General features: G+C 66.8%; 103 protein-coding genes, 2 tRNA genes and 4 pseudogenes (1 of these 109 only partly in view). 50 read left to right on the top strand and 59 right to left on the bottom strand.

Features of this window, described 5'->3' with window-relative positions; translation table 11 throughout:
• Nucleotides 1–81: pseudogene (locus tag ABIB58_RS10585) on the top strand (IS5/IS1182 family transposase); the annotation flags it as partial.
• 9 nt (nt 82–90) lie between these two features.
• Here ABIB58_RS10585 and ABIB58_RS10590 read toward each other — a convergent pair.
• The 7 genes from ABIB58_RS10590 to ABIB58_RS10620 all read right to left on the bottom strand — a co-directional run bounded on the left by ABIB58_RS10590 (nt 91) and on the right by ABIB58_RS10620 (nt 7,108).
• Nucleotides 91–681, bottom strand: a complete 591-nt coding sequence (locus ABIB58_RS10590) for a class I SAM-dependent DNA methyltransferase (protein WP_017504327.1) — start codon at nt 679–681, stop codon at nt 91–93.
• Entirely contained in the window at nt 674–1,420 is a 747-nt protein-coding gene (locus ABIB58_RS10595; RefSeq protein WP_017504326.1) for a PIG-L deacetylase family protein, read from the bottom strand. Before ABIB58_RS10595 ends, ABIB58_RS10590 begins: the two co-directional genes overlap by 8 nt.
• Entirely contained in the window at nt 1,414–2,562 is a 1,149-nt protein-coding gene (locus tag ABIB58_RS10600) for an acyl-CoA dehydrogenase family protein (protein WP_017504325.1), read from the bottom strand. The genes ABIB58_RS10595 and ABIB58_RS10600 overlap by 7 nt, the downstream gene beginning before the upstream one ends.
• Complete coding sequence (locus ABIB58_RS10605; RefSeq protein WP_017504324.1) at nt 2,559–3,659, bottom strand: glycosyltransferase family 2 protein; 1,101 nt, start codon at nt 3,657–3,659, stop codon at nt 2,559–2,561. The genes ABIB58_RS10600 and ABIB58_RS10605 overlap by 4 nt, the downstream gene beginning before the upstream one ends.
• Before the next feature lie 3 nt (nt 3,660–3,662).
• Complete coding sequence (gene katE / locus ABIB58_RS10610) at nt 3,663–5,783, bottom strand: catalase (protein WP_017504323.1); 2,121 nt, start codon at nt 5,781–5,783, stop codon at nt 3,663–3,665.
• Between the two features lie 133 nt (nt 5,784–5,916).
• Nucleotides 5,917–6,843: an NAD(P)/FAD-dependent oxidoreductase gene (locus tag ABIB58_RS10615; protein ID WP_200216375.1), complete on the bottom strand. Its 927-nt coding sequence runs from the start codon at nt 6,841–6,843 to the stop codon at nt 5,917–5,919.
• 181 nt (nt 6,844–7,024) lie between these two features.
• On the bottom strand, nt 7,025–7,108 hold the full coding sequence (locus tag ABIB58_RS10620) for a hypothetical protein (RefSeq protein WP_320442865.1): 84 nt from the start codon (nt 7,106–7,108) through the stop codon (nt 7,025–7,027).
• Nucleotides 7,109–7,245: 137 nt separating this feature from the next.
• Between ABIB58_RS10620 and ABIB58_RS10625 the strand changes: the two genes are divergently transcribed.
• Together ABIB58_RS10625 and ABIB58_RS10630 are read left to right on the top strand one after the other, a co-directional pair.
• The gene (locus ABIB58_RS10625) at nt 7,246–7,416 is read left to right on the top strand and encodes a hypothetical protein (protein ID WP_017504320.1); all 171 of its coding nucleotides are present in this window, start codon (nt 7,246–7,248) and stop codon (nt 7,414–7,416) included.
• 240 nt (nt 7,417–7,656) lie between these two features.
• On the top strand, nt 7,657–7,884 hold the full coding sequence (locus ABIB58_RS10630; protein WP_313015197.1) for a helix-turn-helix domain-containing protein: 228 nt from the start codon (nt 7,657–7,659) through the stop codon (nt 7,882–7,884).
• A 9-nt stretch (nt 7,885–7,893) separates the two neighbouring features.
• Here ABIB58_RS10630 and ABIB58_RS10635 read toward each other — a convergent pair whose 3' ends face one another.
• The 6 genes from ABIB58_RS10635 to ABIB58_RS10660 all read right to left on the bottom strand — a co-directional run bounded on the left by ABIB58_RS10635 (nt 7,894) and on the right by ABIB58_RS10660 (nt 13,056).
• Entirely contained in the window at nt 7,894–8,193 is a 300-nt protein-coding gene (locus ABIB58_RS10635) for a hypothetical protein (RefSeq protein WP_017504318.1), read from the bottom strand.
• A gap of 39 nt (nt 8,194–8,232) precedes the next feature.
• Entirely contained in the window at nt 8,233–9,660 is a 1,428-nt protein-coding gene (gene terL / locus ABIB58_RS10640) for a phage terminase large subunit (RefSeq protein ID WP_017504317.1), read from the bottom strand.
• The gene (locus tag ABIB58_RS10645) at nt 9,660–10,079 is read right to left on the bottom strand and encodes a DUF5681 domain-containing protein (protein WP_017504316.1); all 420 of its coding nucleotides are present in this window, start codon (nt 10,077–10,079) and stop codon (nt 9,660–9,662) included. Before ABIB58_RS10645 ends, terL begins: the two co-directional genes overlap by 1 nt.
• A gap of 26 nt (nt 10,080–10,105) precedes the next feature.
• Nucleotides 10,106–11,449 (bottom strand): DNA modification methylase, encoded by a 1,344-nt coding sequence (locus ABIB58_RS10650; protein WP_051034346.1) that lies wholly within the window; start codon nt 11,447–11,449, stop codon nt 10,106–10,108.
• Between the two features lie 480 nt (nt 11,450–11,929).
• Nucleotides 11,930–12,847, bottom strand: a complete 918-nt coding sequence (locus tag ABIB58_RS10655) for a plasmid partitioning protein RepB C-terminal domain-containing protein (protein WP_026108293.1) — start codon at nt 12,845–12,847, stop codon at nt 11,930–11,932.
• The gene (locus ABIB58_RS10660; protein WP_017504313.1) at nt 12,844–13,056 is read right to left on the bottom strand and encodes a hypothetical protein; all 213 of its coding nucleotides are present in this window, start codon (nt 13,054–13,056) and stop codon (nt 12,844–12,846) included. Before ABIB58_RS10660 ends, ABIB58_RS10655 begins: the two co-directional genes overlap by 4 nt.
• Nucleotides 13,057–13,105: 49 nt before the next feature.
• Between ABIB58_RS10660 and ABIB58_RS10670 the strand changes: the two are divergent.
• The 9 genes and pseudogenes from ABIB58_RS10670 to ABIB58_RS10710 all read left to right on the top strand — a co-directional run.
• Nucleotides 13,106–13,579 (top strand): annotated as a pseudogene (locus tag ABIB58_RS10670) (transposase); the annotation flags it as partial.
• Nucleotides 13,580–13,935: 356 nt separating this feature from the next.
• The gene (locus tag ABIB58_RS10675) at nt 13,936–14,976 is read left to right on the top strand and encodes an alpha/beta hydrolase (RefSeq protein WP_017504311.1); all 1,041 of its coding nucleotides are present in this window, start codon (nt 13,936–13,938) and stop codon (nt 14,974–14,976) included.
• A gap of 410 nt (nt 14,977–15,386) precedes the next feature.
• Nucleotides 15,387–16,088 carry a TetR/AcrR family transcriptional regulator gene (locus tag ABIB58_RS10680; RefSeq protein ID WP_017504310.1) on the top strand — a complete coding sequence of 234 codons (702 nt, stop codon included), beginning with the start codon at nt 15,387–15,389 and terminating at the stop codon, nt 16,086–16,088.
• A complete protein-coding gene (locus tag ABIB58_RS10685) occupies nt 16,075–17,658 on the top strand; it encodes a phytoene desaturase family protein (RefSeq protein ID WP_017504309.1) in 1,584 nt (527 codons plus the stop codon). The genes ABIB58_RS10680 and ABIB58_RS10685 overlap by 14 nt, the downstream gene beginning before the upstream one ends.
• 441 nt (nt 17,659–18,099) lie before the next feature.
• Nucleotides 18,100–21,531: a response regulator gene (locus ABIB58_RS10690; protein WP_168189888.1), complete on the top strand. Its 3,432-nt coding sequence runs from the start codon at nt 18,100–18,102 to the stop codon at nt 21,529–21,531.
• Nucleotides 21,528–22,367, top strand: coding sequence for a CheR family methyltransferase (locus ABIB58_RS10695; protein ID WP_246846106.1), 840 nt, complete (start codon nt 21,528–21,530; stop codon nt 22,365–22,367). The genes ABIB58_RS10690 and ABIB58_RS10695 overlap by 4 nt, the downstream gene beginning before the upstream one ends.
• Complete coding sequence (locus ABIB58_RS10700; RefSeq protein WP_017504306.1) at nt 22,364–22,933, top strand: chemotaxis protein CheB; 570 nt, start codon at nt 22,364–22,366, stop codon at nt 22,931–22,933. Before ABIB58_RS10695 ends, ABIB58_RS10700 begins: the two co-directional genes overlap by 4 nt.
• A complete protein-coding gene (locus ABIB58_RS10705) occupies nt 22,930–24,069 on the top strand; it encodes a hybrid sensor histidine kinase/response regulator (protein WP_017504305.1) in 1,140 nt (379 codons plus the stop codon). The genes ABIB58_RS10700 and ABIB58_RS10705 overlap by 4 nt, the downstream gene beginning before the upstream one ends.
• Before the next feature lie 49 nt (nt 24,070–24,118).
• Nucleotides 24,119–24,269, top strand: a pseudogene (locus ABIB58_RS10710) (IS5/IS1182 family transposase); the annotation flags it as partial.
• Nucleotides 24,270–24,278: 9 nt separating this feature from the next.
• On the opposite strand, the gene ABIB58_RS10715 reads toward ABIB58_RS10710, so the two are convergent.
• The 3 genes from ABIB58_RS10715 to ABIB58_RS10725 all read right to left on the bottom strand — a co-directional run bounded on the left by ABIB58_RS10715 (nt 24,279) and on the right by ABIB58_RS10725 (nt 26,258).
• Nucleotides 24,279–24,749, bottom strand: coding sequence for a MarR family winged helix-turn-helix transcriptional regulator (locus ABIB58_RS10715; RefSeq protein ID WP_017504304.1), 471 nt, complete (start codon nt 24,747–24,749; stop codon nt 24,279–24,281).
• Nucleotides 24,746–25,171, bottom strand: a complete 426-nt coding sequence (locus ABIB58_RS10720; protein ID WP_026108292.1) for an organic hydroperoxide resistance protein — start codon at nt 25,169–25,171, stop codon at nt 24,746–24,748. The genes ABIB58_RS10715 and ABIB58_RS10720 overlap by 4 nt, the downstream gene beginning before the upstream one ends.
• Nucleotides 25,172–25,256: 85 nt before the next feature.
• Nucleotides 25,257–26,258, bottom strand: coding sequence for a lipoprotein N-acyltransferase Lnb domain-containing protein (locus tag ABIB58_RS10725; protein ID WP_137720902.1), 1,002 nt, complete (start codon nt 26,256–26,258; stop codon nt 25,257–25,259).
• Between the two features lie 155 nt (nt 26,259–26,413).
• Between ABIB58_RS10725 and ABIB58_RS10730 the strand changes: the two genes are divergently transcribed.
• The 4 genes and pseudogenes from ABIB58_RS10730 to ABIB58_RS10745 all read left to right on the top strand — a co-directional run.
• Complete coding sequence (locus ABIB58_RS10730) at nt 26,414–27,718, top strand: alpha/beta hydrolase (protein ID WP_137720901.1); 1,305 nt, start codon at nt 26,414–26,416, stop codon at nt 27,716–27,718.
• Between the two features lie 85 nt (nt 27,719–27,803).
• Nucleotides 27,804–28,721, top strand: a complete 918-nt coding sequence (locus tag ABIB58_RS10735; RefSeq protein WP_017504300.1) for a MipA/OmpV family protein — start codon at nt 27,804–27,806, stop codon at nt 28,719–28,721.
• A 95-nt stretch (nt 28,722–28,816) separates the two neighbouring features.
• Nucleotides 28,817–29,371 carry an HdeD family acid-resistance protein gene (locus tag ABIB58_RS10740; RefSeq protein ID WP_026108291.1) on the top strand — a complete coding sequence of 185 codons (555 nt, stop codon included), beginning with the start codon at nt 28,817–28,819 and terminating at the stop codon, nt 29,369–29,371.
• Nucleotides 29,372–29,562: 191 nt separating this feature from the next.
• Nucleotides 29,563–29,929 (top strand): annotated as a pseudogene (locus ABIB58_RS10745) (IS3 family transposase); the annotation flags it as partial.
• A gap of 423 nt (nt 29,930–30,352) precedes the next feature.
• Here the strand turns inward: ABIB58_RS10745 and ABIB58_RS10750 are convergent.
• Nucleotides 30,353–31,024, bottom strand: a complete 672-nt coding sequence (locus ABIB58_RS10750) for a DUF1345 domain-containing protein (protein WP_354040811.1) — start codon at nt 31,022–31,024, stop codon at nt 30,353–30,355.
• 129 nt (nt 31,025–31,153) lie between these two features.
• Here ABIB58_RS10750 and ABIB58_RS10755 point away from each other — a divergent pair, with 129 nt between their 5' ends.
• Both ABIB58_RS10755 and ABIB58_RS10760 read left to right on the top strand, forming a co-directional pair.
• Nucleotides 31,154–31,297 carry a hypothetical protein gene (locus ABIB58_RS10755; RefSeq protein ID WP_354040813.1) on the top strand — a complete coding sequence of 48 codons (144 nt, stop codon included), beginning with the start codon at nt 31,154–31,156 and terminating at the stop codon, nt 31,295–31,297.
• Between the two features lie 162 nt (nt 31,298–31,459).
• Nucleotides 31,460–32,149, top strand: a complete 690-nt coding sequence (locus ABIB58_RS10760; protein WP_354040815.1) for a DNA polymerase III subunit epsilon — start codon at nt 31,460–31,462, stop codon at nt 32,147–32,149.
• A gap of 52 nt (nt 32,150–32,201) precedes the next feature.
• Here the strand turns inward: ABIB58_RS10760 and ABIB58_RS10765 are convergent.
• Both ABIB58_RS10765 and cpdR read right to left on the bottom strand, forming a co-directional pair.
• A tRNA-Val gene (locus tag ABIB58_RS10765) sits at nt 32,202–32,276 on the bottom strand.
• Nucleotides 32,277–32,412: 136 nt separating this feature from the next.
• Complete coding sequence (gene cpdR, locus ABIB58_RS10770) at nt 32,413–32,769, bottom strand: cell cycle two-component system response regulator CpdR (protein WP_017506825.1); 357 nt, start codon at nt 32,767–32,769, stop codon at nt 32,413–32,415.
• A gap of 112 nt (nt 32,770–32,881) precedes the next feature.
• Here cpdR and ABIB58_RS10775 point away from each other — a divergent pair, with 112 nt between their 5' ends.
• Nucleotides 32,882–33,706 (top strand): N-formylglutamate amidohydrolase, encoded by an 825-nt coding sequence (locus ABIB58_RS10775; RefSeq protein ID WP_354040818.1) that lies wholly within the window; start codon nt 32,882–32,884, stop codon nt 33,704–33,706.
• A 258-nt stretch (nt 33,707–33,964) separates the two neighbouring features.
• On the opposite strand, the gene ABIB58_RS10780 is transcribed toward ABIB58_RS10775, so the two are convergent.
• Complete coding sequence (locus ABIB58_RS10780; protein WP_242077955.1) at nt 33,965–34,648, bottom strand: DUF599 domain-containing protein; 684 nt, start codon at nt 34,646–34,648, stop codon at nt 33,965–33,967.
• Nucleotides 34,649–34,789: 141 nt separating this feature from the next.
• On the opposite strand from ABIB58_RS10780, the gene ppa reads away from it, so the two are divergent.
• Nucleotides 34,790–35,350: an inorganic diphosphatase gene (ppa, locus tag ABIB58_RS10785; protein ID WP_039246191.1), complete on the top strand. Its 561-nt coding sequence runs from the start codon at nt 34,790–34,792 to the stop codon at nt 35,348–35,350.
• Nucleotides 35,351–35,535: 185 nt separating this feature from the next.
• Complete coding sequence (gene hslU / locus ABIB58_RS10790) at nt 35,536–36,837, top strand: ATP-dependent protease ATPase subunit HslU (RefSeq protein WP_354040821.1); 1,302 nt, start codon at nt 35,536–35,538, stop codon at nt 36,835–36,837.
• Here hslU and ABIB58_RS10795 read toward each other — a convergent pair.
• The gene (locus ABIB58_RS10795; protein WP_354040823.1) at nt 36,827–38,188 is read right to left on the bottom strand and encodes a YihY/virulence factor BrkB family protein; all 1,362 of its coding nucleotides are present in this window, start codon (nt 38,186–38,188) and stop codon (nt 36,827–36,829) included. The two genes, hslU and ABIB58_RS10795, sit on opposite strands and share 11 nt — an antisense overlap.
• A gap of 9 nt (nt 38,189–38,197) precedes the next feature.
• Between ABIB58_RS10795 and prmC the strand changes: the two genes are divergently transcribed.
• Nucleotides 38,198–39,109: a peptide chain release factor N(5)-glutamine methyltransferase gene (gene prmC / locus ABIB58_RS10800; protein ID WP_354040825.1), complete on the top strand. Its 912-nt coding sequence runs from the start codon at nt 38,198–38,200 to the stop codon at nt 39,107–39,109.
• Between the two features lie 393 nt (nt 39,110–39,502).
• On the opposite strand, the gene ABIB58_RS10805 is transcribed toward prmC, so the two are convergent.
• From ABIB58_RS10805 to ABIB58_RS10815, 3 genes are all read right to left on the bottom strand, one after another.
• Complete coding sequence (locus ABIB58_RS10805) at nt 39,503–39,841, bottom strand: GIY-YIG nuclease family protein (protein ID WP_354040828.1); 339 nt, start codon at nt 39,839–39,841, stop codon at nt 39,503–39,505.
• Nucleotides 39,842–40,077: 236 nt separating this feature from the next.
• Nucleotides 40,078–42,678 carry an ATP-dependent chaperone ClpB gene (gene clpB / locus ABIB58_RS10810; RefSeq protein ID WP_354040830.1) on the bottom strand — a complete coding sequence of 867 codons (2,601 nt, stop codon included), beginning with the start codon at nt 42,676–42,678 and terminating at the stop codon, nt 40,078–40,080.
• Between the two features lie 120 nt (nt 42,679–42,798).
• Nucleotides 42,799–45,102: a TonB-dependent receptor domain-containing protein gene (locus ABIB58_RS10815; RefSeq protein WP_354040832.1), complete on the bottom strand. Its 2,304-nt coding sequence runs from the start codon at nt 45,100–45,102 to the stop codon at nt 42,799–42,801.
• A gap of 160 nt (nt 45,103–45,262) precedes the next feature.
• Between ABIB58_RS10815 and ABIB58_RS10820 the strand changes: the two genes are divergently transcribed.
• Entirely contained in the window at nt 45,263–47,164 is a 1,902-nt protein-coding gene (locus ABIB58_RS10820; protein WP_045811075.1) for a BCCT family transporter, read from the top strand.
• Between the two features lie 5 nt (nt 47,165–47,169).
• Here ABIB58_RS10820 and ABIB58_RS10825 read toward each other — a convergent pair whose 3' ends face one another.
• The gene (locus ABIB58_RS10825) at nt 47,170–48,513 is read right to left on the bottom strand and encodes a S41 family peptidase (RefSeq protein WP_045811050.1); all 1,344 of its coding nucleotides are present in this window, start codon (nt 48,511–48,513) and stop codon (nt 47,170–47,172) included.
• A gap of 28 nt (nt 48,514–48,541) precedes the next feature.
• Nucleotides 48,542–48,985: a MarR family winged helix-turn-helix transcriptional regulator gene (locus ABIB58_RS10830; RefSeq protein WP_231576638.1), complete on the bottom strand. Its 444-nt coding sequence runs from the start codon at nt 48,983–48,985 to the stop codon at nt 48,542–48,544.
• Between the two features lie 145 nt (nt 48,986–49,130).
• Between ABIB58_RS10830 and ABIB58_RS10835 the strand changes: the two genes are divergently transcribed.
• On the top strand, nt 49,131–50,783 hold the full coding sequence (locus ABIB58_RS10835; RefSeq protein ID WP_354040835.1) for a serine hydrolase: 1,653 nt from the start codon (nt 49,131–49,133) through the stop codon (nt 50,781–50,783).
• A gap of 6 nt (nt 50,784–50,789) precedes the next feature.
• Here ABIB58_RS10835 and ABIB58_RS10840 read toward each other — a convergent pair whose 3' ends face one another.
• The 4 genes from ABIB58_RS10840 to ABIB58_RS10855 form a co-directional block, all read right to left on the bottom strand.
• Entirely contained in the window at nt 50,790–51,545 is a 756-nt protein-coding gene (locus ABIB58_RS10840) for a DUF4893 domain-containing protein (protein ID WP_354040837.1), read from the bottom strand.
• A 60-nt stretch (nt 51,546–51,605) separates the two neighbouring features.
• On the bottom strand, nt 51,606–52,280 hold the full coding sequence (locus ABIB58_RS10845; RefSeq protein ID WP_354040839.1) for a DUF4893 domain-containing protein: 675 nt from the start codon (nt 52,278–52,280) through the stop codon (nt 51,606–51,608).
• A 40-nt stretch (nt 52,281–52,320) separates the two neighbouring features.
• Complete coding sequence (locus ABIB58_RS10850) at nt 52,321–53,631, bottom strand: hybrid sensor histidine kinase/response regulator (RefSeq protein ID WP_354040841.1); 1,311 nt, start codon at nt 53,629–53,631, stop codon at nt 52,321–52,323.
• Nucleotides 53,632–53,702: 71 nt separating this feature from the next.
• Nucleotides 53,703–54,701: a DUF4167 domain-containing protein gene (locus tag ABIB58_RS10855; protein ID WP_354040843.1), complete on the bottom strand. Its 999-nt coding sequence runs from the start codon at nt 54,699–54,701 to the stop codon at nt 53,703–53,705.
• A gap of 353 nt (nt 54,702–55,054) precedes the next feature.
• On the opposite strand from ABIB58_RS10855, the gene ABIB58_RS10860 reads away from it, so the two are divergent.
• Both ABIB58_RS10860 and ABIB58_RS10865 read left to right on the top strand, forming a co-directional pair.
• Nucleotides 55,055–56,296, top strand: a complete 1,242-nt coding sequence (locus ABIB58_RS10860) for an NAD-dependent epimerase/dehydratase family protein (protein WP_354040845.1) — start codon at nt 55,055–55,057, stop codon at nt 56,294–56,296.
• The gene (locus ABIB58_RS10865) at nt 56,296–57,189 is read left to right on the top strand and encodes an SDR family oxidoreductase (RefSeq protein ID WP_354040847.1); all 894 of its coding nucleotides are present in this window, start codon (nt 56,296–56,298) and stop codon (nt 57,187–57,189) included. Before ABIB58_RS10860 ends, ABIB58_RS10865 begins: the two co-directional genes overlap by 1 nt.
• 52 nt (nt 57,190–57,241) lie before the next feature.
• On the opposite strand, the gene ABIB58_RS10870 is transcribed toward ABIB58_RS10865, so the two are convergent.
• The 7 genes from ABIB58_RS10870 to ABIB58_RS10900 form a co-directional block, all read right to left on the bottom strand.
• Nucleotides 57,242–57,853 (bottom strand): DUF1134 domain-containing protein, encoded by a 612-nt coding sequence (locus ABIB58_RS10870; RefSeq protein WP_017506335.1) that lies wholly within the window; start codon nt 57,851–57,853, stop codon nt 57,242–57,244.
• A gap of 124 nt (nt 57,854–57,977) precedes the next feature.
• Nucleotides 57,978–59,318, bottom strand: coding sequence for an APC family permease (locus ABIB58_RS10875; protein WP_354040849.1), 1,341 nt, complete (start codon nt 59,316–59,318; stop codon nt 57,978–57,980).
• A 44-nt stretch (nt 59,319–59,362) separates the two neighbouring features.
• Complete coding sequence (pheT, locus tag ABIB58_RS10880; protein ID WP_354040851.1) at nt 59,363–61,786, bottom strand: phenylalanine--tRNA ligase subunit beta; 2,424 nt, start codon at nt 61,784–61,786, stop codon at nt 59,363–59,365.
• 7 nt (nt 61,787–61,793) lie between these two features.
• A complete protein-coding gene (locus tag ABIB58_RS10885) occupies nt 61,794–62,192 on the bottom strand; it encodes a hypothetical protein (RefSeq protein WP_354040853.1) in 399 nt (132 codons plus the stop codon).
• Nucleotides 62,192–62,599: a hypothetical protein gene (locus ABIB58_RS10890; RefSeq protein WP_354040855.1), complete on the bottom strand. Its 408-nt coding sequence runs from the start codon at nt 62,597–62,599 to the stop codon at nt 62,192–62,194. Before ABIB58_RS10890 ends, ABIB58_RS10885 begins: the two co-directional genes overlap by 1 nt.
• Before the next feature lie 4 nt (nt 62,600–62,603).
• Nucleotides 62,604–63,692 carry a phenylalanine--tRNA ligase subunit alpha gene (gene pheS, locus ABIB58_RS10895; protein WP_354040857.1) on the bottom strand — a complete coding sequence of 363 codons (1,089 nt, stop codon included), beginning with the start codon at nt 63,690–63,692 and terminating at the stop codon, nt 62,604–62,606.
• Between the two features lie 41 nt (nt 63,693–63,733).
• Entirely contained in the window at nt 63,734–64,708 is a 975-nt protein-coding gene (locus tag ABIB58_RS10900) for a polysaccharide deacetylase family protein (protein WP_354040860.1), read from the bottom strand.
• A 168-nt stretch (nt 64,709–64,876) separates the two neighbouring features.
• Between ABIB58_RS10900 and ABIB58_RS10905 the strand changes: the two genes are divergently transcribed.
• The gene (locus tag ABIB58_RS10905) at nt 64,877–66,472 is read left to right on the top strand and encodes an ATP-binding protein (RefSeq protein ID WP_354040862.1); all 1,596 of its coding nucleotides are present in this window, start codon (nt 64,877–64,879) and stop codon (nt 66,470–66,472) included.
• 91 nt (nt 66,473–66,563) lie between these two features.
• On the opposite strand, the gene rplT is transcribed toward ABIB58_RS10905, so the two are convergent.
• From rplT to ABIB58_RS10930, 5 genes are all read right to left on the bottom strand, one after another.
• A complete protein-coding gene (rplT, locus tag ABIB58_RS10910; RefSeq protein WP_017506327.1) occupies nt 66,564–66,917 on the bottom strand; it encodes a 50S ribosomal protein L20 in 354 nt (117 codons plus the stop codon).
• Nucleotides 66,918–67,027: 110 nt separating this feature from the next.
• Entirely contained in the window at nt 67,028–67,225 is a 198-nt protein-coding gene (gene rpmI / locus ABIB58_RS10915) for a 50S ribosomal protein L35 (RefSeq protein WP_003166435.1), read from the bottom strand.
• A 161-nt stretch (nt 67,226–67,386) separates the two neighbouring features.
• Entirely contained in the window at nt 67,387–68,691 is a 1,305-nt protein-coding gene (locus tag ABIB58_RS10920) for an MFS transporter (protein ID WP_354040867.1), read from the bottom strand.
• Nucleotides 68,692–68,775: 84 nt separating this feature from the next.
• On the bottom strand, nt 68,776–69,297 hold the full coding sequence (gene infC / locus ABIB58_RS10925) for a translation initiation factor IF-3 (protein WP_026108595.1): 522 nt from the start codon (nt 69,295–69,297) through the stop codon (nt 68,776–68,778).
• 125 nt (nt 69,298–69,422) lie between these two features.
• Nucleotides 69,423–70,385: a glycosyltransferase family 9 protein gene (locus tag ABIB58_RS10930; RefSeq protein ID WP_045811066.1), complete on the bottom strand. Its 963-nt coding sequence runs from the start codon at nt 70,383–70,385 to the stop codon at nt 69,423–69,425.
• Between the two features lie 71 nt (nt 70,386–70,456).
• Between ABIB58_RS10930 and ABIB58_RS10935 the strand changes: the two genes are divergently transcribed.
• Nucleotides 70,457–71,197 (top strand): alpha/beta fold hydrolase, encoded by a 741-nt coding sequence (locus ABIB58_RS10935; protein ID WP_045811067.1) that lies wholly within the window; start codon nt 70,457–70,459, stop codon nt 71,195–71,197.
• Nucleotides 71,198–71,331: 134 nt separating this feature from the next.
• Here ABIB58_RS10935 and aguB read toward each other — a convergent pair whose 3' ends face one another.
• The 5 genes from aguB to ABIB58_RS10960 form a co-directional block, all read right to left on the bottom strand.
• Entirely contained in the window at nt 71,332–72,195 is an 864-nt protein-coding gene (aguB, locus tag ABIB58_RS10940) for an N-carbamoylputrescine amidase (RefSeq protein WP_045811068.1), read from the bottom strand.
• The gene (locus ABIB58_RS10945) at nt 72,192–73,211 is read right to left on the bottom strand and encodes an agmatine deiminase family protein (protein WP_082064438.1); all 1,020 of its coding nucleotides are present in this window, start codon (nt 73,209–73,211) and stop codon (nt 72,192–72,194) included. The genes aguB and ABIB58_RS10945 overlap by 4 nt, the downstream gene beginning before the upstream one ends.
• A gap of 132 nt (nt 73,212–73,343) precedes the next feature.
• Complete coding sequence (locus ABIB58_RS10950; protein WP_161638229.1) at nt 73,344–75,935, bottom strand: TonB-dependent receptor; 2,592 nt, start codon at nt 75,933–75,935, stop codon at nt 73,344–73,346.
• Nucleotides 75,936–76,105: 170 nt separating this feature from the next.
• A complete protein-coding gene (locus ABIB58_RS10955; RefSeq protein ID WP_354040871.1) occupies nt 76,106–77,236 on the bottom strand; it encodes a capsular polysaccharide export protein, LipB/KpsS family in 1,131 nt (376 codons plus the stop codon).
• A gap of 519 nt (nt 77,237–77,755) precedes the next feature.
• Entirely contained in the window at nt 77,756–78,910 is a 1,155-nt protein-coding gene (locus ABIB58_RS10960) for an OmpA family protein (protein WP_354040873.1), read from the bottom strand.
• A gap of 154 nt (nt 78,911–79,064) precedes the next feature.
• Here ABIB58_RS10960 and ABIB58_RS10965 point away from each other — a divergent pair, with 154 nt between their 5' ends.
• Both ABIB58_RS10965 and ABIB58_RS10970 read left to right on the top strand, forming a co-directional pair.
• Nucleotides 79,065–79,973, top strand: coding sequence for an SDR family NAD(P)-dependent oxidoreductase (locus ABIB58_RS10965; RefSeq protein ID WP_354040875.1), 909 nt, complete (start codon nt 79,065–79,067; stop codon nt 79,971–79,973).
• A gap of 143 nt (nt 79,974–80,116) precedes the next feature.
• On the top strand, nt 80,117–81,319 hold the full coding sequence (locus ABIB58_RS10970; protein ID WP_354040877.1) for an acetyl-CoA C-acyltransferase: 1,203 nt from the start codon (nt 80,117–80,119) through the stop codon (nt 81,317–81,319).
• A 172-nt stretch (nt 81,320–81,491) separates the two neighbouring features.
• On the opposite strand, the gene ABIB58_RS10975 is transcribed toward ABIB58_RS10970, so the two are convergent.
• The 3 genes from ABIB58_RS10975 to ABIB58_RS10985 all read right to left on the bottom strand — a co-directional run bounded on the left by ABIB58_RS10975 (nt 81,492) and on the right by ABIB58_RS10985 (nt 83,288).
• Nucleotides 81,492–82,055, bottom strand: coding sequence for a demethoxyubiquinone hydroxylase family protein (locus ABIB58_RS10975; protein ID WP_354040879.1), 564 nt, complete (start codon nt 82,053–82,055; stop codon nt 81,492–81,494).
• 4 nt (nt 82,056–82,059) lie between these two features.
• Nucleotides 82,060–82,605 (bottom strand): disulfide bond formation protein B, encoded by a 546-nt coding sequence (locus tag ABIB58_RS10980; protein ID WP_039246047.1) that lies wholly within the window; start codon nt 82,603–82,605, stop codon nt 82,060–82,062.
• Between the two features lie 107 nt (nt 82,606–82,712).
• Complete coding sequence (locus ABIB58_RS10985; protein ID WP_354040881.1) at nt 82,713–83,288, bottom strand: YqaA family protein; 576 nt, start codon at nt 83,286–83,288, stop codon at nt 82,713–82,715.
• An 87-nt stretch (nt 83,289–83,375) separates the two neighbouring features.
• Between ABIB58_RS10985 and ABIB58_RS10990 the strand changes: the two genes are divergently transcribed.
• The 10 genes from ABIB58_RS10990 to ABIB58_RS11035 all read left to right on the top strand — a co-directional run bounded on the left by ABIB58_RS10990 (nt 83,376) and on the right by ABIB58_RS11035 (nt 90,933).
• A complete protein-coding gene (locus tag ABIB58_RS10990) occupies nt 83,376–84,020 on the top strand; it encodes an exopolysaccharide biosynthesis protein (RefSeq protein ID WP_354040883.1) in 645 nt (214 codons plus the stop codon).
• Between the two features lie 82 nt (nt 84,021–84,102).
• Nucleotides 84,103–85,695 carry a hypothetical protein gene (locus ABIB58_RS10995; RefSeq protein ID WP_354040885.1) on the top strand — a complete coding sequence of 531 codons (1,593 nt, stop codon included), beginning with the start codon at nt 84,103–84,105 and terminating at the stop codon, nt 85,693–85,695.
• Nucleotides 85,696–85,853: 158 nt separating this feature from the next.
• Entirely contained in the window at nt 85,854–86,966 is a 1,113-nt protein-coding gene (hppD, locus tag ABIB58_RS11000) for a 4-hydroxyphenylpyruvate dioxygenase (protein WP_354040887.1), read from the top strand.
• Nucleotides 86,967–87,152 carry a hypothetical protein gene (locus ABIB58_RS11005; RefSeq protein ID WP_039246041.1) on the top strand — a complete coding sequence of 62 codons (186 nt, stop codon included), beginning with the start codon at nt 86,967–86,969 and terminating at the stop codon, nt 87,150–87,152. It abuts the gene before it with no gap.
• 119 nt (nt 87,153–87,271) lie between these two features.
• A complete protein-coding gene (locus tag ABIB58_RS11010; RefSeq protein WP_045810598.1) occupies nt 87,272–87,469 on the top strand; it encodes a hypothetical protein in 198 nt (65 codons plus the stop codon).
• Nucleotides 87,470–87,733: 264 nt separating this feature from the next.
• A complete protein-coding gene (locus ABIB58_RS11015; protein ID WP_354040890.1) occupies nt 87,734–88,798 on the top strand; it encodes an isoaspartyl peptidase/L-asparaginase family protein in 1,065 nt (354 codons plus the stop codon).
• A gap of 66 nt (nt 88,799–88,864) precedes the next feature.
• Nucleotides 88,865–89,131 (top strand): hypothetical protein, encoded by a 267-nt coding sequence (locus tag ABIB58_RS11020; RefSeq protein ID WP_017506239.1) that lies wholly within the window; start codon nt 88,865–88,867, stop codon nt 89,129–89,131.
• A gap of 43 nt (nt 89,132–89,174) precedes the next feature.
• The gene (locus tag ABIB58_RS11025) at nt 89,175–90,194 is read left to right on the top strand and encodes a fumarylacetoacetate hydrolase family protein (protein WP_045810601.1); all 1,020 of its coding nucleotides are present in this window, start codon (nt 89,175–89,177) and stop codon (nt 90,192–90,194) included.
• Nucleotides 90,195–90,257: 63 nt separating this feature from the next.
• The gene (locus ABIB58_RS11030) at nt 90,258–90,794 is read left to right on the top strand and encodes a CcdC protein domain-containing protein (RefSeq protein ID WP_045810602.1); all 537 of its coding nucleotides are present in this window, start codon (nt 90,258–90,260) and stop codon (nt 90,792–90,794) included.
• Between the two features lie 54 nt (nt 90,795–90,848).
• A tRNA-Leu gene (locus ABIB58_RS11035) sits at nt 90,849–90,933 on the top strand.
• Nucleotides 90,934–90,945: 12 nt separating this feature from the next.
• Here the strand turns inward: ABIB58_RS11035 and ABIB58_RS11040 are convergent.
• Together ABIB58_RS11040 and ABIB58_RS11045 are read right to left on the bottom strand one after the other, a co-directional pair.
• Nucleotides 90,946–91,797: an alpha/beta hydrolase gene (locus ABIB58_RS11040; protein WP_045810603.1), complete on the bottom strand. Its 852-nt coding sequence runs from the start codon at nt 91,795–91,797 to the stop codon at nt 90,946–90,948.
• A gap of 61 nt (nt 91,798–91,858) precedes the next feature.
• Nucleotides 91,859–93,829, bottom strand: a complete 1,971-nt coding sequence (locus ABIB58_RS11045; RefSeq protein ID WP_354040894.1) for an AsmA family protein — start codon at nt 93,827–93,829, stop codon at nt 91,859–91,861.
• Between the two features lie 242 nt (nt 93,830–94,071).
• Here ABIB58_RS11045 and ABIB58_RS11050 point away from each other — a divergent pair, with 242 nt between their 5' ends.
• The gene (locus tag ABIB58_RS11050) at nt 94,072–94,377 is read left to right on the top strand and encodes a hypothetical protein (protein ID WP_039246031.1); all 306 of its coding nucleotides are present in this window, start codon (nt 94,072–94,074) and stop codon (nt 94,375–94,377) included.
• A gap of 76 nt (nt 94,378–94,453) precedes the next feature.
• Here the strand turns inward: ABIB58_RS11050 and ABIB58_RS11055 are convergent, their stop codons facing one another.
• The gene (locus tag ABIB58_RS11055) at nt 94,454–96,565 is read right to left on the bottom strand and encodes a S9 family peptidase (protein ID WP_354040896.1); all 2,112 of its coding nucleotides are present in this window, start codon (nt 96,563–96,565) and stop codon (nt 94,454–94,456) included.
• A 69-nt stretch (nt 96,566–96,634) separates the two neighbouring features.
• Nucleotides 96,635–98,719 carry a S9 family peptidase gene (locus ABIB58_RS11060; RefSeq protein WP_185225234.1) on the bottom strand — a complete coding sequence of 695 codons (2,085 nt, stop codon included), beginning with the start codon at nt 98,717–98,719 and terminating at the stop codon, nt 96,635–96,637.
• Nucleotides 98,720–98,834: 115 nt separating this feature from the next.
• Here ABIB58_RS11060 and ABIB58_RS11065 point away from each other — a divergent pair, with 115 nt between their 5' ends.
• From ABIB58_RS11065 to ABIB58_RS11100, 8 genes are all read left to right on the top strand, one after another.
• Nucleotides 98,835–99,689: a GNAT family N-acetyltransferase gene (locus ABIB58_RS11065; RefSeq protein WP_045810606.1), complete on the top strand. Its 855-nt coding sequence runs from the start codon at nt 98,835–98,837 to the stop codon at nt 99,687–99,689.
• The gene (gene tsaE, locus ABIB58_RS11070) at nt 99,686–100,207 is read left to right on the top strand and encodes a tRNA (adenosine(37)-N6)-threonylcarbamoyltransferase complex ATPase subunit type 1 TsaE (RefSeq protein ID WP_039246025.1); all 522 of its coding nucleotides are present in this window, start codon (nt 99,686–99,688) and stop codon (nt 100,205–100,207) included. The genes ABIB58_RS11065 and tsaE overlap by 4 nt, the downstream gene beginning before the upstream one ends.
• Nucleotides 100,200–101,291 (top strand): N-acetylmuramate/N-acetylglucosamine kinase AmgK, encoded by a 1,092-nt coding sequence (gene amgK / locus ABIB58_RS11075; protein ID WP_354040900.1) that lies wholly within the window; start codon nt 100,200–100,202, stop codon nt 101,289–101,291. The genes tsaE and amgK overlap by 8 nt, the downstream gene beginning before the upstream one ends.
• Nucleotides 101,292–101,320: 29 nt before the next feature.
• A complete protein-coding gene (murU, locus tag ABIB58_RS11080; RefSeq protein WP_039246022.1) occupies nt 101,321–102,016 on the top strand; it encodes an N-acetylmuramate alpha-1-phosphate uridylyltransferase MurU in 696 nt (231 codons plus the stop codon).
• A complete protein-coding gene (gene addB, locus ABIB58_RS11085; RefSeq protein WP_354040902.1) occupies nt 102,013–105,063 on the top strand; it encodes a double-strand break repair protein AddB in 3,051 nt (1,016 codons plus the stop codon). Before murU ends, addB begins: the two co-directional genes overlap by 4 nt.
• Complete coding sequence (gene addA, locus ABIB58_RS11090) at nt 105,060–108,482, top strand: double-strand break repair helicase AddA (RefSeq protein WP_354040904.1); 3,423 nt, start codon at nt 105,060–105,062, stop codon at nt 108,480–108,482. The genes addB and addA overlap by 4 nt, the downstream gene beginning before the upstream one ends.
• Before the next feature lie 116 nt (nt 108,483–108,598).
• Complete coding sequence (gene trxA / locus ABIB58_RS11095) at nt 108,599–108,928, top strand: thioredoxin (protein ID WP_045810610.1); 330 nt, start codon at nt 108,599–108,601, stop codon at nt 108,926–108,928.
• Nucleotides 108,929–109,000: 72 nt separating this feature from the next.
• Entirely contained in the window at nt 109,001–109,186 is a 186-nt protein-coding gene (locus ABIB58_RS11100; protein WP_017506225.1) for a hypothetical protein, read from the top strand.
• Here ABIB58_RS11100 and ABIB58_RS11105 read toward each other — a convergent pair.
• Nucleotides 109,183–110,469, bottom strand: a complete 1,287-nt coding sequence (locus ABIB58_RS11105; RefSeq protein ID WP_185225239.1) for a bifunctional folylpolyglutamate synthase/dihydrofolate synthase — start codon at nt 110,467–110,469, stop codon at nt 109,183–109,185. The genes ABIB58_RS11100 and ABIB58_RS11105 overlap by 4 nt on opposite strands.
• 36 nt (nt 110,470–110,505) lie before the next feature.
• On the opposite strand from ABIB58_RS11105, the gene ABIB58_RS11110 reads away from it, so the two are divergent.
• Nucleotides 110,506–110,949, top strand: a complete 444-nt coding sequence (locus ABIB58_RS11110; RefSeq protein ID WP_354040907.1) for a DoxX family protein — start codon at nt 110,506–110,508, stop codon at nt 110,947–110,949.
• Here ABIB58_RS11110 and accD read toward each other — a convergent pair.
• The 4 genes in view from accD to ABIB58_RS11130 are tightly spaced (at most 10 nt apart) and all read right to left on the bottom strand, a layout consistent with a single transcriptional unit that may run on beyond the window.
• Entirely contained in the window at nt 110,904–111,794 is an 891-nt protein-coding gene (accD, locus tag ABIB58_RS11115) for an acetyl-CoA carboxylase, carboxyltransferase subunit beta (RefSeq protein ID WP_354040909.1), read from the bottom strand. The two genes, ABIB58_RS11110 and accD, sit on opposite strands and share 46 nt — an antisense overlap.
• Before the next feature lie 10 nt (nt 111,795–111,804).
• Nucleotides 111,805–112,647, bottom strand: a complete 843-nt coding sequence (gene trpA / locus ABIB58_RS11120) for a tryptophan synthase subunit alpha (RefSeq protein ID WP_295185057.1) — start codon at nt 112,645–112,647, stop codon at nt 111,805–111,807.
• Nucleotides 112,644–112,952, bottom strand: coding sequence for a hypothetical protein (locus tag ABIB58_RS11125; protein ID WP_137720820.1), 309 nt, complete (start codon nt 112,950–112,952; stop codon nt 112,644–112,646). Before ABIB58_RS11125 ends, trpA begins: the two co-directional genes overlap by 4 nt.
• Nucleotides 112,949–113,103: the 3' end of a hypothetical protein gene (locus ABIB58_RS11130; RefSeq protein ID WP_354040912.1), read on the bottom strand. 340 nt of this gene lie beyond the right edge of the window; only the last 155 of its 495 coding nucleotides appear in the window; its start codon lies beyond the right edge, outside the window; it ends in the stop codon at nt 112,949–112,951. The genes ABIB58_RS11125 and ABIB58_RS11130 overlap by 4 nt, the downstream gene beginning before the upstream one ends.

Raw genomic sequence — 113,103 nt, forward strand, 5'->3', positions numbered from 1 at the left:
GTCGCAACCCGCTACGATCGCTGTCCGACCGTCTTCCTGTCCGCCATAGCCCTCGCCGCCACCGTCCTGTTCTGGCTATGAGTCCTGAGCCTAGGGAGCCATCACCGCAGGCTTCCTTGCCAAATCAATTCTGTAGCTGGCGGCGCCTACTGCGAGCGGAATCGGCTCGAAGCCATGCGTCTCCCATTCGGAAAGGAAAAGTTCAGCCGCCGCATCCCCTTGAATGCCGCCGTCGATCGGACAGGTGAAGTTCACCAGGAGACAGTCGCCTGACGGCGACAGGGCCTGCCCGACCCGCTCGGCCAGTTCCACGATTTCCCGGGCGCTCAGAAAGTAGAGGACTTCCGACAATACGATCAGATCGAACACGCCGTCAGGCCAGGCGGCGGGCAGTTCCGCCTGCTGATAGCTGATGTTCGGCAAATCCGCCGTGCGCCGGCGCGCCTCCTCAAGCGCGATGTTGGATACGTCGACACCCAGTAGGTGGTCGCAACGAGAGGACAGCAAGCGCGTCAGCTCGCCGATGGAACATCCGACTTCCAACCCGCTGTTGTAACGGTCTCGCGGGAGAGCGTTCAGCGTCGCCTGATACTTCTCCCGCTCATAGGCGGAGGCGGCGAAATTCCATGGGTCGATGTTCTCGGCATAAAGAGCATCGAACCGATCGCGGCGCTCAGACATGGCCGCCTCCTCGGATGAAAATTTCTGGGCTTTCAAGGAAGTGCTGCTGCGTAGAGGCGTCCATCACGAACCCGTCCGGATCGTCATGGATTAGGCGTGTCATCTGTGAGCGGTGCGCCGCCAGGGCGGCCCGCTTGCAGCGACCGAATTCCCCGACCTCGAAACGGCGGATCGCTTCGCCTCGTCGCAGGCCTCGCTGCGTGAATCGGCCCCAGACCGGAAACCGCCAGAGCCGCAAGCGGGGCCGCTCCGTAACCACATCAATGGCCAGCCGGGCGGCGCGGCGATGATCGACGTGAGGGTCGCCTTCCCACGTGGTCCACAGAGCGGAAACCGCTTCGTCATCGACAAGCCTCACCAGCTTGTCGGCATAGGCGCGGCGCTGGCCGACGCTCAGCGGACCCTGGTCGGGGTGATTGAGATGGACGACGCGGCCATGCCCCTGTGTGAGTTGGGACACCGCCTCGGCCACCTCTTCGCGCCGGAGGGCCGCGAGACGAATCCGGGGATAGGCGCGGGATCGAGGATGCGACCCCGCGCCATCGGTCAGAACGGCCACGATGACGCGCACGCCCGCGGCGCACGCCGCCGCGATCGCCGCGCCGCAGCCCAAGGTCTCGTCGTCCGGATGTGGGCTCAGCACCAGAACGGCGCCTGGCCCCGTCAAATCAGTCAGAGCAGCGGAGGGCGCATCCTGGGCGAGACGCAACACCTGCCCCTCGGCCAGCGGCGTCACCATGCCTGGGCCCAATGCCGGTCCATAATCCTCGCGGCGCGGATCAGCTTGGCGTCCGGAGCCGCCTGGCGGATGAACAGGGACAGATCGCGCCGCACCCGTTCGATGGGTGATCCTATCCCATGCGCCATCGTTCCCAGGCTCTTTTCGGCCAGCGCCAGCACCTCGACGCACGCCTCTTCGGTGAACTGACGTGCCAGCAGGACGTCGGCTACGGCGATCTCGACGGCGCTTTCGGAGCCCGGATCGCAGGTCTCGACCTGTTGGGCTGCGGCCCGGATGCACGCGGCCATGGCCCGGCATAGGGCGGCGGCGCGCCCCAGCCGCGTCAGCTGCAGGGGATCGTCCAGGCGCCCGCGCGAGGACAATGCGTCGCGCCACAGATCGACCAGGGCCTCTGCGCCGCCCAGATGCGCGGCGCAATACCGCCAAACGCCGCCCTCGAAATGCGGCTCGCGCTGATAGTCTCCGGCCTGGCCCAGGCGATGATCCGCCTCGATCCGCAACCCGTCGAACCGGAACCGGCCCGACGCCGTGGCCCGCATGCCGCTGGCCGTCCACAGTTCGGCGTCCTGGCGCACCGGGTCGGAGACATCGATCACGGCCAACTCGGCCGGACCTTCTCCGCTCCCCGCCTCGCGCAGCGTCACCACGGCGTAGCCAACCTGTCCCAGGCCCGACGCGAACAGCTTCTCGCCGTTCAGGACCAGGCCGACGCCGTTTCGCTCATAGGCAAGCGGGCGCGGGCCGTCGGCCCCCCACACGCCCATCAGGGCCCCCTGCCCCACCGCGCCGAACACGGATTCCTGAACAGCCGGCGCCCCATACAGATCCACCAGCCGCACTGCATTGACATGCCCCTCGAACAGTCGCGCGACCGAGAGATTGGCGCGGCCCAGCCGTCGCAGGATAGAGAACAGGTCTTCAACGCGCGCAGCATCAATCGCTAGACTCTCCCCGCCATACGCCCGGGGCAGGCAGGCCTGGGTCAGCCCCGCCTCGGCCAGCCACGCCATCTCCCAACTCAGCCCCTCTGGGTCGCTCTCCGCCGAGGCGGCGCGATCGGCGATGGCGCGGATCAGGCCCGTCAGACTGCAGGTTTCCGTCTCGGTCGGATGGGCAGTCTCGTCATGGGCCAGGCTCATGCGCGCAGCCCTTCCGGGTTACCGCCGGCCGCCGCCATATCCCGCAGCGCCTCCAGCCTCGGCGCTTCGGCCGCCATTTCGTCCCAGGTCATGCGACTGTGGCGCGCCAGTCGGGGCGCCGTGGCCTCCACGAAGGCCCACAGGGCGCCGAAGCCGGTGAAGATGGGCGCGGCATCGATCTCGGCGACCGTCATGCCCGCCTCGGCCATAAGCGCCGCCTGATGGGCGGGACTGGACAGCGCCCCGCGCAGCCGAGCCCGCAGCGATGCACGCAGCCACACCGTGTCGGCCGGCTCCACGGTTTCGTCGCACAGGTGCACGTCCCCCGCGATCCGGGCGGCGATGGTATCGGCCATGCCGCCCGCGGCTCGCCCCTTGATCCGACATGAGGTCACCACCCGCGCGGCGTCCGAGTAAATCACCGGCAGGTCGTGCTCGAGAAACAGCCGGACCAGGGCCCGATCCTCGCCGCAGGGCCTAAGCGGCGCACCCCCGACTCGTTCATAACCCTGCGCCGTCATGGCCAGGCTGGCGCCAGACTGCTGTCCGTGGAAAGGCCACGGGTTGAGCGGGTCCGGGTCCAGCAGACTGGTCAGTTCACGCGCCGTCTCGCCGTAGCGGGCCTCCACATCGCCGCGCCGCACGATGTCGGCGGGCAGTTGGGCGTATTCCGCGGCCTCCAGACTGACGGACCCGCACACCATCGCCGCCCGCCCGGACGTGAGCGGCGACAGGCTTTCGCGCACCCAATCGGGATGCGGACAGCTGTCCGCGTCGGTGGTCAGCATATAGCCCGCCGAGCCCACGATCTCACGCGCCAGGTCCAGAGCGCGCCGACGCGCCATGCCGGCATGGGCCAGTCCAAGGGGGAAAACAGTTTGGACGATCCGTATGTCCATTCCGGACTTCGCAGCCCAGGCCTGCGCCCCCTCAGCCGTGCGGTCCTCGCTGTTGTTGACCAACAGGACGATCACGCCCGGCTTGGGCCAGCCGCTCATGGCGACGGCGCAGGCCGTCAGGCAGGCGATGATGCGGTCTTCTTCATTCCGCGCCGGAATGGCGATGGCGTAACGCGCCGCGCCCGATGAACCCGACACGCGTCAACCCTTGGCGTCGAGATCAACCCCGGCCTCGCGCGGCCAGTGGCGCAACGCGCGGCAGGCCTTGAGGAAGGTCGCGGCGTCCGCCTTCGCCTTCAGCGGCACGCACGCCTCGTCCAGGTCGTCGGCCAGGCCGGTCTTGTCGAACAGCACCGCCGCCTCGGCCGAATAGCCGATGAACTTGCAGTGGGCGAAGGCGTCGGTGACGAAATCCTTGGCCGCGGCGTCCCCGGCCAGAAGCGCCGCGCCGTCCTTGGAGGCGATTACCGCAACGGCGTCGAACAGGACCGAAGGCCCGCCGTCGATCTTCTGCTGGGCGGGCACGTGGGTTCCGTCCGACAGGGTGACGCCTGCGATCTTGGGCGCCACCACCTCCAGCACGGCCTTCTCCTTCGCCACCGCCGTCTTCAGGGCCGTGAACAGGTCCGCGTCGGCGCCGTCCGTCAGCAGCACGCCGAGCTTGCGTCCCTCGAAACTGTCTGGCCCGTTCTTGAGGATGCTGAGGGCGTCGGACGGCGGCAGGTCCACAACCTTGGCCGCCGCCTTGGCGGGCTTGGGCACGTCGAGCCCCAGGCCGTCGGCGACCGTCGCGGCAAGACCCTTGTCGATATGGATCAGGTGCGACACTACCCGTGCGCGAATGTCCTCGCGCTCGCATTTGGACAGCTCGAACACCAGGGCGTCGCCGATGTGCTTCTGCTCGACCGGCGTCTGGCTGATGTAGAACTGCCGGGCCTGGCTGTAGTGGTCGGCGAAACTCTCGGGCCGCAGGCGGACCTTCGGGCCTTCGTCGGAAGCGGCGAAACTGCGGAAACCGCGCACCGGGTCCTCGCGCGGGCCGCCCTCAGGCCCCCAGCTGTTGGGTTCATAGTTGGCGCGGCCCTTGGGGTTGCGCATGGCCATGTGCCCGTCCTGCTGGAAATGGGCCATCGGACATTTGGGCGTGTTGATCGGGATGTGGGTGAAGTTCGGGCCGCCCAGTCGCTTCAGCTGGGTGTCCAGATAGGAGAAGTTGCGGCCCTGCAGCAGCGGATCGTTCGAGAAGTCGATGCCCGGCGGCACGTTCTGGGTCATGAACGCCACCTGCTCGGTCTCGGCGAAGAAGTTGTCGACCACCCGGTCCAGCACCAGCCGCCCGACGATCCGGACCGGAACCTCCTCCTCCGGGATGATCTTGGTGGGGTCCAGGACGTCGAAGGCGAACTTTTCGGCGAACGCTTCGTCAAACAGTTGGACGCCCAGTTCCCATTCGGGAAAATCGCCCTGCGAGATCGCGTCCCACAGGTCACGCCGGTGAAAGTCGGGATCGGCGCCGTTGATTTTCACCGCCTCGTTCCAGGCCACCGACTGCAGGCCCAGCTTGGGCTTCCAGTGGAACTTCACGAAGGTTGAGCGGTCGTTCGCGTCCAGGAAGCGGAAGGTGTGGACGCCGAACCCCTCCATGAAGCGGTACGAGCGCGGAATGGCCCGGTCCGACATGGTCCACATGATCATGTGGAAGCTCTCGGGCGTCAGGGAGATGAAGTCCCAGAAATTGTCGTGGGCCGATTGCGCCTGCGGGAAGGCGCGGTCGGGCGCCTCCTTCACCGAGTGAACCAGATCCGGGAATTTGATCGCGTCCTGGATGAAGAAGACCGGGATGTTGTTGCCGACCAGGTCCCAGTTGCCTTCCGTCGTATAGATCTTGACCGCGAAGCCGCGCACGTCGCGGGCCAGGTCGAACGACCCCTTGGCCCCCGCCACGGTTGAGAAGCGCACGAAGGCGGGCGTGCGCTCGTCGACCCGCTGGAATACGTCGGCGCGGGTGACGTCCGACAGGGATTTGGTCAATTCGAAATAGCCGTGGGCCGCATAGCCGCGCGCATGGACGACACGCTCGGGAATCCGCTCGTGGTCGAAGTGGAAGATCTTCTCTCGGAAGTGGAAGTCCTCCATCAACGCCGGGCCCCGCGCGCCGTGGCGCAAGGTGTTCTGGTCGTCCGCGACCGGCGCGCCCTGGGATGTGGTCAGGGTCTCAACGTCTGCGCTCGCCGTCTGATGAAGTTCGCCTGCCGCGCCGCGCGTTTCAGCAGAGTTAGCCTTATCAATCGGCCGATCTGTCGCTTTCGTCTTTCTCGCCACGGTTATTTCCTCTCCCAGCCCAGAACAGGAGGGCGACGGGAGGACTATTGTCTTTATTGTCCCCCAGAACGCGCTTCCGACAACTTATACGCGCCAGACAAGGCGAAGTTCCTGGACGGCTTCCGGGCGTTTCTCAGTCGCCCCCCGCCTGAAGCGTGTGACGATCCTGTTCTCGCAACCAATTGTGGGCGCGCGTCGCCGCAAGCGCGCCCTGGCCCATGGCCACGCTGATCTGGTCCAGGCCCTGGACCACGTCGCCGGCGGCGAAGAAGCCCGGCATGCCGCTGTCGGCCAGAGCCCTGTCCGGCACACACCCGCCCTCCTCAAGGTCGATCCCCAATTGAGCGGCCAGTTCCGAGCGCGGCCGGCATCCCAAGGCCGGATAGATGACATCGAACGACGAAGGCGCCTTATGGCCCCGCAAACGCACCTCCATACGATCCGAATGGGGCTCCAGCGCTTCCAGTTCTCCGGTGACGACCGTAATCCCTGCGCGGCGCATTTCTTCCGCCTGTTCCGACGTCAGCTCGGGGTGGCTGAGCGGCATGAGTGTGATGTGAGGCGAATACTGCCGCAGGAACAACGCCTCCGCCGCACCATCGCTGTCGCAGCCGATCACCCCGATTCTGGCGTCGGTATGCTCATAGCCGTCGCAGATCGGGCAATATCGCAGCACCCCGTCCTTGATCGCCTGTTCATGGACATCATGGTCCAGGTCGACGTGATTGAGCTGGATGCCGGTCGCCAGGATCACCGCGCGGGCCGTCCATAGACGCCCGTCCGAGGCGGTCAGCCGAAAACCGTCGCCGGACGTCTCCAGACGGGCGATCTCCGCCTCCTCGATCCGCGCCCCATAGCACGTGGCGTGGCGGGTCATCCGGTCGATCAGTTCCGGGCCGTCGACGCCGTCTGGAAAGCCCGGCGCATTGTGCGTCGTGGGAATCCTCAGGGCACGGCTGCAGCCGTCATGCACCACGACGACATCGCGATGATACCGCCCGAGATAGAGGGCCGCCGTCAGGCCGGCCGGACCTGCGCCGACCACAACCACCTCCGCCATTGCGCCCATACCTGCCATAAACAGCCCCACCCCGGATGATCGAAGACGACGGCTGTCGCTGGACAGCGGTCTGTGCCGGGCACAACGGCAGAGCCCTCCACGCGTTCCCGCTCTGGTCGTTGCTCCACCGGCCCGGCCGGCGCTCGACGCTCCGGCCGACAGGCGCGCCGCCCGCTGTCGATCAGGCCTTGTCGCGTATCCGCATAGAGCCCCCGCCGCCGGTCTGGACCTCGAACCGGCCCGTGGCGCGGATCAGGTCCGACAGCTTGGCGTGCCCATAGGTGCGCTGGTCGAAGTCGGGTAGGCGTTACGGAGGCGGTCGCCCAGACCGCCGACGGAAACCCATCCGTCGCTGTCCTCGTCCATGTCGGCGATGACGGTGGCGGCCAACCACTTTTCCACATGATCGGCAAACACCACGAGCAGACCGGCGACGTCATCACCAACAATCACGCGTGCGGGATTGGCCTGCGATGTTCAACGACCCACATCCTTGCACACCTGCTGGAGCTGGCGATACTCGTGGCCCAAAACACCCTCGCCGCTGAGCTGAGCGAGCGTCGCCGCGCATGACGGCTTGGGCTTAGGCCGAGTACAGGAATACACAGGCCACGCCACGAACATCAGGAGAAGTATGATTCCGACGATCGGGCCGCCGTTGTTTTGCTGCTGACTCATGTTTGCCGCTCCTGTTTTGAGACCGGAAAACCCTAACGCACACTTCCAAAATGCTACGTAAACGCTGTCGCCGTATATGCGTCATCCAGTCAGCTTTCGGAGATGGCGGCGAAGGCGGACAAACCCTTGCGGAAGGTGTTGGCGGAGAATCTCCGCCGCTATCGCGCCAATCGCGGGCTGAGCCAGGAAAGCCTCGCCGACGAGGCCGGACTGCACAGAACCTTCGTCGGCGCCGTGGAGCGATCCGAGCGCAACATCTCACTCGACAACATCGAGAAGCTGGCTGGAGCGTTGAAGGTCTCGCCCTATGAATTGCTCCGACCAAAGGCGGACCCATTGATCGTCCGCCCGACGCCCGGCTGAGTTGGCGGCTTAGCAGCCTAGCCGCAGGCCAACCGCGAACCCGGCCAAACCCCGCAGGATTTCGCCGCCCATGGCCCCAAGTCGACGACGCGCGACAGCGTGCTCGGCTTCGCCGATAGAGGCCCTCAGCTTGGCCATGTTCTCTTGGAACCGCGCCTCCAGGTAGGCGTCCTGGCGCGCGCGCCATGCTGCCCGCGCAGCTTCCTCGGCCTTTGCGACCAGCGCCGCCTTTTGCTCCGCTGTAAGGGGCGGAACGCGGCGCTTGCCGAAGGCGGGCGGGGTCGGTCGAGGTGTCGGTTGAAACGGCATGAGCCGACCAACGCTTCCTTCCACGGCGAAGTCCAGTCGTCACCAGGATCGCTGGACGACCGTCAGATCGGGCTTCGTCGTGATCCACCCCAGGAACTGGCTGGTGGCGTCGACTTGGTCATCATGCTTCGCGCGAGGGAAGGAGATGAGTTCCTTCACATACTCATCAAGCCATGGCGCATGATCCGGCAGGTGGACCGCCCCGCGTTGGAATATCGGTGTGGACGCCCAAAGCCGGGAGACCTTGCTTTGGACCGGCGGGACGAGCTCCAGATCAACATCGGGACAGGCCTGCCGGACCTGTTCCGCGACCAGCTCCATCCCATTGACCTTCTCAAGCAGGATGACCCGGCGAGTGGTGGGATATTTGTTCCATAGATTCGCCATGGCGGTGACGAGATCTCCCCCGGAGAAACGGCCCCTGACGATGTCTCCAAGGTAGTAGTCCTTGCCGCGCACGATCCAAACCGTACCCACGGACCAGTCATTGTTGTCGCCTGTTCCGAATGCCGTGTCCCAACTGAACACAACCTCATCGTCCATCGTGGCCCTGAACGGCGCGCGGTACCGTTGCAGCCATTCGAGCTTGACGACGTTGCCGCCCGGCATGACGGGCGATTGCTGATATTGCGCCTGGAAGAAATCCTCGCCCATGCTTTCGCGGATCGCCGCCAGCGTCTCCATGGACTCGAACCGAGGATTTAGCGGCTCGCCAATCTCACGCGTCCAAGGCACCCCACGACCGGCGTCGAGCACCTGACGTTCCGTGGCGGTGGCGGGCAGATTGAGGTGTGTCCACCCGCCCGCCTCCAAAAGACGGCCCGACAGATCATCGACGTGCAGGCGTTGCATGATGACGATGATGCATCCGGTTTCCTTGCGATCCAGTCGGGACAGGGCAGTGCTTTCGAACCATTCGTTGACCCGCGTGCGAACTGTGTCGGACCGCGCGTCCTCGGGCTTGATCGGATCGTCGATGATTAAAAAGTCGCCGCCGAATCCGGTGATGGGACCGAAGACCGTGGTTCCGAACCGTTTGCCCCGGTGCTTCATCAGGGTGAAGTCGGCGTCCGCGTTGGCCCTCGGGTTGATCCGCGTGGCCGGGAACACCCGCTTGTAATCGGCCGTCTCCATCAGGGCCTTGGAGCCCCGGGCGAAATCCTTTGTCAGAGCCTCCGAGTAGGTGATGTTGATGATTTTGCGGCTGGGATCGCGACCGAGGAGCCACGTCGGAAAGACGATCGAGGCGAACTCTGATTTCAGGTTCCGCGGCGGCAGATTGATGATCAGCCTCTTGGTTTCGCCCGTGGCGCATTTGGTGAGCGCCGCCGCTAGGGCATGAAGATGCCAGCCGGATATGAGTTTCTGGCTGGGATGCAACTGGGACCACGCCCAGACGAAATAACCCATCAGGTCGGCTCGAAGGGCCGCGTCATACTCGGCGCGCGTGAAGGCCGGGACGCCCATCAAACGTCCTCCCCACGCTCTCCGCGCGCCATCAACATCTTACTGGCGATGGCTTCGAGAAGCTTGGCCTCATCGGTCGACAGCGCGTCGTCCGCCTCCTCGGCGAATTGTTCCGGCAGAGTGGTCTTGATCAGGCTGACGAACAGGGCAGCGTCTTGGGTCTTGCCCGTCAACGCCTGCGACATGAGCCGGGTCAGGACGGCCTCCTTGGCGGAGACCTGGCGCGGCACGCCCTTGATGGAGATGGTGACAGGCTGGTCCAGGATTTCCTGCAACAGCGTGCGCATGGAGCGCGCGCCCCTGGGACGTCCCGCCGGATTGCCGGACTTCCCCTTGGCGAACTGCGAAGCTCGCGGCGGTTTGCCGAAGCCGGCCACGTAATCGGCCTCGTCGGCGCGGGCCTTCTGCTCGTCGGTCATTGGACGGCGTTTCGCGGACCTCGCCATTAGAGGATCGCCCACATGCTGTCCGGACCGGGTTCCGAAACTGGATTCCCCGTTTCGCTTTGGCGTCGAGACCGAACTTCCGAAAAGGCTTCGCCGGTTTCCGCTAGCGTGGGCTCCTCGCCGGTCTCCGCGATGAACCGGCGCAGCGTCACATCGACATACTTCGGGTCGATCTCGATCAGGCGGGCGATGCGGCCCGTGCGCTCAGCCGCGATCAGGGTCGTGCCGGAACCGCCGAACGGATCGAGGACGATCTCTCCCTGATGGGTGACGTCCAGTATCGCATCGACGATCATGGGCAGCGGCTTGACGGTCGGGTGGAAGGACAATGCTTCAGCCCGACCGGCGCCCAGGCTGGCGTATCCCGGATAGTTCCAGACGTTCGACCTGTAGCGGCCATTGCTCCCCAGCCCGAAGGTGTTGACGTTGGGCGCGTCGCCGAGCTTCCAGATCGTCAGGAGTTCGTGCTGCGACCGATAGAAGGCTCCCATCCCGGCGTTGTCCTTGGCCCAGACTACAAGCTGCTTGAGCTCTCCGAAGACGGCCTCGCCGGCGGCGATCTGATCGGCGACATGGCGTCCGTCGATGAAGGCGTAAAGTAGGGCGCCGTCGACGCCGTGCTGCTTGCAATGGTCGAACACCTGGCGTTGGAACTCGATGAACTCCGCCCGCGTCATCTCTCCCGACGCCATGGCGAATTCGCCGTGCCGCACCTTGCCGAGCCCCGAGACGTTCCCGGAAATCCGGACATTGTAGGGCGGATCGGTCAGGATCAGCCTGACCCGCCCTCCGGCCAACAGCAGGACGTAAACGGCGCCGTCACGGCTGTCGCCGCAGACGATGCGGTGGTGCCCGCATAACCAAACATCACCCAGTTGCGTGACCGGAGCGCCGCCATCGTGGTCGGGAACTTCATCCTGCAGGGCGCCGACATCGTCGGCCAAGGTGACCCGATCCACGAAGACCTGGTCAAAGCCGGTGAAATCCAGCGAGAACTCGATGTCGGGATCGGCCAGGAGGGCGATGAAATCGGCGCGAAGGACAGCCTCATCCCACTGCGAATGTTCGCCGATCCGGTTCAGCGACATCTGCAAGGCGCGCAGTTCGTTCGGCGTATAACCGCTGACGCGGATCACGGGGATGGTGTCGTGACCGAGCCGTTTCGCCGCCTCCAAGACCGCGTTGCCGTCCAACACGATATTGTCGTCGGTGACCAGGATCGGCCTGACGACATCGAAGCGTTCGACCGCTCCGATCAGACTGGCCAGTTGGCGTTGACCATGTTTACGCTGGGGACGCGGGTCCGGCTTCAATGAACCCACGGCCACATATTCGATCGCCATGGTCTGATTCGTTCGGCGTGGACTGACCTTGCCGCCCACGCGCGTGACAGGAGCGCAATGCTTAGCCACGAGCGCCTCCTGTCGGCACGTTTCCCTGCTCAATAGACGTCAGCCAGGCTGGTCCGTTCGTTGTCTTCGACATCACATCTCTCCACGCTGCGGAGGGGCCTCCGCAGTTTCAAAAGTTTCAGTTTTGATGTGAGAGGGACCGGCGGTCCCTGAGCGTGAATGCCGAGGCGACGCCCCTGCGACATCAATCCTGCACGTGCGGATCGGCGGTTTTCAAGTCAGGCGGAAAACTTTCCGCCGGCTGCGGGCCGGCCCGATCAGGCCGGCCCCGGCCAATCCGATAGCGATCGGCCTGGTGAGCTTCATGCGGGTTCGCCGCCATCCCCACCACCGCGCTCGATCCGCCCCGGCGTGCGGCGTCTCCCGCGGTCCCCGCGCTTATCGGGTCCGGGTCCCCATCGTCGCAATCGTTCAGGCTGCCTCGGGCGGCAAGGTGGATGTCATCTCGGTGATTGTCTGGAACTCGGTCAGGAATTCGGGACGATGCTGCATGAGGTAGCGAACCACTCGGGCGTTCCCGAGTAACTTGACCAGATAGCCCTTGATGACAGTCAGATGCAGATGGTCCTGGCCGTAAGTCTCCTGAATCGACGTGATCGCCTCCTGGAGTCGCGCCAACTCATTTTCCATCCGAGCCACGGCTTCGGGAGTGATGCCCTTGATGTTTTTCGGTTTCGATCCATCCGCAAGCTGCGCCTGCGGCGTCCCGGCCAGGATCGCTGAGGCGTAGGCGACCGAATAATTGTTGGCGTTCACGAGGAGTTCCGCAGCCTCGATCTGCCGCAGAGGATTCATTTTTCGTAGAATTTCGAATACCGCCATCGGACAAGGTTTATCTTTGAGAATGGCGACCGTTTCGTCACAGATTCCGTTCAGCATCCGGACCTTGCGACGAATGGACTCTGGATTGACATCCAGTGCTTTGGCGATCTTTTCCTCCGGAACGCCACGCTCTATGGCTCGGCGGATCATCTTGTGCTCTTGAACCGATGACAACCGGCTGATCCGCTTGTTGTAGGTAAAGGCTTCGTCGTCAGTGGAAACCAGGCATTCGACCTGTTCGATGCCCAAATCCTTCAAAACCTCGATACGAACATGACCGTCCAGCAAGAGATAGGTGTCTGAATGTGCGAGATCTCGGGCCACCACAGGCGGCTCGACGAGACCGACTTCACGGATTGAGGCGGCGATCTGCTGATACTTCTTGCTGGATTTCGTGGACGTCCGAAGCACCCGTACAGGGAGAAGGGCGCTCACTGACAAGATCACGCAGTTGTCCTCAAAACCGTGCGTGACGATTTGCGAGGGGTCACGCTCTTTCCTCGTCATGGATCCGTCCTCGAACGTTCCTCAAGGTAGCCAGGCATTGCCTTGAGGTCTTCGGCGCGCAGCAACGTCAGGAAGTTCTCGTCGGTCCGAAGTGCGCGGAACGCCTCCGTGACGAAAAGGAGTCTTCCCTGGGTCAGTTCCGCCTTCTTGACGAGCAGCTTCTGGCGTTCCGCTTCCTGGCGTGACGTGCCCCTGAGAATTTCCTCCACGCGGAGCTAGAGTCCGGCCCTTGAAAGGACGGACGGAATGAAACGAGCGAGATTCACGGAAGAGCAGATCATCGGGATCCTGCGGGAGAACGAGGCGGGTGCGAAGGCGGGCGAGCTGGCGCGCAAGCACGGGGTATCCGAGGGCACGATCTACGCCTGTAAGGCCAGCGCCACGGCCCTGTCGGCCAGCTTCACCGATCCTTCCCTGTTCCGGTCGGGCTGGGAGTTCGCCGCCTTCTTGAGCCTGGTCCCGCGACAGAACTCCTCCGGCGGCAAGGACCGGCTGGGTCGCATCTCCAAGATGGGCGACGGCTATCTGAGGAAGCTGCTGGTGGTCGGGGCGACCTCGGTCATCCGCCGCGTGCGAACAGGCGTGTCCCTTGCCGCGGCCGATTGGGTGCGCACCCTGCTCGAACGCAAACCCGCCCGCGTGGTCACCGTGGCCATGGCCAACAAGACCGCCCGCATCGTCTGGGCGGTCATGACCCGAGGAGACGTCTACAGGCCGCCCATCGCGGTCTGAATGAGATCGCGGCGGCCACAAGGTCGTCGCCCCAACCTGCAGAGGGACGAATGAGAATGACGGTGACGATCTGAACGCGGCCGCAAGCCGGGAAAACCCGAGGTGCTGTCGGAGCTTTGTGCTCGCTTGCCTGAAAGGGACCCGATCCGCGGACTCCATCAGGGCCAGCGGTCATCCACACTGCGTCAACAGGCCGGCCAGATGACCGCACCCCGCAGATCACCCCCTCAAACTCAAAATTACTTCTTGCAGATCAGGGGCTGTCCGCAGGTGACGGCATCAATCTGTGAGATCGCAGGATCCGCTGCCCAGTCGAGCTTGCTCAAGGTCTTTGCCATCACACCAGCGCCGATTATGTGGTCACCTTCCTGTTCTGGGCCATCGGCTACGTGTGTGGAATTTGTCCGGCTGGTGCTATTGAGAGACGCGATGCTAAAGACTCCGCAGTGCGCCGACTGGCGGGCAAACCGATGACGAGTTTACGAGCGAAACTCCTGCTCGCAATCCTCCGTCTCGTGAACGCGCGAAAGGCGTTCACTGACGGCGAAAACTTCCTTGCAGATGCGCTGGAGAAGCAGAAGAACGGACCGGCGCTGCCTGGCCGGCGTCTGCGGCGCAAGTTCCTGATCCGGGACAAACAGATCGCGGGGGTGCGAAGCTTTATAGTGCAGCCGCGCGAGAACGCGTCGGCGCACCGGATCCTCTATCTTCATGGAGGCGCCTATGCGTGGGACCTGATTTCCCTGCACTGGACGATCATCGAAGACCTCATCGCGCTCACGGGGGCCAGCGTCACCGTTCCGATCTATCCGCTGACACCGACGACAGGCTGGGAAGCCGCGCATGATGCGGTCAGGCGCGTCTATGGCCATCTGGTGGATAAGAGCGCCGCCGGCACGATTACCATCATGGGCGATTCCGCAGGCGGCGGTCTCGCACTAGCGGTAACGATGGCCCTGCGCGACGATGCACGCCCGATGCCGGGCTCGTTGGTGCTATTTTCTCCCTGGCTCGACGTGACCCTGTCCGATCCGGAACAACGCGCGCTGGCTCCCCGAGATCCAATCCTCGCGCCGCCGGGACTGTTGGCGGCGGGAAGGGCCTATGCGAATGGTGTGTCCCCGCAGGATTCGCGCGTCAGCCCCCTGTTCGGTTCCTTCGACGGCCTGCCGCCCGTCGCCATTCTATCCGGCACACGCGATCTCCTAAATAGCGACGCTCGCCGTGTCGCGCGCCGCGCGCCAGGGGTCGTGCAGATGTTCGAGTATCCGGATATGCCCCATGTCTGGGTCGGCTTGCCCATTCCCGAGGCACATCAGGCCCTGCAGCAGGCCGCAAACTTCGTTAAGTTGAATACAGTCACTTCACACCGATTATACTCTGCGGCGAGTGAATAGGCGATTTCGACAGAGATTTTATATCGTCGGCTGCTATATCCTGACTTTTTATCCCGCCTCGGCTTTGCTCTGTCCGGGTTGCCAGCGGTGCGCTTCGCCTTGCCCAGGGCGGCCGCCGGGCGACATGCTTTGCCTTCCAGGACAGGCCATGTTGCACCTTCGGTTCAACACGTCGAACGAGAATGGAATTGTCGCGGCGGGGCCGCTCGGGCGGGCGAGCATGCCGCCACACCGGTGTGGTCGCTAACTTGACCTACTGGCCTGGCGTACATGTTGGTACTGCATCGGTCGCATAGGTTGCAGGGTCCAACTTATTGTCCGTGGTGGTCACCTGTTCTGGGGCCGGCGGAGGTCTAAAGGCTCTAGGAGCCTAAAACGGAACGCTTTCGGACCGTTTGCGTTAACAACCCATGATGAAGGCGGCGACCAACGATCTCGTGCTGCAACCGCGCCCTGCCCAAGGCGGTCGTCCGCCCCATGAGATTGCCGCCAAGCTTGAGACCCACATCCTGAGCATCGCGCTGCAACTCATGTGTGCGAACGATCTGGAAAGCGTCACGATCGACGCCGTGGCCCGGGCCGCCCACGTGTCCAAGCGCACTCTCTATGCGCGCTTTCCGACGCGACAGGCCCTGTTTCTGGCTGTGTTGAACCACGCTGTGGAACCCCGCTTGGCGCCGCTGCGTCGGCCGCTGCCGGATGAGGACTGGCGCAGCGGACTCGCCTCTCTGCTCTCTGAGATGCTCGAGGTCTCGGCAGGAGCCGAACTGCGGGCCATCGAGCGCCTGTTGCTGTGGGCGCGCGATCACGACCCCGATCTGGTGCGATCCATGTTCGCCCGTTCGAGCGGTCAGCCCGTGCGTGTCATCGCCGCGATCCTCGGCGGGGCGGCGGACCGTCATGAGTTGGAGGCGCCCGACATCGAGCGCATCGCCACTATTCTGTTTGAAGCCGCCGTCGTCGGCCCGCGTCGGCGGATGTTGTTCGGCGTCGACCCCCACGAGACCGCAGAGGACCGTCGCCGCCATGTGGCGGCGGTGGTCGAGCTTTTCCTCGGGGCCGCCTCGGCTCCTTCGCCTTTCCAACAGGAGTGTTCCGATGCCAACCTATGATGTCGCTGTCGTCGGCGCGGGCCATAACGCCCTGGTCAGCGCCTGCTATCTTGCCAAGGCGGGCAAGAAGGTGGCGGTGCTGGAACGCAGGCCGGTGATCGGCGGCGCGGCCTGCACCGAGGAAATGTTCGGCGGCTACAAGGTCGATATAGGCTCCTCGATCCATGTGCTTTTCCCGACCACGGGCATCATGGAGGACCTTGGTCTCGCCGAGCACGGTCTTGAATATATTGAGTTGGACCCATGGGGCTTTTACCCCATTCGGGGCACGGACAAGGCCATCACCTTCTACCGTAGCCTGGACAAGACCTGCGACAGCATTGCGGCGATCAATCCGCGCGACGCCGAAACCTATCGCGAGTTCATGACCACCTGGGCCGACGTCCAGCGGCTGATATGGCCGGCGATGTCGGCGCCGCCCCAGATGGGACAGACGATCGCCTCTGTGATCAAGGCGGCCTTCTCCCGACCTGGGGCGGTGCGCACCGCGCTCAAGGCCGACGACCTCGTGCGCCAGGTTCTGATCGATTCCACCCGGCTGCTTGAGGAACTGTTCGAGAGTGAGGAATTGAAGGCCGCCCTGGTCTGGCTGGGGGCGCAGAATGGCCCACATCCGGACGCGGCCTCCAGCGCCACCATCCTGGGCCACTACGGCATGATCCACGAGGACGGCGCCTATCGCGCCATCGGCGGCTCGGGCATGGTCTCGGTCGCCCTGGGCCGCGCCTTCGAAGCCATGGGAGGGACGATCCTGACCAATGCGGAGGTGGAAAAGGTTTCGAGCCTCTCCTCGACGGACGGCGCCCGCTTCGAGGTCCGCGCCGGCGACCAGACGGTTCAGGCCAAGACCGTCCTGTTTGGATGCCACGTCCAGACCGCCTTGTTGAAGCTGCTTGATCGCGATCTGGTCGAGCCGAACCTGGTGCGCCGGCTCGAGGCGCTGAAGGTGATGAACGGGTCGGGCTTCATGGTGCGCCAGGCGGTTTCGGAATTGCCGGCGTATGCGGGCCAGGCGCTCAACACCCGTGGGGTGGGCGAATGCCATCACGGCATGCAGTTGCTGTGTCCCACCGTCGACACCCTCACGCGATCGATGAACCTGGGCCGTGTTGGCCGCACGCCCGACTATCCGCCGGTGATGCAGATGAGCTTCACCGCCGTTGATCCGACCCTGGCGCCCGAGGGCAAGCACCTGCTCTACAGTTGGTCCTCCTATCATCCCTACCATCTCGACGGTGAGAACTGGGATGACATCGCCGAGCGCGAAGCCGACAAAATCTGGGACGTGGTCTGCGAATACACCCCCAACATGAAGGGCAAGCTGATCGATCGCTACATCCAGTCGCCGCTGGAGATCGAGCGCCGGATCGGCCTCGTCCAGGGCGACGTCACCCATCTGGAAATGAGCATGGACCAGATGTTCGGTTTCCGACCCCTGCCAGACCTGGCCGGTTATAAGACAACGATCGACGGCGTCTATCTGACCGGCGCCAGTACCCATCCGGGCGGCGGCGTCTGGGGCGCCAGCGGACGCAGCGCGGCCAAGGTCATGCTCAAGGATCTCCGATGAAGGTCGCCAAGACGAGCTGACGACGTCCTATCTCGGTCCCTCGGCACCTCGCATCGCACTTCGGTTCCGCAGTTGCTCAGCGAACAGGATGCCGGTGTCCGTAGGATCGTACACGTCTTGTAAGGCAAAAGCCTCTTGCAGATTTTTTGGAATCCACCAGGCGACTCGTCTGTCGGCCCCACCAACCTGTTGCGTGACGGCGAACTTGCTGGCGCGGTCGATCGGGACGAGCAGATAGAGCGTGCCTTTCGGCGGTCTGCGCCTCGGCGATATTCAGACCCTTAACACACGAGCCACGCTAAACTGGTCAGGCAAGCGGTGCGTGGCGTCGGCTCGTCGATCCGCCTGATGATTGACACGCCGCCTCGCCGTCAGTTTGAGCTTTGCGGGAGCAGATCGAGCCGGTAGGCAGGCTCGCCTCTCTTCACGCCGAGATCGCCCATGCACCTTCTCAAGTCCCGTGAGATGTTCGCTCGCTCCAAGGTCGAGCTTTGGGCCGGCGCGGGCCTGGCCGTGGTCCTAGCGTTCTTCCTGATCAGCGGCGTCATCGCCTACGCCAACATTCAGGACCTGCGCTCGAACAATCAGAGAGTCGTCCACACCCACTCCGTCCTGATCGGCGCCGACGATCTGCTGAGCGCGGTCCAAGACGCCGAGACGGGGCAACGCGGCTACATCCTGACCGGCGACGAGCGCTATCTGGAGCCCTACGACCGCGCCATGGCCGTCGTGGACGAGCGTTTGGACAGTCTGGCGGAGCTGACCCGAGCCAATCCGCGCCAGCAAGCCAATATCGCGCAGCTGCGCCGCAACGTCGCCGCCAAGACGGACGAACTGCGCGAGACGGTGGCGCTGCGCCGTAACAAGGGGTTCGCGCCCGCGCTGGCCGTCGTCGCGACCGATCGGGGCAAGACGGAGATGGAGGCCATCCGGGAGCGGGTCGCCGCGGTGCGGGCCGAGGGTCTGCGGCAGCGGCAGGACTGGCTTGCGCAGATGGAGGTCGCGTATCGAACGGCCGTCCTGAGCGGGATCCTGTCGGCGCTGCTGGGCGGCGTCCTGACCGTGAGCGTCTTTCTGCTGATTCGCCGCAGCGCCCGCGCGCGGGCGCGGCAGGATTGGCTGCGATCGGGCCAGGTCGGTCTGGCCGAGGCCGTCAGCGGCGACCTGACGCTGGAACAGCTGGCCGACAATGTCCTGGCCTTCCTGTCGCGTTACGTCGGCTCGCAGGCGGCGGTGCTGTTCGCCGGCCAGGGCGACCGCTTCCAGCGGGCCGGCGCGCTCGGCGTTCCCGCCGACGCGCCGACGCCGGAGACCTTCCGCCTCAAGGAAGGGTTGCTCGGCCAGGTCGCGGCCGACGGCCGTCCGGTGCTGCTGTCCGAGGTGCCGGAAGGCTATCTGACCATCGGTTCGGCCCTGGGCCGCGACACCCCGCGGCACCTGCTCATCGCCCCGGCCCGCGTCGACGGGTCGGTCAACGGCGTGATCGAACTCGGCTTCCTTCATCCGCCGGGCGCCCTCGTGAGGGAACTGCTTGAGGCGGCCGCCGACGCGGTCGGCGTGGCGCTGCGGTCCGCACGCTATCGCTCGGAGCTGCAGGACGCGCTGGAGGAAACCCAGCGCCAGGCCGAGGAGTTGCAGGTGCAGAGCGAGGAGCTGCGCGTCTCCAACGAGGAGCTGGAGGAGCAGGGCCGGGCGCTGAAGGAATCCCAGGTCCGCCTCGAACAGCAGCAGGTCGAACTCGAACAGACCAACAGCCAGCTCGAGGAGCAGGCCCAGACCCTCGAGACGCAGCGCGACGACCTGGAGAAGGTCGGCGCCGACCTGGCGCGTCAGGCCCGGGACCTGGAGCAGGCCAGCCAGTACAAGTCGGACTTCCTCGCCAATATGTCGCATGAGCTGCGCACGCCGCTGAACTCGCTGCTGATTCTGGCCAAGCTGCTGGGCGACAACGCCGACGGCAATCTGACGGAGGACCAGGTGCGGTTCGCCCGCACGATCCAGGCCTCGGGCGACGATCTGCTGACGCTGATCAACGACATTCTGGACCTGTCCAAGATCGAGGCCGGTCACGTCCAGGTGCGCGCCGAGGGCGTCTCCGTCGAGCGCGTGGCCGCCGACCTTCGCCAGCTGTTTCAGCCGGTGGCGGAAACACGCGGCCTGGCGTTCGCCGTCGAGGTCGACGAGGCCGTGCCGGAAATCGTGGAGACCGACCGGCAGCGGCTGGAGCAGATCCTCAAGAACCTGCTGTCGAACGCCTTCAAATTCACCGAGACAGGCGGCGTACGCCTCTCCATCCGGCCCGACGGCGACGGCGTGGCCTTCGCGGTGAAGGACACGGGTATCGGCATCTCGCGTGACCAGCACGCGAGCGTGTTCGAGGCCTTCCAGCAAGCGGACGGCACCATCAGCCGCCGCTATGGAGGCACGGGTCTGGGCCTGTCGATCTCTCGGGAGCTGGCGCGGTTGCTCGGCGGCGCCATCGCGCTCGAGAGCAAGCCCGGCGAGGGCAGCACCTTCACCCTGACGACGCCTCGGATGTACGACCCTGACGCCGTGGCCGCGCGTCCCGTCCCTGCCAAGGCGCCCTCTGCAGGCGAGGAGCCGTCGCCGACCTTGTCGCCTGCCGCGACGCGCCCGGCCATGCCGCGGGCCATCGAGGACGACCGCGAGCGGATCGCGGGCGCGCGGCGCCTGCTGCTGGTGATCGAGGACGACGACCGTTTCGCCGCCATCGTCCGCGACCTTGCGCGGGAGCTGGGCTTCCAGTGCCTGGTGGCGAGCACCGCCGAGGAGGCGCTGGCGCTGGCGCGACGTCACGGCCCCAGCGCCATCGTCCTCGACATCGGCCTGCCGGATCAGTCCGGACTGACGGTGCTCGACAGCCTCAAGCGCGACGACCGTACGCGGCACATTCCGATCCACATCGTTTCGGCCGACGATCACAGCCAGACCGCCCTCGCCTTGGGCGCGCGCGGCTATACGATGAAGCCGGTCCGGCGCGAGGACTTGGCCGAGGTGCTGACAGACCTGGAGGAGACCCTGGCGCGCACCGTCCGCCGGGTCCTGGTGGTCGAGGATGATCCGGTCCAGCGCGACGCGGTAGAACGGCTGCTGGGCTCGAGCCAGGTCGAGATCGTCGGCGTCGGCACCGCGGCGGAATGCCTGGAGGCTCTAGCGCGTCAGACTTTCGACTGCATGGTGCTGGACCTGACCCTGCCGGACGCCTCGGGGTTCTCTCTGCTGGAGACCCTGAGCCAGGACGGCGACCGCGCCTTCCCGCCGGTGATCGTCTACACCGGCCGGGACCTGTCGCCCGAGCACGAGCAGCAGCTGCGGCGCTATTCCAGTTCCATCATCATCAAGGGGGCCAGGTCGCCGGAACGGCTGCTCGACGAGGTGTCGCTGTTCCTGCACCAGGTGGTGTCGGACCTGCCGCCCGAGCAGCAGCGGATGATCCAGAAGGCGCGCAACCGCGACGCCGTGCTGGAAGGTCGTCGCATCCTCGTCGTCGAGGACGATGTGCGCAACATCTACTCCCTGACGCAGGTGCTGGAGCCCCGGGGCGCCGTGGTGGAGATCGCCCGAAACGGCCAGGAGGCGATCGACGCCCTGGCCGCGGCCGAGGCCGATCCGGCCTTGGCCATCGACCTGGTGCTGATGGACGTGATGATGCCGGTGATGGACGGCCTCACGGCGACGACGAAGATCCGCGCCGACGCGCGCTGGGCCCAGTTGCCGATCCTGATGCTGACCGCCAAGGCCATGCCGGACGATCAGGCGCGTTGCCTGGACGCCGGCGCCAACGACTACATGGCCAAGCCGATCGACGTGGACAAGCTGCTGTCGCTGGTGCGCGTGTGGATGCCCCGGTGAGCCCCCTGCCCGCGCCCGACAGCGTCGAGGACCTCGAGATCGCGCTGCTGCTGGAGGGCCTCTTCCAGCGCTATCACTACGACTTCCGCCGCTATGCGCGAGCCTCGATCAAGCGCCGCCTGGTCCAGGCCCGCGAGCAGATGGGCTATCCCACGCTGTCGGCGTTGCAGGACGCGGTACTGCATAATCCCGGCATGTTGCCGCGCCTGCTCGGCTATCTGACGGTGCAGGTCAGCGAAATGTTTCGCGATCCGTCCTACTTCCGGGCGCTGCGCGAGACGGTGCTGCCGCACCTGCGCACCTATCCGTCCCTGAAGGTCTGGGTGGCCGGCTGCAGCCATGGGGAGGAGGTCTATTCGCTGGCCATCCTGTTCCGCGAGGAGGGGCTCTACGATCGCACCCTCTTTTATGCGACCGACATCAATCCCGAGGCGCTGCGCATCGCGGAGGCCGGCGTCTATCCGCTCGACCGGATGCGGACCTTCACCGAGAACCACCAGAAGTCCGGCGGGCGCTCGTCGCTGTCGGACTACTACACCGCCGACTACGGCCGGGCGGTGTTCGACAAGAGCCTGCGGAGCCGGGTCGTCTTCTCCGACCACAGCCTGGTGACCGACGCCGTCTTCGCCGAGATGCAGCTGATCTCCTGCCGCAATGTCATGATCTATTTCGACCGGGCGCTGCAGGACCGGGCGATCGGCCTGTTTCGCGACGCCCTGCCCCGCAACGGCTTCCTCGGCCTGGGGGCGAAGGAAAGCCTGCGCTTCTCCGCCCACGCCGACGCCTTCGGCGAGTTCGTGCGCGAGGAGAAGATCTACAGGAAGCGCGCGGCATGACGACGAACGAGACACGCGCCGTCGTCATCGGCGCCTCGGCCGGGGCGGTCCAGGCCCTGCTGAAGATCCTGCCCGCCCTGCCGGCGGAGTTTCCGGCGCCGGTGTTGGTGGCGGTGCATGTCCCGGCCGACCGGGACAACGTCCTCGCGCCTCTGCTGCAGTCGCGCTGCCGCGTTCGCGTCAAGGAGGCCGAAGACAAGGAGCCGGCCGCGGCCGGCGTGGTCTATTTCGCGCCCTCGGACTATCACCTGCTGGTCGAACGCGACGGAAGCCTGGCCCTGTCGTCGGACGAGCTGGTCAACTATTCCCGCCCGTCGATCGACGTGTTGTTCGAGAGCGCGGCCGACGCCTATGGCGCGGGTCTGACCGGGGTGATCCTGACCGGCGCCAACACCGACGGCGCCGCGGGGTTGCAGGCCGTGGCGACGGCGGGCGGTGAAACGATCGTCGAGGATCCGAGACAGGCCTACGCCTCGACCATGCCCGAGGCCGCCCTGGCCGCCTGCCCCGCCCGGGTCCTCGATCTCGACGCCATCGCCGACCACCTTGCACGGATGCCCGGATGACCCAGACCGACGATCCCATCCCCGTCCTCCTGGTGGACGATCTGCAGGAAAATCTGCTCGCGCTCGAGGCCCTGCTTCGGCGCGACGGCCTGACGTTCCTCAAGGCCCGCACCGGCGACGAGGCGCTGGAACTGCTGCTCGCGCATGACGTCGCCCTGGCGTTGCTCGACGTGCAGATGCCCGGCATGGACGGCTTCCAACTGGCCGAATACATGCGGGGATCGACGCGGACGCGCCACGTGCCCATCATCTTCGTCACGGCGGGCAGCGCGGACCACCAGCGACGCTTCCGCGGCTATGAGGCCGGGGCGGTGGACTTCATTCAGAAGCCGATCGAAGCCGACATCCTGAGCAGCAAGGCCGAGGTCTTCTTCGACCTCTTCGATCAGCGCCGCCAGATGTTGCGCCAGCGCGACGAACTCGAAGCCTACGCCGCCCAGTTGAGGGCGGCCGACCGCCGCAAGGACGAGTTCCTGGCCGTCCTGGGCCATGAGCTGCGCAATCCTCTGATGGCGCTGAGGGCCGGGCTGCAACTTCTGGAGCGCGAGGCGGACGGGTCCAAGGCCGGGGTGATCCGCGAACGGATGGGCACCCAGGTGCTGCATCTGTCGCGCCTGATCGAGGATTTGCTCGACGTGTCGCGCATCGACCAAGGCAAGATCGCCCTGCGTCTGGAACGCGTGTCGCTGCAGGCCGTGCTGGAGTCGGCGATCGACACAAGCCGTCCGAAGATCGACGCCGGGCTGCATGCGCTGACCGTGGAGCTGCCGGACGAGCCGGCGTGGATCGCGGGGGACTTCACGCGACTGTCGCAGGTCGTCAGCAACCTTCTGACCAACGCCGCCAAATACACCCCCGCCGGTGGCGAACTCCGGCTGTCGGCGGGACTGGAGGCCGACTTCGTCCAGATCGAGGTCGAGGACAATGGCGTGGGCGTCCCACCCGAGATGCAGGAGAGAATCTTCGCCCTCTACACCCAGGTTCCAGGCCCCGACACGCGGTCGTCCGAGGGGCTCGGCATCGGCTTGGCCCTGGTCAAACAGCTGGTGGAGCTGCACCGGGGCTCCATCGCCGTCTCCAGCGAGGGCGAGGACCAAGGCAGCCGCTTCACCGTGCGCCTCCCTCGTTCGGTCTGAGGCGCGCCACGCCGAACACCATCGGCCAACCCGTACCGAGTCCATCCGGTATGACAGGCGTCGCTACAAGCGAAAACCGCATCGAGATCATCTTCGGTCGCCTAAAAGACTGGCGGCGCATCGGCACTTGCTATGATCGATGCCCGAAGGTCTCCCTGCCCGCCATAGCCCTCGCCGCAACCTTGCTCTTCTGGCTTTGAGCTCTGAGCCTAAGCCAAGGCGCCATCTAACTGTTTTATCAGCCTTTGCGCCTGCTCGCGCAGGTCATTGATTTGGGCCGGTTTCAAGCCCGCTTTCTTTGCAAGCTCCGCTGGAATGCTTCTGGCGCGATCATGCAGGGCGCAGCCACGCGACGTGAGAGTAAGGAGGACGCGGCGCTTGTCGTCGGCGTCACGCCGTCTTTTGATGCAACCGGCCCGCTCCATGCGCTTCAAAAGCGGGCTCAAGGTCCCAATATCGAGGTGAAGGCAGGCGCCCAGCTCTCCTACGGAAATCGGCGCCTGCGCCGATAATACGAGCACCACCAGATATTGCGCGTATGTCAGGCCAAGCGGCTCCAAAAGCGGCTTGTAGAGCCGTTGCAGCAGGTTCGTCGCCGCATAAAGCGGAAAACACACCTGCTGGTCGAGCCGGAGCGGGTCTTCCCCTCCTCGCCCGGCCGCATCGGCGCCGGAGTTCACCGGGTCTTCACCGAAAGCGCGACCTCGATATTGCCCCGGGTCGCGTTCGAATAGGGGCAGACCTTGTGCGCCTCCTCGACGATCGCTTCGGCCATCTCCTGATCGACGCCAGCGATGGTGACATCGAGCGCCACGGTAAGGGCGAACGCCCCACCGGCATTGGGCTCCATGCCCACGGTCGCGGTGACCTCGACGGCGTCGTCTCCGATTTTCCTTTCCCGATTGCGGGTGATGTGGATCACGGCGTTGCCGAAGCAGGCGGCGTAACCTGCGGCGAACAGCTGTTCCGGATTGGTCGCGTCTCCCTTGCCGCCAAGGCTTCGGGGCAGGGCGAGCGGAAGGGCGAGCAATCCGTCCTCGCTGCGAACAGAGCCGGCGCGGCCGCCGACCGCGTGTACCGTGGTCGTATAAAGAGCGCTCATCATTCCCTCCAACAGAAATATATGGCTAGCCATATATCTGCGCAGCCATGGATATCAAGCTTGCACCGAGAAACGCCGCTGCGGATCACTTTGCTGCAAGCTGCGCTCGGAGATAGGCGCTCCAGGACGCATCGTCAGGAAACTCCGACGGGGGTCGAACATCGGTTGGCAGGCTGCTGACCCGCGCCAGCGCATCGGCGGGGATGGTGTCGTCGACGAGACCCAGCTGCTGGAACAGCGGCAGGGCATAGCCGGGAATCCAGCGCCTCAAATCATACCATGGCACCGAGGCGAAACGTTCGGGCGCCAGGTTGATGAAGGAGGTCATGCAGCTCTCGGTCAGGGTCGAATAGAACTTGGGGCGCTCGTGAACCTGGGTCGTGAACCGCAGGATGCGCTCGAAATAAACGCGGACGACCTCAGGGCTCTGGCGGATCGGATAGATCTGGATCTCGTCCGGCGGCGTCCTGGCCAACCGCTCCCAGAACAGGTCGCGCTCGGTGGCCAGTTCCGGATAGATGGGGTCGCGCCGGAAGAAGCCCGCTAGGGGGTCGAACTCGGCGCCGCTCGCCTGGCGCGCCTCCATGGAGACGACGACGTGGCGGCCGTCGGCGAACCGGAACGACAGCATCACATGCTCCATCGCCTTCAGGTCGCCGAACGGCTGGAGGATCAGATCCATCCCCTCAAGGGTCGACAGATCGAAGGTCTGCGTCGTCCAGCGCGGGGTCGAGGCGACGCCAGGGTCGTGCAAGGCGTCGCGGAAATTGTGGATGGTCGCCCGGTCGCCGTCGATCACCGCCCAGGCTTCCTCGGCGTGCAGGTCACGCCAGTTCTGCGCGACCGGCGCCTTGGTCCAGTAGGCGCCCAACAGGACCGCCAGCAGGACCGCTCCCATTCCCCGCCGCGCGCGCCTCAACCGTCCTGGCGCGAACCACAGCCCCAGGACTGCGACCGGAAACAGCAGGGCGCCCACATCCCGCAGCCATGCCGGCCAAGGAATCCAGTAGCGGATCGCCAGGCCGCAGAAGACCGCCAGGACGACAATGAGAAGGCTCGCCGCGACGCGCGCTGCTCGATTCAACACTTGTTGCCCCGTGTCATCCTTGCATCGCTAGACACCCATAATCCGACTGGATCGGGGCAAATCCAAATGATACGTCGAGTTTCAATACTCGGTAGCGACATCCAGGCGTGTGATCAATGGTTCCCTTTCGAACGGTCGGGGCGATCTTAGGCTCCTTGCCCCTCCGCCGCGCCCTGGCGCTGGGCCCGCTGCTGTTTCTCGGCTTGGGGGTGCAGGCCTGCGCGACCGCACCCTCCGGCGTGCTGCTGCCGATCGCCACGCCCCCGCCGGGCGCCCAGGAGGTCAGCATGCTGGTCTATTCCACGCGCGCCCCAACCGAGGCGCCGGGCGTGGTCTATTCAGGCAAGAGGGGGGAACACCTGACGGCCATGGTGGTCGACGTCTCGATCCCTCCTGCCCACCAGATCGGCGCCGTCGAATGGCCGCGTCGGCGCGAGGCCGATCCCGCGCGGGAGTTCGCCACCCTCTCCATCGATCCGGTCGTCGACGACGCCTCGGCCGAGGCGTGGATGAACGCGCAGCTGAAGGAAGGCCGCCTGCTGATTTTCGTGCACGGCTTCAATGTGCCGTTCGACCGGGCCGTCTATTCCCTCGCCCAGCTGACGAATGATTCCGGCATCCAGGCCGCGCCGGTACTGTTCACATGGCCCTCGCTGGGCCGGATCTATGCCTATGTCTACGATAGGGAAAGCGCCAACTATTCACGCGACGCCCTGGAACAGTTGCTCCGGCTGGCCGCGCGCAATCCGAATGTGACCGAGGTCACCGTCATGGCTCATTCGATGGGCAGCTGGATCGCGGTCGAGGCGCTGCGCCAGTACGCGATCCGCGAGGGACGGGTCGACCCAAAGATCGAGAATGTGATCCTCGCCGCGCCGGACCTGGACGTGGACGTCTTCGCCCAGCAGGTCGCGGTTCTGGGCCCTGACCGGCCCCATTTCACCTTCCTGGTCTCGCGCGACGACCAGGCCCTGCGGGTTTCGCGCCTGCTTGCCGGAGGCGTGCAACGCGTCGGCGCCCTCGACCCGTCCGAGGAGCCTATCCGCAGCCAGCTGGAGCGGACCGGCGGCGTCACCGTCATCAATCTGGCCGATGTCCGCGGCCGTGACCGGCTGAACCATTCAGTCTTCTCAGAGAGCCCCGAGGTGGTCCGGCTGCTGGGCAGCAGCCTGGTGTCCGGCCCGGGCTTGTCGGGAAGCTCCGACCTGCCGCTAGGCGCCTTGGTTCTGGACGTCGCCGAGGCGATCACTTCCGACATCTCCCAAAAGGCTCCGGTGACGCGTCAGCCCCAGGCCGCCCCCGCCGAGGCGGTCGCGCCCTCGGACACGCGCACGATCGCAGATGACGCTCCGGACGTCACACCGCCGGGGCCGCCCGTCGAAGTGGACGAAGCGGACGCCCTCAGTTCTCCCCGACCGGTGATTGATCCACATCAAGGTGCATCCGTGGAGCGGGATTAAAAGATAAAATCCATATCAATCAGCCAGTCCCAGGCAGCCCCAACACACGGACCGCTTCGATGAACACGAACCAGCTGGCCGGCCAGTGGAGATCGTTTCGGGTCGCATCCAGCGCCTGTGGGCCGAAAGCCTCGATGACCAGACCGGCGCAGTCAAGGGCAACCTCAGGGAGATCGCGGGCTTGATCCAGAGGGGGTTCGGCCTCGCGACGGAGCAGGCCGAGAAAGCCGTGAACCGCTGGCAAAAGGAGCATCAACCGATCGCGACCCTCCACGCCCAGGGTGACCGTTTCAACGCCCTGATGGCCGATCACTGGGCGACCGCGAAGGCCCACATCGATGACGCCAGGGTGGACCTGGCCGACCGGCGCGAGGCGGTCGAGGCGGATATCGACCTGCTGATCTCGCGCCTGCAGACCCGGTTCAACGCCACGCCCTGGGCCGATTTCAACTGGCGCAACCGGGTCTACGGCAATCCGCTCGACGGGCTCGGCTACAATGTCGTGGCCGACGACGGGCTGAGGGCGGGCGCGCAGCTTCGGCCGCATTATTCCGGTCAGTCGGCCATCGAGGGGCTGGACCTGCCCGACCTCGGCGCCGACATGGCGGTCTATGCCTTCGTCGGGATTCCGGGGAACATCTCGGTCGGCGGACGTGTCATGCGTGACATCAGCAGTCAGACCGAGGGGACGACCTACTACGCCTCGGCCTCGCACCAGCGCCTGACGCGCATCGGCCTATTGCAGAGCACCCTCTATGAACGCGGCGGCGACGCCCGCAGCAACGACGCCTATTTCGGCGTCGATGCCGACGCGGCGAGTGTGACCGGTCTTACGCCCTATGCGCCGGGAAGCGGCGTCCGGAACGTCGGCGTCGCCTTCCTGATGCTGACGCCGATCGGCGACCACTGGGCCGTGGCGACTTTCGCCAACGCCGAGCGGGCCATGGGCGACGTCGCCGACAGCCCCCTGATCCAGGCTCGAGACGAACAGGGGGGATTCTGATCGTGCGCCGTTTCGGCGGCTGGTAGTTTTCCGGTCGGGCGATGACGCCCGGCCTCCACGCGGCGAATGACGCCGCAAATGACGGGGCTGAACTCATGGATACGCATTTCAATCCGCTTGGAGACTTTCTGAGCCGGGCCTGGTGGTTGCTTCTGCTGCGCGGCTTAGCGGCCATCGTCTTTGGCGTCCTGACCTTCGCTTGGCCCCAGGTGACGTTGCTGACGCTAGTGATCCTCTACGGAATTTACGCCATTCTGGACGGCGCGTTCGCCTTGCTCGGGGCCATCCGCGGGGGCGGCCTTGCGCCGCGCTGGTGGCTGGCCGTCGTGGGGCTCGTGGGACTGGCGGCGGGCGCGGTCGCCCTGGCCTTGCCCGGCGTGACCGCCGTCGCCCTTGTGGTCATCATCGGCGCGGCGGCCATCGCCCGCGGTATCTTCGAGATCGTCGGCGCCATCCAGTTGCGCAAGACGATCCGCAATGAGTGGCTGCTGATCCTCTCCGGCGCGATCTCTGTGCTGTTCGGTTTGGCCGTCATCGTCGTTCCCGGCGCGGGCGCCTTGGCCCTGGTCTGGCTGATCGGCGCCTGGGCCATCGTTTCGGGCCTCCTGATCGTCACCCTGTCGCTGAAGCTGCGGAAAATAGGGCGCTGAACGAGTCGTTCGGAAAACGGAGCCCCCGATCGCAGCCGCTCTGAAGGCCGCGGTCGAGGGGCTGCTTGCCGAACGCATCACGGCGCGGGCCGGGAATAACTGCCCCGAGGCGGACCGTATCCAAGATCGTGGTCTGCGCTCTTTGAAGTGATCCTATGTTGGTCTGCGGACCGGAATGGATGGAACCAAGGATGGCCGGGAAGCGCCACAAGCCCGGAGATCATAGCCAAGCTGCGCCAGGTTGAGGTGCTGACCGGGCAAGGCAAGTCGATCTCGGAGGGGTGAAGACGATCGCAGTGACTGAGACGACGTACTTCCACTGGCGGCGGCGTTCGGCGGGATGAAGACGGATCAGGTCAAACGGCGAAGGCGCTTTAGCTGGAGAACGCCCGGCTGCGTCGGGGGGGTGTCGGACCTGACGCTGGACAAGCTGATCCTGTGGGAGGCGGCCCCGGAAAACTTCTGAGCCCTGCCCGTCGCCGGACCTGCATCGACAAGGTGCGGGCCGAGTTGAACGTGTCAGAGCGGCGCGCCTGCGCGGTGCTCCACCACCATAGGCATATCGTGACTTTGGACAAGTGATCGTCGGCCGCCGACGATAGCTACGATGTTTATTTAGATTTGGCTCGAGTCGTTCCACGCTCTGCCTGAAATGACATGCGTTTCCCTGTATTTGGAACCGCATTTCTGGCGCGGGATCGTGAAAACCTTCTAAGAAGCATTAGCTTAAAGGCTCAGGTGTTCAGAGAGGATTTGGCTAAGTTTGAGCTATTCCCTGTTTAAGCGGCTCGATCAGGGAGTTAGCCGGCACATTTTGGAAGTGCCGGTCACGGAGAGAATGACCTCCGCTCCTTGGCACACCACCATCAGACTCCCTCTTCCATCGATATTTCGAGGAAGAGGGAGACTGGCCATCCTTTCAAATCAGCTCTTTTGGTCACGCTCACGCGCGGTCGCATGTGATCGTGCGACACTCATGCCCTACAGCAGGGTGGCGGCCAGATTGACGGTCAGCGCCAGGATGACGGCGTTGAAGAACCAGGCGATCAGGCTGTGAAATGTCGCCAGGCCGCGCAGCTTGCGGCTGGAGATCTGCACGTCGGCCGTCTGGTTCGCCACGCCGATGATCAGGGCGAAGTGCAGAAAGTCCCAGTAGTCCGCGTCCTCCTCGCCCGGAAAGATCAGCCCGCCCTGATCGCCCTTGCCGTCATCGCGCGGGGCGTAGAAGCCGTGGGCGTAATGCAGGGCGAAGATGATGTGCACATACAGCCACGAAAGGCCGACGGTGCACACTGAGAACACCGCCTGCCCGACCGTCGGCTTGCCGTCGCTGGCCACCATGGCGAGGACCAGGACCACGACGCTGGCGACGGCCGCCGCCATGCTGAGCGGCAGGACCAGAACGCCCGCCTGATCCAGTTCGGCCGCGCGGCGTCGCATCGCCTCCTGAGAACGCGCGCGAAAGATCCGCGCAAAGGTCGCGATTAGGAAGGTCGCCACGCCCGCGTCCCAGCCGGCCGCCAATCGCATCGGCCAGCCGAGGCTGGTCGGCGCCAGCGCCGCGACGGCCGCCAGGACCAGCAGCCCGAGCCATAGCGACAAATGCAGACGGAACGGGCGCGCGACAGATCCCATGCCCTCGAGATTGCGCATTCCGAGACTTACGTCCAGCGACGGAGCGGCCTGCGTAGCGGCTACGACAAAATGGATTTCGTCTCATTGAGGGACATATCCGGCGGCGACGTCATAGAAGTGTCGCTTATCGTTTCGGGGGAAACGCGAATGCTGGTGTCGATCGTGATCGGCGAAGCTCTTTATCTGGCGCATCGCTGTCGGCGGGCGCTGATCGCCTCGCCCGTGGTGCTCGTCGGCCTTTGGGCCGTGATGACCGTGATGCCGCACGGGTTGGTTCATCTGCCGAACTGACGACGCGCTGTCGGCGGTCTTTTCAGGCGCCGGACCGAATTCGGCGCCCCGGGCGTTGTCAGGTGTGAACCCTACGCCGAGGACGCCCTGACGGACTTCGCCCAATCACCCCAACGCATCCGCGTCATCGACCTGGAGACCGCCGGATCCGGCCCTCAGGACGTGTGCGAGATCGGCTGGCAGGACGTGGTGCGCGACGGGGCCGGGCCGTGGCGTCTGGATGCGACGCGCGGCGCCCGTTTCGTAAATCCCGGCCGGCCGATTTCGCCCGACACCATGGCGGTCCATCACATTCTGGACGAGTGGGTTCAGGACGCCGGCTATTGGAAGGCTGTCGCGCCGCCCATCCTTCGCCCGGAGACGGGCGTGATCGCCCTGGCGGCTCACCGCGCCAGCTTCGAGCAGCGGTATTGCACCCCTGCCCTGTCAAGCGGCGCAAGGTGGATCTGCACCTGGAAATGCGCCCTGCGGCTGTGGCCCGACCTGCCGCGCTTCTCCAACCAGATGCTGCGCTATCTGCGTCGGCCCGAGGGTTTGGTGCATGAGCTCGGCCTGCCGGCGCATCGCGCCCTGCCCGACGCCTATGTCACCGCCCACCATCTGCGCGACATGCTGAACCAGACGACCGTCGAGCAGTTGCTGGCCTGGAGCCGCGAACCGGGACTGCTGCCCCGCGTGCCCGCCGGCCCCGAGCGCGGCAAGGCGTGGAGCGCGGTGGATGCCGACCGGCTTCAGATCCTGGCGTCGGGACGCGACATCGACATCGCCTTCACCGCCGCGACCGAGCTTCGCCGCCGCGGCCTGATGACGGACACGGTCGTCCGGACGTCGGATCAGGGACGCCTGCTCTAGCGCGCGAACGCCAGCCGGAGCTGACGGCGACTGATCTGAAAAGAAAGGAAGATGGTGGACGCGACAGGGATTGAACCTGTGACCCCCTCGATGTCAACGAGGTGCTCTCCCGCTGAGCTACGCATCCGCCGTAGGGCTCCGAAAAACGTCTTCGGAGCGGGAAGAGCGGTCGTATAGCGGCGAGGCCGGTCGGCATCAAGCCGATTTAGCGGCAAGAATGCGATTTCTCGACGAACACCGCTCGGCCCAGTCGCACCGAAGGGTCAGGCGGCGACCATCCGCTCGACCTCATTGACCAGATCGCGCAGGTGGACAGGCTTGGACAGCACCTTGGCGTCCGGCGTGGCCTGGGCGGCGGTCAGGGCGACGGCGGCGAAGCCGGTGATGAACATGATGCGCAGGCCGGGCTGGCGGGCGGCGGCCACCCGAGCGACCTCGATCCCGTCGGCGCCCGGCATGACGATGTCGGTCAGCAGCAGGTCGTAGGGACCGTGTTCCAGGGCGTCGATCGCGTCGTCGCCGTTCTCGCAGTCGATGACCTGGTGACCCGCCCGCTCCAGCGCGCGCGTCAGAAATCCGCGCAACGAACCGTCGTCTTCGGCCAGGAGAATACGCGCCATTCGAGAAACACCCTTGAAACAGACCGCAAACCTAAAGCCGGAACGGTAAACCGCCGATGAAATTCGCCGATCAGCCGACTTCCTTCCACAGCGAAACGCGGTAATCGAAGGCATGACCGACGGCGGCGACAGCTTTTCGATCACCGCCCCGGCGGCGGACGCGCCCGCGACGGCGCTGGTGTTCGCCTCGCCCCACTCCGGCGACCTCTATCCCGACGACATGGACGCCGCGCCAAGCCTGTCGCGCGCCAGCCTGAAAAGCGCCGAAGACGCCCTGGTCGGGCGCCTGATCGCAGAAGGACCGCGCAGAGGCGCCGCGCTGATCGAAGGCCGGATCGGCCGGGCCTATGTCGATCTGAACCGCGATCCGTCCGAGCTTGACCCGGCCCTGATCGCGGATCTGGAGGGACCGGTCGGAGCCAAGACGGCCGCCGGTTATGGCGTGATCCCCCGCCTGGCCGGCGACGGGACGCCGCTCTATGCGCGCCGGCTGACTCTGGCGGAGGCCAGACAACGCATCGCCAGGGTCCACGCCCCCTATCACCAGGCCCTGGGCGAACGGATGCAGGCTACGCGCGCGACGCACGGACGCGCCGTGCTGATCGACTGGCATTCGATGCCGGCTCGCGCTGTCGGGGCCGAAGTCGTGCTGGGCGATCGTTACGGCTCGGCCTGCAGCGCGCGGCTCAGCCGACGGCTACGCGATTTGTTCGAGGGCCTGGGCTGGCGCGTCGCGCAGAACCATCCCTACGCCGGCGGCTGGTCGACCCAGCGCTGGGGACGGCCGGACGAGGGCTATGAGGCCATCCAGATCGAGCTGAGCCGCAAACTGTATCTGGACGAGGCGACGCTGACCCCCAACGGGACCTACGCCAAGACGCAGAAGGCCCTCTCCCGCGTGATCGCAGCCGTGTGCGGGGACGCGTGGTCGGCATGACTGATCGCTGATCAGATCAAAAAAAAGCCGCACCCGAGGGTGCGGCATAAAAGTCTATAGGGAGGAAACGCCCAGGAAGGGCAAGACGCCCGGAGGCGTCAGAGGTCAACTTAGGTTGCGATGCACAATGGGTCAAGACCCATGCGCGCCTAGTCGGTCACGCCTTGTTACGCAAATATGGCGGTTCGCTGGACAATACGGCCCTCTTTCGACGAAAGTCGGATGGGCGCTCGATCTCGCAACTGCGAAAAGAGCAGGTCAGTTGTCCAGCAGCCGCCGTGCATTGCGAATGGCGCGGGCGGCGGGCGACGCTTCCTGACGATAGATCAACAGGCCGAACGAGGATGCGACGCCCAGCGCCAGCCACAACGGTCCGAACAGCCAGGCCGCCGCCGCCAGGGCGAAATAGTAGCCGCGGACACCCTGACTGAAGGCGCTCAGCGCCGGGTTCAAAAGCTGGCCCGCCGCCTCGCTGAAGGCCTTGCGGTCGGTCTTGGTGTGGATTTCGGGCGCCGCCCCGATCAGCGCCAGGGCGTAGTTCATCTGGCGCAGCGCCCAGATGAAATCCAGAAAGCCGCGCGCCAGGCAGATCAGCACCAGCGCCAGCTTGGCCTCCAGAATCTTCATCGGCACGTTTTCGGCCCCGACGGCGGCAAACCCCTGAAGCGCGCTTTCGCCGCCGAACAGGATGCCCGCCACCGCCGCGATCAGCAGCAGGTTGGTGGAGGCGAAGAAGGAGGCGGAGTTGATCGAATGGCCCATCAGCTGGCTGTCGATCAGCTTCATCTCGCGATGGGTCATGGACTGCATCCAGGCTGCCCGGACATGCTCCATGTCCTGGTTCAGCGAGCCGCCCTTACGGCTGATGAAGGCCAGGATGGGGCTGTATCCCAGCCAGCAGATGAAGAAGAGGGCCAGCGCCGCCCAATCGGTCCAGGTCATGATCCAGATGTCCGCGATGATGCGCCGCGACGCAAGCCCGCCCGCGCCGGCCTTCGCCACAGGTCGCCCTTGCCGTGACGAGCCGGGGAGCCTATCACCCTTCGCCTTTCAAAGTTTCGCAGTCGCAGCAAAGACCCCGCCATGAACCTCGACGCCATTCCCGTCGGCCCGAACGCTCCCTGGGACATCAACGTCATCATCGAAATCCCGCAAGGCGGCCTGCCGGTGAAATACGAGATGGATAAGGAATCGGGCGCCCTGTTCGTCGACCGCTTCCTGCACACCGCCATGTACTATCCGGGCAACTACGGCTTCGTGCCGCACACCCTGTCGGACGACGGCGACCCCTGCGACGTGATCGTGCTGAACCCGACGCCGGTCGTTCCGGGCTGCGTCATCCGTTCGCGCCCCATCGGCGTGCTGAAGATGGTGGACGAGGCCGGCGGCGACGAGAAGATCCTGGCCGTGCCAGTCGACAAGCTGAACCCCTACTACACCGAGATCGCCAGCTATCGTCAGCTGCCGGCTATCCTGATCGAGCAGATCGAGCACTTCTTCACTCGCTACAAGGACCTGGAGAAGGGCAAGTCGGTCAAGGTCGAGGGCTGGGGCGACGCCGGCGAGGCCGCCGACCTGATCGCCAAGGGCATGCAGGCCCACCAGGACAAGCTGGCCAAGAACAAGGCCGCCAACGCCGCCTGATACTAGCGACGAGCGCTTGAAGCCTTAAGGCGTCCTCCGATCGGGGGACGCCTTTTCGCTGGGCGATCTGCTATCGCCGCCGCGCCGAGCCCGGAGGAGGCATAGTCGGCAGCCCCGGCTTCAAAATCACGCTGCGACGCCCCGCCCCTCTCCCGCAACGGTTCGGCCTCTCCTATCTGCGTCGCATGACTGAACTGACCCCCCGCGAGATCGTCTCCGAACTGGATCGCTATATCGTCGGCCAGAACGACGCCAAGCGCGCCGTCGCCGTCGCCCTGAGGAACCGCTGGCGCAGGAAGCGCGTGCCCGAAACCCTGCGCGACGAAGTGACGCCCAAGAACATCCTGATGATCGGCCCCACCGGCGTCGGCAAGACCGAGATCGCGCGTCGACTGGCGCGGCTGGCCGGCTCGCCTTTCCTGAAGGTCGAGGCGACCAAGTTCACCGAGGTCGGCTATGTCGGACGCGACGTGGACCAGATCGTGCGCGACCTGGTCGAAAGCGCCCTGATAATGGTGCGCGAGCGCCGTCGCGGCGACGTGCGGGCCAAGGCCGAGGCCGCCGCCGAGGACCGAATCCTGGACGCCCTGGTCGGACCGGGCGCGGGCCCGGCGACGCGGGACAGTTTCAGAAAGAAGCTGCGCGCCGGAGAGCTGGACGACAAGGAGATCGAGATCGCGCTGGCCGACACCGCTTCGCCGATCCAGGGGCTGGACATTCCGGGCGGCGGCAACGTCGGACTGCTGAACCTGTCGGAGATGCTGGGCAAGATGGGCGGCGGGCGCACCAAGACCGTCAAGCTGGCCGTGCGCGACGCGACGACGCCCCTGATCGCCGAAGAGGGCGACAAGCTGCTGGATCAGGACAGCCTGACGCAGGAGGCGCTGAAACTGGCTGAGAACGAGGGCATCGTCTTCCTGGACGAGATCGACAAGGTGGCGGCTCGTCAGGGCGCGTCCGGCGCGGACGTGTCGCGCGAGGGGGTGCAGCGCGACCTGCTGCCCCTGATCGAGGGCACCACGGTCTCGACGAAGTATGGGCCGGTGAAGACCGACCATGTGCTGTTCATCGCCTCGGGCGCCTTCCACGTCGCCAAGCCCTCGGACCTGCTGCCCGAGCTTCAGGGGCGGTTGCCGATCCGGGTCGAGCTGAAGGCCCTGACGCGCGACGACTTCAAGCGCATCCTGACCGAACCGGAGGCCAATCTGATCCGTCAGAACCAGGCCCTGCTGGCGACCGAGGACGTGACCCTGACCTTCACCGACGATGCGGTCGAGGCGATGGCCGATGCGGCGGTGGCGGCCAACAGCGCCGTCGAGAACATCGGCGCGCGCCGGCTTCAGACCGTGATGGAGCGGGTGCTGGAGGAGACAAGCTTCAAGGCCTCGGACCTGTCGGGCCAGACCGTGACCTTCGACGGCGATGCGGTGCGCGAGAAGATGGACGCCCTGACCAAGGACGTCGATCTGAGCCGCTTCATTCTGTAGCGGTCGGCGCCCCAGCGGCGTGACGGTTGGGGCGGCGCATGATCCGGTCGGCCATCATTTCGGCATGGCGCTGCGTGAAGGCGAGAGCCGCAGGGTTGCCGCGACGGGGGCCGATGCTGTCGGCGACCTTGGCGCCCCGCTCGCCGATCGGCAGGGGCTTGCCAGTCGTGGTGTCCACGGCGGTCTGGCGCTCGATCTCGGCGTTCAGCTCGGCGCCCATCAGGATCACCTGCACCGACAGCCAGGTCCACAGCACGAAACCCATCATGGCCGCCAGCGGGCCGTAGCTGTCGGTCCGCACGAAGTTGGACAGATACCAGCTGAACAGGAAGGACACGGTCAGGCTGAGCAGGGCCGCGAAGATCGCGCCCGGCGTCACCCAGCGCCAGCGCGCGCGCTGACGGCAGGGGCCATAGCGGTAGATGACGGTCAGGGCGGCGACATAGCCGACCAGCAGCAGCGGCCAGCGCAGCGGCGCGATCAGGCCCCACTCCTCCTCCAGGCCGAACAGCCGCACCACCACCGGGACGCCGACCACCAGCGCCGAGGTCAGCAGGACCGCCAGGATAGCGCCCACGGTGAAGACCATGCAGATCAGGTTGTAGCGCACGATGTTGCGGCGCTCGACCTCGTGGTAGGCGACGTTCAGGCCGTAGAACAGCACCTTGACCGCCCCGTTGGCGGTCCACAGCGACAGGGCCAGGGTCCAGGCCAGGGTGAAGGTCAACTGGCTGTTGGAGTTCTCGGCCAGGCGCTGCATCTCTCCGCCCAGGAACTCGGCGATGCTGTCGGGCAGCAGGGCGTAGAGGAACTGCAGCCGCCCCCAGGCGTCGGTCGGATCGGCGAACAGGCCATAAAGCGTCACGAACGTCCCCAAGAGCGGGAACAGCGACAGCAGGGTGAAGAAGGTCACCCCGCCGGCGACGAAGCCGACCCGGTCGTCGAAATAGGACCCGCCGGTGCGCCAGACGATGTCGGACCAGCCCTTGTGCGGAATGTGCTCGGGACGTTTGGCCATGCGGCCGCGACCGGGGTCCTGGGCCTCATAGTCCTCGGGCGTGGGGACCTTGGGCGGCAGGGGTTCGGGGCGGGGCGCGCGCAGCTCGACCCCGACCTTGTGCCCCTGGCTGTAGAGCAGGTGGGCGGCGCCGGCGCCGGCGGCCAGCCCCCCGGCGGCGGCCCCCAGGAACTTCCACAGCCGGCCGCGCTCGACCGGCGCCGGCGTGCGGGCGAACAGGTTGCGAAGCGGGGCGAGGCGGGAGGGGCGGCGCGCAGTCATCCCGACGCGAACGGTCAAGCTGGCCTGACGTTCCCTGCCGTCGCGCTTGAAATCGGCGCCGGGGCGGGCCAATCAACGCCCATGACCGACCCCATCACGCCCAAGTCCGACACCGACGCCCCGACCCTGCTGACCGCCTGGAAGGCGGCGCAGGCCCGGCTGAAGACCGGCCGCATCGACAGCCCCGCCATCGACGCCCGCCTGCTGCTGGAGGCCGCCGCCGGCGCCCGCCGCATGGACATCCTGACCGACCCCTATCGGCCCATCACCGCCGACCAGCTGAGTGCCTATGAGGCCATGGTCGAGCGCCGGCTGAAGCGCGAGCCCGTCTCGCGCATCGTCGGCAAGAAGGGATTCTGGAAGATCATGCTGAACGTCACCCCCGACGTCCTCAGCCCCCGCCCCGACACCGAGACCCTGATGGACGTCTCCATGCTGGCCTTCGGCAAGAACGAAGCCTTCGACGCCATCGACCTGGGCACCGGCTCGGGCGCGATCCTGCTGGCGCTTCTGGCCGAACGGCCGGCCGCGCGCGGGGTCGGCACCGACATCTCGTCCGAGGCCCTGGCGGTGGCCAAGGAGAACGCCGCCAACCTGGACCTGAACGAGCGCGCCACCTTCCTGCGCACCGAATGGGCGGCGGGCTTCGGCGACGCCAGCTTCGACCTGGTGCTGTCCAATCCGCCCTATATTCCGACCGACCATATCGCGACCCTGGACCCGGAAGTCCGCGACCACGACCCGCACCTGGCCCTGGACGGCGGCCCCGACGGCTTGCAGGCTTACCGCGACCTGGCGCCCGAGGTGAAACGCATCCTGAAGCCGCTGGGCGTCTTCGCCGTCGAGATCGGCTTCGATCAGGGCCCGCAGGTCAAGGCGCTGTTCGAGGCCGCCGGCTTCACCGACGTCAAGATCATCAAGGACCTGGGCGAACGCGACCGCGTCGTCACCAACGGCCCGGACCCGCGCACCAATCCGATCCCGCAGGACTGACCGAGATCAGACGGTCGGCGGACAAAAACACCGTCTAATTCGTCTAATTCGTCTGAATTGCCCCTCCCCGGCCGTGCACTGCGTCCCCTGCGGACGAACCGAGACAGGATCGCACGGTTTTGGGAGCGTGGGCAGGAGGATGACGCTAGCGGGCGGCAGGGTGTTGAAATCGTTGACGGGACCCATCTCGATTAAGACGGCTACCTCTTCTTTCGTCATCCTCCGGCCAGCCGCGCCTTCGCGGCGCAGACCGGGGGACCCAGCGGCGCCGAAGGCGATCCATCCGACTCGTGATGTTTCGACACCGCGTCCGCGACAGGTTCGCGCTCACGCGCGCCGCTGGGTCCCCCGGTCTCCCCTCGCTTTCGCGAGGGCGCCGGAGGATGACGAAAGTTAATCTTCAACCGGCGGTCGCCAGTTCGGATCGCTCACCGGAAACCAGTCGTCGGCCAGATCCCGCCATTCCGGGTTCTCCGCCTCAATCAGCTTCAGCTTCCAGTCCCGCAGCCACTTCTTGATCCGCTTCTCGCGCGCGATGGCCTCGACCACCCAGGCGTGCCGCTCGAACCAGACCAACCGCGTGCATCCATGCGCGGTTGAGAAGCCGTCGAACACGCCGTTGCGATGCTTCCAGACCCGGGCCTCCAGGTTGGTTGTCATGCCGGTATAGAGCGTGCCGTTGCGCCCGCTGGCCATGATGTAGGTCGCGATGAACGTCCGATGCGTCGGCATCCGCACAACCTATGCCATACGCCCTCTTTCGTCATCCAGCACGCCGCTCTCTCCTTTCGTCATCCTCCGGGCCGCGCAGCGGAACCGGGGGACCCAGCGGCGCGCGAGAGCGCGACCCTGTCGCGGACGTGCCTTCCTGCATCGTGCGGCGGAAAGATTTCGCCTGACGGCGCCGCTGGGTCCCCCGGTCTGCGCCGCGAAGACGCGGCTTGCCGGAGGATGGCGAAAGGATGGTCCTAATGCACCCGCATCTTACCGATCTCCAGCCCGCCCTCGCCCGCTGTTACCGCGATCACGCCGCCGTCCTCGATCTCGCCGGCTAGCAGCTTCCTCGCGATCGGATCGACCAGGTCCTTCTGGATGACGCGTTTCAGCGGCCGTGCGCCATAGGCGGGATCGTAGCCGCGGTCGGCGAGCCAGGCCAGGGCGCTGTCGTCCAGGTCCAGGGTCAGGCGGCGGTCGGCGAGCAACTTCTCGAAGCGTGACAGCTGGATGCGGACGATGCCGCCCATCTGGTCGCGGCCCAGGCGGTGGAACAGGATGATCTCGTCGATCCGGTTCAGGAACTCGGGCCGGAAGTGGGCGCGCACGGCGTCCATGACGAAGGGGCGCACGGCCTCCACATCATCCCCCTCGCCCTGATCGGCCAGATACTGGCTGCCCAGGTTGGAGGTCATGATGATCAGGGTGTTCCTGAAATCGATGGTGCGTCCCTGCCCGTCGGTCAGGCGGCCGTCGTCGAGCACTTGCAACAGCACGTTGAAGACGTCGGGGTGGGCCTTTTCGACCTCGTCGAACAGGACGACCTGATAGGGGCGACGGCGCACGGCCTCGGTCAGGGCGCCGCCCTCGTCATAGCCGACATAGCCGGGAGGGGCGCCGATCAGGCGCGAGACGCTGTGCTTCTCCATATATTCCGACATATCCAGGCGGGTGATGGCCGCCTCGTCGTCGAACAGGAAGTCGGCCAGAGCCTTGGTCAGTTCGGTCTTGCCCACGCCGGTCGGGCCCAGGAACAGGAAGCTGCCCAGCGGACGGTTGGGGTCGTTCAGGCCAGCGCGGGCGCGGCGCACGGCGTCGGAGACGGCGGCCAAAGCCTCGTCCTGACCCACGACGCGACCGCCGAGTGCGGTTTCCATCTGGAGCAGTTTCTCGCGTTCGCCCTCCAGCATCTTGTCGACGGGCACGCCGGTCCAGCGGCTGACGACGGCGGCGATCTGTTCGGCGTCGACGACCTCGGGGGTCAGGGGGCCCCCACGACCTGAGGCGCCGGAGGTCTCATCAGCCTCGGCCTCTTCGAGCTGCTTTTCGATCTGGGGGATCTGGCCGTAGGCGATCTCTGACGCCCGGCCCAGGTCGCCGGCGCGCTGGGCGTTGGCGAGTTCCAGACGCAGGCGGTCCAGGGTTTCACGCAGCTGGGCGCCTTGGCCGACCTTGTCCTTTTCGGCCTTCCACTGGCGGGTCAGGTCGTCGGACTGGCCTTCCAGATCGGCGATCTCGTCCTCCAGCTTTTCCAGACGGGCTTTCGAGGCCGGGTCAGTTTCCTTCTTCAGGGCCTCGCGTTCGATCTTCAGCTGGACCAGGCGGCGGTCGATCTCGTCCAGGGCCTCGGGCTTGGAGTCCACGGCCATGCGCACGCGGCTGGCGGCCTCGTCGATCAGGTCGATGGCCTTGTCCGGCAGGAAGCGGTCGGTGATGTAGCGGTTCGACAGGGTGGCGGCGGCGACGATGGCGCTGTCGGAAATGCGCACGCCGTGGTGGACCTCGTACTTCTCCTTCAGTCCGCGCAGGATGGAGACGGTGTCCTCCACCGTCGGCTCCTCGACCATGACCGGCTGGAAGCGGCGGGCGAGCGCAGCGTCCTTTTCGACGTGCTTGCGGTATTCATCCAGCGTCGTGGCGCCCACGCAGTGCAGCTCGCCGCGCGCCAGCGCAGGCTTCAGCAGGTTGGACGCGTCCATCGCCCCGTCGCCTTTGCCGGCGCCGACCAGGGTGTGCATCTCGTCGATGAACAGGATGATCCCGCCCTCAGCCGCCGAAACCTCGGACAGGACGGATTTCAGACGCTCCTCGAACTCGCCGCGGTATTTGGCGCCCGCGATCAAACTGCCCATGTCCAGCGCCATGACGGTCTTGTCGCGCAAGGATTCGGGCACGTCGCCGTTGACGATGCGCAGGGCCAGGCCCTCGACGATGGCGGTCTTGCCGACGCCGGGTTCGCCGATCAGGACGGGGTTGTTCTTGGTGCGGCGGGCCAGGACCTGGATGGTGCGGCGAATCTCTTCGTCGCGGCCGATGACCGGGTCGATCTTGCCGTCGCGGGCGGCCAGGGTCAGGTCGCGGGCGTAGCGTTTCAGGGCGTCATAGCCGTCTTCGGCGCCGGCGCTGTCGGCGGTCTTGCCCTTGCGCACCTCGGCGATGGCGGCGTCCAGTTTCTCGGCCGTGACGCCCGAAGCCTTCAGCACCTCGGCGGCGACCCCGCCTTCCCTGGCGAGCGCGGCCAGCAGCCGTTCGGTGGTGACGAAGGCGTCGCCGGCGGTCTTGGAGGCTTCCTCGGCGGCGGCGAAGACGCGCGCGGTGTCGCCGTCCAGATAGAGCTGGCCCGAGCCGCCGGTGACCTGGGCGCGCTTCTTCAGCGCGGTTTCGACATCGGCCTCGGCGCGTCGGGCATCGCCCCCGGCGGCGGTGATCAGATTGCGGGCCAGGCCGTCGCGTTCCTCCAGCAGCACCTTGAGCAGATGCTCGGGCGCGAACTGCTGGTGACGGCGGGCGAGAGCCAGCGACTGGGCCGACTGAACGGCCTGTTTGGCGCGGTCAGAATAGAGTTCGAGATTCATAACAGTCCCCTCATCAGGCGGATTTCGCCCGCGACGCCCTTTCAGGAAGCGACGCCGCAGGTCTGTGGAACCGAGATGGTGTGGCCAATCAGGCACACAAGGGGTCGAGGACCGGAGTTTTCAGCCTCCGGTTGGGCCGGTCGAGAAGTCGAACTGTTCCGGCTGGCGGCGCGGACCGCCGAAGTTCCAGGTCAGGCCGATGTAGAAGGCCCGCAGCTTGATGTCCTGCTCCGAGCGTTCGCGGAACTGCGGCGTCTCGTAGATCGTCGTGGTGTTGAAGGTGTTGAACAGATCGCGCGCGGTGAAGTTGAACGACAGCTGCTCGCTCAGCTTCCTGCGATAGCCAAGATTGACCATGCCGCCCGCTTCGCGCCGGCCCTGGGCCAGCAGGCTGTCGCCCTGCCAGAAGCTGGAGACCTGGACGAAGTCCTTGGCCGTCGGCTGCCAGTTTAGGCTGAGACGGCCGCTGGCCAGGGTGGCCTCGCGGTCGCCGCCGCCGACGACGGCGCCCGAGTCGATCTCCTGACGGAAGACGTTGACGCTGGCGCTGTATCGCAGGGTGGGATGCAGACGCCCGTTCGCCGTCGCCTCCACGCCCAGGTCGCGACGCGAGCCCAGGTTTTCCGGACGAGTCAGGAAGACGCCGCCGCCGATGTCGGAGGCCACGTCGGTGAAGGCCTTGTCGGTGTTCCGCAGATAGGCGGTGGCCTGATAGAAGCTCTGGCCCTTTCGCATCTGCCACATGGCCTCGAAGCTGTCGGTCTCCTGCGGCTCCAGATCCGGATTGCCCGAGCGGACGTTCAGCGGGTCCTGATAGACGACAAAGGGGTTCAGCTGGCTGGGCTGGGGCCGCTGGATGCGGCGCGAATAGCTGGCGCGCAGGGTCTGTTCGGGCGTCAGCTGATACTGGACGTGGGCGGTCGGATAGGCGCGGAAATAGTCCTGGGACGCCGAGGCGCCGCCGGTCAGATCCTTGATCTCGATATCCGCCTGCTCCAGTCGCAGGCCCAGCTGGGCCGACAGCTTCTCGCCCAGCGGCCGCTCATAGGTGGTGTAGAGGGCATGCACCGTCTGGGTGGCTTCGAAGCGGTTGTTCAGGGCCGGGACCGGCGCCAGGGCCGCCTGCGAGGGACCGCGCAGGAACTCGGCGTCCTGCTCGGGCCGCTGGGCGTTCAGCTCATAGCCCAGGCGCAGCTTGCCGCCGTCGGACATCGGGCGGGTATAGGCGCTGGTGAAGCCCCAGGTGACCTGATCGACCTCCGTGTTGGTCCGCTCATACAAAGCCGCGCCCGCCGGGGTCAGGAAGGTGGTCAGGGTCTGGCTGGTGGTGTCGTTGGCGTTGGAGTCGTAGCGCAGTTCGTTGGACCACTCATGGCCGTCGCCGTCGAAGCGGCGCAGCACGCGCGCCGTGGCGCCCCAGTTGTTGAAGGTGAAGTCGGAATCGCCGACCCGGCGATAGGCGCTGGTCACCGCGCCGGCGGCGTTGCGGGTTTCATAAAGGCCGTCGCCCGACCCGGTGCCGTCGAAGGCCACGCCGCGCAGTTCGCCGGTCAGCTGGGTCTTGTCGTCCAGCTTGTATTCGGCGGTGAAGCGGGCGAAGGCGCCGTTCTGCTCGGACTCGACCGGCTGTTCGACGGTCGTGGTCGAAACCACCGCGCCGGTGACCGGATCCAGCTGTTCACGGACGCGGTTGAAGGTCAGTTCGGTCGGATCGGAGCGATAGCTGGCGTCGCCGGACAGGGTCAGGCGATCCTTCTGGTACGAGCCGCTGAGGCCCGCGTTCCAGCGGCCGTTGTCGCCGACGTTGACGCGCAGCGAGCCGGTCGTCTGGGTGCCCGGCTTCGGGGCCGTGGGCTTGGTGATCAGGTTGATGACCCCGCCCGAACCCTCGGGACTGTAGGCGGCCGACGGATTGGTCATGACCTCGATGCGGGCGTACTGGCTGGCCGGCAGCTGGATCAGGGCCTGGCCGCGACCGGGGCCGGTCAGGATGCCGGACGGGCGGCCGTCGACCAGGATGGTGACATTGGCGTCGCCGCGCAGGGACACATTGCCCTCCGGGTCCACGTCCACCGACGGCACGTTGCGCAGCGCATCAGCCAGACTGCCCGTCGTCGCCTGAAGGTCGTTGGCCAGGCTGTAGCTGACCGAGTCGATCGAGGTGCGCACGTCATTGGCGCGGGCGTTGACGACCACGTCGCCGACGCTGGCGGGCTGCTGTTGCTGGGCCGGTTCGGCCGTCTGAGTGCGCGGCGCGGGCGTCTGGGCCGTCGTCGCCGGGGTCTGGGCGGCCGGCTGGCTCGTCGTCGCCGGCGGCGGGGTCTGAGATGGGGTTTGGGACGCATTCTGGGATTGAGCCAGAGCGGCGCCGGGCAGGGCGACGGCGGCCGCACCCAGCATGAGAACGAGTTTGGAAGAGGTCATGCCCCGGCGATCCTGAAAGAGTGCGCGGGCGTCTATTTGCGCCCGTCGATAAGCCTGACTATCGACGTTACTTTGAATCGCAAAGTTACATCTTCTTCATCGAGACGGCGCGGTTGTGGCCAAGCTGGGAACTGTCAGCTTCGCCATACGCTTTGACCCGATGCTGACCACGAAGATGAACCCCCGCGTGTTCTGGGGCGCGAGCGCCATCATCGCGCTGCTGCTCCTCGTCGCCATCGTCGCGCCGGGAGAATCCGACCGCCTGTTCCAGAGCGTTCAGGCCTGGGTGATCGACACCTTCGGCTGGCTCTATATCGCCTCGGTCGCCGCCTTCGTGGGGCTGGTGCTGGTGCTGGCGATCGGCCCGACCGGCGCGCTGAAGCTGGGGCCGGACGACGCCGAGCCAGACTTTCCCTATCTGTCCTGGCTGGCCATGCTGTTCGCCGCCGGCATGGGGATCGGCCTGATGTATTTCGGCGTCGCTGAGCCGATCCAGCACTATATCAATCCGCCCGAAGGCGCCGGCCGCACCTTCGACGCCGCGCGTCAGGCCATGGGCATCACCTTCTTCCACTATGGGGCGCATGCCTGGTCGATCTATGCGCTGGTGGGCCTCAGCCTGGCCTTCTTCGCGCACCGCAAGGGTCTGCCGCTGACGCTGAGGTCGGGGCTGTCGCCCTTGCTGGGCAGGCGCGTCAACGGGCGCATCGGCGATGCGGTCGACATCTTCGCCATCTGGGGCACGGCGTTCGGCATCGCCACGTCTCTGGGTTTCGGCGTGTCGCAGATGAACAGCGGCCTGACCTATCTGCTGGGCATTCCCAACACCGCCTGGGTTCAGGTCGGGCTGATCGTCGTGGTCATGGCGGCGGCGACCGCCTCGGTCATGAGCGGGGTCGGCAAGGGGGTGCGCCGTCTGTCGGAGCTGAACCTGGTTCTGGCGGTGCTGCTGATGCTGTTCGTGCTGGTGGTCGGGCCGACCGGCTTTTTGTTCAAGGCATTGGTCCAGAACTTCGGCTTCTATCTCAGCCATTTCGTCGAGCGAACCTTCACCCTCTACGCCTATGAGCCGCGCGCCTGGATGGCGGACTGGACCCTGTTCTACTGGGCCTGGTGGATCGCCTGGTCGCCGTTCGTGGGGATGTTCATCGCCCGGATCTCGCGCGGGCGAACGGTGCGGGAGTTCCTGCTGAACGTTCTGCTGGCGCCGGCCGGCTTCACCTTCCTGTGGATGACCGTTTTCGGCAATACGGCGATCAGCCTGGACATGGGGCAGGCGGCGGGCGCGATTTCCAACGCCGTCTCGGCCAACCTGTCGACCGCCCTGTTCTACTTCCTGGAGCAGCTGCCGGGCGCAGCCTTTACCTCGGGTCTGGCCATCCTGCTGGTGGCGGTCTTCTTCGTCACCTCGGCCGATTCCGGCGCCCTGGTGATCGACACCATCGCCTCTGGCGGCGCCGAAGACACGCCGCGCTGGCAGCGGATTTATTGGTGCCTGCTGCTGGGCCTGGTCGCCGCGACCCTGTTGCTGGCGGGCGGGCTGGGCGCGCTGCAGGCGGCGACCCTGGCCGCCGCCCTGCCCTTCGTCCTGATCATGATCCTGCTGTCGATAGGCCTGGTGCGCCAGATGAACGCCGACGTCGCGGGCCGCAGCCTCGAGACCGAAGGCGCGCCCCTGGCGCAACAGCTGAAACGCATCCTGGCCCCGGCCAGCCGCAACGACATCGACGATGAGATCGAGCGCCACGGCCTGCCCGCGCTGGAAACGGTTCACGCCGCCATGGAGGCCGAGGCGGCGGAGTCCGAGATCGGGCGTGACGACGGCGTCGCCTGGCTGACGGTCAAGCAGGGCGAGCGCACCTTCATCTATCGCCTGGGCGCCCGCTCGCGTCCGCGTCCCGCCGTGACCCAGCGCGAGACGCCCGAAGGCCGCCGCCTGCTGGAATGGCGACTGACCGCCCAGACCGGCCAAGGCGAACGCCCCCACGACATCACCGGCTTCACCCGCGACCAGATCGTCGCCGACGTGCTGGAAAAGCTGCAACGCTGGCGACTGGCCTAAGGACCTCAGGTCCTTGGGATGATGCGCGGCGCGGGCTCGTCCTTCCACCACAGTTGCATGGCGCCGTCCTTGAAGCCGATGCGCAGGACGTCGAGACCCTCGACCGCAAACAGGCCGTCTGCGGTCAGCGCTTGCAGCTTGCGCGGCGCGGGCCACAGCGGGTGGCCGGGCCGGGCGACGACCAGGGCGCCGTCCTGCATCGTGACCACGTAGTTGCGATAGGCGCCGGGCGCGGATTGCAGCAGGGCGGCGTCGGTCACGGGCGGGTTCAGGCGCGCCTCGACCGCAGTCAGGGCCCAGGCGTAGTCCGTCTTGGCGGCGTCGGACGTCGTCGTCGACAGCAAGCCGCGCAGGGCCTCGGCCTGGGCGGCGTCCAGCGCCTGGACGGAGGAAGTCGGGGTGTCCGGCGCCACGCCGACGCCCTCCCAGTTGCCGCCGCTGACCGCGTGAACGGGCCGGCCGACCGACAGGCTGAGCATAAAGCCCGGCGCGATGGGGAAGAAGTCATTGGTGTTGGCGGCGCCCGCCGTCTTGGCTCCCACCAGCCGGCCGAGTTTGAACTGCTGAACGTCATAAGCGAAGGATTCCGCCGCAGAGGCCGAGGCCTGGTCGATCAGCACATACAGGGGCGTACCGGTCAGTCGCCCGGCGGGCAGATTGTCGAGCGCGCGCGTCTGCACGGGCTCCTGCCCGGCCTTCAGGAAGGTGATTTCCAGCGTCCCGGCCTTTAGGAAGTGGCTGACCAGATACTGGACCGCCTCGGACGCTCCGCCGCTATTTCCCCGCAGGTCGATTATGACCGCGTCGCCGCCCTTCAGGAACCGCATGGCGTCGTCATAGGCGCGGCCCGTTTCGTCCGAGACCCAATAGCAGGCGTCGATCTTCAGATAGCGGACGTTGCCGGGCAGGATTTCCAAGGCGCTGAGACCGTGGTTGTCGCGACGGGCGGCGGCGGCGTCGATCTCTGAAAGGGCTTGGGTCGCGTCGGCGCCGGCCGAGGCGGCGGCGAAGCGATCAGGCGCATATTCCAGATAGACGTGACCGTCCTGGCTGGCGTCGCGCAGGTCGCCGCTGATCAGCCCCGCCAATTCCTTTGGCGAGGACACCTCATAGCGCCCGGAGGCCTGGGCGGCGTCGAGCCGGGCGAGGATCGCCGGCGCCCGGTCGGGAAAGACGTAGGAGGACTGAACCGCCTGTCGGATCGCGCTCAGGACCGCCGCCCGCTGGGCTGCGGACAGTTCGGTTTGGGCGGCGGCCGCGACGGGCTGCCGGGCCTGGGCATGAGCGACGCCTTGGCCGCCCATCAGGGCGAGCGCCATCGCAGCGGCGGAAAGCAGCTTGGAACGCATGATAGATTCCGTTGGAGAGGTTAAGGGTTTAGGGCGCGGACTGCGTTTTTGCAGCCGCCTGTATGCGTTGGCGGAAGGGTTGATCCGTCAGGGCGGCGATGGCCTCCTTGACCACGCCGGAGAGGGGCGCCGACAGCTCTTGGTCCAGCGTCTCGGCCGCCTGGTTCACCGCCGACCATTGACGTTGCAGACGCGGGATCATCGCTTCGGTCTTGGCGGTCAGCATCACGATCCGCTCGCGCGCGTCGGCGCCGGGCTTCAGCAGAACCAGCTCGTCCTTGACCATCTGGGTCACGGTTTGGCTGACGGCCGAATGGCTGATGCCGATCTGCTGCGCGATGGTCTTGATCGACTGCCCGCCGTCGCGCATCAGAACGCGCAGGATCGGCGTGTAGCGGGGACGCCAATGCAGGCCAGAGGCCGCATAGGCCGCCTCGACCTCTCCGTCCAGAAGATCGATCAGATGGCGCAAGAGCGTTCCGAGGGTGGGCGATGCAGACAACATGAGGACTTATATATATAAGTGCTTATATTTATCGTCAATCTCCTTTTGTCAGCAGCGCTTGGCCTTGGGCTGGCGGGGCGCTAGCGTCCGGCGGTCTTCGCTGGAGTTCGCCATGTCCCTTCGTTTGTCGCGCCGCACCCTGTTCGCTTCCGGAGGCGCGGCGGCGCTGGCGGCGGGGCCAGTGTTCGCCCAAACGACAGATCAGAGCGCGCCGGCGAACGACGATGCGTCGCTGGCGGCGGCGGTGGACGCCTATGTGGCCAAGTGCATGGCGGCCTGGCCGGATCAGCCGGCGCTGGGCGTCGCGGTGGTCAAAGACGGGGCGACTGTTCTGGCGCGCGGTTATGGCGTCAAGGTTCAGGGCAAGCCGGCGCCGGCCGATGAGCACACCCTGTTCGCCATCGCCTCCAACACCAAGAACGTCACCGCCGCCGCCCTGGCCATTCTGGTCGACGAGGGCAAGGTGAAGTGGGACGAACCGGTCCGGACCTATCTGCCCGGCTTCACCCTGTCCGATCCCTACATCGGCGAACACATCACGGTGCGCGATACGCTGAGCCACCGGGCCGGGTTCGGCCTGGGCGCCGGCGATCTGCTGTTCTGGCCCAATTCGGACCGCACCCGCGCCGAGGTGCTGGCCCAGGCCGCCTTCGTGCCGATCGAGGACGGATTCCGGGCGCGCTACCACTATTGCAACCTGATGTTCGTGGTCGCGGGCGCGGTGCTGGAGGCGGTATCGGGCCTGAGCTGGGAGGCCTTCATACAGACGCGTATCCTGGACAAGGTCGGGATGACCGAGACCGTGCCGCTGGCGCGTCTGGCCGATGCGTCCAAGTCCGCCCTGCCGCACGGCCGGGTCGGGCCGCCGCTGCGCTATCAGGGGGCAATGACCCAGATCGCCAAGTCCATCGTCGAGGTGTGGAACTGGGATTCGGCGGCGGCGGCGGGGGGCATCTGCACCACCCCGACCGACTGGGCCAAATGGATCGCCGTGCGGCTGAACGACGGCAAGCTGCCCGACGGGACACGGCTCTATTCCGAGGATGCGGCGCGCGAGATGTATCGCCCCAACATCATCGTCGGCTCGTCGGCCGGACCGACGGCCGAACTGCCCAATCGATCCATCGCCTCGACCTATGCCATGGGTCTGCAGGTTCAGGACTATCGCGGCGAGCGGATCGCCAGCCATGGCGGCGGCTCGCCGGGCGGCATTTCCGCGACGGTGTTGATCCCCGGCCGAAAGACCGGTTTCAGCGTCTTCTCCAACGCCGAGGAGAGCTTCCTGCTGCGCGCCTTGCGGTCTGGGATCACCGACATCTGCATGGGCAAGGTCGATGTGGACTGGATCGCGGATTCCAAGAAGTTGGAGGCCGAGGGCAACGCCAAGTCTATCGCCGCCGCTGCCGAAATCGACGCCAAACAGGCGGCGGGCGCGCCCCCGTCCATGCCGCTGGACGCCTACGCGGGGACCTGGCGTGATCCTTGGTACGGCGACATCGTCATTGCGCCCAAGACCGAGGGACGTGGGCGTAATCGCAAGAGCGGCCTGTGGCTGAGCTTCACCCACACGCCCGCTCTGCAAGGCTGGCTGGAGCCGTATGACGGCGAGACCTTCCGCACCCGTTTCCCGGACAAGCGCGAGGAGGACGCCTTCGTCACCTTCTCGATCCTGACGGCCAAACCGGCGACCGCGACGATGAAAGGGGTCAGCCCCGACATCGACTTCAGCTATGATTATCAGGATTTGAGACTGACCCGCGTGTGAGGATGATCAGCCGGTGATCTCCAGCAACTCGAGCTTGGCCTCTTGCTTGGGCCACGGCAGGACCAGGCGCCAGCGGTTCTGGCCGATGCGTTCGATGACGCCGACCTGATCGCGTTCGGCCTTGTCGCCATAGGCGGGGAAGGTCTTCTCGTCGGCGCCCCAGGCCTGGGCGCCGACATAGACGGCGCGGCGGTCGGTGTCAGGATAGATCAGGCCGCGCGTGCGCTGCGATCCCGTCGTCTTGGTCAGGACCAGATCGCCGCCGGGCGTCAGCTCGACCGAACAGGCGAACCAGGGATATTCGACATAGGCCAGACCCTGGCCCTCGACGCGGCGGCCCATCTTGATGGTGCGGCAGCGATAGGTTCCGGGGCCGGGTTGGATGCGGCCCGTCTGGGCGGCGTTGGGATCGGCGAGCGGCCCCAGGGCCTCGACCTGACGCGCGAAGCCGCCGTCCTCGGCCTCGGCGCGGGCCATGCGCCAGGCCTGATCCAGCCGGCCCAGCAGGCTGGCGTCGGCGGCCTTGGCGACCTGACGCCAGGAGTCGGTTCCGCCCTGCATGCCGCCTGCGGGCGTCGCGGGCTGCTGCGGCGTTGCTGCCGAAGCGGGCGTGGCGGGCTCGGCCGGAGAGGCGGGGGTTGCCGGAGAGGCGGGAGCGGCCGGCGTCGCGGGAGCGGCCGGGCTGGCTGGACTGTTGTCGCCACAGGCCGCCAGGGCCGTGGTGGTCATCAGGGCCAGAACGGCCAGAGGGGTGCGGCGCATCAGCGTCTCCATCGGTTGCCCTGACCGAACGTGACAGGGCGCCCGAGGTTCAGCCGAACCTTAGCCGCGCGGCGCGGGGACCAGCTCGATCAGATCCAGATTGGACTCGGTGTTGGGCCACGGCAGGACCAGCCGCCAGCGCGCCTCGCCGATGCGTTGCAAAATGGCGACCAGATCACGGTCGGGGTTGCGGCCATAGGTGTTGGCGGCGGGCTCCTGCGCCAAGGCGAGCGAGCCGAGCATCACCATATGGCGGTCGTCTTCGGGAAAGAGCAGCCCGGAGGGGCGCTGCGAGCCGGTCAGCTTCGAGAACTTCAGGCCTTTCGGCGTCTGTTCGATGCGGCAGGCGAACCAGCCATAGACGACATAGCCCAGCCCGTCCTCGCCCCCCTGAGTGCCCAGTTTGACGGTGCGGCAGCGATAGTCGCCGGGCGGCGGGGCGACGCCGGGACGGTCGGCCTTGGGGTCGATCAGATCGCCCAGGCTGTTCAGATCGCCGGAGCCGCGCTGACGCTTGGCCTGTTGCAGGGCCAGGGTCCATGCGGCGTCGACGCGGCGATAGCGATCCCGATCGCCGGAGGTGATGACGCCGCGCCAGTCCATCAGCGCGCCCGATGCGCCGGACGGCGGCGGGGGCGGCGGCGGCGGGGTCGAAGCGCAGGCGGCGACGGCGCACAGGACGGCCAGCGACGCCAGACGACGCGTCAGCGAGCGGAACGGGACGAAACGGGACATCGACGCTTTCCCTTGGGGCGACCAGGCGAACTTAAGCCTCTTAGGCCCTCTCGCGACCATCGGCGTCAACCTCCGGGCCGCCCAGGGCCGTATTCAGGGCCGTATTCAGCGCCGCAGCCAGGGCCGCCAGATCCAGCGGCTTGGCCAGCCAGGCGTCGAAGCCGGCGGCGCGGCCGCGCGCCCGGTCCGGCGCCGAGACGGCCGCCGTCAGCGCCAGGACCGGCACGTGGCGCGTCAGGGGGTCGACGTCCAGTCGCGCCTTGACCTCATAGCCGTCCATGTCCGGCAGGCCGATGTCGAGCAGGATGATATCGGGTCTGAGCGAGCGCGCCAGATCCAACCCCTCCGGTCCCGTCGTCGCGGCATGCAGGGTCAGGCCCAGGCCGCTCGCCGCTTGGCGCATCAGGGCGATGTTGGCGGGATTGTCCTCGATGTAGAGCACGACCGCCTGTCGCGACGACGCCAGACCCGGCGCGGGGGCTGCCGGCAGGCTGAGTGAAAAGATCGCGCCCGCGCCGGGGTCGCGCACCATGGTCAGGGCGCCGCCCATCCGCTCGGTCAACCGCTGGACCGAGGCGAGGCCAAGGGCGGTGCCGCCACGCGCGTCGCGACCATCCAACGGGCGGAAAGGTCGGTCGTCGCCCGCGCCGGCAAGACTCATGCCGGCGTCATGGATGGCGATGACGATCCGGTCCTCGGCGCGCGACATCTCCATGCGCACCGTGCCTCCGCCGGGCGAATGGCGCAGGGCGTTCTCGACCAATCGGCGCAGGATGCGGCGAATCTGGCCCGGATCGGCCATGACGCACAGGCCGTGGGCGGGCGGCGGACAGGCCAGCGTCACCCCCGCCTCTCTCGCCTGCGCCTCCAGCCCGTCGCAGACCTGGCGCAGCGCCAGACGCAGATCGACGCGGTGCAGCGAAGGCGAGCCGCCGCCGTCGCCGCCGTTCATAAAGGCTTCGGTTTCCTCGATCAGGGCCAGCAGGACGCCGGCCGCGGCCTCAATCTGACGCACGGACTGGGCCTGGCGCGCGGTCAGGGGGTCGGCCTGGTCGTTTGCACGCAGCAATTGGGCGAAGCCCATGATCGTGGTCAGGGGGTTGCGCAGTTCGCGCCCCAGGGCCTGCATGATCTCGTCCCGCGTCCGCAGATCGGCGGCCAGGCGATCGATTTCGCCCTCGGCCGTCGTCAGGAGGCGCCGCAGGCCTTGGTTCTGGTGGATGATGCGGGCTTCGAGCCGGGCGTTCTCACGACGCAGGCGCTCGGCGACCCCGTGCGCCTGTAGCCAGAGCCAGATCCCGGCGCAGCTCCCCGCCAGCGCCAGGGACAAGACAAGCAAGACGAAATCCATGACGCCCCTCCGACGCGCCAAGATGACCCGTCAAAGTTGCGTTCAGGTAAACATACCCGCCTGGGTAGTTGTCAGTCTTCGCTGGCGGTGGCGGCTTCGGGCTTGCGACGCGGCGCACGGCGACGCGGGGCCGCCTCGCCTTCGGCCTGCTCGGCCGGGGCCGGCGACGCCGGCGCGCGGGTCAGAAAGCCCGGCAGGGCGGTCGGGGCGTCGCCCTCGTCCGCCGCGACGGCCGCAGCGGTGCGGCGCGGACGGCGTGCGGGCCGTTCGTCGGCGGCCGGCGCCTCGACGCTGGGCATTTCAGCGACTGGGGCTTCAGCGGCGGGCGCTTCGCTGACGGTTTCGGCGCGGTCGGCCTCGCCGCAGGCGGGGGCGGCGCCCTCAGCGCCGTCCTGGGCGCTTTCCTGATTGTCGAAGCGGCGATTGCGTTCCTCGCGGCGACGCTCCCAGCGTTCACGACGGCTTTCGCGACGACCGCCGCCCTCGCCCTCGGCGCGGACCTCGTCGCCCTCGCGCGGCTCGCGGGGCTGCTGGCTGTCGCGGTTCTGGTCACGGTCACGATCGCGGTTCTGATCGCGGTCGCGGTCGCGGTTGTCACGGTCCCGGTCGCGATTGTAGTCGCGGTCGCGGTTCTGATCGCGGTTCTGGTTCTGCTCGGCGCGTTCGGCGGCCTCTGCGGCCTGACGGTCGGCGGCCTGCTGGGCGGCGACGAAGGCGGCGGCCTGGGCGCCGGATTCGTCCTCGAAGTCGATGTCGAAGCCCTGGTTGGACTGTTCGCGCGCGGCGATGTCCGAGAAGGACCGCTGCGGCTGGAGCGCGCGCAGGACGCGGTAATAGTGTTCGGCGTGCTGCTGATAGTTTTCGGCCAGCACCCGGTCGCCGCTGGAGGCCGCATCGCGGGCCAGCTGCTGATAGCGTTCGTACACCGTCTGGGCGTTGCCCCGGACCTTGATGTTCTCGGGGCCTTGCGAATCCCACGAACGATTCGGATTGGCGTTGTTGGCGTTATTGGCGCCCGCCTTGTTCCGATTGCGTCCGCGCTGACGCTTCATGCCCTTGAAATCTCTCATTCGCGCTACCGTGTGCAGGGGCGGACCAAAGCCTGAAGGCCGGTTCCGTCCGTTTCGTGGTTCCGTCTCGCTCGGGGCCGATCCCCGATTGTCGAACTGTCGGAATGCCTTGTCGCCCGCATGGTGCGCCGGTCCTTTCGGGACCGACCGTCATGGCCGGCTCAAGCCGCGAACAGCCGGGTATGCGCCCGTAAAGCTGCGATTGAGTGGGAGACGGCAGAGACTTAACCCGAGTGGGCGGCCTTTCCAAGCGATATTCGTCAATGCGTCGCACCGAACCCTGCACAGCGCCGCTTTGCCAAGCCCGCCGGCTGGGCTAGGCATGACCTTTGAGACGACGACGAGGCGATCCCATGCGCGTGCTGGTTCTGGGCGGCGACGGTTTTTGCGGCTGGCCCACGGCCCTGCATCTGTCGGCCGAAGGGTGGGACGTGACCATCGTCGACAACCTGAGCCGCCGGAATATCGACAACGAGCTGGAGGTCCAGTCCCTGACGCCGATCCGCACCATGGGCGAGCGGATCAAGGCGTGGAAGGACGTGTCCGGCCGCGACATCGGCTTCGTCAACATGACGGTGGGCAAGGAGTTCGACCGTCTGGTCGCGCTGATCCGCGACTTCGCCCCCGACAGCGTGGTGCATTTCGCCGAACAGCGGGCCGCCCCCTATTCGATGAAGTCGGCGCGGCACAAGCTGTACACCGTCGACAACAACATCAACGCCACCAACCACCTGCTGGCCGCCATCGTCGAAAGCGGACTGGACGTCCACCTGGCGCACCTGGGGACGATGGGGGTCTATGGCTACGGCACGGCGGGCCTGCGCATCCCCGAGGGCTATCTGAAGGTGACGGTGGAGACCGACAACGGTCCCGCCGAGCAGGAAATCCTGTTCCCGCCCAATCCGGGCAGCATCTATCACATGACCAAGACGCAGGACGCCCTGCTGTTCCAGTTCTATGCCCGCAACGACAATCTGCGCATCACCGACCTGCACCAGGGCATCGTCTGGGGCACCCAGACCGAGCAGACCAAACAAGACGAACGGCTGATCAACCGCTTCGACTATGACGGCGATTACGGCACGGTGCTGAACCGGTTCCTGATGCAGGCGGCGGTGGGCTATCCGCTGACGGTGCATGGATCGGGCGGCCAGACCCGGGCCTTCATCCATATTCAGGACACGGTGCGCTGCGTCGAACTGGCGCTGAAGAACCCGCCCAAACGCGGCGACCGCGTCAAGATCCTGAACCAGATGACCGAAAGCCGCCGCGTGCGCGATCTGGCGGCCATGATCGCCGACAAAACGGGATCGGAGGTCCGCAATGTCGCCAATCCGCGCCAGGAGGCCGACGAGAACGATCTGGTCGTCGCCAACGACCAGTTCCGCGACCTGGGCCTGAAGCCGATCACCCTGGCGCAGGGTCTGATGGACGAGGTGACGGACATCGCCCGCCGCTATGCCGATCGGGCCGATCTGGGTCGGGTGCCGTGCGTGTCCGCCTGGAACCAACGCCGGGCGGAGGCGCTGGAAAACGAGGCGCGACCGGCAGCCGACGCGCCGCCTTCCCAAGTTCTGACGGCCCGAGTTTCGTAATGCCTATCGCCTCCCCTTCCCTCGATCTGCTGGTCTTCGGCGGCGGCTATCTGGGGCGGGCGGCGGCGCTGGAGGCCATACGGCGCGGCGGACGCGCGACCGCCACGTCGCGCGATCCCGAGCGGCGCCGCGCCCTGGCGGCCGACGGGATCATGGCCATCGATGCCGGCGATACGGCGGCCCTGAAGACGGCGCTGGAGGCGGCGACCGCCGTCCTGATCACCGCCGCGCCGGACGCGCAGGGTTGCCCCGGTCTGCGGGCCCTGGGGCCGTTGGCGGGCGGCGCCTGGCCCGACTGGATCGGTTATGTCTCCTCCACCTCCGTCTATGGCGACCGGGCCGGCGGATGGGTGTTCGAGGACGGCCCATTGAACGCCGCCAATCTGGAGGGCGCACGCCGCGTCCGGGCCGAACGCGACTGGCTGGATGGGGCGCAGGGGATGGGGCTGACGGTCCAGATCTTCCGCCTGCCTGGCTTCTACGGACCGGGGCGCAGCGTGGTCGAGCGGCTGAGGGAAGGCACGGCGAAACTGGTCAGAAAGCCCGGCCAGGTCTTCAACCGCATCCATGTGGACGACATCGTCGCGGGCCTGTTCGCGTCAATGGCGCGGCCGCGACCGGGCGCCGCCTACAACCTGACCGACGACGAACCCTCGCCCGCCGACGTGGTGATGGAATGGGCGGCGGATCGGATGGGCCTGCCCCGTCCGCCCCAGGTCGACTGGACCGACGACAGCGTCAGCGAGGCGATGCGCCGCTTCTATCTGGATTCCAAGCGCGTCTCGAACGCCCTGGCCAAGGCCGAACTGGGCTGGCGGCCCGCCTATCCCAGCTGGCGCGAAGGGCTGGCGACGCTGATGGACGCGCCGCCGCCGTTGCGATTGGTGAGCTAGGGCGCAGTCACGCGCCCTAGCCACGAGCGACCGCGTCGCGAGCCTAGCGCGCTTAGAAGGGCAGCAGATTGCGCTGGCGGCTATAGCTCATGGTGCCGACGTTGGCGCCCAGGCGCAGGCCGACGCCGGTGCGAATGGGGGCCAGGACGATGCCGTCGGCGCGCTGATAGTTCACGCCCAGGCCTGCGACCAGATAGGCCGAGCCCTCGATGCCGGGATAGCGGCGATAGATCATGTCGGGGTGGTACAGGCCATAGACCAGGGTGAAGACGCGGCTGGCGTTGCCGCCCCAGTCCCAGCCCACCGACGCGCCCTGCCAGAACACTTCCTGAGAGGCCGACAAGTCCTTCATGTGCAGGGCGCCGCGGCCGTAGCGGGCGCCGACAACGACGGCGCCGGAGCCTTCCTCGCCCGCTATATAGGCGGTCGGGCGGTCGCCCTGGTCGGCGAAGACGCGCTCGATCGCGCCGCCCACGACCTCAGCCGCGATGCCCAGCTCGCGCGAGCCGGCCGAAACCAGTTCATCGAAGCTGTAGGCCTGGGCCGTCTGGTCCGAGCGGATCGGATAGTTGGGATCGCGCGGCGGCGCCGAGGCGCAGGCGCCCAGCGACGAGGCGCCGGCGGCGGTGGCGAGGCCCGAAAGGATCAGTTGGCGGCGATGCATGGAGGGCGCTCCGAAAGGCGACGAGAGGACGGCCGGCTGGCGCGCCGGTCTTGGCCTCACCGTCCCCGACCTTTGCGGCAGCCTTGCGGCTTCAAGGTTAACGGGGTCTTACCGGGCGCGCCGATCAGGCCGCAGCGCGCTTTCGCCGGACCAGCAGCCAGGCAAGGCCGATCAGGACCGCCAGCATTCCGAAGGCCTTTCCAGCCGTCAAAGGATCCTCGACCACGAAGATCACGAACAGGGTCGTATTGATCGTCAGGGCGATGATCGCCGGCAGCGGATAGAGCGGCATTTTCCAAGGCCGTTCCAGATTTGGCTCGCGCACCCTCAGGACGATGACGGCCGCATTCACCAGGACGCTCATCAGCGCCAGCAGCGACGTCGAAAAGGTCAGCAGGGTCTCATAGACCCCGATGGTGGCCAGCAGCCCGCCGGCCAGCACGGTCGCGATCAGGGCCAGACGCGGCGTGCCGTTGGCGGCGACCCGGGTCAGGGCCGAGATCTGATACTCGCGCGCCATGGCGAACAGGACGCGCGGGAACACCATGACCATCGCATTGATGATCGTCACCAGCGACACCAGCGAAATGGCCGTGACGATGGGGCCGGCGACATCGCCGAACACCCGACCGGCCGCATCCGCCGCGACGAGGTTCGACCCGGCCATCTCGGCCGGCGTCAGGACGTTCAGATAGGCCAGGTTGGCCAGCACATAGATCACCGTGACCACGGCGATGCCCGAGAATGTCGCCCGCGCGATCGTCCGGCCCGGATCGACGACCTCTTCGCAGAAGTAGGAGGCGCTGTTCCAACCGTAGTAGGTGCCGGAAATCGCCCGCAGAGCCATGACGATGCCGCCGAAGGTCAGGGCCGCCGCCGTCGCCGGCGCGATCTCGGTCGAGACGGGCGCGCCACGCGGCGCCAGGAACAGGCCGATGATCAGCACGGTGAACAGGGCCGCCTTGACAGCGCTGCCGATCTCCTGCGACCGACCGCCGACCTTGGTGCCCAGCCATTGGACGCTGCCCACCACGGCCACGATCAACAGCGCAAGGACGCCGATCGGCACGCTGGTCGCGACACCCAAGCGATGCAGATATTCGCCGAAGACCACAGCGATGAAGGCGATGCCGCCCATATTGCCCAGCCAGTCGCAGACGCCGACGGCGAGACCGGTCAACGACCCGAAGGCGCGTTGGGCGAAGATATAGGGGCCGCCCGTCTTGCGGATCGAGGCGGCCAGTTCGACAGTCGACATGGCGTCGATCCAGGCGACCAGACCGGCGACGCACCACAGGGTGATGATGATCGTGGGGTTCTGAACCCCCTCGGCGACCACGCCGGGGGTACGCAGTATGCCCTGACCGATGACGCCGCCGACCACGACGGCGACGCCGAACGTCACGCCCAGGACGCGCAGCAGATGGCCGCGATCCGGTTGGGCCGCCTGAGGTTCCGTCGTCATCGCCTATGTCCCCCGCGCCGCCCGAAAGACGGCGCTGCTCTCCCTCAAGCCCGCAGCTTGCCGCCCTGCTTTTCGACCGCTCCGACGACCTTGGCGGTCAGGGCCTCGATCTCGGCTTCGGTCAGGGTGGCCTCGCGCGGCTGGATGACGACCTCGAGGGCCACGGACTTGAAACCCTCGTCCACGCCCTTGCCGCGATAGACGTCGAAGACGCGCACGTCGGCGATCAGGGCCTTGTCGGCGCCCGTCGCGGCCCGGACCAGATCGCCCACCGGTTTGGCGTCCTCGACCACGAAGGCGAAGTCGCGCGTCAGCGGCATGAGGGCCGACAGATCGGCGGTTCCCCGCGCCTTGCCCGACTTCCCACGCGGCTCGGGCACGTTATCCAGAACGATCTCGAAGGCCAGCATGGGGCCGTCGGCGTCCAGCGCCTTCAGGACGCGCGGATGCAGTTCGCCGAACTCGACCATCACATTCTTGGGCCCCAGTTGCAGCCGGGCCGAGCGGCCGGGGTGCCACCAGTCGCGGTTCTGACCCTGGACCAGTTGCAGCGCGGCGACCGGGGCGCCGATCTCTTCCAGCAGGGTGGTCAGGTCGCCCTTTAGCGTGAACAGGGCGTCCTCACCGGCGCCCGCCCAGTGACGGGCGGCGTACGGGGCGACCAGGCCGGCGATGACCGTGCGCTGATCCGCCGGACCGTCGCCCAGATAGATGGGGCCGATCTCGAACAGGGCGGCGTCGGCGAACCCGCGCGCGGCGTTGCGCGCCGCCGCCTGGATGAGGTTCGGCAGGGCCGAGGGCCGCATGCAGTCCAGATCGGCCGCGATCGGGTTCTCAAGCACCAACTTGTCGTCGCCGCCGCCGAACAGGGCTGCGGTCGACTGCTTGGTGAAGGACCAGGTGACGGCCTCGGCGTAACCGAGGGCCGCCAGAGCGCGACGCGCCGTGCGGACACGGGCCTGGCGCGGGTTCAGCACGCCGCCAGCGGGGCGGGCGACCTGGGGCAGAGGCGTGTCGGGCAGGCTATCGAAGCCCTCGATGCGCGCAACCTCTTCCACCAGATCGGCCGGACCTTCGACGTCGCGACGCCACGACGGCGGGGTGACGATCCAGGGCTCGGCCTGACCGGCGGGCGCGGCCTGAACCAGGAAACCGAGCTGGCCCAGGATGGTCCCGATCCGGTCATCGGCCAGATCCATGCCGCTGAGGCGCTTCACATAGGCGGGGTCGAAGGCGAAGGGCGCCGGGCTCGCCGGCGGTTCGCCGACGAAGACGATGTCCGACGGCTCGCCGCCGCACAGGTCCAGGATCAGTCGCGTGGCCAGTTCCAGCCCCGGCGTGACCGAGACCGGATCGACGCCGCGCGCGAACCGGTACTGGGCATCGGAATGAATGCCCAGCGCACGTCCGGTCTGGGCGATGACCAACGGGTCGAACCAGGCGCTTTCCAGGAAGACGTCGGTGGTGGTTTCGTCGCAGCCGGTCGATTCCCCGCCCATGACGCCGCCCAGGCCGATGGGCCGCTCGCCCCCGGCGTCGGCGATGACGCAGTCGGCTGCGGATGCGGCGTAGGTCTTGCCGTCCAGGGCGATCAGATGCTCGTGCTCGCCGGTCGCGGCCGAAACCTGCCCTGCCCGCACCACGATCTCGGTCCCCGACAGCTTGGCGACGTCATAGACGTGCAGTGGCCGGGCGCGGTCATAGGCGATCAGATTGGTCACATCGACCAGACGGTTGATCGAGCGCAGGCCGATGGCCGTCAGTCGCTTCTGCAGCCAGGCCGGCGACGGGCCGTTCTTGACGCCGCGAATGACGCGACCGGCGAAGACCGGGCACATCTCGGGCGCGTCCAGCCGGACGCTGATGGGCGAGGGAAAGGCCCCGCGCACGACGGCGATGTCGAAATGCTTCAGCTTGCCGACACTGGCGGCGGCCAGATCGCGCGCAATGCCGGCGACGCCCAGCCAGTCGGGCCGGTTCGGCGTGACCTCGAAATCGATGACCGGCTCGGCGCCGAACAGGCCGGCGACGGGCGTGCCGACAGGGATCTCCGGCGGCAGTTCCTGGATGCCGTCGCTTTCGTCAGACAGCTCAAGCTCGGAGGCCGAGCACAGCATGCCGTTCGACACCACGCCACGCACCGGCTTCTCGACCAGGGTCACGCCCAGGCCCGGCACATAGGCGCCGATGGGGGCGTAGATGGTGGTCAGGCCCGCCCGCGCGTTCGGCGCGCCGCAGACGATCTCCTTCAGTCCGTCGACCGTCTCGACCTGGCAGACCTGCAACCGGTCGGCGTTGGGGTGACGCTCAGCCGAAACGATCTTGGCCACGGTGAACGGCGCCAGTTTGGCGGCGGGGTCGAGCACCTCCTCGACCTCCAGTCCGGCCATGGTCATGGCCTCGGCGATCTGCTGAACATCCGCCTCGGCCTCGAGGTGGTCCTTCAGCCAGGACAGGGTGAACTTCATGGTCGTCTCAGGCCTTGGGCTTGTCGGTCAGAGCGCTGACCTGGGCGAGGAAATCTTCAGAGCCGGTGAAACCGACGCCGTAGAACTCGCAGCCGATGAACTTGCAGTCGCGCATGGGAATCGAGCCGATAGCCTTGTCGCCCAGCGAGCGCGTCAGCAAATTGCGAACGCTGCCACGGCCATCACCGAAGTTGCTATCGGTAAAGGTGACGCCATTGGACACGAGAATGACCGCTGGTCCCTGGAATCGGCATCCCGTGAACGTGCGCCCCTCGACAAGCGGAACGCCGTTTGCCGAGGCTGCGGCGTAGAGTTCGTACAGAATGATGTCGACATTCTCGAATGTCTTAGCGTTCAGGTCCGGCGCATCTGCAAGTGGGCGATTGATCGGCAGGATGGAGGTCATCAGGATTGTCCTGCCTTGGCATCTGACAGACTGCTCAGCATGGACGACATCTGCTGCAGGAAATCAGGCGCGCCCGTGAAGCCGACACCCAGGAAGCGGCAGCGTTCGAACCGGCAGTTTCGGAACGGGATAGCCCCAACGACCTGATAGCCGCCGAGCGGCGCCAGCATGAGAACGCTCGGGTCGCCGCCATGCTCGCCGAAAAAGCAGTCGTCGAAATGGCATCCTTCGATCGGGAGAACCACCGCCGGCCCTTCGAAAAGACAATCGGTGAAGGTGCGATTTTCGATCGTGAACTGCCCCTCCCGCGCAGCCTCCAAATAGAGCTGCGGCAACCAAATGCCGACCTTGTCATACGCCGGACCGGGCCCGACGGCAGCGAAGGGGGATTGGACGTGATCGGTCATGTATTCAGCTCAGGCCCGAGGCCGGGTTGGGGGCGGCGAAGGCCGAGAAGCCGTAGTGGGACAGCCAGCGGGTGTCGGCGTCGAACATGGGGCGCAGGTCGGGCACGCCGTATTTCAGCATGGCCAGCCGATCGACCCCCATGCCGAAGGCGAAGCCTTGATATTCATCGGGGTCAATGCCGCAGTTCCTGAGTACATTGGGATGCACCATCCCGCAGCCCAGGATCTCCAGCCAGTCGTCGCCAGTGTTGAACACCAGTTTCCCACCGTTTGCAGAACTTGGGCGATCACAGCGGATGTCCATTTCGGCCGAGGGCTCGGTGAAGGGGAAATGGTGCGGACGGAACCGAGCCTGGACCGCGTCCAGCTCGAAGAAGCGGGCGATAAAGGTCTGAAGCGTGGTCTTCAGGTGGCCCATGTGGATGTCGCGGTCGATCACCAGACCCTCGATCTGGTGGAACATCGGCGTGTGGGTGGCGTCGGAATCCTTGCGGAAGGTGCGGCCCGGCGCGACGATGCGGATCGGCGGCTTCTGGCTCATCATGGTGCGGACCTGCACCGGGGACGTGTGGGTGCGCAGCACCTTGCGCTCGCCCGTTTCGGGGTCGGGCTTCAGGAAGAAGGTGTCGTGCATTTCCCGCGCCGGGTGTTTGGGCGGAAAGTTCAGGGCGGTGAAGTTGTGGAAGTCGTCCTCGATGTCCGGACCTTCGGCCACGGCGAAGCCCATCTCGGCGAACAGGGCGATCATCTCGTCCATCACCTGCATGGTCGGGTGGACCCCGCCCTTCCTGCGCAAACGCGCCGGCAGGGTCAGGTCGATGCGTTCCGACAGCAGACGCGCGTCCAGCTCGGCGGCTTCCAGCGCGGTCTTCTTCGCGGCGATGGCGGCGGCGACGCGGTCACGCAGGCCGTTGATCATCGGCCCCTGTTCGCGGCGCTCGTCGGGGCTGAGCGCGCCCATGCCCTTCAGCAGGCCGGAGACGGAGCCGGACTTGCCCAGGGCGGCGACGCGCACCTCTTCCAGGGCGGCGACGGTTTCCGCGCCGCCGATGGCGTTGATCAGGTCGAGTTCGAGTGTGGCGAGATCGGTCATTTGCGCTGTGCCTTAGCGTTCTCGCGCGCGTTCGTCACCCTTCAAGGGGCCGATGCGATGGCCTGAAGTTCCGACGCCGGCGCCTTGTTGGCCGCAACGATCCAGCCGGGCGGTTCCGGCTCCCAGCGGATGGGCCGGCCGTCGGTCTGCATCCAGCGATGCAGCCACGAGATTCCGTTGGCGCGGACATAGGTGTCAGGGTGCTGATAGATCGGATCGGCCAGCGCCTCTTCCAGCGGCACGAAGCGATAGCCCCGCGCCAGATAAAGGGCGTGAATCTGCGGATACCAGGCCTGGTTCAGGCTGTTGGCGTGCAGCAACAGCACCTGCGCCGGTTCACGCCCGCCCGCCACCTCGGCGCTGTAAGGTTCGAAGAAGTCCAGCACCGTCGCCATATGCGCCACATAGGCCTGACCGATGCGCTGCATCAGCGCCTGATCGCCGATCTGCTCGGCCTTGCGATAGACGTCGGCGAACATCCAGTCGTTGTTGTCGAGGGTCACAGGCGCGATCGTATAGCCGCGCTGGGCCAGGCCGGCGGTGATGGCGTCGTGCTTCGCCTGCGTCTCGCCGGTGAACAGATAGGGGTGGCGGAACCAGTGCAAGGACCGGCCGCGCGCTTCAAGGACCTGCCGAACGATCGGCGCCCCGGCGTCCACATCGGCCAGATAGGCCTCGACCGTCGTCGTGTGGATGTTCAGATGGGTGTTGGTGTGGTTGCCCAAGTCCAGACCGGCGTCCAGCCAGACGTCCAGCACGCGGGGCAGGATCGTGGCGCGCTCGGCCTCACAGACCTTGTCCGCATTGACGAAGGCTGTGCCGTGCGTGTCCAGCGGCTTCAGCATGGCGACGAAATCCTGGGTGATCGTCATCAGCCGCGCCGGATCGCACAGGGTCGCTGCATCCGTCTGGAACGGCAGATCGTCGAAGGTCACGGCGACGCGTCGATCCTGCGCGGCGGCGGGCGTGATCAAGGCGAAGGCGGCGACGAGGCCGCAGATCAGGGTGCGCATCATGCGGCGAGGCTATCGAAGTCGCGTGCGCGAGGGAATATCGCGCGCAGTCCGGACTTTCCATCCGCCCACGGATCGACTGTCGAAAACCCGCCGCGAAAGGTTCATGAACGGCAAAGCTGGCGTTAAATATCAGCGTCTAATCAGGCCTCCGGACTTGCGAGGACCTTGATGCCGCTGATCGGTGATTTCGTCGACTTGATCGCGCCCGTGGCCCCGTCCACGCCGGGCGCGGATGTGTTCGAACGGTTCCAGACCGAGCCGAACACCCTGGCCCTGGCTGTCGTCGATGACGATAGCCGACCCCTCGGCATCATCGAACGCAACGCCTTCACCCTGAGGATGGCGGCCGAGTTCGGACGCGCCCTTTATGCCCGAAAGCCCGCCGAAAGCCTGATGGACCGCAATGCGCCGGTGGCGGAGGCGGCGACCAGCGCCGAGGCCTTCTTCCAGGCTTACGGGGCCGCCGAACTGGGCGCTCTGCTGACCGGCTTCATCGTGGTGGCGGGCGGCCGCTACGTCGGCGTCGGCACGGCGCTGCAAGTGGTTCAGGCGGGCGCGGCCCTGCACCGCCAACGGGCCGAGGAAATGAGCGCCCTGGCCCGCGACCTGGCGCTGGCCGAGGCCGAGGCCGTCGCCTCCAGCCGGGCCAAGTCCGAGTTTCTGGCGGTGATGAGCCACGAGATCCGCACGCCCCTGAACGGGGTGCTGGGCGTCGCGGCCCTGATGGAGAAGAAGCTGGAGCAGGAAGAGCTGCGCCCCTACGTCCGCACCGTCATCGATTCGGGCCAGAGCCTGCTGCGGCTGCTGACCGACGCGCTGGACATGTCACGGGCCTCGGCCGGCATGCTGACGCTGGAGGAGGAACCGCTGGACCTGTCGGCCGTCGCCTTCGACATCGACGCCCTTTGGCGCGCGCGGGCCGACGAGAAATCGCTCGGTCTGACCATCCGCACAGACCTGGCCGTTCCCTGCGTTCAGGCCGACGGGATGCGGCTGAAGCAGCTGTTGAACAACCTGATCGGCAATGCGCTGAAGTTCACCCTGAAAGGCGAGGTCGTCGCCCTGATCGAAAGCCACGCCGACGGCGAGGTGATCTTCACCGTGGACGACAGCGGCCCCGGCGTGCCCGAGGCGGCGGCCGCGACCATCTTTGATCCCTTCAACACCGGAAAGGCCGGGCGTGAGGGCGCGGGCGCGGGCCTGGGCCTGGCCATCTGCCGACAGATCGCCGAACGGATGGGCGGCGCGATCTCGCTGGGCGCCTCGCCCCAGGGCGGCGCGCGCTTTCAGGTGCGCCTGCCGTTGCGCGTCGCGACCGAGAGCGCGGCGCCCGCCCCCGCCATGGCCGAGCCGACCCCGCACGACACCCTGCATGTGCTGGTGGTGGACGACAACGCCACCAACCGCTTCGTCGCCGGCAAGCTGCTGGAGACGTTCGGCTGCACCTGCGAGATGGCCGAGAACGGGCGGGAGGCGGTGGACGCCGTAATGGCCCGTCCGTTCGACCTGGCCCTGATGGACATCAAGATGCCGGTGATGGACGGGGTCGCCGCGACGCGGGCTATCCGCGCCCTGCCCGATCCGGCCGGCGCCCTGCCGATCCTGGCCCTGACGGCGAACGCCGACGAGCGCGACGAGCTGGACTATATCGCCGCCGGCATGAACGGCGTGGCGCAAAAGCCGATCCAGCCCGACGCCCTGCTGAACGCCATCCGCATGGTGCTGGCGCAGAGCCAGGCATCGCAGGTCCTCAAGGCAGCCTGAAGCGAAGAACGCCCGCCCCGGAAACCGGAGCGGGCGTCATTCTTGTTGCGCTACGCTCGCGACGCGATCGCTCGCGGCTTGAGCGCGGCCCTTAAGCCAGGGCGGCGCGGACCTTGTCGGCGACGGCCTTGAAGCCGGTCGCGTCAGCGGCGATCGCGGCCAGAACCTTGCGGTCCAGTTCGATGCCGGCCTTGTTCAGGCCGTTGATGAACTGGCTGTAGGTGAAGCCTTCCAGACGGGCGGCGGCGTTGATGCGCTGAATCCACAGGGCGCGGAAGTTGCGCTTCTTGGCGCGACGGTCGCGATAGGCGTATTGCCCGGCGCGGTCGACGGCGGCCTTGGCCGTACGGATGGTATTCTTGCGGCGGCCGGAGAAGCCCTTGGCCTGCTCCAGAACCTTCTTGTGCTTGGCGTGCGAGGTTACGCCACGTTTAACGCGAGCCATGATGTTTTTCCCTTCGGGAAGTCCCTATCGCGCGCCGCGCGGCGGCTTGCTGCTTGAGGGACTGTGGTTCAAATTCAGTGCGAAAAGATCGTCTGCGTGCAGTGCGCCGATCAGGCGTACGGCATGTAGGATTTGATCTTCTTGGCGTCGGCGTCGGCCATGACCGAGGTGCCGCGGTTCTGGCGGATGTATTTCGAGTTGTGGCTGATCAAGCGGTGACGCTTGCCCGCAACGCCGGCCTTAACCTTGCCAGTGGCCGTGAATTTGAAGCGCTTCTTGGCGCCCGACTTCGTCTTCAGTTTCGGCATTTCAGTCTCCTTTTTGGAGGGCGACCGTCCCTTGGACTGCTTGAGCCCGTGGGAGGTATCTCTCCAGAGTTTAAGAACCGCCCAGGCATGCCTGTTCGCCTGGCGGTTCGGTACGCGAAGGCGCGGCTTCTACGTGAAGAGCGCCGCCATTGCAAGACGAGTCAGGCCGGGGCTTTGACGCCGCCCTCGCTGCTGCGAATGACGCGTCCAGCGTTGATCGCCATCAGGGCCGCCGGGAGGGTCAGCAGCGCCCCGATCACGAAGGGCCAGTCATGCCCCAGCCCCGAGAACAGCGCGCCCGCGATCATCGGCCCGAAGATGCGCGCCACCGAGCTGGAGGCCATGTTCAGGCCCAGCATGGCCCCCTGCCGATCCGGCGGCGAGGCGCGGCTGATCATGGCCGAGATGTTGGGCATGGCCAGCGACATGCCGCACGCGCCGATCGCCATCACGATCGGGATGATCCAGCCCTGGACGACCGGGATCGTCAGGGCGCCCAGCTCGAGCCGCGTCGCGGGAAACCACGCGACCGGCGCCAGCACCTGCAACACCAGCGAGGTTCCAAACAGCAGCATGCCGGTGGCCAGCACGCGCGATTCGCCGAACCGCCGCGCCAGCCGCCCGGCGAAGAACCCCTGGTTCAGCGTCGAGACGATGCCCACGATCATGAAGCTGAGCCCCACCTCGCGCGCCCCCCAATGATAGCGGCTCTCGGACCACAGGCCGAACACGCTCTCCATCGCCGAAAACCCGGCCATATAGATCAGGGTCACGACCAGCACGCGCGACACCACCGCGTTGTCGCGCGCCGCCTTCAGCCCCGCCAGGAAGGCTGGCCGTGGGGCGGCGGGATCGGCCTTGGCCCGGCTCTCCCGCAGGAAGACGACGACGCCGACCGCCGCGACCGCCGCCAACGCCGCCGCCAGGAAGATCGGCAGCTGATAGCCCAGCCGCCCCAGTTGCGGCTGCGTCAGCAATCCGCCCAGCCCTGGCCCGACGATGAAGCCCAGGCCGAACGCGGCGCCGATCAGACCCATCCGCCCGGCCCTCTGCTCGGGCGGGGTCACATCGGCCACATACCCCTGAACCGTCGAGATATTGCCCGCGCCCAGGCCGGTGAACAGCCTGACCGCGATCGCCAGCCAGATGTTGGGCACGAAGGCCAGCATCAGATAGCCCAGCGCATTGGCGATCAGGGTCATCAACAGCACGGGCTTTCGTCCGATCCGGTCCGACAGCCGCCCCCAGAACGGCTCGGCGAAGAACTGCCCCAGCGAATAGGCCGAGAACATCAACGTGATCTGCCATGCCTCGGCCTTCAGGCTCTGGGCGAAGAACGGCAGCAACGGCACCACCAGCCCGAACCCGACCAGGTTGATGAACACCGTCGCAAACAGCACAGCCAGCGCCGGTGTTTTCAGCTTGGGCGGTTGGGTGCGCGCAGCGACCGTATCGGCGTTCGTCATCGCCTACGCTTAGCCGTTTCTCCAGCAAAGAAAAACGCCCCGGTCGCGGGACCAGGGCGTTTGGTTTTCAGCGATGGATTGCGATCAGCGCGGAGCCAGGATCATGATCATCTGGCGGCCTTCCATCTTGGGCGCGAACTCGACCTTGGCGATTTCGTCGAAGTCGGCCTGGACCTTGTTCAGCAACTTCATGCCCAGTTCGGGGTGCGCCATTTCGCGGCCGCGGAAGCGCAGGGTGACCTTGACCTTGTCGCCCTCGTCGAAGAAGCGGTGCATGGCCTTGGCCTTCACCTCGTAGTCGTGGGTGTCGATGTTCGGACGGAGTTTGATCTCCTTCAGCTCGACGACCTTCTGGCGCTTACGCTGCTCGGCCTTCTTCTTCTGCTCCTGGAAACGGTGCTTGCCGTAATCGAGGATCTTGGCCACCGGCGGCTCGGAGGTGGAGACGATCTCGACCAGGTCCATCCCGGCTTCCTCGGCGGCTTCCAGAGCGGCGGAAGTGGGCATGACGCCCTGTTTTTCGCCGTTCTGGTCGATGAGCAGAACGCGAGGCGCGCGGATATCCTGGTTCATACGCGGCCCGTCTTTCACGGGTGGCGCTTGCATGGGACGGCGAATGGGCGTCGTTTCCTTATGTGGTCAGAGAAGGCGTATGTCGTGATGAGCGAATGCACGCGGCGATCGCCACGTTCCCCTCAAGGCCGGCAATATGCTCCGCGAGCCCCGATTTTTCAAGGGTTCGCAGGCGTTTCGCCGATATAGGCGTCATGTAGCGCCAACACTGCGTCGAAGACGTGATCCACCGTGAGATCCTCGATCGGCGCGAACTGGCCGCGGGTCTCGTTGGACGCTGCGGTTCGCGTCTTGGGGCCCCACGGTCCATACAGCCACCACTCCGTCGGACCGAACAGGCCCAGGGTCGGACGGCCCAGCGCGGCCGAGACGTGCATCAGGCCGGAGTCGTTGCCGACGAACAGATCGGCCCGATCAATGGCGGCGGCAGAGGCCATGATGTCGCCCTTGCCGACAAAATCGATTCCACGCGGCCCTGCAGCTTCCAAGGCCGGGGTCGCGGGCGGCCGGTCGCCCGATCCGCCCACCGGCATAAAGCGCCAGCCATCAAAGCGCGGCTCGGCCTTCAGCTTTTCGACCAGCGCGCCCCAGCGATCGGCGGGCCAGCTCTTGCCCGGTTGGTGCGCGATGGGCGCAAGCGCAATGATCCGACCGGGACCGGCGCCGCCCGCCAACTGCGGATCGATCACGGCTGCGGCCTCGGCCCGCCCCTGATCGTCCAGGAAGATTTCGGGATCCAGCGGCGTCGGCGACCCCATCAGGCGCGACACCATCTCGACCTTGCGCAGGCCCGTCTCCCACGAGCGGTTATAGACGATGCGCCGCTTCGCCGGGATCAGATAGCTTAGCGCCGAACCCCGGATGTCGATCACCAGGTCCCAGCGCGTACCGACGACCTGTTTCCACAGATCGACCCAGTGTCCGGCCAGCTTCTTCTTATCCAGCACGATGGTGCGCACGACGCCGGGCGCATTGCGGAAGAAGGGCGCGGGCGGCCGCCCGCAGGCGACGGTGATCTCGCCCCCCGGGACCTGACGCGCGATCTCGCGGATCACGCCCGACGAGATGACGCAGTCGCCGATGCGGTTGGAGGTGACGAACAAGACCTGGGGTGCGGACATGGGTCTGTGTTCCGCCATCGCGCGTCGAGGTCAAGGGTGACGGCGGCGGAAAGTCCGGGCAGAACGGCGCCATGAGCGACATCCAGCACCTGTCCCGCCCCGACGGCGAAACCTTGGCCTTCAGGCGCGTCGAAGGCGACGGACCGACCGTGATCTGGGTCGGCGGTTTCCGCTCGGACATGGAGGGGACCAAGGCCCTGGCCCTGGACGTCGCCGCGCGCGAACGCGGCTGGAACTTCGTCCGCTACGACCATTTCGCCCATGGCGAGTCTTCCGGCGACTGGAGACAGGCCACCATCGGCCGCTGGCGCGAGGACGCCGTCGCCCTGATCGACAGACTGTCCGGCCCGGTCATTCCGGTGGGTTCCTCGATGGGCGGCTGGGTCTCGCTGCTGGCGACCCTGGCGCGGCCGGACCGGATCAAGGGGCTGGTGCTGGTCAATCCGGCCCAGGACTTCACCGAACGGCTGATGTGGCCCGGCCTGGGGGACCAAGAACGCCAGGCCATCCTGCGCGAGGGCGAAACCCTGATCGTCGAGGAGGGTCTGGGCGAATATGTCCTGACGCGGCGCATGTTCGAAGAGGCGCGCGATTGGCTGCTGCTGGACGGCGCGATCGAAATCGCCGCGCCGGTTCATGTCCTGCAAGGGCGCGCCGACGACGTCGTGCCGTGGCGACATCAGGTCGAACTGGTCGAACGTCTGACGGGCGGCGACGTGCGGCTGGACCTGATCGACGGCGGCGATCACCGGCTTTCGACGCCGGCGGACCTCGACCGACTGGTCGCGGCGGTCGAGGCGATGCGTCTCTGAATTTCCGCTCATCCCCGCGAAAGCGGGGACCCAGCGCTTTGGGCGCTCAGGCGCCGCCAGGGATCCGCGCTCGATGGCCAGCACGGTGATGCAAAAGAACTGGGTCCCCGCTTTCGCGGGGATGAGCGGATTGTTTAACGCGCCCCCGTCAGCGCCCCGTACAGGTCTGTGCGGCGATCGCGGAAGAAGCCCCAGGCCGCGCGGTATTTGTCCAGTTCGTCCAGATCGAAGCGGTGCACCAGCACCCCCTCCTCCTCGGCGCCCAGTTGCTCGACCAGTTCGCCCTGCTGATCGGCGATGAAGGAATGGCCGTAAAAGGTCTGGCCGACCTCGGTCACGCGCTCATGACCGATCCGGTTGGCGCCGACGACCGGCACGGCGTTCGACACCGCATGGCCCTGCATGGCCCGCCGCCACGGCTCGGCCGTATGCAGGGTCGCATCGTGCGGCTCGGTGCCGATGGCGGTCGGATACATCAGCACATCGGCGCCCATCAGCATCATCGCCCGCGCCGCTTCCGGGAACCACTGGTCCCAGCAGATGCCGACCCCGACCCTGCCGAAACGCGTCTTCCAGACCTTGAAGCCGGTGTCGCCCGGCCGGAAATAGTATTTTTCCTGATAGCCGGGGCCGTCGGGGATGTGGCTCTTCCTATAGACGCCCAGCGCCTCGCCGTCGGCGTCCAGCATGACCAGCGAGTTGTAATATTGCGGCCCGTCCTTCTCGAAGATGGAGACCGGAATGGCCACGCCCAGTTCCTTAGCCACCGGCGCCATGGCCACAACACACGGATGGTCGCGCCACTCATAAGCCTGGGTGAACCAGTGCTCTTCCTGCGACACGCAGAAATAGGGCCCCTGGAACAGCTCCGACGGCAGGATCACCTGCGCGCCCCGCCCCGCCGCCTCGCGCACGAAGGCGATGGTCTTCTTGATATTCGCCTGCATGTCCTCGCCATACGAGGTCTGGATACCGGCGACGGTGATGTTGCGGATCATGCGGGCTCCTGCTGTGAGATGCAGTGGAACGAGCCGCCGCCGGTCAGGATGGCGTTGGACGGCAGCGGGATGATCTCGCGATCGGGGAAGGCGTCCTTCAAAGCCTGACAGGCCATGTCGGCGGCGCGCGCATCGCCATAGGTGGGCACGATCACCGCGCCGTTGGCGATCAGGAAGTTCATGTGGCTGGCCGGGATCGGGCGTTCGTCCTCGTCCAGCACCAGGCCTGGCGACGGGATGCGCACGACCTTCAGCCGACGGCCCGCCGCATCGGTCACGGCGGCCAGACCGCGCGCCGTCGCGTCATAGACGTCGGCGTTGACGTCGTTCGTCCCCCAGGCGACCGGGCAGGCGACGACGCCCGGCGCGACGAACCGCGCCAGATTATCCACGTGTCCGTCGGTGTGATCGTTCAGCAGACCGTCGCCCAGCCACACCACCACCTTGGCGCCGACCGCCTTTTCCAGCGCCGCCGCCGCGACAGCCTCATCCTGGTTCCAGGCCGGGTTGCGGTTCCGGTTCAGCAGGCACTGGCGCGTGGTCAGAACGGTCCCCTCCCCGTCGTGATCCAGCGACCCGCCCTCCATGACAAAGTCGTTCCAGGTCAGGTCCACGCCCGCATGTCGGCCAATCTGGCCGGCGACCAGGTCGTCGCCCGGCATGTCGTATTTGCCGCCCCAGCCGTTGAACTTGAACGCCGCCGCCGTTTTGGATCCCGCGCCGAAGATCGGCCCGGTGTCGCGCAGCCAGACGTCGCCGAACTCGCCGGCCACGACCTCGACATTCGCCACACCCGCAAAACGCGCCTGGGCGTCGGCCAGGACCTCGGCCTTGCCGACCATCAGCTTGACCTGCTCGCGGCCCGGTCCGGCCAGAGCTCGCACCAGACCCTCGACCTCGTCCTGCGCCTGCTCCAGCGCCTCGAACCAGTATTCCGCATGGCTGGGCCAACCCACCCACATGGCGCGGTGCGGCGCCCATTCGGCGGGGATGGCGGCAGCAGTCGGATCGGTCATGCGGGCGTCCTCAAGAAGGGCCGAACTCGGAGCCGCGCCATATGGCCCCAAGCGCCCCCGACTTCAACGTCAGCCACGAAAAAGGGCGGCCCGCGAACGGACCGCCCTTCGTCGTTTCAGTCTGGCCGAGCCTTAGAACTTCAAGCCAACCGTCATTTGGACGGTGCGCGGCGCGCCCAGCGAGAAGGTGCGCGGCTGGCCGGCGCGCGTGACACCGCCACCCACCGCCACCGGCAAGGCGTTGTTGCCGGTCGAGATGTTGCCTAGGTAGTCTTCGTCGAACAGGTTCGTCACGTTTAGCTGAACATAGGCGCCGCGGATCGAGATGTTCTGCAGGTCGTAGCGAACGTCCATATCGGCGACGACGTAGGACGGCGAGGTTTCGTCGTTCACGTCCGTCGAGAAACGCTCGCCGACATATTTGGCCTGCAGACCGACGTGGAAGGCGTCGGTCGGATCCCAATCGACGCGCGCCGAATAGGTCCATTCCGGCGTCTCGACCAGCTTCTTGCCCTTGGTCGGCAGGAAGGTGGTCGCCGACAGGGCCAGATCGTCCTGCAGTTCGCTGTCGTTCCACGACGCCGAACCGTTGAACGTCCACTGGTCGTTCAGAACGAAGCCGAGCTGGGCGTCGACGCCTTGCTGCTTCACCTGACCGACGTTGCGGTCGAGGCTGATGCCGAAGGTCGGCGAGTTGATGTCGTTGTCGAACGACGACACGATCCGGTCGTTATATTCGATGTACCAGGCCGCGATCGAACCGATGATGCGTTCGTTACGGAAACGATAGCCCAGGTCATAGGACTTGGTGGTCTCCGGCACGACGGTGGTGAAGTCCAGGGCGTTCGTCGTGGTATTGCGAACCGGCTGATACAGGTTGTCGGTGCGAGGCACCGAGATGCCTTCGGCGTAGCTGGCATAGACGCTGTGGCCTTCGCCGAAACGATAGACGATGCCGGCGTTGGGCAGAACGTCGTCGTACTTGATCGTCTGCGAATACGGCGGGATGTAGGCCTGCGTGCCGGTCGAGGCGAAGTTGACATTGCCGTTGGCCAGGGTCGCCGACGGGGTCTCGGTGGTGCAGCGCACCGTCGACGTGCCGTTCAGCGAATAGCAGTACTGGTTCAGCTGACGCTCGAAGAAGGGCGCGCGAACGCCGATGTTCACAGTCACAGCCTTGTCCAGGAAGTCCCCGACGTATTCCACGGCGATCTGGTTGAGCTGGGCGATCGAGAAACGATCGCGGCCGCGCAGGAAGGAACCGTCGCGACCAACGATCCGCGCGTCCTTGTCACCCCAGCGCTCTTGCCCGCCGAAGACGTTGCCCGGCTCGCTGTCGATACCCGTGCGGGTCCATTCGCCCGTCTGACGGTGGCGGCCGTAGTCCAGCGTGTAGGCGGCGCGCAGGCGCTGCGAGTCCGTAATGTTCCAGATCAGCGAGCTGGTCAGACCGTAGCGGTGAGTATTGGTGTTATTCGGCGTATAGAGGCCAACGTTATCGCAGCTGTCGCCGTCGCCGTTCAGATCGACGCCGGTGCTATTGAAGGCCGCCGTGGCGCACTGGGCGTTGGTGATGGCCGACAGACCGGTCGCGCTGTTGTTGTTGGTGCGGTTCTGATCCAGGCGGTCGTCACGCTCGTTGACCAAGGTGTAACCGCCGCCATTGGCGATGGTGTACTGGAACGAGGGGTCGATGGTCAGGCGGATGCTATCCGTCAGGCCATAGCTGAACTGACCACGGATGTTGCCGGTGTTGGACGGGTTGATCCGGATGCCGTGATAGTTGGAGCAGCTTCCGGTCGCGGTCGTGCCGTCGCTCAGGAAGCGAGTCGAACCTGTGTTTTCATCCTGAACCGTGCCGGCGACCGCCGTCGGGCGAACGCAGGCGATGTCGTTTTCCAGGAAGGAGTTGGCATCGAACTGGGCGCGCGTGATCTGGTTGTTGTACTGGCTGTTGCGGTTGATATTCCAGTGCGCGGCCAGGCTGGCGAAGTTGCCTTCACCCAGATCCTGATAGATTTTGCCGTTGAACTGAGTTTTCTCAAGTTCGCCGGGCCCCTTGAACTTGTCGTACTTCGTGTAGGAAGCAGTCGCGTAAGCGGTGGTGCCCCACGGTCCGAACTCGCCGGAGTCGACGCGGGCGAACATGCGCTTGTAGTTGAACTCGCCGATCGAGGTGTTGATCTGCAGACCGCGCACGTCCAGCGGCGTCGCCGAACGATAAGCGATGGTGCCGCCGGTCGCCGAGGCGGTGGGGCTGTCCACGTCGGTCGCGCCAAGGTTTACAGAAGCGCGCTCGATGATTTCCGGGTCGAGCTGCTGGTTGGTGTAGGCAGCGTAGTTGCCGGTGTCGTTCAGCGGCATGCCGTCGAAGGTGATCGAAACGCGGTTGCCGTCGAAGCCGCGCAGACGAATGTTGCCGCCCGAGTTGCCGTAGGGGTCGGAGTTCACGAAGTTCAGGCCGGGAACCAGGTTCAGGCTCTGGAGGATCGTCTGGCCCGACGCCTGGGTGCCGATGAATTCTTGATTGATGCTGGAGCGGCTCTTGGACGAGGTTTCAGCCGTAACGCCAGCAATGGCGCGCGGAGCCCGCGTCCCGGTCACGACCACTTCCTGCACTTCGGTCGCTTCGGTGCCGGTCGATTGGGCGGAGGCGGTTCCGGCGAAGGCTAGCGAGCCGGCAAGGGCGGTGGTCGCCCAGATCAGGCTTTTGCGAGTAATCATTACATCTATCCCCAGATGGACGGCGCGAATGGCTCTGGCGTCAGGCGTCCATCGCCTGTCGCAATCCAGCCCCCCTCTAGGGCGCATGTTGAAACCTTGGGCGACAGTTATGTAACAGCAATATGACAGAGACAGAGGGTGGTCTGGGCGCCACACCTTACGGGGGTCAGCTAGGCTGAGGCCCGCTCAAAAACGTCCGCGATGCCATTGGCCGTCGGCACGATGGCGTGCGGCTCATGATAATTGCCGTTCACCTGGCTTTGGGCGATCACATGCGCACGGAATCGTGTGAACAGGTCGCTATCCGGCGCCTCCGGCGCGCGCCAGAAATCATCCAGCGGCTTCTGATCGGTCAATCCCTCGAAATCGAAGAAGGCGTCGCCCAGCACCTTGACCGGCGTGTGGAAGCCCAGAGCAGAGAGGGCGGCGCTCGAGTTGTTGACCACCATGCCTTGCGAGGCGCGGCACAGGGCGGCGAGGTTGCCGCCATCGATGAAATCCACCTGCCCGGCGACGCCATGCTGCTGTGCAAGACGCAGCGTAATGGCGCGCAGATTGACCAGACCGGGGTCAAGCGGATGGTTCTTCACGACAAGACGCGTCTTGGGCGGCGCCTTGGCGGCGAAACTGGCGATCACCGCTGTCAGGAAAGCGCGGTTGTCGCAATAGCGCGAATAGCGCAGCAGCTGGGCGTCGCCCTCGCGCTGCAGACACGCGATGAAGAAGTCGCCCCTCGCCTTGATGACGTCGGCGTCGCAGTTTTCAGCCCTTCTGAACGCCAGGCTCAAATAGCGCCGGATGTGACCGAGGCACTGGTCCAGCGGCGAGAACACGTAAGGCGCCGTGTAATTTGGGAAGAGGGCTTTTCCCGCCACCTGCACCGTGTGGTAGGCGCTGATATTGGCGACGTGATGCGGCAGGATTTTTCCGACCGTAAAGGGTTCAGGCAGCAGTGGCGCAGGCTCGGGATAGCCGCCCTTGAACCGCGGCAAGGCGCTCGAGCCATTGACGCCGTTTCGCTCGACCGTGATCCAGTCGGGACGGAAATAGCCGTTTTCCAAAACCCAGACGCGCGCTTGCAAACGGTCAGACGCCGCCAGGACCGCTCGGTTGTACTCTCCAGCCTCGCCAAACAGGATTATGTCGGTGAACGCCGAGGCGAAATCGATCAACCCTTCGGTCCATGCCTTCGCCGTGTCCTTGAACACAATGCCCCCGGACCGACGCCAGTTCATCGCGTCGCCGGCATTAAAGATCATGCGGTTCACATTGGCGCCCCGCGCCTCAAGAACCGAGGCCATCACCGGACCGAATCGCCCAAACGGCGCCGAAACGATCAGGAAGCGACGACCCGCCAAGGCGGTCGGACCGAACTTTCTTATGGCCGGGAAGGCGGAAATGGTCGCCGAGTGCGAAGGCCGCGACGCCTGCAATCTCGGGCGGACCTCGGGACGCACCGCATCGCCGCGAAGACGGTATCTGCGCCGACGTCTTGCCGACAGAAGTCTGGAGGATGATCGCAAATCCACCATCACGCCCACGCTCTATTCGCCACCGAGGCGTGCAGTGCTGCGCGCCGGCTGCGACCGAGATGTCTGTGATTACGGATCATCGCCATGCTTGTGTCCCGCAGTTTGGACGCGATCAATCGAAATCGCTTTAGTCCCGGGGATTTTGAAACACAGGACGGAAGGCGTTGCTTTATGGCACCAAAACCGCCGCCGCCCAAAGGACGACGGCGGCATGATGTTGTCAAATCGACAATCTTCATGACCTGTAGAGCGCCGGGTCGGACGAACCGCACCGGCGCCCCGCGAGTCTTAGAAGTTGATGTCGATGGTCGCGCGGCGGTTGAGCGGTTCGCGCACACCGTCGGCGGTCGGCTTGGCCAGGTTGGTTTCACCCTTGCCGTCCAGGGCGATGACGCCGCCGTTGACGCCTTGAGCAACCAGGGCGTCCGCGACGGTGCGCGAACGACGGTTGGACAGACCCAGGTTATAGGCGGCCGAACCCGAGGTGTCGGTGTAGCCGACGATCAGTACGCGCGTCGGACGACCCGACTTGGCGTAGTTGGCGGCCTGCGTCACCACCGAACGGGCTTCGGCGGTCAGGTCCGAACGATCCCAGTCGAAGTAGACCACGAACTGGCGAGCGACCGGGGTCTGAGCGACCGGCGGCGGGGGCGGCGGGGGCGGAGGAGGCGGCGGCGGCGGGGGCGGCGGGGGAGGCGGCGGCGGCGGCGCGTCTTCCGCACCGAAGCTGTAGCGCAGACCCAGGGTCACGGTGTGCGACTGGTCGTAGTCGCCGTCCCATTCGCCGAACTGCGTGGCGCCCACGCCCGTACCGGCCGTCGTCGAGGCGAAGTTGGCGTCGCCCGTCAGGTAGCGGTAGGTCAGATCGATGTTGGCGCGGTCGCCGACGGCCCAGGCCAGACCGGCGATCGCCTGAGCGGCGAACTTGGTCGAGGTGTCGTCAGCCGTAAAGGTGGCGCCGCGGTTGGCGCGCAGGGCGCCGATTGTATCGGTCTTCACCTGGTTCACACCGGCGCCGAGGCCGACGAACGGACGAACGCCCCAGTATTCGAAGCCGAAGTCATAGATGACGTTAGCCATCAGGGTCATCGATTCGATGTCACCTTCGGGCGAGAAGCAGCCGCCCGTCGCCGGGGTCAGGTTACAAAGGCCTTGGGTGCCGGTGACGGCGCGAACGCGACCGATGTCGCCCGAGCGATAGCCGCCTTCCAGTTCAACGCGCCAGTTCGGGTTGAAGCGGTAGCCGAGGCGAGCGAACGCCGCCCAGCCGTCGTTCACTTCCCAGTTCCAGTTGGCGCCGGTCGTGGACGATTCAGCGTTGATATCGTCGATCATGTGGTAGCCGGCGTCGATGGCGCCGTACCAACCATTGGGTTCTGCCGATGCGGCGCCAGCTGCGAACAGCCCGGCTGCGGCGACAGAGGCGAGAAGTTTAATCTTCATAGCTTCCTCACTGTGTGAATGCGCGAAGCTGCACAATAGCACAGCATTCACCCGACCGAACGGCGTGGCTGGCGCACGGTTCCGCGCTTGAGTTACGATTGTGTCGACTGTGGCGCCGTTTCAACACATTGGGCGCCTGCGAAAGGAAACGAATATGGCGATGCGGTTTGACGGACAGGTGGCGATCGTGACGGGCGCCGGAGGCGGCCTGGGGCGAGAACACGCGCTCGCTCTGGCGGCGCGCGGAGCCAAGGTGGTGGTCAACGACCTGGGCGGGGCGCGCGACGGCTCGGGCGGGTCGGCGACGGCGACGGAATCAGTCGTGGCGGAAATCAAGGCGGCCGGCGGCGAGGCAATCGCCAATGCGGCCTCGGTGACGGACTATGCGGCGGTCCAGGCCATGGTCGATCAAGCTATGGCGAAATGGGGCCGGATCGACATTCTGGTGAACAACGCCGGCGTGCTACGCGACAAGACCTTCGCCAAGATGGAGATCGAGGACTTCCGCTTCGTCGTCGACGTCCACCTGATGGGGGCGGTCAACTGCACGAAGGCGGTGTGGGAGATCATGCGCGGGCAGAACTACGGCCGGATCGTGATGACGACTTCGTCCTCGGGTCTGTACGGCAACTTCGGCCAGTCGAACTATGGCGCGGCCAAGATGGCGCTGGTCGGTCTGATGCAGACCTTGTCGATCGAGGGGGCCAAGAACGACATCCGCGTCAACTGCCTGGCGCCCACCGCCCACACCCGCATGACCGAGGATCTGGGCGCCGCCCTGCCGCTGGAGGCGCTGGCCCCGGCCCTGGTCACGCCGGGCCTGCTTTACCTGGTCAGCCAGGATGCGCCGAGCCGAGCCATCCTGGCCGCCGGCGCCGGCGGGTTCGAACGCGCCTATGTCACCCTGACGCAAGGCGACTTCGTCACCGGGGACAACGCCCCCGAACAGGTCGCCGCCCGCTTCGACGCCATTTCGGACCGCGCCGGCGAGATCGTCCCAGAGATGGGCGCCGCCCAAGGCATGATCGAACTGACCAAGGCCCAGAAGGCCCACGGCGGTTGAACAACAAGGCGCCTTGCGTTGACGCGACGTGAGGCGGCTAACTTCGCTTCAGAGGAAACCGGCCCCAAGCAGCGCGAAGCGCGGTAGGCCAAACAAGAATGGGCTCAAGTAGCCCAAAGGGCGATAGCCCAGGAGGAAAGCCCATGCGCGAAGCCGTCATCGTCTCCACCGCCCGCACCCCGATCGGGCGCGCCTATCGCGGCGCCTTCAACGACACCCAGGCGCAGCAGCTCGGCGCCCATGCGGTGAAACATGCGGTCCAACGCGCCGGCGTCGATCCTGCCGAGATCGAGGACGTGATCATGGGCGCGGCCCTGCAGCAGGGTTCGACCGGAACCAATGTCGCGCGCCAGATCGCGCTCGCCGCCGGCCTGCCCTCCTCCGTTCCCGGCATGAGCCTGGACCGCCAGTGCGCCTCGGGCCTGATGGGCATCGCCACGGCGGCGAAACAGGTCGTCTTCGATCAGCAGAAGATGGCGGTCGGCGGCGGGCTGGAAAGCATCTCCCTGGTCCAGAACCAGAATATGAACCTGTACCGGATGAAGGACGAGGCGCTGCTGAAGCTGTCGCCCCACATCTATATGTCGATGCTGGAGACGGCCGAGGTGGTGTCGCGCCGCTACGGCGTCAGCCGCGACCGCCAAGACGAATATGCGCTGAAATCCCAGCAGCGCACCGCCGCCGCGCAGGACGCCGGTCGCTTCGACGCCGAGATCGTGCCCATGACCACCACGATGCTGGTCATGGACAAGGCCACCGGCCAGACCTCATCGAAAGAGATCACCCTGTCCAAGGACGAGGGCAACCGTCCCGACACGACGCTGGAAGGGCTGAAGGCGCTGAAGCCGGTCTTCGGCGGCGGCGAGGAAATCCAGACGGGCGAGTTCATCACCGCCGGCAACGCCTCGCAACTGTCGGACGGCGCCTCGGCCTGCGTCGTCATGGAGGCCGGCGAGGCGGTGAAGCGTAATCTGCAGCCGCTCGGCGCCTATCGCGGCATGGCCGTCGCCGGCTGCGAACCGGACGAGATGGGCATCGGCCCGGTCTATGCCGTGCCCAAACTGCTGAAGCGCCACGGCCTGACGATGGACGACATCGGCATCTGGGAACTGAACGAGGCCTTCGCGGCTCAGGTTCTGTATTGCCAGGACACGCTGGGCATTTCCGACGACCGCCTGAACGTCTCGGGCGGCGCCATCTCCATCGGCCACCCCTACGGCATGTCCGGCGCCCGCATGACCGGCCACGTCCTGATCGAGGGCAAGCGTCGCGGCGCCAAATACGGCGTCGTCACCATGTGCATCGGCGGCGGCATGGGGGCTGCGGGATTGTTCGAGATCTTCTGATTTCGTCATCCTCCGGGCCGCGAAGCGGAACCGGGGGACCCAGCGGCGCCGAAGGCGATCAGTCCATCGCACCAGGCTGAAAACCGCGCCTTTACAGGTTCGCGCTCACGCGCGCCGCTGGGTCCCCCGGTCTGCGCCGCTGCGCGGCTTGCCGGAGGATGACGAAAGAAGGCTAAACCCGTTCGCTGATCTTGATCGCCGCCTTGCAGCCGACCTTGATCACGCCGGACAGCAGCCGATACGCCGGCGCTTCGCGGCTGCCGTGTTCGATGGCGTGGTCATGGTGGGCCAGTTCCTCGTCGCGGAACTGCTTCAACTCAGCGGCCAGAGCCGGGTCGCGGTCGCCGATCTCGGCGATCTGGTCGGCATAGTGTTGCTCGATCACGCTCTCGACCGCCTCGGTGCAGGCGTGGGCCGCCTTTTCACCCATCAGGGCCGTGCCTGCGCCAAGGGCCGAGGCGGCGATGCGCCACAGGGGCGTCATGACCGTGGGCCGCACCCGCCGCTCGTTCAGCAGCCGTTCGAAGCGCGCCAGATGCACCGCCTCCTGGTCCTGCATCTCCGACAGGTCGTGGGCGATGCCGTCACGCCCCTTGCGCCCTTCGAACACCGCCTTCTGGGCGCGATAGATCAGGACGGCCGCATATTCCCCGGCGTGGTCGACACGCAGGATTTCGTCCATCCGCGCCTTGTCGGCGCCTTGGCCAGGACGAGGGAGGGGAATGGAATGACTCATCGCATCAGGCCTTTTCGATCCGGGGCGCGCGAGCGTCCTTGGGACGTTTCGCCGCCAACAGGCTGAACACCGCAAGCGCCGAGGCGATGATCGCGTTCCATCCTGCCATCGACAGACCCAGCCAGCTCCAGGCCACATCGCCGCAGCCGATCACCTTGGTCACCGGCCCCGTGCCCATGGCCAAGGCCGTCAGGCTGTCCATATCGACCGAGCCGCCGACGGATGAACAGGTCGCAGGCAGGGCCCACCATTTATATTCGCCGCCCATGTGGAAGATGGCCGTGATGGCGCCTGTGGCGAAGACGGCCGCCAGCAGGAAGGCGGCGATGCGCGGCGTGCCCCGGCGTCCGCCGCTGAACAGGGTCCAGCCGGTGGCCAGCACCGCGACGACCACCGCCCCCCAATAGACCTCGCGCTGCTTCAGACACAGGTTGCAGGGAGCAAGGCCGCCGAACCGTTCGAACGCATGGGCCGCGCCGAGCATGGCCAGCGACGCGGCCAGGGCGAAGGCGGTCCACCAACGGGTCAGAAGGCGATAGACATCGATCATCTTGAAACGGTCTTACCCCGCCCCTGCGGCCGCGTCGACTTGGAGCTTGCGCCTGATTCACGGCAGCGCCGAAATCGCGAAGCGATTCCGTCTCAACCGATCAGGCTCTACAGAACCTTCAAGACGACAATCAGCCCGACCAGCGCGACCAGGCCGATCACGCTCCACATCGCCAGCCGCTTTTCGACCTGCGCCAGCATGGCCGGCCCCCAACGTTTCAGGATCCACGCCTCCAGGAAGAACCGTCCGCCCCGCGTCACGACCGACGCCGCGATGAAGACCGGAAAGCTGAACGCCGCCAGGCCCGAGGCGATGGTCACCAGCTTGTAGGGGATGGGCGTCAGCCCCTTGATCAGGATGACCCACAGACCCCACTGATCGAACCAGGCGCGGAACTGCTCCAGCCCGTCCGAGTGTCCCAGCACCCGCATGATCGCCAGGCCCAGGTCGGTCAGGAAATAGCCGATCGCATAGCCGAGAATCCCGCCCAGCACCGACGCTGCGGTGCAGACCGCAGCGTAGAAATACGCCTTCTGCGGCCGCGCCAGGATCATGGGCGCCAGCATCACGTCGGGCGGGATCGGAAAGAACGAACTCTCGGCGAAGGAGACGACCGCCAGGGCCTTGGTCGCATGGCGACTGCGCGCCAGGTCGAAGACGCGGTCATAGAGTTTGCGCAGCATGGCGATCCTTAAGGCGGCACGGCGCGTTAGCACCCCTGCGGCGTTGCGTCATCCTCGGCCGTCACGTCCACCTGCTAGAGCGCCTGAATGACGACCCCCGCCTCTTCCCCGTCCACGGTCCAGCAGGACGACGTCAGCCATAATGTCACCCGCCTGCTGCGGCGGCTGGCCGACGACGGCAGCGACGCGGGCCTGACCCTGCACGAGATCCGCGACCGGCTGGACGAGCGCGCCTACGGCCTGTTGATCCTGCTGCTCTCAATCCCCTGCCTCGTGCCGGGCCTCTACGGCGTGCCGCAGGTGGTCGGGCTGATCGTCATTCTGCTGGCTGGCCAGATGCTGGTCGGGCGCGAGGAGCCTTGGCTGCCGCGCTGGTTCCTGAACCTGCGGTGCAAGGGATCGTGGCTGAAGGCCATGGCCGATTTCGCCGAAACCAAACTGGGCTGGATCGACCGGCTGTCGCGCCCCCGCCTGCGTCGCTTTGCCGATGGCCCGGGCGAGAAACTGGCCGCCGTCTTCATGATCCTGGCGACCGTGACCATCGTCATGCCTCTGACCAACACCATCCCGTCGATCGCCCTGGCCCTGTTGTCGGTCGGCCTGATCCAGCGCGACGGCCTGTTCGTCCTCGCCGGCTGCGCCGTCGCCACCGTCTGGCTGACCCTCCTGGGCGCGCTTGGGACCGGCCTTCTGATGGGCGCCGAATGGGCGACGCGCTGGCTGCCGGGCTGACGCAACCGAAAGGTACCGGCCGTCAAATCGCCTCAGTTGTTTTAGTCAGTATGCTCACGCTTGGTGGTGGGAGCCCGAAGACTTGACCTCGAATCTGATCGGCCTCGTCACCGCAATCGGCCTCGTTTTCGCAGCCGCCGCCCCCGCCTCGGCTCAACAGGCCGCGACGATCGAGGCGCGCACCGCGCCGGGCGGCGTTCTGGTGACCTGGAAGCTGGCCCAGCCGACCACCGAGGTGGCCTTTGTGGACCAGGACATTATCCGCACCCTCTGGACGGTGAAGACCCCCGGCGTGTCCCTTTCGGACGGCGTCGTGAAGTCCGACCAGCCGTTCGACGCCTTCGAAATTCTGATCGTGCCTGACGCGGCCGAGGTGGACCGCGTCTATATCGGCCTGGTGCGGGTGGGGTCGGGCCAGAGCCTTTATGGGCCCGCGCTGGCGCTGAAGGACATGGACGCCGAACTGACCGTCAGGGCGGCCGCAGGTGAAACCGTCACGCCGCAATCCGACGCGATCCAAAGCTACGTCTATGTCGGACCGACCTCGGCCGTGACGCAGGATGACTGCGGCGTGGTCGTCGTCGGGGACACCGTTCCCGCGTCCCTGCACACCGCGATGAGCGAAGGTTTTCTGGCGGCCCAGGGATTCTATGGCGCTCGCCTCGGCCGCGACCTGCCCTATACGCCGACCCTGATCGTCACCACCGACAGCCCCGGTCCGACGACATATCGGGGCGATGTGACCGACAATGGCGTCATCTCCCTGCGCTTTCATGGCTCGGACTGGTCCGCGCCACCGCCCGATGTGATCGAACAGCTGTCCACCTTCGTCTGGCACGAGACGCTGCACCTGTGGAACAGCCATGCGGTGACGACCAAGGACGGCGTCAGCGCGCCTTGGCTGCATGAGGGCGGGGCCGAATACGGCGCATTGATCGCCGCCCTGTCCACGGGAACGATCGACGAGGCTCAGTTGAAAACCTCGCTGGCGCGACGGTTGAACGGTTGTCGCGCCGCCTTAGGCGAGCGCCCTGACACGGAACAGCGCCTGCGCACCGGAAACGCCATCTACCACTGCGGGGTCGTCGTGCAGTGGATCGCGGACCTGGAGAGCCGCCGCGCCTCCAACGGCCGCACGGACATCTTCGACATCTGGAAGGCCATGCTTCAGTCCGGTCGCGCGGGAGACGGCTATGGCGTGGCGGACTTCCGCAGCCGCCTGACGCCAGACACGGCTGTCGCCGTCCTGCTGGACGGTCCGGGTCCGGAACGTTGGGCCGGCATACAGACCCGCCTCTCCGCGCTGGGCGTCACCCTGGTCAATCGACCCACCCCGCGTGACCTCCGTCAGGCCGCTCTGTTCCACATGGTCGATCAGAACTGCGGCGGCGAGGGCGGCTTCTCTACAGACAACGGCCGGATCAAGCTGGACTCCGGCGACCGATGCGGCGCCCTGTCCGGCGATCCCGTCGTCGTCGCGATCGAAGATCTGGACCCGATGTTGAACGGTCAGGGCGTCTTCCAGGCCGTCCAGGCCCGTTGCGCCGAAAACCTGCCCATCCGTTACACACTGGCGGACGGCAAGACGGTCGAGGCTGTCTGCAAGGCCCCGCTTAAAGCCCCCGATCTCTGGGCCGTGGATGCGATGCCGGACCTCAGGGCGCGACGCACCTGAGTTCTTGATAATTTGGCTTTAACGTTACTCGCACGCTCGTCCGTCATCACGACCCCGTGGCTTCGTCTTGGCTCCGTCGTCTTCTGTGACTAGGTTCCGCGCCAATCGGCGGCCCCTTTCGGTTAAGCCCGCCTCAAAAGCTACGCGGGAGACGCGCCATGAACGACATGACCCAGGCCCAAGATCTGGCCACGGCGGAACAGATCGACCAGGAAAACCCCCTCGGCGTCGACGGTTTCGAGTTCGTCGAATTCACCGGCCCCGAGCCCGAGGCGATGATTTCGCGCCTGGAGCTGATGGGCTTCACCCAGACGCACGTGAACCCCAAGACCGACGTGGTGCGCCTGAAACAGGGCGACATCAGCTTCCTGGTGCAACGTTCGCCCAAGGGTCAGGCCGCCGACTTCGCCAGGGATCACGGCCCGTCCGCCAACGGCATGGCCTTCCGCACCACCGACGCCAAGGCCGCCTACGAGGGCGCGCTGGCCCGCGGCGCCGTCGCCGCGACGGACGCCGCCGGCGGCGCGCTGGGCGACGACTACCCCTACATCCTGCAAGGCATCGGCGGCTCGCTGCTCTATGTCATCGACCAGTATGGCGACGCCGGCTCGCTCTATGACGCCTGGGACGAGATCGAGGGCTGGGAAGAGGCCGAGCGCAAGAACTCGATGGGCCTGGAGGTCCTGGACCACCTGACCCACAACGTCCGTCGCGGCCAGATGCGCACCTGGTCGGGCTTCTACAACTCGATCTTCAACTTCGAAGAGCAGAAGTATTTCGACATCAAGGGCAAGGCGACGGGCCTGTTCTCCCAGGCCATGATCGCGCCCGACCGCGCCATCCGCATCCCGCTGAACGAAAGCCAGGACGAGAACTCCCAGATCGAGGAGTTCATTCGTCGCTACAACGGCGAAGGCATCCAGCACATCGCCCTGACGACCGAAAACATCTTCGAGACGGTCGAGGCGATGAAGGAACGCGGCGTCGCCTTCCAGGACACGATCGAGACCTATTTCGAACTGATCGACAAACGCCTGCCCAACCATGGCGAGGACGTGGAGCGGATGCGCAAGAACCGCATCCTGATCGACGGTTCGGACGAGGAAGGCCTGCTGCTGCAGATCTTCACCCAGGACACCTTCGGCCCGATCTTCTTCGAGATCATCCAGCGCAAGGGCAACGAAGGCTTCGGCAACGGCAACTTCCAAGCCCTGTTCGATTCTATCGAGCTGGACCAGATTCGTCGCGGCGTCATCAAGGTCGACGCCTGAATGAAAATGCGGCCGCCGACCTGGCTGCCCTGGCTCGGCCCGGTCCTGGCGGCCGGCGCCGGGGCCCTGGCCGGCGAAGTCTGGCTGGGCGGCGGCTTCTGGATGGTCCTGATCGCCGCCCTCCTCTGCGGTTTCGCCCCTATCGTCGGCTATCAGGTGTGGAAAAGGCTGCACCACCGAGGGTGAGGCGGGCCAGACATCGGCCCTCTACGGGGAGGGAGTTTTACTCCGAGTGGACAGGCCTTTGGGTGGACAACTGCAAGAAAGTTTGGTCAGACTTCAGGCGCAACCTTGGATAGCCTCAGATGACCCGCGATCCAGTCTTACTTGTCGCCTACGCCACTCTTTCGCTCTGGACGCTGGCGACAATCATCGTCGCCTTGCTTGTGCATTATGGGAGCAGCGGCGAACAGTATCAGCCGTGGATTGTGCCAATGTGCTTGCTGACGTCTAGCGGAGCGATGCTCGTGGACCGCTTGAAAAAGACGCGCAGCCGCCACTGAGTCCCTCGGCCGATGAGGCCCGAGCTTGGCTGATTACCGCCCCATCCGTTTGTCTGAAAGCGGCCCTGCGGCACAGCAAGGCTGCGTCCCTCATCTGCAAATATCCTATCGCCGTGATCCAACCCTCTGATCTTTCGGCGTTTCCAGTTTTCTTTGGCCAATCGACCTGACACGCCCGAACGCGGCGTTACACTGCGATCGACCGGCGTCCTTGGGGTAAAGTGCACCGATTGCACTGTATTTTCGGCGCGGAGGAGGTTCACGATGCGCATCGCCTGTTCGGCACTGATTGCACTCTTTGCACTGTGTTTTTCCTCGGCCCACGCCCAGACCAATGCCCAGGACGCCGCGCCGCAGTGGTCGCTGGCGATCCACGGCGGGGCGGGCGTGATCGAGCGGTCCAGCCTGACGCCCGAGCAGGACGCGGCCTATCGCGCGGCGCTGCAAGGCGCGCTGGACGCGGGGTCGGCCGTGCTGAAAAGCGGCGGCTCGGCGCTGGATGCGGTCCAGGCCGCCGTTCAGGTCATGGAGGACGATCCCCTGTTCAACGCCGGGCGCGGGGCGGTCTTCACCGCCGCCGGCCGTAACGAGCTGGACGCCGCCGTCATGAACGGCTCGGACCTGACCGCCGGGTCGGTCGCCGGCCTGACCACCACGCGTCACCCCATCGCCGCCGCCCGCGCAGTGATGGAGCGGTCGCCCCACGTCATGCTGATCGGCCCTGGCGCCGACGCCTTCGCCGCCTCGGTCGGGCTGGAGCAGGTCGATCCGTCCTTCTTCTTCACCGAGCGGCGCTGGCAGGGGCTGGTCAAGGCCCTGACCGAGGCCGGCCAGCCGATCCCCGAGCGCCCCGCCGGCGCGCCTCTACCGGGCGCCCAAGCCGAGATCGCCCCGCCCCTGAACGAGAAGAAGTTCGGCACGGTCGGCGCCGTGGCGCTGGACAGCCAGGGCCGCCTCGCCGCTGCCACCTCGACCGGGGGCATGACCGCCAAACGCTGGGGCCGGGTCGGGGACGTGCCGATCATCGGCGCCGGCACCTACGCCTCCAACGCCGACGGCTGCGCGGTGTCCGCCACCGGCGACGGCGAATATTTCATCCGCGCCACCGTCGCTCGCGACATCTGCGCCCGGATTGCGGCAGGCGCGGCGACGCAGGCCGCCGGTCAGGCGGAGATCGCCGACGCCGATCGTCTGGGCGGCAAGGGCGGCGTCATCGTCATGGGCCTCGATGGCCGCCCGGCCTTCGCCATGTCCACATCGGGCATGTATCGCGGCGCGGTCTCCTCGACCGACCCCGCCCGCGTCGCCATCTACGCCGACGAACCCTGAGCGCCCGTTCAGACTAATTAGACTAATTAGACGAATTAGACTCTCTTTTTTCCCAGACCGAGCCCCATGCCTGCATCCGATGACGAACTGACCGTGATGGCCAACGAGGAGTTGGACGCCGCCTGCGCCATGCCCTTCGTCGAGGTCAGGAAGATCACCCCCTGGGGCGACAGCTATGAGGGGTTCGCCCCATCCGGCCGCACGGTCGAGGTCGAGCGTCGCTACCTGTGGGCCGTCGAGCCCGAGGGCGGCGTCATCGTCGAGGTCGAGGTCCGCGACCGCGCCGCCCGCACCGGCGCCGAGGCCCGCGCCTTGCTGACGGCCGCCGACTGATTCCGCCGTTCCCAACATCGCAAATCCGGTCTAGGCCTTGGTCATGAAACTCGCCTCGCTCAAGCACGGCCGCGACGGCCGCCTCGTTGTCGTCTCGCAAGACCTGAACTGGTTCACCGACGCCTTCCTGATCGCCCCGACGCTGCAGGCGGCGCTGGATGACTGGGACCGCTGCGGCCCTCGCCTCGAGGCCTTGGCCGAAAGCCTGGAGCATGAGGCCGTGCCGCGCGGCCGCTTCCACGAACGCGACGCCGCGTCGCCGCTGCCCCGCGCCTATCAGTGGGCGGACGGCTCGGCCTATGTGAACCACGTCGAGCTTGTGCGACGCGCGCGCGGCGCCGAAATGCCCGAGAGCTTCTGGACCGACCCGCTGATGTATCAGGGCGGCTCCGACAGCTTCCTGTCGCCGCGCGATCCGATCCCGCTGGCCGACGAGGCTTGGGGCTGCGACCTGGAGGCCGAGATCGTGGTGGTCGTCGGCGACGTGCCGCAGGGCGCGACGCGCGAACAGGCGCTCGACGCCATTCGCCTGATCGGCCTGGTCAATGACGTAAGCCTGCGCAACCTGATCCCGGCCGAACTGGCAAAGGGGTTCGGCTTCGTCCAGTCCAAGCCCGCCAGCGCCCTGTCGCCGGTTGTGGTCACGCCCGCCGCGCTGGGCGACCGATGGAAGGACGGCAAGCTGCACGGCGCCCTTTCGGTGCAACTGAATGGCCAGGATTTCGGCAAGGCCGACGCCGGCGTCGACATGACCTTCGACTTCGGAACCCTGATCGCCCACCTGGCCAAGACCCGGTCGCTGGGCGCCGGGACCATCATCGGCTCGGGCACGGTGTCGAACAAGGACGCCGACGGCGGCCCCGGCAAGCCGGTCTCGGAAGGCGGCCTGGGCTATTCCTGCATCGCCGAGGTCCGCACCGTCGAGACGATCCTGCGCGGCGCCGCCGAGACGCCCTTCCTGAAACACGGCGACACGGTGCGGATCGAAATGCTGGACGACCGTCATCATTCGATCTTCGGCGCCATCGAACAGACAGTCGCGCCGCTATCCAGCGCGGACTGACGCCGCTAGGGTGCCGACAGCGGCCTCGGGGGAGGCCGCATCCTGTCTTTGGGGAGAGACGACGTGCCGCCTGAAAAACTGATTCCGCTGCTCATGATCCCGATCATGCTGGTGGTCGTGCTGCTAAAGAATCGTCGGAAGCGCGTGCTGAAGCCGCAGCTGCTATGGGTCATGCCGGCCATCGTCCTGCCGTTGATCGGCCTGGGCATCTGGGGGTCGGCGCAGAACCCGAACATGGCCCATGCGCCGTTCGGCCCCGGCGCCTGGGCGGTTCTGGCCATCGGCGGCCTCCTAGGCGGCGTCGCCGGCTGGTATCGCGGCAAGACCGTCACCATCGAAAAGGAGCCGGACGGCTCCCTGATGGCCCAGGCCTCGCCGCTGGGGCTTATCCTGCTGGTCGTGCTGTTCGCCGGTCGGTCGCTGCTGCGCGACCTGATCGAAAGCCACGCCGCCGCTTGGCACCTGAACGCCCTGGCCGTCACCGACGCCTTCCTGGTCTTCGCCATGGGCCTGATCGTCATGCAGCGCGTCGAAATGTACATCCGCGCTCGCCGCATCCAGTCCGGCGGCACGGACAGCCATATGGAAGTCGCGGCCTAACGCTTCGGGCTGGACGCGGCCTTCGCCTCTGTGGCATGAGGCGGTCCTTCCGCTGCGGGCGTGGTGGAATTGGTAGACGCGCTGGACTCAAAATCCAGTTCCGAAAGGAGTGCCGGTTCGACCCCGGCCGCCCGCACCATTCTTCTTCGGTTCAGCCCAGCTGCCGGTGGAAGAAGTCCGTCACATCGGCCAGCACCGTCGCCTTCTTGCGGAACAGGGGCGAGAAGGTCGCGATCAGGTCGGCGTGGTCCAGACCTGGATAAAGCTTGGCCTCCGAGCGCCCGCCAACCGCGCGCATCCGCTCGTCCAGAATGACCGTGTCCTCGTCGTGGACCACCGTGTCGGCCGTGCCGTGGCCCAGCCAGATCGGCGGGGCGTCACGGCGCACGAAGGTCACGGGCTGGGTCAGGGTCGGATCGGGCGCACGGCCGAAGGCGTTCTGCGACGCCGCCACGTCGAACGGCAGGAAGTCGTAGGGGCCCGCGAGACCCGCGGCCGCCTTGATTAGATCGGGCCGGCCGACGGCGGCCATATAGCGTCGGTCCAGAGCGATCATCATCGCCAGATGCGCGCCCGCCGAATGGCCCAGCACGCCAAGCCGCGCCGGATCGCCGCCATATTGACCGACCACCTCGGCCGCCTTGGCCGTGGCGGCGGCGGCGTCCTCGATGAAGGCCGGGAAGACGACCTGGGGAACGATGCGGTAGTCCGGCAGGGCGACCACGAACCCGCGCGCCGCCAAAGCTTGCGCCGCCCAGCCATACTGGCTGCGCGAGCCCGAATCCCAGCCGCCGCCATAGAAGAAGACCAGGGTCGGATAGGGGCCGGGCGCCGTCGGCGCATAGAGATCCATCTGCTGGCGCGGATCGTCGCCATAGGGGATGTCGCGCGCGACGCGGCGCACCCCGCCATCCCTCGGTCCCAGGGTGTTCAGCAGGCTCAGCGGCGAGCAAGCGGCGGCGAGAAGCCCAAGGGCAGGCGCGAACAGTCCACGGCGTGTCATGCGAAAGGCTCCATCACCCACAATACGCTCGGATCGCCGGATCGGTCGTCGTCATCAACGATCAGCGGGCGTTGGCGATCAGCCGGCCGCAGTCGGCGTCCTCGGCCAGCCCCGGATCGACGAAGGCGAACAGGGCCGTCACCGGCGCCACCACCGCGCCCAGCAGGCCCGCCAGACCGCCCTGCGACACGACCGAACCGACATCGACCCCAACCTTGGGTGCGGTCAGCGGGCCGGACACGGTGATCGGCGCCCACAGGCGCAACAGTCGCGGCTTCTTGGATTCCCCCTCGATCCGCAGGTTCATCGTTTCGGCGCCCAGGTTGATGCTGCCCTTGCCCTGGGCCAGCACCACATCGGTGTCGATGACGAAGGTGCGGGCGGTCGCCGTGCCGCCGCTGACGTTGAAATCGGCGACGGCGCAGCGGATCTGGCTTTCGGACTGGTCGCCGCTCAACAGCTTCAGCAGGCCCGCGCTGGCGTTGATGCCCAGCAGTTCGGCGAAGGCCGCCCGCATCTTGCCGTTCGGCACCACCAGGCTGAGCGAGCCTTTCGACGCGGCGGCGAAATCATGAATCGAGGCGCCCGGTCCCTCCAGCTTGGCCCGGCCCAGCGCCCTTCCCGTGACGGGCGCCGAGCCGTTGCGGGCCGGGATGATGGACTCCAGCGGATAGCCCGCCAGACGCAGATCGACGGTGCTGTAGGGGGTGTCCTTGGTCGCATCGATCCGCGCCGTGCCGTTCAGCGCGCCGCGATTGAAGTCAAAGCTGATCGGGTCCAGCTTCAGGATGCCGTCCTTCAGGTCGGCGCCCAGGTTCACCTGACGCACGTCGAAGGCGTTCGCCTTCACCGATCCGGCCCGATAGGACAGGGTGCCGTCCATGGTCTGCAGCCGTTCGGTCTGCAGCTTGGCGTCCGGCAGCAGCTTGCCGCCGACCACGACCGGCGCCTCGGTGTCGGTGCCCGCCGCATTGGTCCGGGTCCGCGCGCCCAGGACAGCGGCCAGATCGTCGATGTCCAGGCGACGCGAGGTCAGGTCGGCGTCGACGCGCAGCCGCTGGCCCGACTGAACCTTTACCTCGCCCGACAGATCGGACGCGCCGACGCGTCCGTCGAAATCCTTGAAGGTCCAGACCCGCCGATCGCGGTTCAGCGCGCCCGACAGCCGGTACGGCGGCGTATTGGGCAGGGCGACGCCGGTCAGCAGATAGAGGTCCGACATATTGCGGCCCTGGATCGTCATGGTCGCATCAAACCGCCCCAGATCGAAGGGCCGGGTGATCGCCCCCTTGGCGACCAGGGACGAGTCCGCGCCGGTCACATCCGCCTCGAACCGATAGGGACGGTCGCGCCGGATGTTGATGAAGGGGCCGCCCTCGATCCTGACGGTCATGGGCGCGCCGCGCACGTCGCCCCGCCCGTCCAGCGCGAAACCGGCCTGGCCGCTGGACGCCTCGCGCGCATTGACCGCCGCCTCCAGCGTCAGTCCGCGCCGCTGTTCCTCAAAGGTCAGTTGGCCGTCCCTGATCACCAGTTGTTGGATGACCGGCAGGTTCAGCCCTTCGCCGTCATCGGGCTTGTTGGGATTCAGCTGCCAGCTCTTGCGGCCGTCCTTGGTGGAAATCAGCACGACCCTGGGCCGGGTGAAGCTCAGCAGGGGCATCTCCACCTGACCGGCCAGCAGCTTTCTCAGCCGAACCGAGGCCTGGACCTCATCGACGTCGGCCGTGTCGCGATCGCGCGCCCAGTCGGGGCCACCGATTTTCAGCCCCCGCACCACGGCGGACGGCGTCCAACTGAACAGATTGACGTCCAGATCGCCGGTCAGGGCGATTTCGCGATCGTATTTGACGGAGGCCCAGCGGCCGATGGGCCCGCGCAGCATGTTCCAGTCGAACAGGGCCAGGAAGAGAACCACGGCCGCCACGACGACCAGGACCACGCCCGCCGCCCATTTTTCCGCCGTCCCCAGTCGTCGAGCCGCCGCATAGACGGGATCGTTGTCGCGCACCCAGTCGCGCCAGGTACGCAAACGCGCCCCGGCCGGGGCCCACGCCCGCTGGTTCAGGTCTGCCCGAAAAGTGCGCCAATTCCGTGGGTTCGACAATCGCTCGTCTCCGTCAGCCAGAGGAAACGCACCAGCTTCGGTTTGGCGCCGCCGGGTCAGCTTGTCGTCGATTTGACGCGAAGTTGTCGCATAATCTTTACAAATCTCAGGATCGGCGCATAATTCATCAGAGTCCTGATCTTAATTCAGGCCGTGGAGGATTGCCGATGACCCGTTTTCTGACCCCCGCCCTGATCGCCGCCGCCCTGGCGACCGCAACGACGCCGGCGCTGGCGCAAAGTCCGCGCCCCGCCGAGCGCGCGGCCGTGCTGCAAACCGTCAGGGTATGCGGAACCGATGTGGCCTCGCGCACGGCCTATCAACGCGACCACGGCGCGACGCCGAGCTTCGTCACCGCGCAACAGGCGGTCGCCGCCTATCAGTCGGGCCAGCGATGGGCCGCGCCGCGCTGCATGACCGCGCATCAGTATGACCGTCTGGCCGGGGCGCCGATGCAGCGCGCGGCGCTCTGATCCCGAACAAAAGGGCATGAAAAAGGGGCGCGGTCGTCGGACCGCGCCCCTTTTTTGTCGTCTGAACGGACGCCTGTTACTGCGCCGGCGTCAGATATTTGTTCAGCCAGCCGAACACCTCATTGTGCCATTGCAGGCTGTTGGCCGGCTTCAGCACCCAGTGGTTTTCGTTAGGGAAGACGATCAGACGGCTGTCGATGCCGCGCCGTTGCAGGGCGGTGAAGGTCGACAGGCCCTGGGCGGTCGGGATGCGGAAGTCGCGGTCGCCCTGAACCACCAGCATCGGCGTCTTCCAGTTATCGACGTGGTTGGCCGGGTTGAACTTCTGATAGCCCTCGGGCTTGTCCCAAGGCGTGCCGCCGTGTTCCCACTCGGTGAACCACAGCTCTTCGGTGGAATAGCCCATGCCGAAGGTATCGAAGACGCCGTCGTGGTTGACCAGGCACTTGAATTCATTGGACCAGTTGCCGGCGATCCAGTTGATCAGATAGCCGCCGTAGGAGGCGCCCAGCGCACAGGCGTTGTCGCCGTCCAGGAAGCTGTATTTCGCCTGAGCCGCCGCCCAGCCCTTCTGCAGGTCTTCCAGCGGGCGGTCGCCCCAGTGCTGGCTGATCGCGTCGGTGAAGGCCTGGCCGTAGCCGGTCGAGCCGTGGAAATCGATCATCACCACCGCATAGCCCGCGCCCGCATAGGTCTCGGGGTTCCAGCGATAGGACCAGCCGTCCCCGAACGAACCCTGCGGCCCGCCGTGGATCAAAAAGGCGACCGGATATTTGCGGCCCTCCACGTATCCGGCCGGCTTGATGACATAGCCGTGGACCGTCTCGTTGTTCCAGCCGGCGAAGCTGAACTGCTCATACTCGCCGAACTGTTTGGCGGCGAAGGCGGGGTTGGACTGCGTCAGACGACGCGGCATTTCGCGACCCAGATAGGTCTTGAAATACAGGTCGCCCGGCTCGCGCAGGCTGTCCTGGGCGAAGACGAAGCCCGACGGCGTCTGCTGGAAGGCCGAAACGTGGCCCGCGCCCGTGATCGGCGTCACCACGCCGTTGCGCGTATCCACCGAAAACAGCTTGGTCGAGCCGACGTCGCCCGCCGTCGTGTAAAGCGTCTGGCCGTCGCGCGACCATTGCAGCGTGTCGACCGAGCGATCCCAGTTCGAGGCGATCTCGCGCTTCTGGCCCGTTTCGACGTCCATCAGCACGATCTGATAGCGATCGGCCTCGAAGCCCGGCCGCGCCATGGCGCGATAGGCCAGGGTCCGTCCGTCCGGCGAGAAGACCGGGCCGGTGTCCCAGGCGTCGTTGCCGTCGGTCAGGTTGGTGAAGGTGCCGTCGCCCGACAGGCCGTTGGTCTTCCACAGGTCGAAGTTGGTGCTCCACGGCTCGGTCTGACCGGCGAGACGCGCCGAGAAGACCACGGCGTCTCCCGCCGGCGTGAAGACGAACTCGCTTTCGTCGCCGAAGGGTTTGGAGGGCGTGTCGCCGTCAAAGCCCTTGGTGATCCAGACCGGCGTGCCCGTGGCCTTGCCGTCACGGCCGATCGACTGAACGAACAGGTGGTTCTGGGTGTGGTCGTTCCAGGTGTCCCAGTGACGCACGAACATGCGGTCATAGACCTGGCCCGTCGTCTTCTGCTCGGCGATGGCCTTGCCCTGCTGGACCGAGGCGTTCAGGTCGGCCGCGTTCGGATAGACGGCCAGCGACACCGCCACCTTGTCGCCCGACGGACTGATCCGATAGGCGTTCACGTCGGTGGGCAGGTTGGTCACCTGCACCGGCGCCGATGTGGGCGAGGCCACGCGCCAGACCTGGCTCGCGCCCGACTTGCCCGACAGGAAGTACAGATTGCCGTCCCCGCCCCAGCGCGCGGTGTTGGCGCCCTGATCCGAGATGGCCAGGCGGCGCGGCGCCGTGTCCGGTGCGTTCAGGTCCAGGATCCACAGGCTGCCGGCGCGGCTGTTGGCCTGAACATCGGTGGTCGTGACCGAATAGACGACATAGCGGCCGTCCGGCGACACCTGCGGATCGCCCAGCCGGTTGGCCGAGATCATGTCCTGATAGGTGAAGGCGTCAGGCGTCGCGGGCGCGGCCGGAACCGGCGCGGGCGGCACCTGGGCCAGGGTCGGCGCGGCGCTCATCAGCGCAACAGCCGCGCAGGCGGCGGACAGAAGGGAACGGTGACGCATCAAGATCTTCCTCGCGAAGCTTTCTGGCCGCGAGGCGTAGCACCCTGCCAAGGCGCGTCAATGGGTCGCTCAGCCCGCCGGCGCCGTATAGCGGCCCACCCAATCCAGGATTTCCTGCTGCCAGTCGACCCAGGTGCGGGGCTTCAGCACCCAGTGGTTCTCGTCCGGCACATGGACGAAGCGGCTGGGCACGCCCTGACGCTGAAGCGCCGAGAAGGTCGCCAGCCCCTGCTCCATCGGCACGCGGAAGTCCTTGGAGCCATGCAGCACCAGCATCGGCTTGTTCCAGTCGCCGGCGTAGGTCTCAGGGTTGAAGGCGTCATAGACGGCCTTGCGCTCCCAGCTCGGTCCGCCGAACTCCCAGATGAAGTTGCCGATATCCATGGCGTTCATCAGCTGCGGAACGTCGAACACCCCGGCGTGGTTGACCAGGCAGCGCCACGGCCCGTTCCACTTGCCGGCGATCATATTGACCATATAGCCGCCGTAGGAGGCGCCCAGCGCACAGGCCCGGTCGCCGTCGATCCACGGATTGTTCGACAGCGCCGCCGCCCAGCCCTTCTGCAGATCCTCCAGCGGCCGGTCGCCCCAGTGATCGTTGATCGCGTCGGTGAAGGCCTGGCCGTAACCGGGCGAGCCGTGGAAGTTGACCATCACCACCGCATAGCCCGCCGCCGTATAGACCTGCGGGTTCCAGCGGTAGGACCAGTTCTCGGTCCAGGGCGATTTCGGGCCGCCGTGGATCAGATAGACCGCCGGATAGCGCCGCCCCTCGACCGCGCCCGCCGGCTTGAACACCCAGCCCTGCACCGGCTCATTGTTCCAACCGGCGAAGGTGAAGGCCTCGCCTTTCGGCAGGTCCAGCTGCGCCAGCACCTCGGCGTTCTGGCGGCTGATCTGGCGGGGTTCGCCGCGCGTCTGAACAAAGATCTGGGTCGGGGCGACGAAGCTTTCGTGGGCGTAGGCCAGGACCCCGGCCTTCTCCTCATAGGCGCCGACCGTGCCGTTGCCGGTCAGGGGCGTAATCCGGCCGGTGCGGGCGTCGACCGAGAACAGCCGGTTCTGGCCCTCGTCCGCCGCCGAGACCAGCAGCGACCGGCCGTCGGTGCGCCATTGCAGGCCGCCCGCGCCGCGATCCCAGTCGGTCAGCTTCCTCGCGCCGGAGCCGTCGGCGTCAGCCACCCAGACCGCCGCCTGATCCCCGCCGACGTTTTCGCGCGGCGCCGACAGCCAGGCCAGCTGGCGACCGTTCGAAGAGAAGACCGGATTGCCGTCCGATCCCTTGTTGCCTTCCGTCAGATTGACCGGCGCGCCGCCGTCGAGGCTGACGCGGAAGACGTCGCTGTTGCTGGTGAAGGCCTCGCCCGCCCCTTGCGTCTGGGTTCCGTAGACCAGGGTCCGGCCGTCCGGAGAAATGTCGAAGCTGGAATCGCCGGCCGAGACATCGGCATCCAGGCCCGCCATCAGATCGCGCGGTTCGCCGCCACTCAAACCCGACCCGTTCAGCGGCTGGACGAACAGATGGGTGCGGCGCGTATCGACCCAGTGGTCGAAGTCGCGCAGCGGCAGACGGTCATAGGTCTGGAGCGTCGACTTGCCTCGGGCGTCCAGCCGGGTCTTGGTGCAGGCCAGGGTGTCGCAATCGACGAAGACCGAGACGGCCAGGACCAACGACTTGCCGTCCGGCGCGATGCGGAAGCCCGACACGTCGAAAGGCAGGGTCGTCACCTGGGCCGCCGCCATGCCGGCCGCATCCGTGCGCCAGACCTGGTTCGATCCGCCCCGCGACGACAGGAAATAGATCGCACCGCCGTCCGGCGCCCAGCGCGCGCCCGAGGCGCCGCCTTCGGAAATCGCCAGCCGACGCGGCTCGCCGCCCGACACGTCCGCCAGCCACAGGCCGTTGACGCCCTTGTTGCCGTCCCAGTCGGTGGTGCGCACGGCGTAGAGGATTTGGCGGCCGTCCGGCGAGACGCGCGGCTCGCTGACCCGCTCCATCATCGCCAGATCTTTCAGCGACAGGCCGCGCGATGCGGGCGCTTGGGCGGCGGGGGCGGCGGCCGGCGCGGACGAGGCCTGCTGCGCCAGGCTGGGCGCCGCGGCCAGGATCAGGCTTCCAAAGGCGACCGCCGCCATCCAGCGTGAACGCGTCATGTCTTCATTCCCCACAGCTTTTCTCCAGTGATAGGGGCCGCCCGCCCGATCGCCAAGCGTCTAGGACGCCGCGCATCTTGCCCCCTCCGACCGAACCGGCGACAAGCGATCTTTCATGACCGCCGCCACCCTTCCTGCCCGCCGTCAGCCCCACATCGTCGATGTGCTGATCGCCGAACGCGCGCCGCGCCTGACCGCCTCGCCGTTGTGGCCGGTCGTGCGGCCGGCGCTTTACGGCGTGCTGGGCTATGGGGCGGCGGTGCGAATGGCCGACGCCATCCGCGACCTGTCGGGGACCGAGACCTTCGATTACGTCTGGGACCTGCTGAGGCTGAAGGTGACGACGACAAACCTGGACCGTCTGCCGGCGACCGGCCGCTGCGTCGTCGTCTGCAACCACCCCACCGGCATCGCCGACGGGGTCGCCGTGTTCGACGCGATCAAACAACGACGCACAGACATGATCTTTTTCGCCAACGCCGACGCCATCCGCGTCTCGCCCCGGCTGAACGAGACCATCATCCCCGTCGAATGGGTCCACGACAAACGCACCCGCGAGAAGACCCGCGCCACCCTGAACGCCGCCAAGGAAGCGTTCGAGGCCGAACGCTGCGTCGTCATGTTCCCCGCCGGCCGTCTGGCGCGCGAGAAGAACGGCGTCCTGACCGATCCCGAATGGGCCCCGACCGCCGCCTCGATGGCGCGCAAGTATGACGCGCCGGTCGTACCCATTCACGTCACCGGCCCGTACAGCCGGCTGTTTCACCTGTTCGACAAGGTCTCGCAGGAGCTGCGCGACGTGACCCTGTTCCACGAGTTGCTGAACAAGGAAGGCAAGCCGTTCGGCGTCGATGTCGGCTTGCCCATTCCGTCCGAGCGGCTGGACGTGGACGCGGCCAAGGCCACCGAGGCGCTGAAAACCTTCACCGAACGCACCCTGGCCGCCGATCGTGACGCGGTGTTCCCATGAAGATCGAACTGCCCGACGCCGAGGCCACCACCGCCCTGGGCCAGGCCATCGCCCCCCTGCTGGCGGCGGGCGACAGTCTGCTGCTCTACGGTCCGCTGGGCATGGGCAAGTCGACCCTGGCGCGCGGCCTGATCCGCGCCCTGACCACGCCGGACGAGGACGTGCCCAGCCCGACCTTCACCCTGGTTCAGTTCTACGAAAGCGACCCGCCCGTCGCCCATTTCGACCTCTATCGCCTGACCCGGCCGGAAGAGGCGTTCGAGATCGGCTTGGACGAGGCGCTGGACGAGGGATGCGCCGTCATCGAATGGCCCGAGCGTCTTGGCGACGATCCCGGCCGGTTTCTGGGGCCGGACCAGCTCATCATTCATCTGTCCGAGATCACGCTCGACGCGGCCTCGGAACGCCCTCAAGCAGACGGGCTCCGCGAGCCCGTCGATAGGGCTCTGCAAGGAAGGCTTGCGACCGTTTCCGGCGTAGGCCGATGGGAGACGGGGCTGAAGGATCTGCATGTCTGACCGCGAAACCCTCCGTCTCGACTTCCTGAAGGCCGCCGGCCTGGCCGACGCCGTGCGCGCCCCCCTGCCCGGCGACGCCTCGACGCGGCGGTATGAGCGGCTGACGCCGACGACCGGCCCAACCCTGATGCTGATGGATCAGGCGCCCGCCGCCGAAAACCGGCCGTGCGATCCGCGCTGGACGCCCGAGCAGCGTCACGCCGCCGGCTGGAACGCCGTCGCCCGCCTGTCCGCCGGCCGGATCGAGGCCTTCGCCGCCGTCGCCGCCCATCTGAAGTCCCTTGGCCTGTCCGCCCCTGAGATCCCGGCCCTGGACGCCGCCAACGGCCTGGCCGTGCTTGAGGATTTCGGCGACGACCTGTTCGCCCGCGTGATCGCGGACGGCGCCGACGAGACGCCGCTTTATCTGGCCGCCATCGAGGCCCTGGCCGTTCTGCACGACGCCGGGACGCCGCCCGAGACCCTGCACGGCCCCGGCGGCGACTGGCCGCTGCTGACGTATGACGAGACGGCGCTTCAAGGCGGGGCCGATCTGTTCGTCGAATGGTTGCCGAAGCTCGACGATCGGGTCCGCTTCGACGCCGCCGCCATCGCCGACTGGCGCACCGCCTGGGCGCCGATCGTCGCCTCGGGCGCGGCCGGGGCGTCGGTCATGGCCCACCGCGACTATCACGCGGAAAACCTGATCTGGCTGCCCCAGCGCGACGGCGCCGCCCGCGTCGGCATGATCGACTTCCAGGACGCCGTGCGCGCCCACCCGAGCTGGGACCTGCACTCGCTGTTGCAAGATGCCCGCCGCGACGTCTCCCCCACGCTGGAAGCGCAAGCGCTGGATCATTATTTCGACCTGCGTCCCAGCGTGGATCGCGCGGCCTTCATGGCCGACTATGCGGGTCTGGCGGCGCTGAACGAGACGCGCATCATCGGCATCTTCGCCCGGTTGATCGCACGCGACGGCAAGCCCCGTTACCGCCAGTTCCTGCCGCGCATGTGGCGGCACCTGAACGCCAATCTGAACCAGCCGGCCCTGGCGCCCGTCGCCCGCTGGTTCGACCGCCACGTCCCTGCCGAGGTGCGCGCATGACCGCCCCCAAGACGGCTCCCAAGACCGCAATGGTGCTCGCCGCCGGCCTGGGCACCCGAATGCGCCCCCTGACCGACGACCGGCCCAAGGCCCTGGTCGAGGTGCAGGGCCGCGCCCTGATCGACCATGTGCTGGACCGGCTGGCCGAGGCCGGGGTCGAGAAGGCGGTGGTCAACGTCCACTGGTTCGCCGACCGGCTGGAAGGCCATCTGGCCGCGCGCGGACGCCGGCCGCAGATCGTCATTTCCGACGAACGCGCCGAACTGCTGGAGACCGGCGGCGGGCTGAAGAAGGCCCGCGCCCTGCTGGGCGACGATCCCGTCTTCGTCGCCAATATCGACAGCGTCTGGATCGATCACGGCGATGCGCTTGCCGACATCGTCCGCCTGTGGAATCCCGAGACAATGGACGCCGCCCTGCTGCTGGCCCGCCGCGAAGGCTCCATCGGCTTTGAGGGCGACGGCGATTTCTTCATGGCCGACGACGGGACGCTGACGTTCCGTGGCGACGCCCCCTCCGCGCCGTTCGCCTATATGGGCGTCCACATCACCCGGCCCGGCTATGCCGATCACGGCCCCGACGGGCCCTTCTCCCTCAGCCCCCTTTGGCGCAAGTCCGCCGCCGAGGGCCGTCTGTTCGGCTGCGTCCTGGACGGCGACTGGATGCACGTCGGCGACCCGCAGGCGCGCGATGACGCCGAGGCGAAACTGGCGGGAGACGCGTGAGCGCCTTCGATCCCTTCTTTGGCGACACGCCGCGCTGGTACGCCATCCCTGCGCACCGGCCGTTCCTTGAGGACCTGTCCGCCGGGGTGCTGGCCTGGCTGGGCGATCTGCCGCCCGAAACCCTGTCGGACGCCACCATCCTGTTGCCCAACCGCAGGGCCGCGCGCGCGTTCACCGGCGCCCTGTCCAAGCTGTCGCAGGGTCGCCCCATCCTGCTGCCCCAGGTGCGGCCGCTGGGTGATCTGGAGGAAGACGAGCCGCCCTTCACGCCCGGAGCCCTGGGTCTGGACCTGCCGCCCGCCATCCCCGCCCTGACGCGCCGTTTCGAGATGGCGCGGATGATCGTCGAACAGTTCGATGCGTCCCTGAGCCCGATGCGCGCGCTGGATCTGGCCGATGCGCTGGGCGGCTTCCTCGATTCCTGTCAACTGGAAGAGATTCAGAACCCCGAGCGGATCGCGACCCTGGTCGACGGCGAAATGGCCGAACACTGGGAACAGTCGGCCGAGTTCCTGGGTCTGGCGGTCGAGGCCTGGCCGAAGCGTCTGGCCGAGCTGGGTCTGGTCGATCCGGCCTGGCGCCGCGCGACCCTGCTGCGCCGCCTCGCTGAGTTGTGGGACCGCGAGCCGCCGCGCCAGCCCGTCATCGCCGCCGGTTCGACCGGCACGGTTCCCGCCGCCGGCGACGTGCTGAAGGCCGTGGCGCGGGCGCCGCTGGGCTGCGTCGTCCTGCCCGGCCTCGACCTGGATCTGGACGCCGGCGTCTGGGACCGGCTGGACGAACAACATCCGCAAAGCGCGATGAAGCGGCTGCTGGACCGCTGCGAGATCGCGCGCGAGAGCGTCCGCCCCTGGTTCCGGCCCGCCGTCTCCCCGGCCGTCGAGGCGCGCGGACTGGCGCGCCAGCGGCTCGTCAACGAGGCCCTGCGCCCCGCCGAGGCCACCGATGACTGGCGCCGCGCCATCCGCGACATCCGCTCGGCGGCCGCCGCGCGCAGTGAGGCGCGCGACCCCATCGCCGAAGGGCTGCAGGGCCTGTCACTGCTGAGCGTGCGCGCCGAGGAAGAGGCCGCCGCCGCCATCGCCCTGATGATGCGCGAGACGCTGGAGACACCCGGCAAGACCTGCGCCCTGGTCACGCCGGATCAGGCCCTGGGTCGCCGCGTCGCCGCCCGGTTGGAACGCTGGGGCGTCATCTCAGATTCGTCCGCCGGCGCCCCCCTGTCGCGCCTGCCCGCCGGCGCCCTGGTCGATCTGTGTGCGCGCTGGATCGCCGATCCGGTCCAGCCGCATCTGCTGCTCGCTGTGGTCAAACATCCGCTGGTCCGGTTCGACCTGGGCGACGCCTCTCAAGCGGCAGCCGTCGCCGCGCTGGAAGAACACGCCCTGCGCGGCCCCCGCCCGCGCGACTTCGCCGCCATCCATCGCCGCCTGCTGGAGGCGGTTCAGCCCGACCGGCGCGGCAAGGCCCCGCCCGAGTGGAAACAGGCCCGGCTGTCGGCCGCGACCCGCCTGGTCGATCAGCTTCAGGCCGCCATCGAGACCGCGACTGCCGCCTTCACGCCCGGCGCGGATCTGAACGTCGCCGCCTCGGTCCTGACCCGGCTGATCGAAACCCTGGCCGGCCAGAACGCCTGGGCCGGTCCCGACGGCGAGGCCGCCGCCGCCCTGTTGTCCGGCCTGATCGAGGGCGGGGCGTCGCTCGGTCGTATCCGCCGCGCGGAACTGGCCGAACTGGTCACGTCCGTGGTTAAGGAAAACGTCGTGCGGACCGGCGGGGCGACCCATCCGTCGCTGCGCATTCTGGGGGCCATCGAGGCGCGCTTGGTCAGGGCGGACCGGATGATCCTGGCCGGGCTGGAGGAAGGCGTCTGGCCCCAGGCGGCGCCGACCGACCCCTTTCTGTCGCGCCCGATGCGAAAGGCGCTGGGTCTGCCGCCGCCCGAACGTCGCCTGGGCCAGACGGCGCAGGATTTCGTCCAGGCCGCATGCGCCGACGAGGTCATCCTGATCCACAGCGAGCGGCGCGGCGGCCAGCCCGCCGTCCGCTCGCGCTGGCTGTGGCGGCTGGAGATGCTGACGCGCGGGGCCGGCGTGGCCTTGCCGCGTCCCACGATCGTGCTGGACTGGGCCCGCGCCCTGGACGCGCCCCCGCCCGGCCCGCCCCGGTTCGCCAAACGACCGGAGCCGCGCCCGCCGGTGCATCGCCGTCCGCGCAGCCTGTATGTCACCCGCATCGAACGCTGGGTGCGCGATCCCTACGCCATCTACGCCCTGTGGGTGCTGGGGCTGGAGGCGATGAAGCGGCCCGGCGCGTCCGCCGAAGCGCTGGCTCGCGGCAACGCCGTCCACGCCGCCATCGAACGGCTGACGCTGGACTGGCCGAACGCCCTGCCTGACGACTGCGAGGCCATCCTGCACGACCATCTGCTGCGCGAACTGGGCGCGCGCGGGTTCGAGGACGCGGCCATGGCGCGCGAGGCGCCGCTGGCCCGCAACTGCGCCCGCTGGCTGACCGAGTTCGAGCGTCGACGTCGGGCGCGCGGCGTCGACATCCTGGTGGAACAGCAGGGGACGATGACCTTCGACGCCCCGGCCGGCCCCTTCACCGTCAAGGCCTTCGCCGACCGCATCGAACTGGCATCGGACGGCGCGGCGGTCCTGGACTTCAAGACCGGGGCGGCGCCGTCCGCCAAACAGGTCAAGTCCGGCTTCGCGCCGCAGCTGACCCTGACCGCCGCCATCCTGACCGACGGGGGGTTCAAGGACACCAACGGTCCGGTCACGCCCGACGAACTGACCTATGTCCGCGTGGTGGGGCGCAAGATGGCGGGCGAAGTCGTCACCCGCGCCTCGGGCCTCGAGGCCGCCGACCTGGCCCAGGCGGCGCTGGAAGGTCTGAAGCGCCGGGTCGCGCGTTTCGACGACGAGAACACGCCTTACGTTTCCTGGGCCGCGCCCCAGTTCATGGGCAATCAGGGCGGCAACTACGATCATCTGGCCCGCGTCTGGGAATGGTCGGTGATCGGCGACGGGGACGAAGAATGAGCATCGCCCCCCAGATCGTCGCCGCCGACCCGCGCCTGACCGTCTTCGTCACCGCCAACGCCGGTTCGGGCAAGACCACCACCCTGGTCAACCGGGTGGCGCGACTGCTGCTGGATCAGGTCGATCCCGGCGCCATCCTGTGCGTCACCTACACCAAGGCCGCCGCCGCCGAGATGCAGGCCCGGCTGTTCGACCAACTGGGCGGCTGGGCCGTGCTGGACGACGAAGAGCTGTCCAAAAAGGTCGCGAAACTGGACGACGGCGACCCAAAAACTCTCGACGGCCAAGCCCTTTCCCGCGCGCGCAAGCTGTTCGCCCGCGCGCTGGAAACGCCCGGCGGACTGAAGATTCAGACCATCCACGCCTTCTGCGAAAAACTGCTGCGCCGGTTCCCGCTGGAGGCTGGGGTCTCGCCCCGCTTCACCGTGCTGGAAGACCAGGCCGCGACCGCGCTCAGCCATGCCGCGCGCGAAGATCTGGCCCGCGCCGCCGTCGCCGATCCGGACGGCCCCATCGGCCAGGCCTACAGCCATTTCGCCGTCGAGCTGGACTGGCCGCGGTTCCAGGCCCTGCTGTCGATGATCGAGGCCAGACGCGCCGATCTGCTGGACTATATCGACCGGGCCGAGGCCGGGACTGCGCCCGATCCCTGGGCCCTAACCGGCGCCGAGCGTGACCGTAGCCCGGAGGATCTGGAGCGCGACTTCGTCGCCTTCATCGATCCCGGCGAGTGGAACCGCATGGCCGAGGCCATGGAAACCGGCTCGGCCAATGACAAGAAGATCGCCGACGCCATGAGCGTCGCCGCCCCGCCCTACGCCGGGTTCGCAGCCCTTGCCGGGGTCTTCTGCACCCAGGCGGGCGAACCGCGAAAGAGCATGGGCACAAAGTCGGGGCCGCAGGGGGCGGTCGGCTGGCTGCTGGACCTCCAGACCAAATTCCTCGCCACGCGCGAGGCCTTGCGCAAGGCCAAGGTCGCCGACGATACGGTCAAGGTCCTGACCCTGGCCCGCGCCCACGCCGCCTTTTACGAAGCGGCCAAGGCCCAGCGCGGGGCGCTGGACTTCCCCGACCTAGTCGCGCGCGCCGCCGCCCTGCTGACCCAAAGCGGCGCCGCCGCCTGGGTGCTGTACAAGCTGGACGGCGGGGTCGATCATGTTCTGATCGACGAGGCCCAGGATACCGCCCCCGAACAATGGGCCATCGTGCGCGCCCTGACCGGCGAGTTCTACTCCGGCGAAAAGTCCGGCCGCACCGTCTTCGCCGTCGGCGACGAGAAACAGTCGATCTATTCCTTCCAGGGCGCGCGACCCGAACGGCTGCGCCAGGAACGCGGCGCCTTCCTCGCTCTGGCCGAGGGCGCCGGCGAACCGTTCGCCGGGCCGGAACTGAACACCTCCTACCGTTCGACCGAAGAGCTGCTGGCCTTCGTCGACGCCGTCTTCGCCGACCCCGACCGCACTCGCGCCCTGACCGGCCCGCAGGGCGATATCGCTCGACACCTGCCCGCCCGCATCGGACAGCACGGCGCAATCGACCTGTGGCCCCTGTTCCTCGACGAGCCCGCGCCCGAAACCGACGCCTGGGACGATCCGGTCGATCAGGAAGGCGCCGGCAGCGCCAGGAAACGCCTGGCCCGCGACCTGGCCCGCGAGATCCGCCGCCAGGTCGAAAGCGGCGTCGCCGTCTTCGATCGCAGCACCCGCGACCTGCGCCCAGCCGGCTATGGCGACTACATCGTCCTGGTCCGCCGCCGCGACGCGACGTTCGAGGAGATCATCAGGGCGCTGAAGACCGAAGGGCTGCCCGTCGCCGGCGCGGACCGGCTGAAGCTGTCCAGCCATATCGTTTTCGACGACCTGATCTCGCTGGCACGTTTCGCCCTCTTCCCCGACGACGACCTGTCCCTGGCCGAGGTGCTGCGCAGCCCGCTGTGCGATGTGGACGAGGACGGCCTGTATGCGCTGGCCGGGCGCGAGAACCGCAAGGCCGGCCAGCTGTGGCGCGACCTGCGCGACCGGGCGCACGAACGCCCTGAATGGGCCCGCGCCCGTGATGCGTTGCAGGCCGCCATCGACGCGCGCGACGGCGATCCCTTCGCCTTCTTCTCTCAGGCCCTGAACCGGGTGGACGATACGGGGCGGTCGGGCCGCGCCCGCATCCTGGCCCGGCTGGGGCGCGAGGCCGAAGAAGCCATAGACGAGACCCTGAACCAGGCTCTGGCCGCTGAAAATCGTGGCGCGATCGATCTGGAAACCTGTCTGGCGCAGCTGGAGGCCGCCGACGTCGAGGTGAAGCGCGAACTGGAGGGCGCCCGCGGCGAGGTCCGCGTCATGACCGTCCACGGCGCCAAGGGTCTGGAGGCGCCCATCGTCATCCTGCCCGACACCACCATGAAGGCGAAGGCGCAAGGTCCGTCCCTGATGCCTGCGGTCACGCCGGAGGGCGAAGGGGAGGCCTGGCTGATGGCGCCCGGCTCGGCGAAGGACGACTGCCCGGCCTCGGCCGACGCCCGCGCCGCGCGCCAGGCCCGCACCGACGACGAGACCCTGCGCCTGCTCTATGTCGCCCTGACCCGCGCGCGCGACCGCGTCATCGTCATGGGCCGCGCCTCCAGCCGGGGCGCCGAGGCCGGCAGCTGGTGGTCGATCCTTGAGGAAACCTTCGACCGCCTGGGCGATCAGGTGCGCGAGGTCGAGAACGGCGTGCGTCGCTATGGCGTCGACCCCGAGCGTCGCCCGGTCGCCGCCGATGAAGTGCAGCCCGTCTCCGCCCTGCCCGCCTGGGCCGCCTCGCCGCCGCCGGCCGACGCCGCCGCCCGCTTCGCCTCGCCGTCGCGGATGGAGGGCCAGGTCCGCATACCCGCCCCCTCGCCCCTCGCCCGCAGCGCGGCCGGCGGCGCCGCGCTGGGCCGGTTCCGGCGCGGCGACCTGATCCACCGGCTGCTGGAACGCTTGCCCGAGATCGCGCCCGCCGACCGCCCCGACGCCGCCCGACGCCTGCTGGCCCGCGAGACCGATCTGGACGAGGCCCAGCGCGCCGAGATGATCGCCGCCGCCTTCTCCGTGCTGGACGACGCCCGCTTCGCCCCCGTCTTCGGTCCCGGCTCCCGCGCCGAAGTCGCCCTGACGGGGTCCGCGCCCGACCTGCCGCCCGGCGTCGCCATCAACGGCCGCATCGATCGGCTGGTGGTCACGCCGGAACGGGTTCTGGTCGTCGATTACAAGACCAACCGCCCTGCGCCAGACGCCGTCGAGGCGGTCGATCCCGCCTATGTGCTGCAGGCCGCCGTCTATGTCGCCGTGCTGAAGCGCCTCTATCCCGATCGCCCGGTCGAGGCCGCCCTGGTCTGGACCGACGGGCCCAAGCTGATGCCCATTCCCGAAACCCTGCTGGCGGCGGCGCTCGCGGGCAGTTGAATTGCCCGCGATTCGCTCCCACATCTGCGACCGAACCCGGACGCTCCGGCCAACATCAACCTGCGCTCAAGCAGCGAGGCGCCGCGCGCCGAGCGATAGCGCCCAAGGAGCCATTCATGGCGACAGTGAAAGTCACCGACGAAAGCTTTGACGCCGACGTCCTGAAATCCTCGACCCCGGTCCTGGTCGATTTCTGGGCCGAATGGTGCGGCCCCTGCAAACAGATCGGCCCGGCGTTGGAACAGATCGCCGACGAACTGGGCGGTCAGGTCACCGTGGCCAAGATCAACATCGACGACAGCCCCATTACCCCGTCCAAGCTGGGCGTGAAGGGCATTCCGACCCTGATGCTGTTCAAGGACGGCCAGATGGCTTCGATGAAGGTCGGCGCCATGCCCAAGGGCAAGATCGTCGAATGGCTGGCCGAGGCCGGCGTCAAGGCCTGAGCCTTTTCGACCCTGTCAGATCAAACGCCCGCCGGTCCGACCGGCGGGCGTTTTTCATGCTAGGATGGCGCCATGAGCGACGAAGACACCCCGAACCCGGCTGACGACATCCCCGGCGAGACCCCGGTCCAGAAGGCTCTGCGCCTGAAGACCGCCAAGCTGGATGCGCGCGCCAAGCCGCCGCGCGGCGGTCGCTTCCAGCGCGAACAGGCCGCCCGCATCGCCGCCGGCAAGTCCAAGCCCTGGATGACGCGCTAGATCGGCCAGGTCTCCTCGCTGGCGCCCAGGACCTCGCCGGCCAGATACAACGAGCCGCAGATGGCGACCCGGCCCGCTCCCAGGCGCAGCGCCAGGTCCAGCGCCTCGGAAACCGAACCCGCCGGGGTCGCCGCCAGCCCATGCCCGCGCGCCACGGCCGCCAGCGCCGTCGGCTCGGCTGCGGCCCCGTCGAAGCCGACGGTGAAGACGGTGGCGTGGCTGTCCTTCAGCGCGGCGAAGAACCCGCCCGCGTCCTTGTTTGACAGCATTCCGCAGATCAGGGCCAGGGGACGCGGCGCCCGCGCCTGACGCTCGGCCAGAAACGCCGCCAGCGCCCGCGCCGCATGGGGATTGTGCCCCCCGTCCAGCCATAGCTCCGCCTCCGCCGCCTTGGCCGCAGCGCCATAGGGGCCGCCCGAAATCCGTTGCAGCCGTGCGGGCCAGCGCACGCGTTTCAGCCCTTCGGCGATCGCGGCCTCGGGCAGGTCCAGTTCGACCGCCGCCGCCACGGCCAGGGCCGCATTGTCGATCTGGTGCGCGCCTGCCAGGGCCGGCGCCGGCAGGTCCATGAACAGTTCGGCCGTCTGGAACGCCAGACCGCCCCGCTCGGCCCAGGCGTCGAAGTCCACGCCCAGAACGGTCAGCCGCGCATGGACGTCCGTCGCCCGTCGTTCGATGGCGGCCATCGCTTCTTCCTTCTGGCGCGCGATCACGGCCGGCGCTCCAGCCTTCAGCACCCCTGCCTTTTCCGAGGCGATGGCGGCCAGATCCGTGCCCAGGAACTCCGCGTGGTCGTAATCGACCGGCGCGATGACGCTGAGCAGCGGCCGTTCGATGACGTTTGTGGCGTCCAGCACCCCGCCCAGACCCACTTCGATGATGGCCAGATCGGCGGGCGTCTCGGACATGGCCAGGAAGGCGGCGGCGGTGGTGCTTTCGAACACCGTGGCCTCGCTGTCCGTCTCGGCCATGACCGCCTCGATCCGGTCCAGGATCGCGTTCAGATGGTCGTCCTCGATCAGCGTTCCGGCCAGCCGGATCCGTTCATTAAACCGCACCAGATGGGGCGAGGTGTAGGCGTGCACCTTCAACCCCGCCGCCTCGGCGATGGCGCGGATCAGCGCTACGGTCGATCCCTTGCCGTTGGTGCCCGCCACATGGATCACCGGCGGCAGCTTGTGCTGCGGATCGCCAAGGGCCGCGCACAGCACGCGCATTCTTTCCAACGAAAGGTCGATCCGCTGGGGGTGGCGCGCGCGTAATCGTTCGGAGACGGGATCCATCCGCCTCCTTTACCTCCTGATTTCGAGAACCGCGACATGACTTCCAGGCCGCAGATCAGAACCGCGGCGCGCCTCGTCCTCGCGGCCGTCTTCCTGGGCGCCGGCGTGCTGCATCTGATGGTCCCCGGCCCTTTCGTGCGGATCACGCCGGCGTGGGTTCCGCAGCCGGCCCTGGTCGTGGCCCTGACGGGGATCGCCGAACTGCTGGGCGCGACGGGTCTGATGATCCCGCGCCTGCGGGTCGCCGCCGGTTGGGCGCTGGCCGCCTACGCCGTCTGTGTCTATCCGGCCAACATCCAGCATGCCGTGAACTTCATGACGTCGGGCGCAGGGCTAGGTTGGGCCTATCACGGCCCGCGCCTGCTGTTTCAGCCGGTCATCGTCTGGTGGTGCCTGTGGGCCTCGACCGCGATCGACTGGCCCTTCAGACGGTCTCAGGCGGCGGCGCGCGTCCCGCCCATCAGCATGGACAGGATCTGACCCAAGGTGCGCGGCAGGTCGGCGCGGGTCACGACCCGGTCCACCATGCCCTTTTCCTGCAGATATTCGGCGCGCTGGAAGCCGGGCGGCAGTTTCTCGCGGATGGTCGCCTCGATCACGCGCGGACCGGCGAAGCCGATCAGGGCGCCGGGTTCGGCCAGATGCACATCGCCCAGCATGGCGTAGGAGGCCGTCACCCCGCCCGTCGTCGGATCCGTCAGGACCACGGCGTAAGGCAGTCTGGCGTCCTTCAGCTCTTCGATGGCCAGGGTGGTGCGCGCCATCTGCATCAGCGACAGGGCGCCCTCCTGCATCCGCGCGCCGCCGGCGGCGGTGAAACAGACCAGCGGAACCTTGCGGCTGACCGCCTCGCGCGCCGCCTTGATGAAGGCCTCTCCCGCCGCCATGCCCAGCGACCCGCCCATGAAGGTGAAGTCCTGGACGATCACGACCGCGTCCTGACCGCCGACCGAACCATAGCCGATGGCCATGGTGTCCTTGCGGCCCGCGGCCTTGCGCGCGGCGTTCAGACGATCCTTGTAGGATTTGCCGTCCGAGAATTTCAGCGGATCTTCCGGCACGTCCGGCGTGTCGATGGACTGGAAGACGCCGTCGTCGAAGGTGGCCTTCAGGCGCGTCGTCGCGTCGATGCGCATATGCCGGCCCGAAGGCGTCACCCAAAGGGCGGCCTCCAGGTCCGAGCGATACAGCATCTCGCCGCTGTCGGGATCCTTGACCCACAGATTGTCCGGGGTGTCGCGGCGCGACACGATCTTGCGCACGCCGGGCGCAAAGCGGCTCAGCCAGCCGCCGCGCTTTTCCTGAGGCTTGGTCTTGTCGTTCATCCGCGCGCTCTTAGACGGTTTCCGCCACGGAAGCACTAGCGGCGACGGATCGAACCGCATCGCCCAGCGCCTTCACCCGGGCCAGAACGCGCGCCGCGACGGGTTCGTTCGCCTCCAGCGCCGCCGCCACCTCGTCCACCAGGGCCGAACCCACGACCACCGCATCGGCGACGCGGGCGATCTCGGCGGCCCGTTCCGGCGTCTTGACCCCGAAGCCGACCGCGACCGGCAGGCCCGAAGACTTGCGCACCCGCTCGACGGCTGGCGCCACCACGTCGGCGTTCGCTTCCTTGACGCCCGTCACGCCCGCGACGGCGACGTAATAGACGAAGCCCGACGTGCCCTGGACCACGATCTTCAGCCGCTCGTCGTCCGAGGTCGGCGTCGCCAGGCGGATCAGCGAGATCGAAACCTTGTCCAGCGCCTCGATCAGCGGTCCGGCCTCTTCCGGCGGACAGTCCACCACGATCAGCCCGTCGATGCCGCAGTCAGCGGCATAGGCGGCGAAGGCGTCATAGCCCAGGCTCTCGATCGGGTTCAGATAACCCATCAGCACGATCGGCGTCGCGTCGTCGCCCTGACGGAACTCTCTGGCCAGATCCATGGTCGAGCGCAGGCCGAAACCCGCCGCCATGCCCCGGATCGCCGCCCGCTGGATCGGCGGCCCCTCGGCCATCGGATCGCTGAACGGAAAGCCCAGTTCGATGATGTCGGCGCCCGCAGCCGGCAGGCCGTTCAGGATCTCCAGCGCCTCTTCGCGCGACGGATCGCCGCCCATCACATAGGGAATGAAGGCCGCACGGCCCTCGGCCTTCAGCGCCTTGAAGCGCGCATCGATACGGGCGGTGGTCATGAGATTGCCTGACAAGATTTTCGCGGCGTCTCTAGGGATGCTGCAAACCATTGGAAGTCTGTGATCGGATAGCATCGAGAGCCGTAGGCGATATCAAATCCTGATGGGATCAGGCGCCGATCACACACCATCTGATCGCGCACAAATGCACGTTCTATAAATCGCATATTTCCGGCCTTGTCACAGACGGCAATATCAGCCGACCGAGCAATCACTAGGTTTACCGCCTGCACCGAATTTTCGGGTGGTGATGACGCACACGAAACCAGCAAAGCCATCAAGCCAACGATGGCAACGCGGTTCATTGCGGCTGCGCCGGAACCTGACCGACGGGCGGGGTCGCGGCCGCAGCAGCCGCGCACACGTCGCCCGGAATGGTGGCGAAGCCCAGATAGCCGGGCAGCTCGGCGACGGCGGTCTTTGTGGTGTCGTAGAAGGCGACCATCTGCATCCCGT

The organism is Brevundimonas sp. UYEF29 (assembly GCF_040546195.1).
GTDB classification, from domain to species: Bacteria; Pseudomonadota; Alphaproteobacteria; order Caulobacterales; family Caulobacteraceae; genus Brevundimonas; species Brevundimonas huaxiensis.

Bases quoted from the DNA above. Each gene is read 5' to 3' on its own strand.
- ABIB58_RS10590 (WP_017504327.1), bottom strand. From the start codon at position 681: ATGTCTGAGCGCCGCGATCGGTTCGATGCTCTTTATGCCGAGAACATC.
- ABIB58_RS10595 (WP_017504326.1), bottom strand. From the start codon at position 1,420: ATGGTGACGCCGCTGGCCGAGGGGCAGGTGTTGCGTCTCGCCCAGGAT.
- ABIB58_RS10600 (WP_017504325.1), bottom strand. From the start codon at position 2,562: ATGAGCCTGGCCCATGACGAGACTGCCCATCCGACCGAGACGGAAACC.
- ABIB58_RS10615 (WP_200216375.1), bottom strand. From the start codon at position 6,843: ATGGCGGAGGTGGTTGTGGTCGGCGCAGGTCCGGCCGGCCTGACGGCG.
- ABIB58_RS10625 (WP_017504320.1), top strand. From the start codon at position 7,246: ATGATCGGCAAACACCACGAGCAGACCGGCGACGTCATCACCAACAAT.
- ABIB58_RS10635 (WP_017504318.1), bottom strand. From the start codon at position 8,193: ATGCCGTTTCAACCGACACCTCGACCGACCCCGCCCGCCTTCGGCAAG.
- terL (WP_017504317.1), bottom strand. From the start codon at position 9,660: ATGGGCGTCCCGGCCTTCACGCGCGCCGAGTATGACGCGGCCCTTCGA.
- ABIB58_RS10645 (WP_017504316.1), bottom strand. From the start codon at position 10,079: ATGACCGACGAGCAGAAGGCCCGCGCCGACGAGGCCGATTACGTGGCC.
- ABIB58_RS10650 (WP_051034346.1), bottom strand. From the start codon at position 11,449: ATGGCGATCGAATATGTGGCCGTGGGTTCATTGAAGCCGGACCCGCGT.
- ABIB58_RS10655 (WP_026108293.1), bottom strand. From the start codon at position 12,847: ATGACGAGGAAAGAGCGTGACCCCTCGCAAATCGTCACGCACGGTTTT.
- ABIB58_RS10680 (WP_017504310.1), top strand. From the start codon at position 15,387: ATGATGAAGGCGGCGACCAACGATCTCGTGCTGCAACCGCGCCCTGCC.
- ABIB58_RS10685 (WP_017504309.1), top strand. From the start codon at position 16,075: ATGCCAACCTATGATGTCGCTGTCGTCGGCGCGGGCCATAACGCCCTG.
- ABIB58_RS10690 (WP_168189888.1), top strand. From the start codon at position 18,100: ATGCACCTTCTCAAGTCCCGTGAGATGTTCGCTCGCTCCAAGGTCGAG.
- ABIB58_RS10700 (WP_017504306.1), top strand. From the start codon at position 22,364: ATGACGACGAACGAGACACGCGCCGTCGTCATCGGCGCCTCGGCCGGG.
- ABIB58_RS10705 (WP_017504305.1), top strand. From the start codon at position 22,930: ATGACCCAGACCGACGATCCCATCCCCGTCCTCCTGGTGGACGATCTG.
- ABIB58_RS10720 (WP_026108292.1), bottom strand. From the start codon at position 25,171: ATGAGCGCTCTTTATACGACCACGGTACACGCGGTCGGCGGCCGCGCC.
- ABIB58_RS10740 (WP_026108291.1), top strand. From the start codon at position 28,817: ATGGATACGCATTTCAATCCGCTTGGAGACTTTCTGAGCCGGGCCTGG.
- ABIB58_RS10750 (WP_354040811.1), bottom strand. From the start codon at position 31,024: ATGCGCAATCTCGAGGGCATGGGATCTGTCGCGCGCCCGTTCCGTCTG.
- ABIB58_RS10755 (WP_354040813.1), top strand. From the start codon at position 31,154: ATGCTGGTGTCGATCGTGATCGGCGAAGCTCTTTATCTGGCGCATCGC.
- cpdR (WP_017506825.1), bottom strand. From the start codon at position 32,769: ATGGCGCGTATTCTCCTGGCCGAAGACGACGGTTCGTTGCGCGGATTT.
- ABIB58_RS10775 (WP_354040818.1), top strand. From the start codon at position 32,882: ATGACCGACGGCGGCGACAGCTTTTCGATCACCGCCCCGGCGGCGGAC.
- ABIB58_RS10780 (WP_242077955.1), bottom strand. From the start codon at position 34,648: ATGACCTGGACCGATTGGGCGGCGCTGGCCCTCTTCTTCATCTGCTGG.
- ppa (WP_039246191.1), top strand. From the start codon at position 34,790: ATGAACCTCGACGCCATTCCCGTCGGCCCGAACGCTCCCTGGGACATC.
- hslU (WP_354040821.1), top strand. From the start codon at position 35,536: ATGACTGAACTGACCCCCCGCGAGATCGTCTCCGAACTGGATCGCTAT.
- prmC (WP_354040825.1), top strand. From the start codon at position 38,198: ATGACCGACCCCATCACGCCCAAGTCCGACACCGACGCCCCGACCCTG.
- ABIB58_RS10805 (WP_354040828.1), bottom strand. From the start codon at position 39,841: ATGCCGACGCATCGGACGTTCATCGCGACCTACATCATGGCCAGCGGG.
- clpB (WP_354040830.1), bottom strand. From the start codon at position 42,678: ATGAATCTCGAACTCTATTCTGACCGCGCCAAACAGGCCGTTCAGTCG.
- ABIB58_RS10815 (WP_354040832.1), bottom strand. From the start codon at position 45,102: ATGACCTCTTCCAAACTCGTTCTCATGCTGGGTGCGGCCGCCGTCGCC.
- ABIB58_RS10820 (WP_045811075.1), top strand. From the start codon at position 45,263: ATGCTGACCACGAAGATGAACCCCCGCGTGTTCTGGGGCGCGAGCGCC.
- ABIB58_RS10825 (WP_045811050.1), bottom strand. From the start codon at position 48,513: ATGCGTTCCAAGCTGCTTTCCGCCGCTGCGATGGCGCTCGCCCTGATG.
- ABIB58_RS10835 (WP_354040835.1), top strand. From the start codon at position 49,131: ATGTCCCTTCGTTTGTCGCGCCGCACCCTGTTCGCTTCCGGAGGCGCG.
- ABIB58_RS10840 (WP_354040837.1), bottom strand. From the start codon at position 51,545: ATGCGCCGCACCCCTCTGGCCGTTCTGGCCCTGATGACCACCACGGCC.
- ABIB58_RS10845 (WP_354040839.1), bottom strand. From the start codon at position 52,280: ATGTCCCGTTTCGTCCCGTTCCGCTCGCTGACGCGTCGTCTGGCGTCG.
- ABIB58_RS10850 (WP_354040841.1), bottom strand. From the start codon at position 53,631: ATGGATTTCGTCTTGCTTGTCTTGTCCCTGGCGCTGGCGGGGAGCTGC.
- ABIB58_RS10855 (WP_354040843.1), bottom strand. From the start codon at position 54,701: ATGAGAGATTTCAAGGGCATGAAGCGTCAGCGCGGACGCAATCGGAAC.
- ABIB58_RS10860 (WP_354040845.1), top strand. From the start codon at position 55,055: ATGCGCGTGCTGGTTCTGGGCGGCGACGGTTTTTGCGGCTGGCCCACG.
- ABIB58_RS10865 (WP_354040847.1), top strand. From the start codon at position 56,296: ATGCCTATCGCCTCCCCTTCCCTCGATCTGCTGGTCTTCGGCGGCGGC.
- ABIB58_RS10870 (WP_017506335.1), bottom strand. From the start codon at position 57,853: ATGCATCGCCGCCAACTGATCCTTTCGGGCCTCGCCACCGCCGCCGGC.
- ABIB58_RS10875 (WP_354040849.1), bottom strand. From the start codon at position 59,318: ATGACGACGGAACCTCAGGCGGCCCAACCGGATCGCGGCCATCTGCTG.
- pheT (WP_354040851.1), bottom strand. From the start codon at position 61,786: ATGAAGTTCACCCTGTCCTGGCTGAAGGACCACCTCGAGGCCGAGGCG.
- ABIB58_RS10885 (WP_354040853.1), bottom strand. From the start codon at position 62,192: ATGACCTCCATCCTGCCGATCAATCGCCCACTTGCAGATGCGCCGGAC.
- ABIB58_RS10890 (WP_354040855.1), bottom strand. From the start codon at position 62,599: ATGACCGATCACGTCCAATCCCCCTTCGCTGCCGTCGGGCCCGGTCCG.
- pheS (WP_354040857.1), bottom strand. From the start codon at position 63,692: ATGACCGATCTCGCCACACTCGAACTCGACCTGATCAACGCCATCGGC.
- ABIB58_RS10900 (WP_354040860.1), bottom strand. From the start codon at position 64,708: ATGATGCGCACCCTGATCTGCGGCCTCGTCGCCGCCTTCGCCTTGATC.
- ABIB58_RS10905 (WP_354040862.1), top strand. From the start codon at position 64,877: ATGCCGCTGATCGGTGATTTCGTCGACTTGATCGCGCCCGTGGCCCCG.
- rplT (WP_017506327.1), bottom strand. From the start codon at position 66,917: ATGGCTCGCGTTAAACGTGGCGTAACCTCGCACGCCAAGCACAAGAAG.
- rpmI (WP_003166435.1), bottom strand. From the start codon at position 67,225: ATGCCGAAACTGAAGACGAAGTCGGGCGCCAAGAAGCGCTTCAAATTC.
- ABIB58_RS10920 (WP_354040867.1), bottom strand. From the start codon at position 68,691: ATGACGAACGCCGATACGGTCGCTGCGCGCACCCAACCGCCCAAGCTG.
- infC (WP_026108595.1), bottom strand. From the start codon at position 69,297: ATGCAAGCGCCACCCGTGAAAGACGGGCCGCGTATGAACCAGGATATC.
- ABIB58_RS10930 (WP_045811066.1), bottom strand. From the start codon at position 70,385: ATGTCCGCACCCCAGGTCTTGTTCGTCACCTCCAACCGCATCGGCGAC.
- ABIB58_RS10935 (WP_045811067.1), top strand. From the start codon at position 70,457: ATGAGCGACATCCAGCACCTGTCCCGCCCCGACGGCGAAACCTTGGCC.
- aguB (WP_045811068.1), bottom strand. From the start codon at position 72,195: ATGATCCGCAACATCACCGTCGCCGGTATCCAGACCTCGTATGGCGAG.
- ABIB58_RS10945 (WP_082064438.1), bottom strand. From the start codon at position 73,211: ATGACCGATCCGACTGCTGCCGCCATCCCCGCCGAATGGGCGCCGCAC.
- ABIB58_RS10950 (WP_161638229.1), bottom strand. From the start codon at position 75,935: ATGATTACTCGCAAAAGCCTGATCTGGGCGACCACCGCCCTTGCCGGC.
- ABIB58_RS10955 (WP_354040871.1), bottom strand. From the start codon at position 77,236: ATGGCCTCGGTTCTTGAGGCGCGGGGCGCCAATGTGAACCGCATGATC.
- ABIB58_RS10960 (WP_354040873.1), bottom strand. From the start codon at position 78,910: ATGAAGATTAAACTTCTCGCCTCTGTCGCCGCAGCCGGGCTGTTCGCA.
- ABIB58_RS10965 (WP_354040875.1), top strand. From the start codon at position 79,065: ATGGCGATGCGGTTTGACGGACAGGTGGCGATCGTGACGGGCGCCGGA.
- ABIB58_RS10970 (WP_354040877.1), top strand. From the start codon at position 80,117: ATGCGCGAAGCCGTCATCGTCTCCACCGCCCGCACCCCGATCGGGCGC.
- ABIB58_RS10975 (WP_354040879.1), bottom strand. From the start codon at position 82,055: ATGAGTCATTCCATTCCCCTCCCTCGTCCTGGCCAAGGCGCCGACAAG.
- ABIB58_RS10980 (WP_039246047.1), bottom strand. From the start codon at position 82,605: ATGATCGATGTCTATCGCCTTCTGACCCGTTGGTGGACCGCCTTCGCC.
- ABIB58_RS10985 (WP_354040881.1), bottom strand. From the start codon at position 83,288: ATGCTGCGCAAACTCTATGACCGCGTCTTCGACCTGGCGCGCAGTCGC.
- ABIB58_RS10990 (WP_354040883.1), top strand. From the start codon at position 83,376: ATGACGACCCCCGCCTCTTCCCCGTCCACGGTCCAGCAGGACGACGTC.
- hppD (WP_354040887.1), top strand. From the start codon at position 85,854: ATGAACGACATGACCCAGGCCCAAGATCTGGCCACGGCGGAACAGATC.
- ABIB58_RS11005 (WP_039246041.1), top strand. From the start codon at position 86,967: ATGAAAATGCGGCCGCCGACCTGGCTGCCCTGGCTCGGCCCGGTCCTG.
- ABIB58_RS11010 (WP_045810598.1), top strand. From the start codon at position 87,272: ATGACCCGCGATCCAGTCTTACTTGTCGCCTACGCCACTCTTTCGCTC.
- ABIB58_RS11015 (WP_354040890.1), top strand. From the start codon at position 87,734: ATGCGCATCGCCTGTTCGGCACTGATTGCACTCTTTGCACTGTGTTTT.
- ABIB58_RS11020 (WP_017506239.1), top strand. From the start codon at position 88,865: ATGCCTGCATCCGATGACGAACTGACCGTGATGGCCAACGAGGAGTTG.
- ABIB58_RS11025 (WP_045810601.1), top strand. From the start codon at position 89,175: ATGAAACTCGCCTCGCTCAAGCACGGCCGCGACGGCCGCCTCGTTGTC.
- ABIB58_RS11040 (WP_045810603.1), bottom strand. From the start codon at position 91,797: ATGACACGCCGTGGACTGTTCGCGCCTGCCCTTGGGCTTCTCGCCGCC.
- ABIB58_RS11050 (WP_039246031.1), top strand. From the start codon at position 94,072: ATGACCCGTTTTCTGACCCCCGCCCTGATCGCCGCCGCCCTGGCGACC.
- ABIB58_RS11055 (WP_354040896.1), bottom strand. From the start codon at position 96,565: ATGCGTCACCGTTCCCTTCTGTCCGCCGCCTGCGCGGCTGTTGCGCTG.
- ABIB58_RS11060 (WP_185225234.1), bottom strand. From the start codon at position 98,719: ATGACGCGTTCACGCTGGATGGCGGCGGTCGCCTTTGGAAGCCTGATC.
- ABIB58_RS11065 (WP_045810606.1), top strand. From the start codon at position 98,835: ATGACCGCCGCCACCCTTCCTGCCCGCCGTCAGCCCCACATCGTCGAT.
- tsaE (WP_039246025.1), top strand. From the start codon at position 99,686: ATGAAGATCGAACTGCCCGACGCCGAGGCCACCACCGCCCTGGGCCAG.
- amgK (WP_354040900.1), top strand. From the start codon at position 100,200: ATGTCTGACCGCGAAACCCTCCGTCTCGACTTCCTGAAGGCCGCCGGC.
- murU (WP_039246022.1), top strand. From the start codon at position 101,321: ATGGTGCTCGCCGCCGGCCTGGGCACCCGAATGCGCCCCCTGACCGAC.
- addA (WP_354040904.1), top strand. From the start codon at position 105,060: ATGAGCATCGCCCCCCAGATCGTCGCCGCCGACCCGCGCCTGACCGTC.
- trxA (WP_045810610.1), top strand. From the start codon at position 108,599: ATGGCGACAGTGAAAGTCACCGACGAAAGCTTTGACGCCGACGTCCTG.
- ABIB58_RS11100 (WP_017506225.1), top strand. From the start codon at position 109,001: ATGAGCGACGAAGACACCCCGAACCCGGCTGACGACATCCCCGGCGAG.
- ABIB58_RS11105 (WP_185225239.1), bottom strand. From the start codon at position 110,469: ATGGATCCCGTCTCCGAACGATTACGCGCGCGCCACCCCCAGCGGATC.
- ABIB58_RS11110 (WP_354040907.1), top strand. From the start codon at position 110,506: ATGACTTCCAGGCCGCAGATCAGAACCGCGGCGCGCCTCGTCCTCGCG.
- accD (WP_354040909.1), bottom strand. From the start codon at position 111,794: ATGAACGACAAGACCAAGCCTCAGGAAAAGCGCGGCGGCTGGCTGAGC.
- trpA (WP_295185057.1), bottom strand. From the start codon at position 112,647: ATGACCACCGCCCGTATCGATGCGCGCTTCAAGGCGCTGAAGGCCGAG.
- ABIB58_RS11125 (WP_137720820.1), bottom strand. From the start codon at position 112,952: ATGAACCGCGTTGCCATCGTTGGCTTGATGGCTTTGCTGGTTTCGTGT.